General features: G+C 39.9%; 120 protein-coding genes and 2 pseudogenes (1 of these 122 running past the window's edge). 75 read left to right on the top strand and 47 right to left on the bottom strand.

Going from position 1 to position 115,343, the window contains the following annotated elements; translation table 11 throughout:
- The 3 genes in view from BV60_RS0119230 to BV60_RS0119220 are tightly spaced (at most 21 nt apart) and all read left to right on the top strand, a layout consistent with a single transcriptional unit that may run on beyond the window.
- Positions 1–515 carry the 3' portion of a hypothetical protein gene (locus BV60_RS0119230; protein ID WP_029324375.1) on the top strand. The gene continues 139 nt to the left of window position 1, outside the view, so only the last 515 of its 654 coding nucleotides appear in the window; the start codon falls outside the window, past its left edge; it ends in the stop codon at positions 513–515.
- Positions 516–519: 4 nt separating this feature from the next.
- Positions 520–831, top strand: coding sequence for a hypothetical protein (locus BV60_RS0119225; protein WP_029324374.1), 312 nt, complete (start codon positions 520–522; stop codon positions 829–831).
- Positions 832–852: 21 nt separating this feature from the next.
- Positions 853–1,527 carry a GDSL-type esterase/lipase family protein gene (locus BV60_RS0119220; RefSeq protein WP_029324372.1) on the top strand — a complete coding sequence of 225 codons (675 nt, stop codon included), beginning with the start codon at positions 853–855 and terminating at the stop codon, positions 1,525–1,527.
- A gap of 65 nt (positions 1,528–1,592) precedes the next feature.
- Here BV60_RS0119220 and BV60_RS0119215 read toward each other — a convergent pair whose 3' ends face one another.
- A complete protein-coding gene (locus tag BV60_RS0119215) occupies positions 1,593–1,790 on the bottom strand; it encodes a (2Fe-2S)-binding protein (RefSeq protein WP_029324369.1) in 198 nt (65 codons plus the stop codon).
- A gap of 315 nt (positions 1,791–2,105) precedes the next feature.
- A complete protein-coding gene (locus BV60_RS0119210) occupies positions 2,106–3,014 on the bottom strand; it encodes a helix-turn-helix transcriptional regulator (RefSeq protein WP_044931928.1) in 909 nt (302 codons plus the stop codon).
- A 175-nt stretch (positions 3,015–3,189) separates the two neighbouring features.
- Here BV60_RS0119210 and BV60_RS0119205 point away from each other — a divergent pair, with 175 nt between their 5' ends.
- The 29 genes from BV60_RS0119205 (at position 3,190) to BV60_RS22385 (ending at position 33,709) form a co-directional block, all read left to right on the top strand.
- Positions 3,190–4,884 (top strand): hypothetical protein, encoded by a 1,695-nt coding sequence (locus BV60_RS0119205; protein ID WP_029324365.1) that lies wholly within the window; start codon positions 3,190–3,192, stop codon positions 4,882–4,884.
- 125 nt (positions 4,885–5,009) lie between these two features.
- The gene (locus BV60_RS0119200; RefSeq protein ID WP_029324364.1) at positions 5,010–5,960 is read left to right on the top strand and encodes an ABC transporter permease; all 951 of its coding nucleotides are present in this window, start codon (positions 5,010–5,012) and stop codon (positions 5,958–5,960) included.
- Positions 5,961–5,971: 11 nt separating this feature from the next.
- On the top strand, positions 5,972–6,838 hold the full coding sequence (locus tag BV60_RS0119195) for a carbohydrate ABC transporter permease (RefSeq protein ID WP_029324362.1): 867 nt from the start codon (positions 5,972–5,974) through the stop codon (positions 6,836–6,838).
- A 116-nt stretch (positions 6,839–6,954) separates the two neighbouring features.
- The gene (locus BV60_RS0119190) at positions 6,955–7,713 is read left to right on the top strand and encodes a rhamnogalacturonan acetylesterase (protein WP_044931930.1); all 759 of its coding nucleotides are present in this window, start codon (positions 6,955–6,957) and stop codon (positions 7,711–7,713) included.
- Positions 7,714–7,764: 51 nt separating this feature from the next.
- A complete protein-coding gene (locus tag BV60_RS0119185) occupies positions 7,765–9,549 on the top strand; it encodes an ABC transporter ATP-binding protein (protein ID WP_029324359.1) in 1,785 nt (594 codons plus the stop codon).
- A gap of 52 nt (positions 9,550–9,601) precedes the next feature.
- On the top strand, positions 9,602–10,771 hold the full coding sequence (locus BV60_RS0119180) for a glycoside hydrolase family 88/105 protein (protein WP_029324357.1): 1,170 nt from the start codon (positions 9,602–9,604) through the stop codon (positions 10,769–10,771).
- The gene (locus BV60_RS0119175) at positions 10,761–12,338 is read left to right on the top strand and encodes a glycoside hydrolase family 28 protein (RefSeq protein WP_029324356.1); all 1,578 of its coding nucleotides are present in this window, start codon (positions 10,761–10,763) and stop codon (positions 12,336–12,338) included. Before BV60_RS0119180 ends, BV60_RS0119175 begins: the two co-directional genes overlap by 11 nt.
- Before the next feature lie 23 nt (positions 12,339–12,361).
- Entirely contained in the window at positions 12,362–13,345 is a 984-nt protein-coding gene (locus BV60_RS0119170) for a pectinesterase family protein (protein WP_026659142.1), read from the top strand.
- On the top strand, positions 13,345–14,181 hold the full coding sequence (locus tag BV60_RS0119165) for a sugar phosphate isomerase/epimerase family protein (protein WP_029324354.1): 837 nt from the start codon (positions 13,345–13,347) through the stop codon (positions 14,179–14,181). Before BV60_RS0119170 ends, BV60_RS0119165 begins: the two co-directional genes overlap by 1 nt.
- A 148-nt stretch (positions 14,182–14,329) precedes the next feature.
- Entirely contained in the window at positions 14,330–15,763 is a 1,434-nt protein-coding gene (gene uxaC / locus BV60_RS0119160; protein WP_029324352.1) for a glucuronate isomerase, read from the top strand.
- A gap of 16 nt (positions 15,764–15,779) precedes the next feature.
- Positions 15,780–17,264: a tagaturonate reductase gene (locus BV60_RS0119155; RefSeq protein ID WP_026659145.1), complete on the top strand. Its 1,485-nt coding sequence runs from the start codon at positions 15,780–15,782 to the stop codon at positions 17,262–17,264.
- The gene (locus tag BV60_RS0119150; RefSeq protein WP_029324351.1) at positions 17,257–18,738 is read left to right on the top strand and encodes a UxaA family hydrolase; all 1,482 of its coding nucleotides are present in this window, start codon (positions 17,257–17,259) and stop codon (positions 18,736–18,738) included. Before BV60_RS0119155 ends, BV60_RS0119150 begins: the two co-directional genes overlap by 8 nt.
- 56 nt (positions 18,739–18,794) lie before the next feature.
- On the top strand, positions 18,795–19,886 hold the full coding sequence (locus BV60_RS0119145) for a sugar kinase (protein WP_026670720.1): 1,092 nt from the start codon (positions 18,795–18,797) through the stop codon (positions 19,884–19,886).
- 24 nt (positions 19,887–19,910) lie between these two features.
- Positions 19,911–20,753 carry a 5-dehydro-4-deoxy-D-glucuronate isomerase gene (gene kduI / locus BV60_RS0119140; RefSeq protein WP_026659149.1) on the top strand — a complete coding sequence of 281 codons (843 nt, stop codon included), beginning with the start codon at positions 19,911–19,913 and terminating at the stop codon, positions 20,751–20,753.
- 27 nt (positions 20,754–20,780) lie between these two features.
- Positions 20,781–21,584: a gluconate 5-dehydrogenase gene (locus BV60_RS0119135; RefSeq protein WP_026659150.1), complete on the top strand. Its 804-nt coding sequence runs from the start codon at positions 20,781–20,783 to the stop codon at positions 21,582–21,584.
- 51 nt (positions 21,585–21,635) lie between these two features.
- On the top strand, positions 21,636–22,274 hold the full coding sequence (locus tag BV60_RS0119130) for a bifunctional 4-hydroxy-2-oxoglutarate aldolase/2-dehydro-3-deoxy-phosphogluconate aldolase (RefSeq protein WP_029324348.1): 639 nt from the start codon (positions 21,636–21,638) through the stop codon (positions 22,272–22,274).
- A 286-nt stretch (positions 22,275–22,560) separates the two neighbouring features.
- Positions 22,561–23,079, top strand: a complete 519-nt coding sequence (locus BV60_RS0119125) for a class I SAM-dependent methyltransferase (RefSeq protein WP_029324346.1) — start codon at positions 22,561–22,563, stop codon at positions 23,077–23,079.
- Between the two features lie 340 nt (positions 23,080–23,419).
- A complete protein-coding gene (locus tag BV60_RS0119120; RefSeq protein ID WP_051656910.1) occupies positions 23,420–24,304 on the top strand; it encodes a DUF6033 family protein in 885 nt (294 codons plus the stop codon).
- A 104-nt stretch (positions 24,305–24,408) separates the two neighbouring features.
- Positions 24,409–25,596 (top strand): hypothetical protein, encoded by a 1,188-nt coding sequence (locus BV60_RS0119115; protein ID WP_029324342.1) that lies wholly within the window; start codon positions 24,409–24,411, stop codon positions 25,594–25,596.
- Between the two features lie 123 nt (positions 25,597–25,719).
- Positions 25,720–25,911 (top strand): hypothetical protein, encoded by a 192-nt coding sequence (locus BV60_RS0119110; RefSeq protein WP_029324340.1) that lies wholly within the window; start codon positions 25,720–25,722, stop codon positions 25,909–25,911.
- Complete coding sequence (locus tag BV60_RS0119105) at positions 25,912–26,349, top strand: hypothetical protein (RefSeq protein WP_029324338.1); 438 nt, start codon at positions 25,912–25,914, stop codon at positions 26,347–26,349.
- Between the two features lie 29 nt (positions 26,350–26,378).
- Positions 26,379–27,068: a response regulator transcription factor gene (locus BV60_RS0119100; RefSeq protein ID WP_029324337.1), complete on the top strand. Its 690-nt coding sequence runs from the start codon at positions 26,379–26,381 to the stop codon at positions 27,066–27,068.
- An 88-nt stretch (positions 27,069–27,156) separates the two neighbouring features.
- Positions 27,157–28,086: an ABC transporter ATP-binding protein gene (locus BV60_RS0119095; RefSeq protein ID WP_029324335.1), complete on the top strand. Its 930-nt coding sequence runs from the start codon at positions 27,157–27,159 to the stop codon at positions 28,084–28,086.
- Positions 28,064–28,831, top strand: a complete 768-nt coding sequence (locus tag BV60_RS0119090; RefSeq protein ID WP_029324333.1) for a hypothetical protein — start codon at positions 28,064–28,066, stop codon at positions 28,829–28,831. The genes BV60_RS0119095 and BV60_RS0119090 overlap by 23 nt, the downstream gene beginning before the upstream one ends.
- A 27-nt stretch (positions 28,832–28,858) precedes the next feature.
- A complete protein-coding gene (locus BV60_RS0119085) occupies positions 28,859–29,602 on the top strand; it encodes a hypothetical protein (RefSeq protein ID WP_029324330.1) in 744 nt (247 codons plus the stop codon).
- A gap of 20 nt (positions 29,603–29,622) precedes the next feature.
- Positions 29,623–30,906, top strand: coding sequence for an erythromycin esterase family protein (locus tag BV60_RS0119080; RefSeq protein ID WP_029324327.1), 1,284 nt, complete (start codon positions 29,623–29,625; stop codon positions 30,904–30,906).
- 25 nt (positions 30,907–30,931) lie between these two features.
- On the top strand, positions 30,932–31,807 hold the full coding sequence (locus BV60_RS0119075; protein WP_029324325.1) for a sensor histidine kinase: 876 nt from the start codon (positions 30,932–30,934) through the stop codon (positions 31,805–31,807).
- Between the two features lie 268 nt (positions 31,808–32,075).
- The gene (locus tag BV60_RS23295; RefSeq protein WP_156036233.1) at positions 32,076–32,234 is read left to right on the top strand and encodes a hypothetical protein; all 159 of its coding nucleotides are present in this window, start codon (positions 32,076–32,078) and stop codon (positions 32,232–32,234) included.
- A complete protein-coding gene (locus tag BV60_RS22385; protein WP_051656908.1) occupies positions 32,228–33,709 on the top strand; it encodes a methyltransferase domain-containing protein in 1,482 nt (493 codons plus the stop codon). Before BV60_RS23295 ends, BV60_RS22385 begins: the two co-directional genes overlap by 7 nt.
- A gap of 526 nt (positions 33,710–34,235) precedes the next feature.
- Here the strand turns inward: BV60_RS22385 and BV60_RS23565 are convergent.
- The 3 genes from BV60_RS23565 to BV60_RS0119045 form a co-directional block, all read right to left on the bottom strand.
- On the bottom strand, positions 34,236–34,400 hold the full coding sequence (locus BV60_RS23565; protein WP_170832732.1) for a hypothetical protein: 165 nt from the start codon (positions 34,398–34,400) through the stop codon (positions 34,236–34,238).
- Positions 34,401–34,427: 27 nt separating this feature from the next.
- Complete coding sequence (locus BV60_RS21390) at positions 34,428–35,645, bottom strand: IS91 family transposase (protein WP_051656875.1); 1,218 nt, start codon at positions 35,643–35,645, stop codon at positions 34,428–34,430.
- A gap of 98 nt (positions 35,646–35,743) precedes the next feature.
- On the bottom strand, positions 35,744–36,796 hold the full coding sequence (locus BV60_RS0119045) for a LacI family DNA-binding transcriptional regulator (RefSeq protein ID WP_029324318.1): 1,053 nt from the start codon (positions 36,794–36,796) through the stop codon (positions 35,744–35,746).
- A gap of 264 nt (positions 36,797–37,060) precedes the next feature.
- On the opposite strand from BV60_RS0119045, the gene BV60_RS0119040 reads away from it, so the two are divergent.
- The 19 genes and pseudogenes from BV60_RS0119040 to BV60_RS0118950 all read left to right on the top strand — a co-directional run bounded on the left by BV60_RS0119040 (position 37,061) and on the right by BV60_RS0118950 (position 57,335).
- A complete protein-coding gene (locus BV60_RS0119040; protein WP_029324316.1) occupies positions 37,061–37,981 on the top strand; it encodes an ABC transporter permease in 921 nt (306 codons plus the stop codon).
- A gap of 13 nt (positions 37,982–37,994) precedes the next feature.
- Entirely contained in the window at positions 37,995–38,906 is a 912-nt protein-coding gene (locus BV60_RS0119035) for a carbohydrate ABC transporter permease (protein WP_026492275.1), read from the top strand.
- Positions 38,907–38,961: 55 nt separating this feature from the next.
- Entirely contained in the window at positions 38,962–40,617 is a 1,656-nt protein-coding gene (locus BV60_RS0119030) for an ABC transporter substrate-binding protein (RefSeq protein WP_029324314.1), read from the top strand.
- 80 nt (positions 40,618–40,697) lie between these two features.
- Complete coding sequence (locus BV60_RS0119025; protein WP_029324313.1) at positions 40,698–42,062, top strand: family 43 glycosylhydrolase; 1,365 nt, start codon at positions 40,698–40,700, stop codon at positions 42,060–42,062.
- 8 nt (positions 42,063–42,070) lie between these two features.
- A complete protein-coding gene (locus tag BV60_RS0119020) occupies positions 42,071–43,552 on the top strand; it encodes a glycoside hydrolase family 32 protein (protein ID WP_029324312.1) in 1,482 nt (493 codons plus the stop codon).
- A gap of 3 nt (positions 43,553–43,555) precedes the next feature.
- Positions 43,556–44,521, top strand: a complete 966-nt coding sequence (locus tag BV60_RS0119015; RefSeq protein WP_029324310.1) for a carbohydrate kinase family protein — start codon at positions 43,556–43,558, stop codon at positions 44,519–44,521.
- 421 nt (positions 44,522–44,942) lie between these two features.
- Positions 44,943–45,977, top strand: coding sequence for an MFS transporter (locus BV60_RS0119010; RefSeq protein ID WP_029324308.1), 1,035 nt, complete (start codon positions 44,943–44,945; stop codon positions 45,975–45,977).
- On the top strand, positions 45,946–46,743 hold the full coding sequence (locus BV60_RS0119005; protein WP_051656907.1) for an ATP-binding cassette domain-containing protein: 798 nt from the start codon (positions 45,946–45,948) through the stop codon (positions 46,741–46,743). The genes BV60_RS0119010 and BV60_RS0119005 overlap by 32 nt, the downstream gene beginning before the upstream one ends.
- A complete protein-coding gene (locus BV60_RS0119000; protein WP_029324303.1) occupies positions 46,727–47,458 on the top strand; it encodes a hypothetical protein in 732 nt (243 codons plus the stop codon). Before BV60_RS0119005 ends, BV60_RS0119000 begins: the two co-directional genes overlap by 17 nt.
- Before the next feature lie 193 nt (positions 47,459–47,651).
- Positions 47,652–48,050, top strand: a complete 399-nt coding sequence (locus BV60_RS0118995) for a hypothetical protein (RefSeq protein ID WP_051656906.1) — start codon at positions 47,652–47,654, stop codon at positions 48,048–48,050.
- 224 nt (positions 48,051–48,274) lie between these two features.
- Positions 48,275–48,946 (top strand): HAD family hydrolase, encoded by a 672-nt coding sequence (locus BV60_RS0118990; protein WP_029324300.1) that lies wholly within the window; start codon positions 48,275–48,277, stop codon positions 48,944–48,946.
- A 71-nt stretch (positions 48,947–49,017) separates the two neighbouring features.
- Positions 49,018–49,197, top strand: a complete 180-nt coding sequence (locus BV60_RS0118985; protein WP_029324298.1) for a hypothetical protein — start codon at positions 49,018–49,020, stop codon at positions 49,195–49,197.
- A 14-nt stretch (positions 49,198–49,211) separates the two neighbouring features.
- Entirely contained in the window at positions 49,212–49,631 is a 420-nt protein-coding gene (locus BV60_RS22380) for an RNA polymerase sigma factor (RefSeq protein ID WP_051656905.1), read from the top strand.
- Positions 49,632–49,932: 301 nt separating this feature from the next.
- Positions 49,933–50,387 (top strand): annotated as a pseudogene (gene tnpA / locus BV60_RS21385) (IS200/IS605 family transposase).
- Positions 50,388–50,642: 255 nt separating this feature from the next.
- Complete coding sequence (locus tag BV60_RS0118970; RefSeq protein WP_029324296.1) at positions 50,643–51,893, top strand: DUF6033 family protein; 1,251 nt, start codon at positions 50,643–50,645, stop codon at positions 51,891–51,893.
- 163 nt (positions 51,894–52,056) lie between these two features.
- A complete protein-coding gene (locus BV60_RS0118965; RefSeq protein ID WP_156036231.1) occupies positions 52,057–54,468 on the top strand; it encodes a hypothetical protein in 2,412 nt (803 codons plus the stop codon).
- Positions 54,469–54,716: 248 nt separating this feature from the next.
- Positions 54,717–54,875: a hypothetical protein gene (locus BV60_RS23290; RefSeq protein WP_156036229.1), complete on the top strand. Its 159-nt coding sequence runs from the start codon at positions 54,717–54,719 to the stop codon at positions 54,873–54,875.
- A 263-nt stretch (positions 54,876–55,138) separates the two neighbouring features.
- Complete coding sequence (locus tag BV60_RS0118955; protein ID WP_029324294.1) at positions 55,139–55,585, top strand: GNAT family N-acetyltransferase; 447 nt, start codon at positions 55,139–55,141, stop codon at positions 55,583–55,585.
- Between the two features lie 328 nt (positions 55,586–55,913).
- A complete protein-coding gene (locus BV60_RS0118950; RefSeq protein WP_029324293.1) occupies positions 55,914–57,335 on the top strand; it encodes an AAA family ATPase in 1,422 nt (473 codons plus the stop codon).
- Between the two features lie 168 nt (positions 57,336–57,503).
- On the opposite strand, the gene BV60_RS0118945 is transcribed toward BV60_RS0118950, so the two are convergent.
- Entirely contained in the window at positions 57,504–57,992 is a 489-nt protein-coding gene (locus BV60_RS0118945) for a TetR/AcrR family transcriptional regulator (RefSeq protein ID WP_029324292.1), read from the bottom strand.
- Between the two features lie 120 nt (positions 57,993–58,112).
- Here BV60_RS0118945 and BV60_RS0118940 point away from each other — a divergent pair, with 120 nt between their 5' ends.
- From BV60_RS0118940 to BV60_RS0118855, 20 genes and pseudogenes are all read left to right on the top strand, one after another.
- Positions 58,113–59,159 carry an alpha/beta hydrolase gene (locus BV60_RS0118940; RefSeq protein ID WP_197029617.1) on the top strand — a complete coding sequence of 349 codons (1,047 nt, stop codon included), beginning with the start codon at positions 58,113–58,115 and terminating at the stop codon, positions 59,157–59,159.
- 114 nt (positions 59,160–59,273) lie between these two features.
- Positions 59,274–59,933, top strand: a complete 660-nt coding sequence (locus BV60_RS0118935) for a flavin reductase family protein (protein ID WP_051656904.1) — start codon at positions 59,274–59,276, stop codon at positions 59,931–59,933.
- Positions 59,934–59,968: 35 nt separating this feature from the next.
- Positions 59,969–60,172 (top strand): annotated as a pseudogene (locus tag BV60_RS23560) (MATE family efflux transporter); the annotation flags it as partial.
- A 100-nt stretch (positions 60,173–60,272) separates the two neighbouring features.
- Positions 60,273–60,752, top strand: a complete 480-nt coding sequence (locus BV60_RS0118930) for a hypothetical protein (protein WP_029324287.1) — start codon at positions 60,273–60,275, stop codon at positions 60,750–60,752.
- Positions 60,724–60,981, top strand: a complete 258-nt coding sequence (locus tag BV60_RS0118925; RefSeq protein WP_079484333.1) for a helix-turn-helix transcriptional regulator — start codon at positions 60,724–60,726, stop codon at positions 60,979–60,981. Before BV60_RS0118930 ends, BV60_RS0118925 begins: the two co-directional genes overlap by 29 nt.
- A gap of 5 nt (positions 60,982–60,986) precedes the next feature.
- The gene (locus tag BV60_RS0118920; RefSeq protein ID WP_029324285.1) at positions 60,987–61,676 is read left to right on the top strand and encodes a hypothetical protein; all 690 of its coding nucleotides are present in this window, start codon (positions 60,987–60,989) and stop codon (positions 61,674–61,676) included.
- A gap of 28 nt (positions 61,677–61,704) precedes the next feature.
- Positions 61,705–62,334 carry a methylated-DNA--[protein]-cysteine S-methyltransferase gene (locus tag BV60_RS0118915; protein ID WP_029324283.1) on the top strand — a complete coding sequence of 210 codons (630 nt, stop codon included), beginning with the start codon at positions 61,705–61,707 and terminating at the stop codon, positions 62,332–62,334.
- A gap of 282 nt (positions 62,335–62,616) precedes the next feature.
- On the top strand, positions 62,617–63,819 hold the full coding sequence (locus BV60_RS0118910) for an IS110 family transposase (protein ID WP_029324282.1): 1,203 nt from the start codon (positions 62,617–62,619) through the stop codon (positions 63,817–63,819).
- 556 nt (positions 63,820–64,375) lie between these two features.
- Positions 64,376–65,779 (top strand): ATP-binding cassette domain-containing protein, encoded by a 1,404-nt coding sequence (locus tag BV60_RS0118905; RefSeq protein ID WP_029324279.1) that lies wholly within the window; start codon positions 64,376–64,378, stop codon positions 65,777–65,779.
- 404 nt (positions 65,780–66,183) lie between these two features.
- Positions 66,184–66,726: a type IV toxin-antitoxin system AbiEi family antitoxin domain-containing protein gene (locus tag BV60_RS0118900; protein WP_029324277.1), complete on the top strand. Its 543-nt coding sequence runs from the start codon at positions 66,184–66,186 to the stop codon at positions 66,724–66,726.
- A 4-nt stretch (positions 66,727–66,730) separates the two neighbouring features.
- Positions 66,731–67,531: a nucleotidyl transferase AbiEii/AbiGii toxin family protein gene (locus BV60_RS0118895; RefSeq protein ID WP_029324275.1), complete on the top strand. Its 801-nt coding sequence runs from the start codon at positions 66,731–66,733 to the stop codon at positions 67,529–67,531.
- Positions 67,532–67,544: 13 nt separating this feature from the next.
- Positions 67,545–67,922: a GNAT family N-acetyltransferase gene (locus tag BV60_RS21380; RefSeq protein ID WP_051656903.1), complete on the top strand. Its 378-nt coding sequence runs from the start codon at positions 67,545–67,547 to the stop codon at positions 67,920–67,922.
- 18 nt (positions 67,923–67,940) lie between these two features.
- Positions 67,941–68,072: a hypothetical protein gene (locus BV60_RS24080; protein WP_255358154.1), complete on the top strand. Its 132-nt coding sequence runs from the start codon at positions 67,941–67,943 to the stop codon at positions 68,070–68,072.
- Between the two features lie 209 nt (positions 68,073–68,281).
- Positions 68,282–68,626 (top strand): hypothetical protein, encoded by a 345-nt coding sequence (locus BV60_RS0118885; RefSeq protein WP_029324274.1) that lies wholly within the window; start codon positions 68,282–68,284, stop codon positions 68,624–68,626.
- Between the two features lie 12 nt (positions 68,627–68,638).
- Positions 68,639–68,965 carry a hypothetical protein gene (locus BV60_RS0118880; RefSeq protein WP_029324273.1) on the top strand — a complete coding sequence of 109 codons (327 nt, stop codon included), beginning with the start codon at positions 68,639–68,641 and terminating at the stop codon, positions 68,963–68,965.
- A 181-nt stretch (positions 68,966–69,146) separates the two neighbouring features.
- Complete coding sequence (locus BV60_RS0118875; protein ID WP_029324271.1) at positions 69,147–69,362, top strand: PF20097 family protein; 216 nt, start codon at positions 69,147–69,149, stop codon at positions 69,360–69,362.
- Between the two features lie 277 nt (positions 69,363–69,639).
- Positions 69,640–70,443 (top strand): helix-turn-helix domain-containing protein, encoded by an 804-nt coding sequence (locus BV60_RS21375; protein WP_035777988.1) that lies wholly within the window; start codon positions 69,640–69,642, stop codon positions 70,441–70,443.
- A gap of 175 nt (positions 70,444–70,618) precedes the next feature.
- The gene (locus tag BV60_RS0118865; protein ID WP_029324267.1) at positions 70,619–71,047 is read left to right on the top strand and encodes a hypothetical protein; all 429 of its coding nucleotides are present in this window, start codon (positions 70,619–70,621) and stop codon (positions 71,045–71,047) included.
- A 73-nt stretch (positions 71,048–71,120) separates the two neighbouring features.
- A complete protein-coding gene (locus BV60_RS23285) occupies positions 71,121–71,285 on the top strand; it encodes a hypothetical protein (protein ID WP_156036227.1) in 165 nt (54 codons plus the stop codon).
- Between the two features lie 207 nt (positions 71,286–71,492).
- The gene (locus BV60_RS0118855; protein WP_029324265.1) at positions 71,493–71,906 is read left to right on the top strand and encodes a hypothetical protein; all 414 of its coding nucleotides are present in this window, start codon (positions 71,493–71,495) and stop codon (positions 71,904–71,906) included.
- Here the strand turns inward: BV60_RS0118855 and BV60_RS0118850 are convergent.
- The 9 genes from BV60_RS0118850 to BV60_RS22375 form a co-directional block, all read right to left on the bottom strand.
- Positions 71,873–72,934 (bottom strand): tyrosine-type recombinase/integrase, encoded by a 1,062-nt coding sequence (locus BV60_RS0118850; protein ID WP_051656902.1) that lies wholly within the window; start codon positions 72,932–72,934, stop codon positions 71,873–71,875. The genes BV60_RS0118855 and BV60_RS0118850 overlap by 34 nt on opposite strands.
- Positions 72,935–73,105: 171 nt before the next feature.
- The gene (locus BV60_RS0118845; RefSeq protein WP_029324261.1) at positions 73,106–74,083 is read right to left on the bottom strand and encodes a hypothetical protein; all 978 of its coding nucleotides are present in this window, start codon (positions 74,081–74,083) and stop codon (positions 73,106–73,108) included.
- Positions 74,084–74,677: 594 nt separating this feature from the next.
- Entirely contained in the window at positions 74,678–75,478 is an 801-nt protein-coding gene (locus BV60_RS0118835) for an NAD-dependent protein deacylase (RefSeq protein ID WP_081846811.1), read from the bottom strand.
- A gap of 9 nt (positions 75,479–75,487) precedes the next feature.
- Positions 75,488–75,928, bottom strand: coding sequence for a DUF1284 domain-containing protein (locus BV60_RS0118830; protein WP_051656901.1), 441 nt, complete (start codon positions 75,926–75,928; stop codon positions 75,488–75,490).
- Positions 75,929–76,028: 100 nt separating this feature from the next.
- On the bottom strand, positions 76,029–76,439 hold the full coding sequence (locus BV60_RS21370) for a cupin domain-containing protein (RefSeq protein WP_051656900.1): 411 nt from the start codon (positions 76,437–76,439) through the stop codon (positions 76,029–76,031).
- Between the two features lie 101 nt (positions 76,440–76,540).
- Entirely contained in the window at positions 76,541–77,326 is a 786-nt protein-coding gene (locus BV60_RS0118820) for a histidine phosphatase family protein (protein ID WP_029324256.1), read from the bottom strand.
- Between the two features lie 32 nt (positions 77,327–77,358).
- Positions 77,359–78,522, bottom strand: coding sequence for a glycerate kinase family protein (locus BV60_RS0118815; protein WP_029324254.1), 1,164 nt, complete (start codon positions 78,520–78,522; stop codon positions 77,359–77,361).
- 121 nt (positions 78,523–78,643) lie between these two features.
- A complete protein-coding gene (locus BV60_RS0118810; RefSeq protein WP_029324253.1) occupies positions 78,644–79,564 on the bottom strand; it encodes an alpha/beta hydrolase in 921 nt (306 codons plus the stop codon).
- Between the two features lie 104 nt (positions 79,565–79,668).
- The gene (locus BV60_RS22375) at positions 79,669–80,352 is read right to left on the bottom strand and encodes an ankyrin repeat domain-containing protein (RefSeq protein ID WP_051656898.1); all 684 of its coding nucleotides are present in this window, start codon (positions 80,350–80,352) and stop codon (positions 79,669–79,671) included.
- A gap of 226 nt (positions 80,353–80,578) precedes the next feature.
- Between BV60_RS22375 and BV60_RS0118800 the strand changes: the two genes are divergently transcribed.
- Complete coding sequence (locus BV60_RS0118800; RefSeq protein WP_029324249.1) at positions 80,579–80,926, top strand: hypothetical protein; 348 nt, start codon at positions 80,579–80,581, stop codon at positions 80,924–80,926.
- 93 nt (positions 80,927–81,019) lie between these two features.
- Here the strand turns inward: BV60_RS0118800 and BV60_RS0118795 are convergent, their stop codons facing one another.
- The 23 genes from BV60_RS0118795 to BV60_RS0118690 form a co-directional block, all read right to left on the bottom strand.
- Entirely contained in the window at positions 81,020–81,904 is an 885-nt protein-coding gene (locus BV60_RS0118795) for a DnaJ domain-containing protein (RefSeq protein WP_029324247.1), read from the bottom strand.
- Between the two features lie 64 nt (positions 81,905–81,968).
- Positions 81,969–82,739 carry a twin-arginine translocase subunit TatC gene (gene tatC, locus BV60_RS0118790; RefSeq protein WP_051656897.1) on the bottom strand — a complete coding sequence of 257 codons (771 nt, stop codon included), beginning with the start codon at positions 82,737–82,739 and terminating at the stop codon, positions 81,969–81,971.
- On the bottom strand, positions 82,723–82,890 hold the full coding sequence (locus BV60_RS22865) for a twin-arginine translocase TatA/TatE family subunit (protein ID WP_081846810.1): 168 nt from the start codon (positions 82,888–82,890) through the stop codon (positions 82,723–82,725). The genes tatC and BV60_RS22865 overlap by 17 nt, the downstream gene beginning before the upstream one ends.
- Before the next feature lie 49 nt (positions 82,891–82,939).
- Positions 82,940–83,101 carry a Sec-independent protein translocase subunit TatA/TatB gene (locus BV60_RS22860; protein WP_081846809.1) on the bottom strand — a complete coding sequence of 54 codons (162 nt, stop codon included), beginning with the start codon at positions 83,099–83,101 and terminating at the stop codon, positions 82,940–82,942.
- Positions 83,101–84,267, bottom strand: coding sequence for an amidohydrolase family protein (locus BV60_RS0118775; protein WP_051656896.1), 1,167 nt, complete (start codon positions 84,265–84,267; stop codon positions 83,101–83,103). Before BV60_RS0118775 ends, BV60_RS22860 begins: the two co-directional genes overlap by 1 nt.
- A gap of 130 nt (positions 84,268–84,397) precedes the next feature.
- Positions 84,398–84,910 carry a hypothetical protein gene (locus BV60_RS22370; protein ID WP_051656895.1) on the bottom strand — a complete coding sequence of 171 codons (513 nt, stop codon included), beginning with the start codon at positions 84,908–84,910 and terminating at the stop codon, positions 84,398–84,400.
- A gap of 12 nt (positions 84,911–84,922) precedes the next feature.
- Positions 84,923–85,756: a metal ABC transporter permease gene (locus BV60_RS0118765; RefSeq protein WP_035777986.1), complete on the bottom strand. Its 834-nt coding sequence runs from the start codon at positions 85,754–85,756 to the stop codon at positions 84,923–84,925.
- 1 nt (position 85,757) lies between these two features.
- Entirely contained in the window at positions 85,758–86,477 is a 720-nt protein-coding gene (locus BV60_RS0118760; RefSeq protein WP_029324239.1) for a metal ABC transporter ATP-binding protein, read from the bottom strand.
- Positions 86,478–86,541: 64 nt separating this feature from the next.
- Positions 86,542–87,624, bottom strand: a complete 1,083-nt coding sequence (locus tag BV60_RS0118755) for a metal ABC transporter substrate-binding protein (protein WP_029324238.1) — start codon at positions 87,622–87,624, stop codon at positions 86,542–86,544.
- Between the two features lie 102 nt (positions 87,625–87,726).
- Positions 87,727–88,044 carry a hypothetical protein gene (locus BV60_RS21365; protein ID WP_035777984.1) on the bottom strand — a complete coding sequence of 106 codons (318 nt, stop codon included), beginning with the start codon at positions 88,042–88,044 and terminating at the stop codon, positions 87,727–87,729.
- 240 nt (positions 88,045–88,284) lie between these two features.
- Positions 88,285–89,433: an iron-containing alcohol dehydrogenase family protein gene (locus tag BV60_RS0118745; RefSeq protein WP_029324237.1), complete on the bottom strand. Its 1,149-nt coding sequence runs from the start codon at positions 89,431–89,433 to the stop codon at positions 88,285–88,287.
- Positions 89,434–89,471: 38 nt separating this feature from the next.
- Positions 89,472–90,689, bottom strand: coding sequence for an aspartate aminotransferase family protein (locus BV60_RS0118740; protein WP_029324236.1), 1,218 nt, complete (start codon positions 90,687–90,689; stop codon positions 89,472–89,474).
- Positions 90,690–90,781: 92 nt separating this feature from the next.
- Positions 90,782–91,456, bottom strand: a complete 675-nt coding sequence (locus BV60_RS0118735; RefSeq protein ID WP_035777982.1) for a cytidylate kinase-like family protein — start codon at positions 91,454–91,456, stop codon at positions 90,782–90,784.
- Between the two features lie 11 nt (positions 91,457–91,467).
- Positions 91,468–92,208, bottom strand: coding sequence for an amino acid ABC transporter ATP-binding protein (locus tag BV60_RS0118730; protein WP_029324232.1), 741 nt, complete (start codon positions 92,206–92,208; stop codon positions 91,468–91,470).
- An 11-nt stretch (positions 92,209–92,219) separates the two neighbouring features.
- A complete protein-coding gene (locus BV60_RS0118725; RefSeq protein ID WP_029324230.1) occupies positions 92,220–92,975 on the bottom strand; it encodes an amino acid ABC transporter permease in 756 nt (251 codons plus the stop codon).
- A 21-nt stretch (positions 92,976–92,996) separates the two neighbouring features.
- The gene (locus BV60_RS0118720) at positions 92,997–93,869 is read right to left on the bottom strand and encodes a transporter substrate-binding domain-containing protein (RefSeq protein ID WP_029324229.1); all 873 of its coding nucleotides are present in this window, start codon (positions 93,867–93,869) and stop codon (positions 92,997–92,999) included.
- Between the two features lie 176 nt (positions 93,870–94,045).
- Positions 94,046–95,245: a helix-turn-helix domain-containing protein gene (locus tag BV60_RS0118715; protein WP_242841030.1), complete on the bottom strand. Its 1,200-nt coding sequence runs from the start codon at positions 95,243–95,245 to the stop codon at positions 94,046–94,048.
- A gap of 54 nt (positions 95,246–95,299) precedes the next feature.
- Positions 95,300–97,876 carry a PEP/pyruvate-binding domain-containing protein gene (locus BV60_RS0118710; protein ID WP_029324226.1) on the bottom strand — a complete coding sequence of 859 codons (2,577 nt, stop codon included), beginning with the start codon at positions 97,874–97,876 and terminating at the stop codon, positions 95,300–95,302.
- Positions 97,877–98,051: 175 nt separating this feature from the next.
- Positions 98,052–98,513, bottom strand: a complete 462-nt coding sequence (locus BV60_RS0118705) for a GNAT family N-acetyltransferase (protein WP_029324224.1) — start codon at positions 98,511–98,513, stop codon at positions 98,052–98,054.
- 137 nt (positions 98,514–98,650) lie between these two features.
- A complete protein-coding gene (locus BV60_RS23905; RefSeq protein WP_051656894.1) occupies positions 98,651–99,361 on the bottom strand; it encodes a GH32 C-terminal domain-containing protein in 711 nt (236 codons plus the stop codon).
- Positions 99,318–99,674 carry a hypothetical protein gene (locus BV60_RS24075; RefSeq protein ID WP_051656893.1) on the bottom strand — a complete coding sequence of 119 codons (357 nt, stop codon included), beginning with the start codon at positions 99,672–99,674 and terminating at the stop codon, positions 99,318–99,320. The genes BV60_RS23905 and BV60_RS24075 overlap by 44 nt, the downstream gene beginning before the upstream one ends.
- A 12-nt stretch (positions 99,675–99,686) precedes the next feature.
- Positions 99,687–100,547, bottom strand: a complete 861-nt coding sequence (locus tag BV60_RS0118695; protein ID WP_029324222.1) for a carbohydrate ABC transporter permease — start codon at positions 100,545–100,547, stop codon at positions 99,687–99,689.
- Entirely contained in the window at positions 100,547–101,425 is an 879-nt protein-coding gene (locus BV60_RS0118690) for a carbohydrate ABC transporter permease (RefSeq protein ID WP_029324220.1), read from the bottom strand. The genes BV60_RS0118695 and BV60_RS0118690 overlap by 1 nt, the downstream gene beginning before the upstream one ends.
- 197 nt (positions 101,426–101,622) lie before the next feature.
- Here BV60_RS0118690 and BV60_RS0118680 point away from each other — a divergent pair, with 197 nt between their 5' ends.
- From BV60_RS0118680 to BV60_RS0118665, 3 genes are all read left to right on the top strand, one after another.
- Positions 101,623–102,840, top strand: a complete 1,218-nt coding sequence (locus BV60_RS0118680; RefSeq protein WP_051656875.1) for an IS91 family transposase — start codon at positions 101,623–101,625, stop codon at positions 102,838–102,840.
- Between the two features lie 27 nt (positions 102,841–102,867).
- On the top strand, positions 102,868–103,032 hold the full coding sequence (locus BV60_RS23555; protein ID WP_170832732.1) for a hypothetical protein: 165 nt from the start codon (positions 102,868–102,870) through the stop codon (positions 103,030–103,032).
- A 110-nt stretch (positions 103,033–103,142) separates the two neighbouring features.
- Positions 103,143–104,114, top strand: a complete 972-nt coding sequence (locus tag BV60_RS0118665; RefSeq protein ID WP_029324217.1) for a LacI family DNA-binding transcriptional regulator — start codon at positions 103,143–103,145, stop codon at positions 104,112–104,114.
- Positions 104,115–104,203: 89 nt separating this feature from the next.
- On the opposite strand, the gene BV60_RS0118660 is transcribed toward BV60_RS0118665, so the two are convergent.
- The 9 genes from BV60_RS0118660 to BV60_RS0118615 all read right to left on the bottom strand — a co-directional run bounded on the left by BV60_RS0118660 (position 104,204) and on the right by BV60_RS0118615 (position 115,057).
- On the bottom strand, positions 104,204–104,737 hold the full coding sequence (locus BV60_RS0118660) for a histidine phosphatase family protein (RefSeq protein WP_029324216.1): 534 nt from the start codon (positions 104,735–104,737) through the stop codon (positions 104,204–104,206).
- 139 nt (positions 104,738–104,876) lie between these two features.
- Positions 104,877–105,539, bottom strand: coding sequence for a CPBP family intramembrane glutamic endopeptidase (locus BV60_RS0118650; RefSeq protein WP_029324214.1), 663 nt, complete (start codon positions 105,537–105,539; stop codon positions 104,877–104,879).
- Positions 105,540–105,763: 224 nt separating this feature from the next.
- Entirely contained in the window at positions 105,764–106,822 is a 1,059-nt protein-coding gene (locus BV60_RS0118645) for a zinc finger Ran-binding domain-containing protein (protein WP_029324212.1), read from the bottom strand.
- A 23-nt stretch (positions 106,823–106,845) separates the two neighbouring features.
- Complete coding sequence (gene bcp, locus BV60_RS0118640) at positions 106,846–107,298, bottom strand: thioredoxin-dependent thiol peroxidase (RefSeq protein ID WP_029324210.1); 453 nt, start codon at positions 107,296–107,298, stop codon at positions 106,846–106,848.
- A 217-nt stretch (positions 107,299–107,515) separates the two neighbouring features.
- Positions 107,516–110,053, bottom strand: a complete 2,538-nt coding sequence (locus BV60_RS22355) for a M56 family metallopeptidase (RefSeq protein WP_051656891.1) — start codon at positions 110,051–110,053, stop codon at positions 107,516–107,518.
- A 90-nt stretch (positions 110,054–110,143) separates the two neighbouring features.
- On the bottom strand, positions 110,144–110,500 hold the full coding sequence (locus BV60_RS0118630) for a BlaI/MecI/CopY family transcriptional regulator (protein WP_026658573.1): 357 nt from the start codon (positions 110,498–110,500) through the stop codon (positions 110,144–110,146).
- 245 nt (positions 110,501–110,745) lie between these two features.
- Positions 110,746–113,223: a leucine-rich repeat protein gene (locus BV60_RS22350; protein ID WP_029324205.1), complete on the bottom strand. Its 2,478-nt coding sequence runs from the start codon at positions 113,221–113,223 to the stop codon at positions 110,746–110,748.
- A gap of 90 nt (positions 113,224–113,313) precedes the next feature.
- Complete coding sequence (locus BV60_RS0118620) at positions 113,314–113,793, bottom strand: hypothetical protein (protein WP_029324203.1); 480 nt, start codon at positions 113,791–113,793, stop codon at positions 113,314–113,316.
- A gap of 394 nt (positions 113,794–114,187) precedes the next feature.
- Positions 114,188–115,057, bottom strand: coding sequence for a CPBP family intramembrane glutamic endopeptidase (locus tag BV60_RS0118615; RefSeq protein ID WP_029324201.1), 870 nt, complete (start codon positions 115,055–115,057; stop codon positions 114,188–114,190).
- Between the last annotated feature and the right edge of the window lie 286 nt (positions 115,058–115,343).

Below are 115,343 nucleotides of genomic sequence, written 5' to 3'. Positions count from 1 at the left end.
ATTTAGATCCTGATGATGAGGAGCTGTATTTTTCTGTGACGGAGGACATATCTCCTGATAATGTGAGCAAGAGGGATGCAAATGAAGCCTTCATATCAATGGTGGAACTACTTGAATCAGATCAGGAGCTTGACCCAAGCATCCTACAGAATTATCAGCTGTACCAGCTGATAAGCGGATACTGTGATCTCGCGGAGGATACCGGAGCTGAGACCATAGAGAGATTTCCCATGAAGGACAGGCTGAGGATTCTTAAGGAACTTGAAGATATAGCAAGAGAATCCGAGTGCACACCTGAAGATATCATAGAAGAGTATGAAGATATCATGAGTTATGATGAGACCTGCTTTACTGACTGGGATTTCCTTCAACTCGACAGAATGGATTTTGAAGCATTAAAAAGCTCGGATGCAAACGATTTTCTTGGTATGATAGAACCTGAAGAGACACTTAACATGAAGGCTCAGATACTGAAATTCCCCAGCGGAATAAATAAAGACAATAACGAGGATTAAGTATATGGACGTTAACGAAAAGGACTGGAAGCTTTTCAGGGAAAGCCTCCCCAAATGGCAGGAGAGGTACATGGAAAAGCTTGTCGAGGAATACATTGAGATCCTGAAGAAGGATGGAAGCGCGTCTGATAAGTACTGGGCTCTCGAAGGACGCATCAAGGCAGACAAGAGAAACCCCGGCGTTGTTATAACGGATATAAAAAGGTCGAACTTTTACATCCACATGAGTTCCCTGCTTCGATACAAGGTTATCACAGTGGATGATCTTTCAGATTTCAGTGAAGAGACCCGCGAAGCCTTAAAACACATGGTCTGAGTATATGACCGGAGGACAGATATGAGTGATAAGAAAGCAGAAGATATTTTGGCAGATCTTTTTCAGAGGGAAAAGAGAGATAAGCTTGAAAGATACAGGCACCTTAACAGATATGTGAAGAAAGGCCAGATCCTCTTTACCGGTTCGTCCCTTATGGAGCAGTTTCCGGTTAATGAGATTGCCATGACTTATGGAATTGATGCTGTTATCTATAATAGGGGGATTGGCGGCTATACTATCCCTGAGATGCTTGATTCAATGGATGAGCAGATATTTGCGCTTGAACCGGCAAAGATATTCATAAATATCGGAACGAATGATATAAGCCGTGAGGATGAGACCATTGAAATGCTTGTGGCAGATTACAGAAAAGTACTTCTTCAAATAAAGGAAAGGCTTCCTGAAGCTGAGGTCTATATGATGGCATATTATCCTGTTAATGTAATCGTTGCTGAAAACCAGCCCTGGCAGGGTGCAAAGAGAGCAGCGGAACTCAGACTCCAAAGGCTTGAAGAGGCTAACCATGCGGTAAAGGAGCTTGCAGCTGAGTTTGATTACCATTTCATAGATGTAAACAAGGGACTTACGGACGAGAATGGCCAGACCAGGAAAGAGCTTTCCATAGATGGAATACATATGTGGTCAGATGCCTATGAGATCATATTTGAGAATATGAAGAAATATATCCTTGAGTAACGGCAGATCGGGCAAGTGTATGGACTGCGGCTGTTCATGATTGTTAAATGTCGCCGTTTCTTAACCTATTCTTCATAATCCTCAGGGAACATCAGAATGTCCCTGATCATAGTAGTTATGAAATCGCGGCATTTGCCGCAACCTGTACCACAGCCAGTTGCAGCCTGGATCTTTTCAACGGTATCAGCGCCTCCCTTTACGGCATCAAGGATCATACCATAGTTGACATTTTTGCAGCTACAGGCAGTCTTTTCTCTTTTCATCAAAAATCCTCCATATCACTTTTGCAAACAGTATAGCAGATTCTAATACCTAAGAGGCGATAATGCATGACAAGTCTTTAGGGGCAAATTACAGGCGGAGTTCTCACTCTGATGATTCCTAAAAAGGAACAGCCTAAGCTTCCTGCAGAAGGCCCAAGCTCTCGTATGATATAGTTAAACGAATTTTTTCGAAATATGATAATTATTTGAGCTAAAAAATTGCCCCTGCACAAAGGTGTGTGGGGCGATTTGCTTAAGAACTTCCGGGAAAAGATGATGGAAAGCGACTGTCATGTACGTATTGCAAAGGGATTTTTACTTATACCTGCCCTCTTTGTTTTTTTGAGCTTCCGATGTATTTAATTTTGCGGTTTTAGCCAACTCCCTTGGTGATATTCCATATTCCTTTTTAAATGCGCGATAAAAATTTGAATAATCCTCAAAGCCATAATTATTGCAGGCTTCAGACATTGATTCACCGCTTAAAATTGCGTCGTGACATAGCTGAAGCCTTTTTTTTGCAACATATTTATGTAGTGAGATGCCAATGTTGTCTTTAAAAACATGTGAAATATAGAACTTACTCAAAAAGAAATGATTGGCAATGCTGTCCAAAGATAAGTCCTCGTCTATATTTCTTTCGATATATTCGCATATATTCTGATACAGAACATCCTGAGTTATTTTTTTGTTGTTAAATTGTTCATACGCAAGTCTGTTAACAGTAAGTATAAGTTCACAAACGCTGAGCTTTAGCTGACATTCTCTTCCAAAACGGGCACTCTTATTTTCCTCAATTATGTAAAAAAGTTTTGAAAGGATAGAATTAAAAGTAATTCTGTCAGTGTGAATGACATGTCTTGATTCTGTCAGCGCCATATTTACGGCATATGCATATTCCTGTCCCAGATGCTTCATTTCGGAAAAAGCTGATTTGCTGATCCATAAATCAAAACGCCTGTAGGGTATGTCAAAATCATGGACGAAAATTCCATGTGTAACAGAAGGCGGCACAATCAGAATATCTCCGTAGCTCAGCATATAGTGCTCTTGTTGTACCTGAGCTTCTGCATGTCCCTCCAGGAAAAAATAAAATTCATAATATTTATGCCTATGAAGACCGGTTCGGACCGTTGGCTTAGTGTCGTGATAATAATATAGTTCGAAATCAAGCGATTCCATATACTGTCTGTCGTCATACTGGCTGGTTAAATTCTTTTTCATATCCGATATTCTATACCATAATAGCAATAATTGCAAAAAGATTCATAAACAGCAATAAATGCAATATTATAAACAAGTTATGAATTTTTTTTGCAACAATGCTTTTATATAATACGTTATAGCAACAGGTGATAAACACACCTGATTCAAGAAGGAAGGGTATAGGAGGACAAAAATGAAAAATAAGTTACTTTCAATTCTGCTTTCGACATCTATGGTGGTGTCACTGGCAGCTTGTGGAAGCTCAAATCAGGGGGCAGAAACAGCAACAAGTGATGCTGCAGAATCAACAGAGGCTGCGGATTCAGCAAAAAGTGATGAGTCTGGGGAGACTGCATCTGAAGAAACTGCTGCATCTAATGAGACAGCATCAGATTATGAACTTACAGATCTGTACATAACAGTAGACGGAACACTTACTGCAAATGTTGACAATGGACAGGATGCATTTGTAGAGCAGTGGGAGAAGGCTGTATCAGAGAAACTTGGACATGATATCAAGCTTCACATCAACCAGCCTGAGCATTCCGGATATAAGGATAATATTGCTCAGCTTCTTACAACAGGTGAGCCCGGTGATGGACAGTATCCTGATGCTATGATAATGTCCGCTACAATGCTTAAGCAGTATCAGACTACAGGAATTCTTTGGAACCTTGCAGATGCATATGACAATGCTGAATTCCAGTCAAGGATTACACTGCCGCTTGTAAATGAGAATCTTAAGCTTGAAAACGGTGAGCAGTATGGATTTGCTCCTACATACGGCAATGGTTGTGTGACATATGTTAAGCAGTCATGGCTTGATGAAGCAGGAATAACAGCTGACAGCATTAAGACATTTGATGATTATTACAATATGCTAAAGGCATTTACAAAGGATGGCAGAACAGGTGTCATTGCCGCAGGCTTTGCAAAGCTTGACGAAGCACCTTATACCAATTATTTACCTGAGTTCTGGCAGGGAGCTTATCCTGCTATCTACGAAAAGGATGGCCAGTGGGTCGATGGATTCCAGGAACAGGCTACTATCGATGCGCTTGAGAGACTTGCACAGGGTTATGCTGATGGCGTAATTGATACAGATACAGAGGAAGCATCAACAAAGACAGCTCGTGAAAAGTGGTTCTCAAATGATCAGAGTACTTCAGAAGGTGTGTTCACATATTGGGCAGGAACATGGCTCAGAACACTTACAGATAATCTTGATAAGAATGATGTAGATACTGATCTTGGAGATGATAAACTTGTGCAGCTTACTCCTATCCAGGAAATTAAAGATACCTGGGGTGGCTACCTTAACCGTGAAGCACCTGTTTGGGTAATTACAGATGATGGCGATGGTGATAATTCACGAGAGCAAGCTATATTTGATGCACTTCTCGAGACCATGCTTGATGGAGATACCGTACAGACACTTTGGACTTATGGTGCAGAAGGTGTTCACTGGTCAACAGAGGCTGAGTCTTTCACAACAAATCCGGATGATCCTGAGAAGAAGACTGACTATGAGTATGCTGATGGTGAGTTCCACCTTAAGCAGTCACCGAATGACCCTAACACTTTATGGAAGAAGAACCATCTTGATCCGGTTCTTGTTATTGCACCTCTTACAAACGGATATGCTGATACCGATCCTCTTGTAGAGAAAGGAAATACATTCTTTACAGAGAACTGTGTAGACGCTCCTGCAGCTCCGTCATCAGAGGCTCTTACAGAAATCGAGGCAGATCTTGCTACAGATAAGACAACACTTGTTAACGAAGTTGTTGCAGGCAAAAAGACAGCAGCAGATGCTGTTGCAGAGTATCAGAGTAAATGGGGTGATACAGTAAGCAGCATCCTTGAGGAACTTAACGCAGCAGAATAATTATTGCTTTACCATTAGTTACTATTTTTTATATTCAAAATTATATGGGCATCCCACATGGATGCCCATATATCAACTAATGAGTAGCTTTACAACTCGTTAAAAACTATTTATGAGGTATTTTCATGGGCAAGACACAAAAGGTTACATCAACAGGACAGGTTATAAATAAGAAACCGTTAAAAACCAGAATATGGAATAATAGGGGATTTTACCTTATGTTCCTTCCGATTTTTATCTATGTGCTGATAGTTTACTATTGGCCTATGCTTGGAATTCGTTATTCGTTTTATGATTACACACTTAAGAAAATTGAATTCGTTGGCTTAAAACATTTTTCAAAAATGTTTTCAGATGTTGAATTCTGGAGAGCCTTTACTAATACGCTGAAACTATCTATTACAAAGCTTTTGATAACCACACTTACAGCCGTAATCGTGTCGGTATTTATCAATGAGATGACAAATCTGTTTGCAAAAAAAGTTTTACAGACAGTTATTTATCTTCCTCATTTTATGTCATGGACAGTTACAGCTGCTGTATTTACGCTTTTCCTTTCCACTTCATCGACAGGATTTATTAATGAGACTTTGAAAAGCTGGGGGTGGATTAGCCAAAGCATAGACTTTATGCATGAAACGAGGCTGTGGCCGATAGTGTATTATCTGGTAAATATATGGAAAGAGACAGGATGGGGAACAGTTATATTCCTGGCGACTCTTGCAGGAATAAATCCGGAAATATACGAAGCAGCTGACATCGATGGTGCAACGAGACTTCAGAAAATATGGTTTGTGACAGTACCTGAACTTGCAAACACAATAATAATTGTTCTTATTCTTAATCTTGCAAAGGTTCTGAATCTGTTTGAATCAGTTTTTGTAATGTATAACAACCGTGTTTTTGAAACATCTGATGTAATATCTACATATATTTACAGAAAGACTTTCCTTACAGCAATACCCAATTATGGATATACAACTGCTGTAGGTTTGTTTAAGTCACTTGTAGGATGTTTTCTGGTAGTTTTGTGCAACTGGGCAAGTAAAAAAATCCGCGGACGCGGAATCATCTGAGGAGGAATACAATGGCAAAGGCTAAAGAATATGCGGTTGGTCGTAAGAGAAAGACGGGCCTCTTCGATGTAATTAATTATGGTGTTTTTATACTTATAGGACTTATAGTTCTCGTACCTATATGGAAGGTTGTTGCTGACTCATTTAATGCGGTTGGGGTATATAAATTTCAGCTGTGGCCCAATCAGCCCACTCTGGACGGATATCGTACTATTTTGCATACTGCAAAGTTGTATACACCATTTGTAAATTCAGTAATAACTACTATTCTCGGAACTCTTCTGGGACTGATATTATCTACCCTTGGAGGTTATGTGCTTGCACAGTATGACCTTCCGGGAAGAGATCTTTTGGCATATTTTCTTTTGTTTACCATGATATTTTCAGGCGGTATGATACCTGAATACCTGGTTATGAAGAAACTGCATCTGGTTAACAGCATGTGGATTTTGGTTGTTAAGCATGGAATGAATGTTTACAACCTGGTGCTTATGAGAAACTTCTTTGAAGGAATTCCGGGATCATTGTTTGAGGCTGCAAAAATTGATGGATGCACACCAATGGGGATTTTCTTTAAAATAGTGCTTCCTCTTTCAAAGGCTGCGCTTGCATCCATAGGTCTTATGTTTGCTGTAACAGTTTGGAATGATTATTCAACAGTTCAGATTTATATTACGAATCGTGATCAGGTTAATTTCCAGTATATTCTGAGAGTTATGGTCATGGACGGAGATACGCCAACAACTTCATATAATGTTTCGCAGAACACTTTGTATTATTCAGCGATTGTTTGTGCGATTCTTCCATTTATGGCACTTTATCCGTTCCTGCAAAAATACTTTGTAAAGGGTGTAAATATCGGAGCGGTAAAAGAGTAAGAAATATATTTATAGAGCCGAAGCTTCGAAACATGAGCTTCGGCTTATATCTTAAGATGATGACAGGCAGGATATAAAAACTACTGACTTACTTAAGGGATGTCTCTGGAGGAGAAATGAGAATAATATTTTGGGCAGGAGATTCCACAAATACCTGCAATAAGGCAAATAAATATCCACAAACAGGTATAGCTCAGGCTTTTGACAGATATACCCGCCCCGATGTGGTCATATATGATCATGCTATTAATGGCAGAAGCACTAAAAGTTTTATTGACCAGGGAAGACTTGCGACAATAAACGATGAGATAAAAGAAGGAGATTTCCTTTTCATTCAGTTCGGACACAATGACGAGAAAAAAACTGATTTTAGCAGGTATACCGATCCGAAAGGATCTTTTGTTGATAATCTGGGAAAATTCGTGAATGTAGCCAGAAACAGAGGTGCAATACCGCTTTTTATAACACCTTTGGAGCGCAGAAGCTTTGAAGATGATCATGTACATCTTAGAAAATCAGATCATGAACCTTATGTTGAAGGATATTATATTGCTTCAGAAAAATACAATGTACCAATAATAGATCTGTATAAAGTAAGCAGAGAATTTATTGAAAAAACGGGAGATGAACCTACAAAAAAGTACTTTATGCACGTAAAACCGGGAGAGGTATTCTGGCTCCCGGATGGTTTGTCTACAGACAATACTCATTTAAGGTATGAAGGTGCTATGAAGTTTGGGGAACTTCTGGCAGGTGAGATTATAAAGGCAGGCGAGCCCTATGCGTCACTCATTGATGAAACAGTACTGGCGGAGCTTAAAATGGTTCACGATTCCAATCTGATGGACGAGGGTGTGGCAGATGAGTATAAGTGAGAAATGCACTAATCCAATTATATTTGTAAATCAGTAAGAAGGATAACAGCGATGCAATTGACACAAGATAGTGATTCAAACAGATTTGAGGAAAGGTACAGAAAATATAAGGACAAGCCGCTTGTAGCTCTAATATCTTTTTACAGTGGATATTATCATAACTTTGTTTTATCAGTATTTTTTTATACTATAAAACATTCACCTGTGTGGATAATGCCTATAGTTACAGCAAATATCATCAATTATGTAACAAGGGGAGCAGAAGATGCAGGCAGACTGATTATATTTAATGCATCGATTGTTGCAATATTGCTGATACTTAACATCCCTATGAATTATCTACATATGCATTTCAGGGCATCAGCAGTCAGAAAAGTTGAGGCCGGACTTAGAAGTGCACTTGTTCACAAAGTGCAGACGATGTCTATCCTGTCAGAAAAGGACATTCAGTCAGGACGTATACAGTCAAAAATAATACGTGATGTTGAGGCGATTGAGACACTATCAGATCAGATTTTTGTTAACTTCATGAATATCATCATCAATGTGGTGGTGGCACTTACAGTAACAGTATCAAAAAGCAGGGTTGTATTCATCTTTTTCCTATTGATGGTACCTATGGCGGCGATACTTGTATATATTTTCAAAAAACCGATAAAGGTTCATAACCAGCGTTTTAGAAAAGAAGTGGAGGCAACATCTGCAAAGGTATCAGAAATGATTGAACTGGTGCCTGTAACAAGAGCTCATGCACTTGAAGAAGATGAAATAAGCAGAATGGATGAACAAATGTATCAGATAGCAGCAGAAGGCTATCAGCTTGATATGGTTCAGACCAATTTTGGTGCGGTGAGCTGGGCTTTTTTTCAGATGTTTCAGGTAATATGCCTGGTATTCACATCTTTTCTTGCTCTGAGTGGCAAAATTCCTGCAGGTGACGTTGTTCTTTATCAAAGCTATTTTACAACTATAGTCGGGCAGGTGACGAGCATGCTGAATCTGTTGCCTACCATTTCAAAAGGGCTTGAGTCAGTAAGTAGTGTAGGTGAGATCTTGTCAGTTGAGGATATTGAAGATAACGAGGGAAAGATATCGATTGATGATTTAAAGGGCAATTACAGGTTTAGCCACGTCAGATATGCATATCCGGGTGATGAAAAAAAAGTAATAAACGATTTGGATTTCGAGGTACACCGGGGAGAAACAGTAGCATTTGTTGGAGAATCAGGAGGAGGTAAATCCACAATTCTCAATTTGATAATCGGCTTTATGATGCCGGTGGATGGGATGATATATGTGGATGGAATTCCGTTAAATGAGATTAATCTTAGAAGCTACAGGAGATTCCTGGCTGTAGTACCACAGAATACAGCGCTGTTTTCAGGATCTATCAGAGACAATATCCTCTATGGAACAACTGATGTATCTGAGGAGGTTTTAGATCGGGTCATAAAGGAATCAGGGTTACAGGAAGTGATAAAAAAGCTTCCGAATGGCATGGATACATTTGTGGGAGAACATGGTGACAGACTCTCGGGTGGCCAGAAACAAAGAATATCAATTGCAAGAGCGCTTATACGTGATCCCAAAGTCATCATTCTGGATGAGGCAACTTCCGCTCTTGATGCAATTTCCGAACGGGAGGTTTCCGGTGCACTTGATAATATGTCTGATTCAAGGACTACATTTATCGTAGCTCATAAACTGGCAACCATCAGAAAAGCAGACGAGATAATTGTTATAAAAAATGGCAGGGTTGTAGAAAAAGGCACCTATGAAGAACTATTGAATAACAAGGGATATTTTTATTATATGGGTGAACAATTTGAGAACTGACAAGTATTATGCTATTTCCATGATGAGATACTGACGGAGGTGTTTGGGAAATATGACTAAAGCAGAAACAAAAGAACTTCTCAAAGAATATGTACTGTATCTGATGGAAAATTCCGATGCGGAACATCCTATGTGGAATATTGAGAAGGTCAGAAGCGGGAAACAGAATAAATGGAATTATATAGACGGGTGCATGATCACAGCGCTTCTAAGGCTATATTCAATAACGGGTGAGCGAAAGTCCCTGGATTTTGCAGATGATTTTGTCTCATTTTATGTAAATGAGGATGGAACAATAAATACCTATGAGGTAGGAGAATATAATCTGGATAATATAAGGCCTGCCTGCAACTTGTTCGCGCTATATGATCTGACCGGCAGGGAAAAATACAGAAAGGCTATGGATACAGTAAGAAGTCAGCTTGATACCATGCCAAGAACGAAGGAAGGCAATTTTTGGCATAAGCAGATTTATCCAAACCAGGTATGGCTTGATGGCTTATATATGGCACAGCCTTTTTATATGGAATATGAAAGAAGATATCGCAAGATGAACGGATGTCTTGATTCCTTCAGGCAGTTTGAGAATGTCAGAAGATTTATGCGAGATGAAAAGACAGGTCTGTATTATCACGGATATGACGAGTCAAGACAGATGTATTGGGCAGATAAAAATACGGGATGTAGCCCGAATTTCTGGCTAAGAGCGACAGGGTGGTTTATGGCTGCTCTTGTGGATACTGCAGAAGCAATGGGAGAGCAGACATATTACGAATACAGAACGCTTCAGGATATGTTAAAAAATCTGGCAGACAGTCTACTCAATTACCTTGATCCGGAATCAAAAATGTTTTACCAGGTAATAGACAAAAAGGGAGCTGCGGGCAATTATTTGGAGACCTCAGGGTCAGCCCTTATTTCTTATGCTTTGGCAAAAGGAGTGAGGTTATCTTATTTACCAAAAAGATATGCCAAAATTTCAGAAGAAATATTCTATGGAATAACAGAAAAATATCTGTCCAAAAACGAGGATGGTCTGCCAAGACTTGGAGGAATATGCCTTGTGGCAGGACTTGGTGGAAAAGATCACAGGGATGGTTCACTTTCGTACTATTTTGGTGAGCCTGTTGTAGAAAACGATGCGAAAGGAACTGCCCCGCTCCTGATGGCATATACAGAGCTTCTCAGTCTGGAACAACGAGGTGTGTTAAATGAAATTTGAAGTTATTGATACAGAGCCCAGAAATATTACGGTGGAACTTGATAATACTGAATGTTTTATGCCTGCAGAAGCAGTAAAAGTTATGGTTAATGATATTGAATATCATGCAGAGAACAGGAACGTATTTAGCATCGGTGGACTTGAACCTGATAAGGAATATGAGGTTTCAATCATTGATCATGAATGGATATGTGAAAGAAAAGTCATAAAAACATCTTATGAATCTGTTTTGCTGGATGTAAGTGAATTCGGGGCAGTCGGAGATGGAAAAAATGATGACACGGCATATATTCAGGCCGCAATAAGTTCATGCCCATCGGATGGAACGGTATACCTGGGAAAAGGAACATTTTTATCGGGACCATTGTTTCTTAAAAGCGGCATTCATATATGGATTGATAAAGGAGCGACTCTTTTAGGCAAAACCGATAGACAAAGTTACCCTATTCTGCCCGGAATGACACTATATACGGATGAAACTGCGGAATTTAACCTTGGTACCTGGGAAGGCAATCCTTTATCGTGCTTTGCCGCACTGATAACAGGTATTAATGTACATGATGTGAAGATATTCGGAGAGGGGACGATTGACGGTAATGCACAAAGCGGAGATTGGTGGATAAACCCCAAAGAAAAGGCTGGGGCATGGAGACCGAGACTGATATTCCTTAAGGAATGCAGTAACGTTACCGTGCAGGGGATAACTGTTCAGAATTCACCATCCTGGACAATCCATCCTTATTATTCGGAAGCAATAAATCTGATCGGTTTGAGCATTAAAAATCCGGACAATTCGCCAAATACTGATGGAATTGACCCTGAGAGCTGCAGTGATGTGAACATTATAGGAACTAAAATATCTGTTGGGGATGATTGCATAGCAATTAAGTCAGGAAAATATTACATGGCTCTTAGGCACTACAAGAATACATCAAATATAACTGTCAGGAATTGCAGGCTTAACAGAGGGCATGGAAGTGTCACAGTAGGAAGCGAATGTGCAGGTGGAGTAAATGGCGTAAAGGTGACCAGATGTCTGTTTGATTCCACTGACAGAGGACTCAGAATTAAGACAAGAAGAGGAAGGGGTGAAAAGTCAATTCTTCAAAATATTCTGTTTGAGAATATAAAAATGGAGAATGTAAGAATGCCGTTTACCATCAATATGTTTTATTTTTGTGATCCGGACGGACACAGCGAATACTGTCAAAGTAAAGAGTTCATGGAAGTCAATGAAATGACTCCGTCAATAAAAGATATTACTGCGAGAAATATCGAATGTGCGGGAGTTGACGTGTGCCTGATCACGGTATATGGACTTCCGGAATCTAAAGTTGAAGAGGTAACGCTTGAGAACATTAAGGCAATCTACATGGATGAAAAGGACAGAGCTCCCGAAGTCCCTGTCATGATGGATGGCATTGACAAGATGAGCGGGAGAGGAATATTTGTCAGAAACACAAAGAAACTTGTCATTAGGGATGTGGAAGTAACAGGTACGGTGGACTCGGAGCCGGATATCAGCGAAACAGATATATGTGACATAGAAAATGTAAAGTTAGGATAAAAACCGGTATTGCGGGGAAAATGATGGAAAAAATAAGGATATCAGTGGGTCCTTTGGGGGATTACCGCACAATAGGAGAAGCTGCTGAAGCAGTGCCGTATATGGCAAGTGCTGTTATAGATATAGCAGAAGGGATCTATAAAGAAAAACTGTCCATAGAAAAAAAGGACATAACCCTCAGAGGGGCCGGAATGAATAAGACGGTCATATCTTATGATGACTGTGCAGAACAGCTTCTTGAAGATAATACAAAAAGAGGGACGTTCAGAAGTCAGACATTATTTATCGGCGGAGAAAGGGTCAAAGTGCAGGATCTGACCGTAGAGAATACTGCAGGCTGGGGAAATGGCGTAGGTCAGGCGCTTGCAATTTACGCAGATGCTGATGAGGTTGTAATGGAGAATGTCAGTATACGCTCAAGGCAGGATACACTTTTTATGGCACCACTTCCTTTGACAGAGCGGTTTAAGAACGGTTTCTTTGGTCCACGTATGCTTACAAACAGGCGAAATACGCGTCAGTTTTATAAAAACTGTGTGATTTGTGGAGATGTTGATTTCATATTCGGCGGTGCGGATGCGGTGTTTGATAACTGTGAGATAGTGGTAATGGACAGGAAAAAAGACATTAACGGCTATGTTACAGCGCCTTCCGAAAATCTTGGAGAATTAGGCATGGTGTTTAGAGAATGCCATATCCATGGTGAGAATAAAGATATGGAAGGTACCGTATTTTTAGGAAGACCCTGGAGACCGACAGGTAAGGTGGCATTCATAGATTGCACCTACGATAATTCCATACACCCACTAAGATTCAGCGAGTGGTATGAGATGGAAACGATGGAGAGTGAGGCATTCTTTGCGGAATACAATTCGAGGGATGAAATGGGGAATGAGCCTGATTTATCAAAGAGAAATAAATGGGTAAAACTCCTGTCACCTGAGGAAGCTTCAAAAATAAGAGAAGCGGCAGATAGTCTGGTAATGAGTGTTAGGAGGCAGAATTAATGCAGATAGGATTACGTGCACATGATGCGGAATATGGACCGTTAAATGAACTTATACCCAGAATAAAAGAACAGGGCTTTAGCTGTATTCACCTGGCGCTTTCCAAATCCATAAAGGAATTCAAGGTGACTGAAAGTGCCATGACTCCCGGACTTGCCATGTATATTAAAAATCTATGCAGAAATAATCATATAGATATTGCAGTGCTTGGCAATTATCAAAATCTTGCACATCCCGACAAAGACAAACTTGATGAGATTAAGAAAAGATATATAGCGCACATGAGATTTGCATCAATTCTTGGCTGCGGCGTTGTGGGTACTGAAACTGGTGCGGTTAATGCTGAATATAAATACGAGCCGGCGAATCATGAGCGGGAAGCACTTGATATTTTTATTAAGAATCTGAAGCCGGTGGTAAATGCTGCGGAGAAATTCGGCGTGATAGTTGCTATAGAACCTGTCTGGAAGCATATTGTATACGGCCCTGAACAGGCGAGATTTGTGCTTGATGAGATAGGAAGTCCCAACCTTCAAATTATTTTTGACCCTGTAAACATGCTCTATTCAGGAAATATTGATGAACAGGACAGCATTATTACGAGGACCTTCGATTTGCTTAAGGATGATATAGCTGTAATTCATATGAAGGATTTCGAATTATGCGGAGATGAACTTAAATCAATACCTGCGGGTAAAGGTGACCTGAACTATGAACTTCTTTTATCCAAGATCAAAGAATACAAGCCGTGCATACAGTGTACTCTGGAAAACACATCTCCTGACAATGCGGTAGATACGCGAATGTATGTGGAGAAATTGTATGCAAACGTATAAAATAACTGCTGTTATAGAAGATGGACATAAATATTGTAAAAATTGTTGTACTTGTTGTATAAGTTGGTTTAAAACCCCAAAGCTATATAAAAAATAAAGATTTGCAATTAGTATTATAGGAAAGGTTTTAATTGGGAGCTGGTAAAAGATGAAAAATTTTTTAGATGAAGATTTTATTTTACAAACTGAGACTGCAAAGCATATTTTTCATGATTATGCGGAAAAATTGCCAATAATTGATTATCATTGCCATATTTCACCTCAGGAAATATATGAGGACAGGAGATTTGAAACTCTTGGAGATGTATGGTTTGGGGGAAAACAGGAGGATGGTTCCTATTTTGGAGATCACTATAAATGGAGACTGATGCGTTCAAACGGAATTCCTGAGGAGATGGTAACGGGAAGGGAAGATGAACTGCAAAGATTCAAAGGATTTGCAGAAACTTTAACCAAAGCGATAGGCAACCCTATGTATCATTGGTGCAATCTGGAACTTAAAAAGTACTTCGGAATCACCAAGCCGCTTACTGTTCAAAATGCCGAGGAAATATGGAATAAATGTAATGACATGCTGCAAAATGATCCGGGGATGACCGTAAGAGGGCTGATCAGACAGAGCAACGTGGCATATGTGGGAACAACAGATGATCCGACAGACTCTCTTGAATGGCATGAGAAAATTGCGAACGACGATAGCATAGAGTTTATGGTTAGACCATCCTTCAGACCTGACAAGGCAATCAACATAACAAAAGAAGGCTTTAGAGAATATATTGTAAAACTTGCTGAAACTGTTGGAAAAAGATCACTTGATTCTGCTGAGGAAGTTATTGATGCGCTGATACAAAGAGTAGAATTTTTTGCTGCGCACGGCTGCGTTGCATCTGACCACGGACTGGATTATATCCCGTTTAAAATGATGACAATGGCCGAATGTAACAATGCTTTTACAAAGGTAATGAACGGGAAAGAAATAACACTTGATGAGGCAGAAGGATATCAGACAGCGCTGCTCCTTTCACTCGGAAAGGCTTATCACAAGCATGGAATTGCTATGGAGCTCCACTATTCCTGTCTTAGAAATATGAATGAGAGAATGTTCAGGCTGGAGGGACCGGATACCGGATTTGACATGATTGCCAATAATTCCTGCGGAGGGAATATTGCAAAGCTTATGTCGGAGCTTGATAAAACAGGTGAACTTCCAAAAACGATAATTTTCTCTTTGAATCCTGCAGATAATGCGCAGATAGGAACTATATTAGGATGCTTCCAGTCATCTGAGGTTCCCGGGAAAATTCAGCATGGTCCCGCATGGTGGTTTAATGACACCAAATCAGGAATGGAAGAGCAGATGAAATCGTTAGCTAATTTGGGGCTGCTTGGTAATTTTATTGGTATGCTTACAGACTCCAGATCATTTTTGTCATACACAAGGCATGATTATTTTAGAAGGATAATGTGCAATCTTATAGGAGAATGGGTAGAAAATGGGGAATACCCAAATGACGAGAAGGCACTGGAAAGCATTGTTTCCGGGATTTCTTATTATAACGCAAAGAGATATTTCGGAATCTGAGAGGAGGACTTTTAACATGGAGAAGCTTAGTTACAAACTATTGGGGGAAAAGGGGTACGATGGATACCTTCTAAAGGATGCACCGGAGAGGGTTCTTCAGTTTGGCGAAGGAAATTTCCTTCGTGCGTTCGTCGATTACTTTATCGATCTTATGAACGAAAAAGCAGGATTTAACAGCAAGGTTGTTTTATGTCAGCCAATAGAACAGGGACTCGCTGATATGATAAACGATCAGGAAGGTCTTTACACACTTTATTTACGGGGACAGGAAAATGGGCAAAAAGTTAATAACAAAAGAGTTATTTCCAGTGTTTCAAGATGCCTTAATCCATACAGAGAATTTGATGAATTCTTAGCCTGTGCCAAAAATCCCGAAATGAGATTCATTGTAAGCAACACTACAGAGGCAGGTATAGCTTATGATCCTTCCTGCAAACCGGAGGATAGACCGTGTGCAAGTTTTCCGGGAAAACTGACACAGTTCCTGTATGAAAGATTTAATAACAAACTTCCGGGATTTATTATTTTATCCTGCGAGCTCATAGACAGAAACGGAGATGAGCTACTAAAGTGCGTAAATAAATATATAGATCAGTGGGGATTGTCTGAAGAATTCAGAGACTTTGTAAATAATGATAATATTTTCTGCTCCACACTCGTGGACAGAATAGTTCCAGGTTATCCGAGAGCAGAAGCTGATGCTATTTGTGAGGAGCTTGGATATAAAGACAATATTATTGATACGGCTGAAGTGTTTGGCGCGTGGGTTATAGAAGGACCGCAGAAGATTAAGAAAGAATTTCCTGTGGAAGAAGCCGGACTTCCCATACTTGTAGTAGATAATGTTGATCCTTATAAAAAGCGCAAAGTAAGGATCTTAAACGGTGCGCATACATCTATGATTATGGGTGCATATCTTGCAGGACAGAATATTGTAAGAGATTGCATGAAAGATGATGTAATAAGGGGATATATGAATAAGGCTCTCTATGATGAGATTATTCCGGTTCTCAAGGGACTTGATAAGAAAGATCTTGAGGATTTCGCAGCCGCAGTTACAGACAGATTTGCAAATCCTTTCATTGACCATGAACTGCTTAGTATTTCCCTGAATTCAGCATCTAAGTGGAAGGCAAGAGTTATGTACACAGTACTCGAATATTATGAACAGAAGAAGGAGTTACCCAAAGTACTGACATTTTCGTTTGCTGCATTTCTTGCTTTTTATCACAGAGGTTATGAAAAGCGGGAAGGCGCTCTGGTTGCAGAAAGAGACAATAATGAATACCTTATCAAAGATGACGAATGGGTACTTGATGCGTTCCTTGCTCTGAAAGATGCTGATAATGAGAAGTTGGCAAGAGATATTATTGCCAATGAGAAGATGTGGGGAGATGCGCTCATAAAACTATCCGGATTTGAAGAAGCAGTTATTAAAGACCTTGCCCTGATAGATGAAAAGGGCATGTATGAAGCCATGAGGGAGGTTCAGGGTGAATAGTATCAGGATACATCCTCTGGATAATGTTGCAGTTGCACTTAGAGACCTAGAAAAGGGTGAAATTATAGATGCATCTGAAGATGGGTTAAAAACTATTGAGGCAATTGGAAGAGGGCATAAAGTAGCGCTTAATGACATAGCCGAAGGATCCTCGATAGTAAAATACGGAAACTGTATAGGCATTGCCACAGATGAAATAAAATCAGGAAGTTTTGTGCATGTACATAATGTCAAAACCTCTCTTTCTGAGAATTCCAAATTTGAGTATAAACCTGAAATACCATTGCTTCCTAAAGTAGCAAACAGGACTTTTATGGGTTACAGGAGAGCCAAAGGAAAAGTAGGAATCAGAAATGAAATATGGATTATTCCTACTGTCGGATGTGTGAACCGGATTGCGGAGAAATTGGCCAGAGACAATCAGAACCTTGTAAAGGGATCAATTGAGGGATTATATGCATATACCCATCCGTACGGATGCTCTCAAATGGGTGATGACCATGAAACTACAAAGAGGGTCCTTGCAGCACTTGTAAAACATCCAAATGCAGGCGGGGTTCTTGTTCTTTCTTTGGGGTGTGAGAATCTTACTTCAGAACAATTCAAGGAAGAACTCAGGGAATGGAACGGAGAAAGAGTGAAATTCCTTACCTGTCAGGACTGCGAAGACGAGATTGAGGAAGGCAGCAAACTTCTCAAAGAATTGGCGGATTATGCAGGCCAGTCCAAGCGTGAGGAAATAGATGCATGCGAGCTTATTGTAGGAATGAAGTGCGGAGGTTCTGATGGCCTTTCAGGAATAACTGCCAATCCAACGGTTGGCAGATTTTCTGACAGACTTATCTCTATGGGAGGTTCTACTGTTCTTACAGAGGTTCCTGAGATGTTCGGGGCTGAATCAATTCTTTTTAATAGATGTAAGGATAGCGCCACGTTCCATAAAGCAGTTTGTATGGTTGATAATTTCAAGAAATATTTTGTGGATCACGGACAGGTTGTATATGAAAATCCAAGCCCCGGAAATAAAGCTGGCGGGATTACAACTCTTGAGGACAAGTCTTGTGGATGTGTTCAAAAAGGCGGAAGTGCTCAGATTTCAGATGTACTGGAGTATGCTGAGCCGGTAAAAATTAAAGGACTGTCATTATTGTCAGGTCCGGGAAATGATATGGTATCTACTACAGACCTTACAGCTGCAGGAGCACATCTGATACTTTTTACAACCGGAAGGGGAACACCCTTTGGGGCACCTGTTCCGACAGTGAAGATTTCAACGAATACTGCGCTATATGAGAAGAAAGGCAGTTGGATAGATTTCAATGCAGGAAAGGTAGCTGAAGGAAAAGAGTCTCTGGATGAAGCAGGGGACAGACTCCTGGACTATGTTTTGGATGTTGCAAGTGGACAAAAAACCAGGCAGGAAGACGCCGGGTATAGAGAAATATCCATATTTAAAGATGGAGTAACGCTCTGATTCGGAGTAAAACTTAAAGGTATTAATAGCGAATAGTTAATTTATTGGAGGAGATCATGGATTTAAATTTGAGAGAAGATGCAATATTTGATGCAGTATCATTAGGGGAAGTTATGCTTAGACTTGATCCAGGTGAAGGAAGAATCAGAACAGCCAGACATTTTAATGTTTGGGAAGGTGGCGGAGAATATAACGTAATAAGGGGCCTTAGACGTTGTTTTGGACTTAAGACCACTGTTCTTACAGCCTTTGCCGATAATGAAGTCGGAAAGCTTATGGAGGATCTGATTCTGCAGGGTGGAGTAGATACATCCTTCATTAAATGGATGAAAACAGACGGAATAGGCAGAGAGTGCAGAAATGGCCTCAATTTTACAGAGAGAGGTTTTGGAATAAGAGGAGCAAAGGGATGTTCCGATAGAGCAAATACTGCTATATCAAAGGTAAAGCCTGAAGATTTTGATCTTGAGAAGCTTTTTGGAGATATGGGAGTAAAGTGGCTTCACACCGGCGGAATATATGCTGCATTATCAGAACAGTCATGTGAGACAGTGCTTGAGGTTATCAAAACAGCTCGTAAATATGGAACAGTTATTTCTTATGACCTGAATTATCGTCCTTCCATGTGGAGTGCAATCGGAGGAAAGGAAAAGGCTCAGGAAGTAAATAAAGAGATAGCTAAGTATGTTGATGTAATGATTGGAAATGAGGAAGACTTTACTGCCTGCCTGGGATTCGAAATAGAAGGCAATGATGAGAACCTTGCTAAGCTTGATATTGATGGCTATAAAAAGATGATAAGAGAGGTAGTGAAAACATATCCTAACTTCAAGGCTGTTGCGACTACATTAAGAGAGGTAAAGACAGCAACAGTAAATGATTGGAGTGCGTTGTGCTTTGCGGATGGTGAGATTTATAAGGCCAAGGACTACAAAGGTCTTGAGATTATGGACCGTGTAGGTGGCGGAGATTCATTTGCTTCCGGTCTTATATATGGGCTGATGACCACTGGCGATGCAGAAACAGCTGTTAATTACGGTGCGGCACATGGAGCTCTTGCTATGACTACTCCCGGAGATACAACAATGGCTGATAAGAGTGAAGTTGAAGCTATTATGGGCGGAAAAGGCGCAAGAGTACAGAGATAATAGGAAAAGGTATGGAGAAAAGGTATGGATATTAGATATTCTGCAAATCAGAGAGATGTAAAAAGATATACAACAGAAGAACTCAGAAAAGAGTTTTTGATAACAGGACTTTATGAGGCTGACAAGGTAAAGGCTGTTTACTCACATGTGGATAGAATGGTTACCTTTGGCTGTATGCCGGTTACGAGAGAAGTAGCCCTTGATGATGGAATAGATGTATATCACAATTTCGGAACTTCTTATATTTTGGAGAGAAGAGAAATCGGCATTTTCAATATTGGTGGTAAAGGTAAGATAAAGGTCGATGGAACAGAATATGCCCTTGATCATAAAGATTGCCTTTATATCACAAAGGGAGCCAAATCGATTCTGTTTTCATCAGACAATAAGGATACACCGGCTAAGTTTTATATGGTAAGTGCTCCTGCACATTGTTCTTATGAGACAAGGCTTCTTACTTTTAAGGATGCTGTTAAGCGTCCTCTTGGAACAACAGCCGAATGCAATAAGAGAGTCATTAACCAGTTTATTCATCCGGATGTTTTGAAAACCTGTCAGCTTAGTATGGGAATGACGGTTCTTGAAGAGGGAAGCGTATGGAATACGATGCCTTCACACACTCATGAGAGAAGGATGGAGATATATACATATTTTGATATACCTGAGAACCAGGTAGTATTCCATTTTATGGGAGAACCTACTGAGACCAGACATATTGTAATGAAAAACGAAGAGGCAGTAATATCACCTTCATGGTCAATTCATTCAGGAGCAGGTACTTCAAACTACACATTTATATGGGCAATGGGCGGAGAAAACCAGGAATTTGACGATATGGATAATCTGAAGCCGACAGATCTTATGTAATGTGAATGTTCATAGAGGAGAAATGAAATGAGCGAAGATATGTTTTCATTAAAAGGTAAGGTGGCATGGGTTACCGGTGCTGCCTATGGAATAGGTTATGCGATTGCTAAGGCATATATTGAGGCTGGAGCAAAGGTTGTTTTTAACTGCAGCAGACAGGATACTGTGGACAGAGGACTTAAGAGTTATGAAGAGGATGGGCTTTTCGATTCAGTTAAAGGTTATGTCTGTGATGTAACTGATGAGGCAGCCGTGAAAAAGCTTCATGAAACAATTGTGAAGGAAGTGGGTGAAGTAGACATCCTCGTCAATAATGCAGGAATGATAAGACGTGTGCCCATGACGGAGATGGAAGCAAGTGACTTTAGAAGAGTTATCGATGTTGACCTTACGGCTCCGTTTATCGTATCTAAGACTGTCATTCCGTCCATGATAAAAAGAGGTGGCGGTAAGATTATAAATATATGCTCAATGATGTCAGAACTTGGAAGAGAGACTGTATCAGCTTATGCGGCAGCAAAGGGTGGTCTTAAGATGCTTACCAGGAATATCGCATCGGAGTATGGTGCCTACAATATTCAGTGCAATGGTATCGGCCCGGGCTATATTGCTACAGAACAGACAGCTCCGCTGAGGGAGAGACAGGCTGATGGTTCAAGACATCCTTTTGACAGTTTCATAATTGCCAAGACACCTGCTGAAAGATGGGGTGAGTCAGATGATCTTAAAGGTCCTGCAGTTTTCCTTGCATCAAAGGCATCAGATTTTGTTAATGGACATATACTTTATGTTGATGGCGGTATTTTGGCTTATATCGGTAAACAGCCATAATACCGGATTAAGAATAATTTACTAATAAGAAGATATTAAAGGGAGAATCAAATGAGCAATATTATTGAGGAGCTATCACAATATGGAGTGGTTCCGGTAGTGGTTATAGATAGAGTAGAGGATGCAAAACCTCTTGGAGAGGCACTCGTTAAAGGTGGTTTAAAATGTGCTGAAGTGACATTCAGAACAGCTGCTGCAGCTGATGCAATTAAAATAATGACAGATAATTTTCCGGATATGCTGGTTGGAGCAGGAACTGTTTTATCAACAAAACAGGTGGATGAGGCCATTGAGGCAGGAGCAAAGTTCATTGTTAGCCCGGGATTTGATCCTGAGGTTGTGGATTACTGTCTTGAGAAAGGGTATCCAGTGCTGCCCGGAGTAGCTACTCCTTCAGAGGTAGCGCAGGGCGTAAAAAGAGGCCTCAAGGTTCTTAAATTTTTTCCCGCTGAACAGGCAGGCGGTCTTGCAATGATCAAGGCTATGGCAGCACCTTACACAGGCATTAAGTTCATGCCAACAGGTGGAATCAATGAAAAGAACATGAGAGATTATCTTTCTTATGACAGAATTGCATGTTGTGGTGGTAGCTGGATGGTCAAAGGTGATCTTATTAAATCATGCGCCTTTGATAAGATTGAGGATATGACAAAAGAAGCTGTTAAAGTTGTTAAGGAAATCAGAGGATGAAAGACCCAATACTGATGCACTATGGAGCCCAATCAATAGACTGATATTGTTTACGAAAAGCTGCGGGGGGTGATACCTCTCATTGATGCATTATGGAACAGAGCTTCAATAAACTGTACAGTAGCTTTATATGATGCGGATGAATATATAATGTATATCTTCATCAAGGACACATGATTGAGAAGAAGTATAAGGAACAATATTCAGTTTGCTGAGCTGATTGTATATGAAGATTAGCTTTCAGTTTTATGTACGATTGGACGAATTGGGATTTGTGAGGGTAAACATGACTATAGAAATCAACGGAAATCTGGACGGTTCTATTCTTGATATCGGTGGAGGGGGCGAAGCTGTAATCGGACAGATATACAAAGATAGAGTAACCGCTATTGATAACCGGCAGGAAGAGTTGGATGAAGCTCCAGACTGCTGTGTAAAACAGCATATGGACGCAACAGAATTGTTGTTTTCGGATAATTCGTTTGACAATGTAACCTTTTTCTATACTCTTATGTACATGACAGAGGAAACCCAGTGTAAATCGATCTGCGAGGCAGCACGTGTCCTTAAAGCAGGCAAATTGATGAACATTTGGGATTGTGACATTCGTTCTGCTTATCCTGAACCTTTTATTGTTGATCTGGATATCAAGACTGACAACAATACGATCCATACAGGCTATGGAATCGTAAAAAAGGATACACAATCATCAGATTCCATCATTCACATATTGAAACAAGCAGGGCTTAGCATAGAATACTTTCAGAAGAAAGATGGTCAGTTCCATATTCAGTGCAAAAAATAGAATAAGACAAGTTCCCATTTGTAGGGCTGATGTGGTAGTAAGTTTTATAAGATATATCGTAAAGTGAAGTTTGGAGAGAGAATCCTGTAAACCACTATATAATTGTTGTATTGGGGCATGGCAATATGCCCCAAATGGAGCAACTTTAGTCAAATCGAACTTAAGGCATTCTCAAAAACGAGAGTGCCTTTTTTATATTTTTTTAATAAATTCAGGGTGTATTCCTGCAGAAGTTAAGACGATAAAAGATATATAAGAAATGGATAAGTGTCTTACTATGCGTTTTTAGATATAAATGAATGAAAAGGATGTCGGCTTTTTTACAAGGAGGTAGATCAGTATGACAGGAATTAATGGCATTTCTGCATATCAGCAGATAAATCAGAGTGTCTATAACGAGAAATCGGGAGTGTCTAAGACTCCTGATACAGGTAGGGCAGATCTGGCTGGTTCAGCGAAAAATTCTCAGCAGGCAAAAGTAGAAATAAAAGCGTGGAGTCCGATAGATACCACGAGTTCACTTGTGCCCAGAAAAACTGAATATGGGATGACTATTGGAGATGTGCAGCTTTCCGATAAGGCAAAGGACTACTATAATTCGCTGAAATCAAAATATCATAATATGGAGTTCATTGCTGTCAGCAAGGATATGAAAGCGCAGGTCCAGCAGAATGCTGCCTCCTATGGCAATGCCAACAAAATGGTAGTCCTTATAGATGAAGAGAAGCTTGAGCGGATGGCGACGGATGAATCATATCGCAAAAAATATGAGGGAATCATTGCCATGGCACAGACTAAGATGTCAGAGGCTAAGATGGGACTTGCCAGCAGCGGCGCAAGTGTTAAGAATTTTGGGATGAGTGTTGATTCTAATGGTAAGGAGAGTTTCTTTGCCACTGTAAATAAATCTTCAGATCTTCAGAAAAAGCGTACAGAAAAGAAAGCAGCAGAGAAGAAGGCTCAGAAACTTCAGGAAAAGAAGAAAGCGGAAAAGAAGGCGCAGGAGGAACGTATCCAAAAAGCCAGGGATAAAAAAGCTGAAAAGGAAGATACTGATAAAGATGATTCCAGGATTAAAGATGACGAGGGATATGTAACATTCGAAGCAGATTCCATGGATGAACTTCTCTCCAAGGTGCAGACATACTCATATAATAATGCATCCGGAAAAGTTATGACTCAGGCCGAGCAGATGGTAGGAACAAAGATAGATTTCAGAGGCTGATGTTTTATGCACACAGCCGCACAGTGGAAATTGCTGCTATGCAGCGTGCGGCTGGCGCGAGAGGAATCGTATAAATACGATTCCTGCATGTTATGAGGTACGGCATGAATATATCATTTATTGCGAATAATCTATATAGTTCACAGTACATGAAGAATGCCCAGGGGAATCTCTATGCTCAGAAGACTGACGGAGCCATGAAGAATACAATTATGGGAAAGATGCCGGTAAATCCTTTTGTATCAAGCTTTGACAGAAGAACAGACAATGAGGTTAATGATCGAAAAGGATTATCACAGCAGATGCGGCAGATGATACGCTCACTGAAGCAGGATTCTCAGCAAGATCAGAATAGTAAAAAAATAAATGATTTTCTGACATCATCCGGTTCCCCGGATGCAGCAGAGGAAGAGACAGCGCCTAAGCCGATCTATAATTATAAAGAGGTTGCATCCAAAATACAGAGTGCCAAGACATCAAACAGTGCCGGGCAGGCAGTGCTTGCAGCAAAAAGAGCTGTGACGCAGATAAAGAGAAAGATTTCTGCGGGGGATGGTGATCCTGAGGAGCTGCAGTTTGCTTTAACCCATGCTAAGCGCATGGAAATGGTGGCAAGGAAAAAGAAACATCATCTGGAGCTGGAAGAAATGGTGGCTCGTGCTCAGAAGCAGGATGAGCGCCTTGACGAACAGGAAGATGCTGTTCGGGGTATTCAGAGTGCCATAACACAGGCAGAGGAAGAAAAGATCACTGAGAAAGAAGACCAAATCTTCGATGAGCGCGAGGAGATGTTGGAGGGAGTCACCATCCGCGAAGCGGATTTAAGATGTGACGACCGAAATGCCGCCGAACAAAGTGAGGGGGCGGTTCAGTTGCAGGGAGCTCTAGAACAAATCGAAGAAAGCGGAGCTAATGTTTCGGATGAAATGATGGCTGATCTGAACAAGATGATCTCTGAATTTGGCGAGGAAGAACTGGAAGAGTTGGAAGAAACTATGGAGATGCTTGAAGATATGGAAGTGGTAGATCCGCATATGAGCAAAGAGGATTTTGAGGATCTAAAGCGGAAGCATAGGGCTTCGGAAAACAAGGCTATTGTAAAAGCAAATATGGAATACCTTAAAGATATGATCAAGCATGAGCTTGGAAAAGCAGGGAGTATTCCCGGTATGGGAGGTGGACAGTCAGCTTCTGGAGCGGTTGGAAGCCCAGCAGTGCAGGGGGTAACCGTATCAATGCCTGCAATGGCAGCTCCGGTTTCAGATGGGGGTTCGATTGATGTTTCAATCTGATATGTAGTGGGTTATAAGAAAATAGCTAGCGAAAATACTAAGTTGAACAAAAGAGTTTTTTGCCTATAATAAATTTGAGTAGGTATGTAAATGTGCCGATAAAATAGTAAAGGAGGTGCGGATATGGCTACATCGAGCATTTTTCATAACGTAATTATTAATGATTCAAAAAAAGCAGATGCTTTTATTTCAGCGATTGAAGCATCTATAGCAGATCCATACAAGGCATCTGAAAAGCCTGCGACCAAGGTTGAGTCTGATCCGGATAAGATTAGTCATATAATCGATCTTTGGAAAAAGGAGGCTGTTAAGTAAATGACTCCAATTGTTATTAACATACTTGATTTGATTGACATGGGTGGCAGCGATGTAATCGAACACAAGCTTGCCACCTTTTCGTCGCCTAAAAATCCTGAAATCGAAGATTATATAAAAAACAAGGCGATAAGTTTTGTGACCTATCTTTCAGCCATAATAAACGGCACCGGTACATACACGATCGAGGAGCAGACCAGAGATCATAAGCGTATGGATATTGTTATCCATTATCTTGGTAGGCGCTATGTGATAGAACTCAAGATATGGCGCGGAGAAAGGTATAATGCTGATGGTGAGAAGCAGATCAGCGAATATCTTGATTATTTTGGACTGAGCACTGGTTATATGTTAAGCTTTTGCTTCAATAAGAATAAGAAGCCTGGAGTCGAAATGATTCATGTCGGGGATAAGCTCATATACGAAGGAACGGTCTAAATAGTAATGTTGGAGGAAAACTGGCAATAATGAAGGGCTACCATTTGTTGATTGTGGAAGATGATATAAGTGTTGGAAATATGTTACAGGAGGCACTTGAAATTGAAGGATATGAGGTGGCGAGAGCCTATTCGGGAACAGAGACTCTTATGTTTCTGGAAAAGAAAAAGCCCGATCTTATCCTTCTTGACCTCATGCTTCCAGGACTTTCCGGAGATGAGCTAATAACGCACCTTGATGGAGTCCCAACGATAGTAACGAGTGCACGGTCTGACCTCGATAGCAAGATAGAGCTTCTAAAAAAAGGAGCTTGTGATTACGTTACTAAGCCTTTCGTGATTTCCGAGCTTCTGGCAAGGATAGAAGCACATCTTCGTCTTGTTTCAGACAGGAAAGGGGCTACAATCTCTGTAGAGGATGATGTAATAAGAGCAGGGGAAATTGCTCTTGATACGAGTCTTATGACAGTTATCATAGGAAATAAAGAAACGAACCTAACGAGAACTGAGGCTGCGATATTGAGTATTCTCATGCGTAATGCAGGAAGACCTCTTGGAAGGAATACAATCCTTGACAGGATAAGTGAGGAGACTCCGGATTGCACTGAAAGATCACTAAAACAGCATGTCAGCAACATCAGGAAGAAATTACAGCAGCTTGATGACATCGATCATATTGAAGCAATTTACGGAATAGGTTTCCAGTTTAACGAATCTTGACCATATCTTGACGATTTCTATACCACTTTCTTGACGAGAAGGTGGTATTTTATTTTCAGCGATAAACATTGAAAGGATGAAAAAAGAGATGGAATACGTTTTTAAATCTAATGAAATAAGCAAAAGTTACGGGAAGTTCACTGCGCTTTCCGATGTAAATATGGAAATACCCAAAGGTGCGATTTACGGATTTGTGGGAAAAAACGGTGCAGGTAAAACAACACTCATACGAGTAATGACAGGTCTTCAGCGTCCCAGCTCAGGAACCTATGAACTCATGGGCAAGTCATTTACAGATAAGGATATTTCAGAATCAAGACGCAGAATGGGAGCGGTTGTTGAGTCACCTGCAGTTTATCTGGATATGTCAGCAAGAGACAATCTTATACAGCAGTGTCTTATGCTTGGACTTCCTGATTATAATTGTGTCGACGAGATACTTGAAATGGTTGGACTTACGGAGACAGGGAAAAAGAAGGCAAGGAACTTTTCGCTAGGTATGCGTCAGCGCCTTGGAATTGGGGTGGCACTTTGCGGAAGTCCGGACTTCATTGTTCTTGATGAGCCTATAAATGGTCTTGATCCTCAGGGAATTATTGAAGTGAGAGAACTGATATTAAAGCTCAACAGAGAAAGGGGAATCACATTTCTGATTTCAAGTCACATCCTGGATGAACTGGCTAAGGTTGCAACTCACTACGGTTTTATAGATAAGGGACATATTGTAAGACAGATGACCGCAGAGGAACTCACCGATGAATGTCGCAAATCCATACGCATGAAAGTAAGTGATATTAAGCTTTTATCCAAGGTTATGGAGGAAAAGAAAATAGATTACAAGGTTGTTGATTCCAATACGGCAGATGTTTATGCAGATCTCACATTCTCAGAAGTTGCAAAAGATTTCGAGAAGGTTGGATGCACAATAATAAATATGCAGGAGCATGATGAGAGTCTTGAGGCCTTCTATTTATCACTTCTTGGAGGTAATGAGAATGTTCAGAAATCTGTATGCTGATACCAGGAGTATATTGCTGAGCCGTGCATTTCATTTGGCACTTATAATTATTGCTGCTTATCAGGTGTTCTATTTTGCACATATAAAAGTTGTTTATGCTTTTATTGGTGTATCGGAAATTGATGCTGATGATATCGCTTTTGTCTTTGTTTCGGTGGCAGCTTTCCTTGTGACAGCGGCAACACTGTTCATAACTGACAGAGAGTTTTCAAGTGGGTGCATCCGAAACAAACTTATATCCGGAGTCAAAAGAAGGGATGCGTTTTTGTCCGCAGTTTGTGGTGGAATGCTTCAGGGGGCTTTGTATACTGTTTTCGCATGTCTCATATCAATACCCTTTATCGGCTTATTTTCGGTAGGCTTTATAAACTTTTCAATTCAGGAAGTAGCTGACTACTGGCTTGTCGTGGTAATGACCTGCATGGCGATTGGGGCTTTTTCAACAGCACTTGTCATGATTCTTGGAGGAAGTAAGCTTTCCTACGTGATTGGTCTTCTTATTGCATTTGTAATGAAGGTCTGGGATACAGTTATCCTTGATAAGCTATATCCTGAGAAGGGATTTTGCAAGCTCACAGGAGCAAAGCTTGCAGTATACAGCTTTGTGGACAAATATATTCCCTATTCATATCTGATGATAAGACCACATTACAAAATGCGCTGTTATGTTACGGGATGTGCTGCAATGATTGTCATCTCAGTAGTAATAGGCCTGATTGTGTTTAGTAAAAGGGAATTAAAATAAAGAATTCATACGTGGAGAAAACAAAAAATGATCAATTTATATAGAGCTAATATGAAAAGAATAACCGCAAACTTCATTTTTTTAGGAGGTTGTATCATAGCATTTCTTGCTACCTATGTCTTTACTGCAAACGTGATGGGGATGACAGGACGTTTTGAAAATATGGGTCCGGACAGAAGAATGTTTTTTATAAGCATTGCAATGATGGGATTTTTTACAATATTTGTACCGCTTTATACGAACATGGAATATCGCTTTGGAGTCATCAAAAATAAGATAGTAGCCGGTTATTCTCAGAAGCAGGTTTATTATAGCCATCTTTTGGGACATCTTAGTGCATTGGCTATAATGATGATTTTTTACCTTTTGGGAGGAATTTTAGGTGGAGCAAGAGATTTTTGGGAAATAGCCCTGCTTAACATCGTTATGTTTTTTGCGCTTTGCGGTTATATTGCGACAATGATGCTCATCAGCTTCCGCTTTCTTAAGATTGTTGCGCTTAGCATTTCTGCTTTCCTTATACTGAATGTCTATTACACAGGAACAATGATAGGTAATGCACTTTTGTCCTTTGTTTTGAAGGGAGCTGCTAAGCAGGTTGGCGTAATCATTTATAACATGACAGTGTTTGGACAGTGGTTTTCGGGAACAGGTCTTGCTGATGATTATATCAATCCGGGAAGATTTTTGCAGATGGTTATTTCTATAGTAGTTGCGCTGGCGATGATGCTTATTGCAACAGCCGGACTTGATAAGAGAGACCTGAAATAAGACTGGGAGCAGGATAGAAAATGAGACGATATAAATATTTTTTTTGCACATGTATATTAGCCGTGGCTGTTTTTGTAAGCTTGTTGGTGGGGATAAGAACGACCAAAGCTTTTTCTACTGAAAGAAAAATGGATGGGATTGAAGAAATTGGACAGTGCTTTGCAGATTTCAGGATTCCTGCAGATGCAAGGGCAGTTGGCATCGGAGAGGCAACTCATGGAAACCGCGAGTTTCAGACTGTGAAAAGAGATGTTCTTGAAAAGGTCGTAAAAGAGGGCGATGGACGATGCATTTGCTTTGAAATGTCAGTCGGTGATGCTGCGATGCTTAATGATGCACTTCATGATGAGAATGCAGATCTAACGGAAGTAGTCGGAAAACAGAGCTATCCAATTTATGATACAGCTGAAATAGCAGACCTTCTGGAATGGATGAGAGCGTATAACGAAAATCTACCTTATGAAGAATCACTAATGTTTTACGGTGTGGATATTCAGGGGGGCAGTACTGCAATCAGATATTTGCAGGATATCATAAATGAAGGAAACAGCCTTATAACAGAGGAGGAAAAGAGCTTTATTCTTCCGCTTGATATATATGACAAAGAGCAGTACTCTTCGGAACGCGAGAAGTTCGCAGCCATGTATGAGAGACTATTTTCTATGGATGACCTTAAATCTAAGCAGCTTGGCATGGTGGTAAAGAGCGTGGTTCTTAATATTGATGCACCGGACTATGAAACAAATGCCGAAGAAAATGATTATAACAGGGATCTTAAGATGGCAGAGAATCTTCTTGATTATTCGAAACTTGAAGAAGAAAGAGGCTACCGTCAGGTTGTAATTACAGCCCACAGCGGTCATTCAAGAAGGGGCGGAAAGAGTGTTTTAGCAAGCGATGATGATGAGACCATGGGAGATCATATAGACCGATTGTTTGAAGGTAGCTATTTTTGTATTGGCACCGATTTTTATGAGGGTTATGTAAATATTCATACCGCAGGTACCTTCGATGATGACTACGAAAGGGCGGATCATTTTTACTGCAGTGATGACCCCTTGGCCTATCAGGCGAAATACTTTGAAAATGGAACATATTGCCTTGATTTCTCAAGGGTGACGGATGAAAATAGTATTGTGTATAAAAATGTTCACAGCCTTATTTTCTGCGGTGCTGCCGGTGAAGGATATGGCGCGATTCAGGATGTGTACAGACAGGAACGAAGTAAGTTTGTTCCTGCTGACAGGTTCGATGCGATGATTTTTTTCTATGAGGTAACACCTATCGATCCGATTCATGCATAAATTATTGATTTACTGGGAGTGCTTAATGAAATATTTATTGATTGTCTGCTTGATAATAATACTATTTCTATCAATGAAGATTATTGCGATGAGGCTTTCTCTTAAGGAACTTAAAGAGGGTTATGAGGAGAGGGCGAGGATTCACACTAATACTCTTCTTACAGTATCAAGCCGGGACAGGAGAGTTAGGGAGCTTGCAGTTTCCATGAATAAGACTCTTGAGAAGCTTAGAGATTCTTACAACAGGTACGAGAACGGAGATCAGGAGATAAAGAAGGCGATAACTAACATCTCCCATGATCTGCGAACACCTCTGACAGCCATCAGCGGGTATTTGGAGCTTGCTCAGCGCCAGGAAAAGAGTCCGGGAATGGAGAAGTATCTGTCAGTGATTGAAAACAGAACAGAGCACATGAAGAAGCTAACAGAAGAGCTCTTTGAGTACTCACTTATGTCTGGTGGAGAGATTACGGAGGACAAGCAGGAAGTAAATGTGAACAGAATGCTTGAAGACTGCATAATGAATTACTATCCTTCACTGAAGGCTATGGGCATTAATCCTGAGATAGATATCACTGATAAAAAGATTATAAGAAATCTCTATTCCACTTATGTGGAGAGAATACTGAACAATCTTGTGAGTAATGCCATTAAATACAGTGATGGCGATTTGGAAATTATGCTTTCTGATGAAGGAATCCTTAGGGTTACTAATTCCTCCGATAAGCTTTCAAATGTCGATGTTAATAAGCTTTTTGACAGATTTTTTACAGTTGAAACAGGAAGCAGGAATTCAACCGGTCTTGGCTTATCAATAGTGAAGCTGTTTACGGAGCGCATGGATTTAAGTCTTAATGCAACTTATGAAAATGGAAAGATTGCGATTGAGGTAGGATTTTAGTATGGAATAGGCTATTAATAATTGAGGATTAATTAAGTCTAACTGCGTAATAACAATCGTGGAAAGATTTTTTTTACTTTTCGCGACAATGGACAAAGAGCTGATATGCGTATCTGACGAGGCTTTGTATAGAATATTCAAAATTAACATGCCCATTAACATACCCATTGATATGATCTAGGGGTATGTTAATGGGTAAGTTATTGGGGTATGTAAGGAATATCAGAATCAGCATATTAGAAGACGTTGCATTCAGGATATGCTGAGATTGGCGAAAGAAAAAGGCATGCAGACAGTCAAGGCTAATATTTATTCCTTTAATGCACAGAGTCAGTGCATGTTTGAATCGATAGGATTTAAGAAAACAGATGAAGAGTGGTATGAATTCAAGATAGGTGAAACTGAATCTACGGAGGGTATATGCTAGATAATAGAGGTTTTGATTTATGGGCAGATGGATATGATGCAGCTGTAGGGCTTTCTGATGAAGAAGATAGGTATCCGTTTGCAGGATATAAGAATGTTTTAGGCGGTATTTTTCAAGAGGTTATGACCAAGGAGAATGCCTGTGTTTTAGATATTGGTTTTGGAACCGGTACACTTACTACAAAGCTTTATGAGAATGGTTGCGTGATATATGGTCAAGACTTTTCTGAGCGAATGATTGAGCTGGCCAAGGAGAAAATGCCGGATGCGAATCTGTATCAAGGAGACTTTTCAAAAGGATTAGTCCAAGAGCTTAAGGATTGTAAGTTTGATTTCATCATTGGAACTTATTCCCTACATCATCTTACAGATGAACAGAAGATAGGGTTCTTTTCAGAACTAATAGACAGGTTAAATGAATACGGAAAGATCCTTATTGGAGATGTAGCATTTGAAACAAGGGAAGATCTTGAAAAATACAAGGCAGGGGTAAGCAGTCAGTCTATATCTAAGTGGGAGAACAATGTGTGTGCCCCGGATATATCACTGCTCCCGTCCATATCGGAATTCTTTGGGGTTACGATTGATGAACTGTTTGATCTATCTGTAGAACTAAAGCTCCACCGTATCGAAAACATGCTTGATTATGAAAATGAGCTCACTGATGAAGCGTTTAATAATACAAAGGAGTTCCTGCTGGATATAAAAGATGAGTATGATGAGAGCCATCCGGACAGGATGGATGGCAGGATTTACACATTTCTGGCCCATCTTTATCATCACAGAATAGTTAGTGACAGCAGATATGTTAGTCTGTATGCCAGAAAGGCTATGAATTTTCATCCTGATGCAAAAGAGGACCAGTGGCTCCTGCAAAAGAGTGAAGGAGCAGTAGTCTGGGACTGGAACGCAAGGCAGCATAACAGTACGATAGCGTTTTTCAAGGATTTAGTAGAAAAGTATCCTGAAATCGGCAGGAATTATCTGTTTCTTATGGATAACCTTATTGCGGATCATCGCACTAAAGAGGCTGCAGATTATCTAGCTTCATATTCAAAACTGCCGGATCATAAGGATGTCCTTGTTCCGGTATATGAAGCATATATTGCTTTTGCTGAGTATCGTGCTGAGGATGCATGGAGAATAGTATCTGATATCGAGGAAAAGTTCCATGACAGCTACGATGCGATGTTTGAAATAGCAGGCATTTATGCATCCAATGCAAAATATGAGGAGGCTTTGGAAAGATATCACAAAGCTGAGGAGATATATGTAACTAACCATAAGGAACATATTTGCATGGATCATCTCCAGGCACAGGCAAGGATTTATGAAATACTTGGAGAATATGAAGATGCCATCAGGTATGTTGAGCTTCAGATCAAGTATCTGGAGGAAGAATGGAACATCACTGAAGGCGCGGATGTTGACGCTCTTTGCGAGGAAAAGAGAAGACTGATAGACAAGATAAAATAACATTAAAGGATATAAAACCTTTCGGCCGAAGGGTATTTCATGAGGAAGTTAAGAAAAGGGATAAATATTCTTTGGGCAGCTTGAAAGCTATATTTAACGGTTTTTTCAGACAGCATATATCACAGGCGGGCAGAGTGAAAATAGGGAGTTTTCCTTTATGCCGGACTCAGGAAACGGAGCAGGCGCCAGATTAAGAAATTGTTGCATAGTGGTGGGTACCAGTGTTTTGCTGGTGCCTACTTTTTTATGATATTAGGAAATTTCTCCGAAATTCCTATATCATAAAAAGCGCTCCGCTATGGATGCGCACTCGCGCGATAGGAATATGTTGCCTTCAGCAATCGCGTCTACGTTCCACTTCGGTCGTTGCAAAGCAGATGTCCCCCGGACATCTTGCAACGGCGCGAGAATGTCGCTAGCGACATGCTTTCTTGTTTAATAGGAAATTTCGCCTTGGCGGCGAAACCTTGAATTAAAAGGCCCGGCAAGACCGGGCCACGCAAAGCGGAGGTATGTTGGTTATGAATTACCAATCTACCTCATCAAAGAATTCATCATCTTCATGCATAAAGTAATCCATATCGAGAAGGTCTTCATCGTCCATCTCGCGGATTTCATTCGCCGACATGCCTTCCGGCGGATTCTGGATGTATTTCTCTCTAAGCTTTGCTATTAGTTCTTTACTAGCCATGGCTGTTCCTCCTGTAGCATGATTTTATCATGCGCAGGAATACGAGGGAACAATGCCGATTTTTGTAGACGGAGCTCTGCTCTTGGGACGGCATTTTCCCATTGTCTTTTCGTATAAGTCTTCGAGAGAAACACGTTTGTGGTTGAAGCGCAACTCAAGAAATTTCATGGTGCTGTTGCATTTGGGACAACTTAATGGATCATATCCGAATGCTGACAGGATACCTGAACGCCATTGAAGGAATGATTTAAAGAATGGCTTTTTGGAAGGATGAATCAGACGGTAAAGTTTTTTGTCTGACTCCCTATGACGACCATACACGCCATAATAACGTATCATCTTAAAGTCTTTTTCTGGTATGTGCTGTATAAGACGTTTGATGAATTCCATTGAAGGTATGGTCTCGGTGACAAGGACTTCGTCCTCATGTCTGTTGTAGTGGAAAGTAACAGTATCATGCTCTTTATCATAAGAGTCAATTCTTGAGAGCCCGATTACAGGACGACCAAGATATCTGCCTATATATTTAGCAACAGTACGTCTGTCAGCGAGAGTGGGTTTGCCATAGACATAGAAGCCTTCTTTCTGATTTTTGTAGGAGAGAGCTTTTTCTTTTTTAAACAATGCTTTCTTATTGGGATCAGTAATACGATCTTCCATTAGATTCAGAAGAGCAGTCTGAAAAGCATGGCGCATATAGGGGTAACTGAAGAACTTTACTTTGCGCCAGAAGCCGGTGTCTCCAACACCACCTTCAGATATGAGGCAGTGGATATGAGGATTCCATTCCAAAGGACGACCAAATGTGTGAAGAACAAGGATGTAACCAGGTGTAAAGTTCTGACTCTTGTTGATTTTGTAGAACATCCGGTTAATAACACTGCTGGTAGCTTCAAAAAGACAATTAAGAAGGTCACGATCTTCGAGAAAGTAATGGCGTAATTCTTTTGATATGGTGAATACGCAGTGACGGTGCTGACAGTTTATGAGCTTAAATGACATAGCCTGAGCACGCTTTTGTGAATACATGGCACCACATGTAGGGCAGAATCTTGAATGACAACGAAAGGGAACAAATTTGAGAGTACCACAATCAGGGCAGCCGTACATGGCGCCGCCATAGGCAGGATCCCCGCAATTGATCATCTTATCGATGTTTTCCATTTCGGTCTTGCGGGGGTGAAGAGTATATTGAATTTCTTCATAATGATCGCGGAATAAATCTTGTAGAGTATTTCGTTTCATAAATTCATTATGAATGAGTTGAGGCAAAAAACAACCCCACCCCTCATGAGTGAGGGGCAGGGGAGTTGAGGTGCCGTAGGCACTTTTTTTACATTTTATTACATCTGTGTTGATTCTCTGTAAATAAGATCAGTCTCTGTATAGGTTATCCTGTAATTGAGATCAGGCTGCTCTATTCTGGACATTATCAGATTGGCAGCGGAATAACCGATTATCTGACTGTGGATATGACTCGTTGAAAGAGAAGGAGTCATGATCTTTGACTCGGGAGAGTCATCAAAACCAAACAGCTTAATATCCCTTGGGCATTCAATTCCCATCTTTTTAAGATCATCTATGAGATCAACCGCAACAAAGTCATTAGCACAGATGAACATCTCCGGCATTTCCTTCATTTCTTTAAGTGCGCTGTAGAGATATTCTCTGTAGTTGGAATCATGAGGATGCACCTCAGAGAGGCAGTAGGCATCATTAAAGGAGAGGTTATTAATATATATTGCCTCTCTAAAAGCCATGAAGCGCTCATAGAAAGAGCGACAGTGTGTAACCTGTCCTACAAAACCAAATTTGGTGATGCCTTTTTTGCTCATGTCATTGATTACGGTATAGATGCTGCTGAAGTTGTCCATAAGCAGAATATCAGCATTTAATGGCTTCCAATAGCTGGCTACAGGGGCATCTATCATAAGCACGGGAATCTTGAGTGTGCAGAGCATCTCACAGTAAGCGTGATCAAACATCTCAATACATATGATAGCCTTGGTGTTTTCCGGTCTGAAGGAGAGCGGAAGAGATAAAGCTTCTATATTATTGGAATCAACTCTGTGCATCGTAAGGCTGTAACCTAATAGTGATATCTCGTGCTGGAACTTATCAAGCATGGTTGATGCAAAGTGCGAATTATTAAGGAAGCTTCCTACAAAGAGTGCTATCTCTCCTGCGGCCTTGGATCTTGTAATTGTCGGATTTTTGATATCAGATATGGAATTGGCGTAGGAAAACTGCTTATATCCCATTTCAATGGCCTTTTCTAAGACTTTCTGTCTTGTGGCCTCTGCCAATACGCCTGTATTATTTATAGCTTTGGATACAGTATTTCTGGATACTCCAAGAGCATCTGCTATATCCTGCAGTGTAACTTTTCCTGACATGATATTCTCCGTTTTCTTCTATATAAAATGAAATAATTAATGATGTTGTTGTTCCCTCGATATATGTGACACAGGCTATTGCGAAAAAGATTTTGTTTTACATATGTCACAATCAACATTATAAAATGTAACATCAAAAGTGTCAAACGTAAAAATATATTGTGCAAATGTAAAACTAAACTATTGACACCTCTATTGATGCGTGATATATTTTACATACGCAAGAACAATGTTACAAATGTAAAACATCGCGGAGGGGTGTTTATGAACACAAAAGTAAAAGGGAACAATTTTCATAACACGATTGTATATATAAAGCAGCATTGGCAGCTTTACGTGTTCTTCTTAGGACCGGCACTACTTCTTACAATCGTCTTCAGGTATCTTCCTATGGGAGGAATTCTGATCGCATTCCAAAAGTACAACCCGTTTAAAGGAATACTTGGAAGCGAATGGGTAGGTCTTAAATATTTCCAACAGTTTTTATCATCACCGGATTTTATGCAGTATCTCATAAATACATTGAAGCTTAGTGTATTTGGTCTTCTCTGGGGTTTCCCGATGCCGATTATCTTAGCACTCCTTCTTAACAGAGTAGCGAGCAGCAAGATCAAGCAGAAGATACAGCTTGTACTGTACATGCCGAACTTCATTTCAGTCATCGTACTTTGCGGTATGGTCAGAATCCTTCTTTCAGTTACAGGACCGCTTAACATGATGCTTGGAACGAACATCAACTTCCTTACAATTCCGGAAGCGTTCAGACCGATCTACATCGTCAGCGGAATCTGGCAGGGAGCCGGTTGGGCATCAATTATGTACACAGCAGCTCTTTCCAATGCAAGTAAGGAGCTTAAGGAAGCAGCACAGATTGATGGAGCTAACATCTGGCAACAGATCAAGGCAGTTGAGTGGCCGGCCATCAAGGATATGGTAGTTATCCAGTTCATTCTTCAGGCAGGTAACATCATGAGTATCGGTTTTGAAAAAGCTTATGCACTTCAGTCTGACATGAACCTTGCATCATCCGAGATCATAGCTACTTATGTATACAAGAAGGGTCTTTTGAATGGTGACTACAGTTATTCAACAGCAGTAGGACTTTTTAATACAATTGTAAACGTAATACTTCTCATTGCGGTTAACAAGATAGTTGAGAAGCTTAACGATGGACAGGGATTATAAGGGGAAAAAGAAAATGATTAAGACACTAAATAAAAAGAGCGAGTTCGCAAGAGCTTCTCTTGGAGATAAAATATTCCTTCTTGTGGGATATATCATTCTTGCAGCTTTCGTGCTGGCTATAATCGGACCTGTGGTTTATATCATCGTTGCTTCATTTATGGATCCGATAACACTTCAGAATAAAGGTATTGTTTTTGATTTCAGTAAGTGGACACTGACAGCTTATGAGAGAGTTATGACCAACTCACAGATATGGACGGGATTTTTCAATGCGATTCTTTATTCCGTACTGTTTGCAGTAATTTCAGTATTTATAACTCTTTTGTGTGCTTATCCTATGTCAAGAGATGATTTTAAGGGAAAATCAATCTTCAACACGATTTTCATCATAACAATGTTCTTCGGAGGCGGACTTATCCCTACATACTTACTTATAAGTAATATGGGACTTTTAGACAGTATGTGGGCTGTAATTCTTCCGGGGTCATTTAGTGTTTGGAACATGATCATAGCAAGAACCTATTATAAGGGCGTTCCCGGCGAGCTTAGAGAGGCAGCTGATGTGGATGGTGCTAATGAGCTTACATTCTTCTTTAGAATATTGCTTCCTGTATGTACACCACTTATCGCAGTGCTTATCCTCTGGCAGTTCGTAGGAATGTGGAACAGCTATTTCGATGCAATGATCTATCTGAATTCAGCAAGTAAGCAGCCTTTGCAGCTCGTTCTTAGAGCAATCCTTATTCAGAATGAGCCTGATCCGGGTATGATTGCAGATATGCAGAGTACTGCACAAAGAGCACAGCTTGCAGAGCTTTTGAAATATGCAACTATCATCATTTCAAGCTTGCCTTTGATAGTTATGTATCCGTTCTTCCAGAAGTATTTTGATTCGGGAATTATGGTTGGTTCAGTTAAAGGCTAACGTTAATTCACCTGTTATACAGGTTTGAATAGTTTCTAATGAAAAGGAGAGGACAATGAAAAAGAAAACAACAAAGTTACTGTCTACAGCGCTTGTCATTGCTATGTCAGCAAGTGCGCTCACAGGTTGTGGCAAGGGGACTTCAACTGGCAGTGGTGCAGCTAAGGTAGATGCTGAGAACATCACTTTCCCTCTTGAAGAGAAGGTTACTATCACAGGTACAATCAGCTATCCTTCAGGAACAGAGGCTGAGCCTAACAACAGAACAATCTTCAAGAGACTTGAAGAGGAGACCAATGTACATGTAGATTGGACAGCTATTTCAAACGATCAGTGGGGAGACAAGATTCAGCTGACAATGGCTAACAAGGACATGCTTACAGATTTCGTATTCAATGCAGGATTCAGTAACTCTGATCTTATCAGATATGCAGACCAGGGCGTTATTCTTCCTGTTGAAGAATATATTGACAAAAACATGCCTAATCTTAAGGCTGTATTCGATAAGTATCCTGAATATCGCACAATGTGTGAGGATTCAGAGGGCCATATCTGGGCTCTTCCCTGGATCGAGCAGCTTGGTTCCAACAAGACAGCTATCCAGACAGTAGGTAACAACTTTACTTACATCAACAAGAAGTGGCTTGATTTCCTTGGACTTGAGAAGCCTACAACAGTAGACGAGTTCGAAGAAGTACTTAAAGCATTCAAGGATCACGCTTCAGAGCTTCAGGCAGAGTTTGGCATCGAGGGAGATATCATCCCTATGTCATGCATTATGAACGATCAGGATCCCAGCCTTCTTATCAACGGTTTTGGTGAAGGTTATGGTGATAACGATATAGGACAGCACATCGCTGTAACAGATGACAAGAAGGTTATCTGCACAGCTACTCAGGACGGCTTCAAGTCAGGTATGCAGTGGCTTCATAAGCTCTATGATGAGGGACTTATCGATCCCGAGTGCTTCACACAGGATTGGTCAACATACGTTGCTAAGGGAAAATCTCACAGATACGGCGTATGCTTCACATGGGACGTTGCTAACATCGACAACCTTGAGGACTATGAGCCTCTTGCAGCTCTTCAGGCTGATACCAAGAACGTAACACCTATGAACGGTTCATTCACATCAGGTTTTGACCGCGGCAGATGCGTAGTTACAGCTAAGTGCGACAACCCTGCATTTGTATGTGCATGGCTTGATCGTATGTATGATCCCTTCCAGTCACCTCAGAACAACTGGGGAACCTATGGTGAAGATGATGAGTTCGATATTTTCGAGCTTTCTGAGAACGATAAGGGTGAGAAGATGCTCAAGCACGCTCCTCTTGGCGATGCTTCACCTGTAGAAGTTCGTGAGGCTGAGGCTGTTGGCGGACCTCTTGCAATCCTTGATGAGTACTATGGTGTATATGTAACATGCCCTGATGATGCTCAGTATCGTCTTGACTGGATCAAGGAATACTACACAGATGATATGCACTGCGAGTATGTATATCCTAACGTATTCATGACAGCTGATGACACAGAGAAGCTTACAACAATCCAGACTGATCTTATCAGCTTCATCAACTCCAGCAGAAGTAACTTCGTTATGAACGGTCTTACAGATGCAGATTGGGATGAGTACATCAAGCAGGTTAATGCTTATGGTCTTGAGGATTACCTTGCAATCTATCAGAAGTACCTTGATGAGTTCTACAAGTAATACACATTGTTACATCTTATGGGATTAGCTTGATAAGCGAAAGGTGAGGGAGGAGTTATCTCCTCCCTCTTTTATAAGAGATGAAAAAAAGAACAATAGCTTTATTTGGTATTATGTTATGTTTATTAACCGGATGCGCTGATAAAAAGGGCGAGCAATGCCTTTTCCCAAGAGCAGAGGACAGCTACGTTGGGGATGTAATGGCTCTTTCAACTGATAAAGGCGTATATCTGAATTATTTATATGAAACTGATCACAATGGCGTAGGTTATCACCCGCTTCATCAGTTTTTTACCAAGGATTTTACTACATATGAAGATAAGGGAGAGGTTCTGAAATTCGCAGAGGATTCTGAAGTTCAGGATCTTGCTATAGGAACGGGTTCCTTTATCAGGGATGACAGTGGGAAATATCACTGTTTTTACACAGGTCATAATGACTATTATGACACCTACGGACTTGATAAAGAGTGCTTAATGCACGCAACAAGTAAAGATAACAAAAAATATGAGAAGAATTATGATGAAATAATTCATGCTCCTAATGGCTACAGTACCAATGATTTCCGTGATCCTCAGGTTATTAAGATGGATGATGGCTATATCATGCTGGTTGGCGCCAGAAAAGAAGCAGAAGATGAAAGTGCGATCGTTTATTATGAATCGCAGGATTTAGAGAACTGGACTTTTAAGGGTGATTTTTATACAAGCAAAGAACTTTATTTTATGGAATGTCCGGATGTGTTCAAGCTTGGAGATAAATACTATCTCGTCTTTAGCTGGAACAATGTAGTTTACTACAGAACAGCGTCTGATTTTTTCGGACCCTGGGAGAAACCGGAGATTGACACATTTGACGGCAATGGCTTCTATGCAGCAAAAACATGTGAGTACGAAGGCAAAAGATATCTGATCGGCTTTCTGGATCGCAAAAAGAGAGAAAGCGATGGCCTCATGTATACATGGGCAGGAAGCGTACTGGTATATGAGCTTAGACAATTGCAGGATGGCACACTGGGGGTGTGCATGCCTGAGAAATATAATGAGTATTTTAATAAGGAGATACTATCTGAGGCAGCTGCAGATAGTTCACTTGATTTGGGAGATGTACCCGATACCTGTCATTTAAGCTATAAACTTACGATGCAGGCAGATGGAATATGCGATCTCGTATTTTCCAATAATGAAAAGGGAGAAGAGTACAAGATCTCTGTAAATAATAAAGAGGACAACATTTCATACAATGCTTTTCCCAACTATCAGGCTATGAAGCTGGAGGAAGGCAGACAATATCAGGTTGATGTTGTAGTTGAAAAAGACATAGTGGTTATCTATGTAGACGGGCAAAAGGCACTGTCAAACCGCATTTATTCAGCAGTTGGAGCTACCTGGAAGCTGAATATGGAAAATGCAGACGCAAGTGATATAAAGATTTATGGTAAATGAGGAATATTATGAGTGATAAGTTAAATAAAGCAAGAGAATATGAAGTAAAAAAGGAAGCCAAGATACCTGAGGAGCAGCGCCCCCTCTTTCATTTAACACCCAGATGCGGCTGGATGAACGATCCTAACGGCTTTAGCATCTATAAGGGAAAATATCATATGTTTTACCAGTATTATCCCTATGAGACAGTATGGGGACCTATGCACTGGGGACATGCAGAAAGTACTGACCTTATCAGCTGGAAGTATCTTCCCTGCGCAATGGCGCCCGATGAAAAATATGACGGGTTTGGATGCTTTTCAGGAAGTGCCATTGAGATGGAAGACGGCAAGCAACTTCTCGTATATACAGGCGTTAGAAAAGAAGAGGATGAAAACGGCGAAATCCGCGAGTATCAGACACAATGTATCGCTATAGGTGATGGTGTTGATTATGAGAAATACGAGAATAACCCTGTAATTAATGCAGACAGCCTTCCTGAAGGAGCCGGAAAATTCGACTTCAGAGATCCCAAGGTGTGGAAGGAAAACGGCAAGTATTACATGGTTGTTGGCAACAAGACCATTGATAAGGACGGACAGATACTTCAGTATGTAAGTGATGACGGTATTAACTGGTCCTATGATAAGACTGTTATCAAGAACAACCACAGATTCGGTGTAATGTGGGAGTGCCCTGATTACTTTAATCACGATGGTAAACAGGTCCTTCTCACAAGCCCGCAGGATATGCTCCCTGAAGAGCTTGAGTTCCACAACGGAAACGGAACCTTGTGTGTGATAGGAAGTATCGATGAAAATGGAGAATTCTGCGAAGAAAACTGTCAGGCTGTTGACTATGGTATTGATTTTTATGCGCCACAGACAATCAAGACTCCTGATGGACGAAGAGTCATGATCGGCTGGATGCAGAACTGGGATACATGCGGAATCAGGCGCGATGACTTCCCATGGTTTGGCCAGATGAGTATTCCAAGGGAAATAACTATTAAGGATAACAGACTTATTCAGTGGCCTGCCAGAGAGATAGAGAATTATTACGGCAAAAGAATCAGCAGACAGAATGTACTTATTTCTGATAGTGCTTCACTTTCAAGTATTGAGGGCAGGTGCGTAGATATGACAGTAAGAGTCAGATCTACACAGGCAGAACTTTCATATAAAAAATTTGAAATTCGTTTTGCTGATAATGGCAAGGCTTATTCAGCGATTGAATATGATCCTGTTGACAATATTGTTAAGATAGACAGAAAGCATTCAGGAAGCAGAAGAGCCATTGTTCATCAGAGAAGATGTAAGGTTGCAGGAAATAAGGGTGAGATTTCATTTAGACTTGTTCTTGACAGATACAGCATGGAGCTCTTCATCAATAATGGACAGCAGGTAATGTCTATGGTAATCCTTACAGATGTCAGAGCTGAAGGTATCAGTTTTAAGGCAGTTGGAGAACTTCTTATGGATGTTACTATGTATGAGCTTGAGAGGAAATAACTTATGAAAAAAGATGTAGTTGCGCTGGGGGAGTTGCTTATTGATTTTACAGGAAGCGGAGACAGCAACCAGGGAAATCCTTTATTTGAGGCTAATCCAGGCGGAGCACCCTGTAATGTGCTGTCAATGCTTCAGAATTTAGGCAACAGCACAGCTTTTATCGGCAAGGTTGGAAACGACTTTTTTGGGAGAATGTTAAAAGAGAGAATTGAAAAGCAGGGTATAGACTCTACCGGACTTGTCTTTGACGAGGAGGTAAATACTACCCTTGCATTTGTAAACAAGCTTCCAAATGGAGACAGAGATTTTTCTTTTTACAGAAAGCCCGGAGCAGACATGATGCTGACAGCAGAGGATGTTGAGAAGAATGCTGATCTTATCAGGAATGCAGATGTATTTCATCTTGGAACACTGTCAATGACAGACGAACCTGCAAAAGAGGCAACTGTCAGAGCTGTTACAATAGCTAAAGAGAGCGGAGCAGTCATATCTTTTGATCCAAATTACAGAGAACCTTTATGGAAGAACGTAGACGATGCAATAGATGCTATGAAATATGGCTTTGAAAACTGTGATATCCTGAAAATTTCAGATAATGAGATTGAGCTTTTTACAGGCCTTAAGGATATAGAGGCAGGAGCAAGGAAAATAAAGAGAGACTTTGGTATTCCAATCGTGTTTGCCACACTTGGACCTGAAGGAAGTATAGCTCTTTACAAAGATATGGTGATCAAAAAAGACGGGTACAGAAATCCTGCTACTATAGAGACTACAGGAGCAGGCGATACCTTCTGTGCCTGTGCCATAGATTACATCCACAGAAACGGACTTGATAATCTGACAAAAGACGGATTATTTGAATGCCTGTCGTTTGCAAACGCTGCGGCATCTATTATAACCACCAGAAAAGGTGCACTTTCTGTAATGCCAACCCAAGAAGAAATAACAGCTTTTCTAACAAACAAGTAATGATAAGAACAAAGAATATGCGAAAAGGGATTAACTTTAAGTTATTCCCTTCAGACTGTAGACAAAGTCCACGGCACTTGCCGTGGATTTTTCTTTATGATATAGCTTCCTGTAACATTTAAAGTGTGGATAGAAGTGTGAATTTATAGAAAAAGAAAGATACCTCAGATAAACTGTAATTGCTGACCCTAGCATAGTTGGCAATAAACAGAAAATGAGAGGTATCTACAGAGGTATGAGATATGAGGCATAGTTTATTAAAATGTAATTGAGCTATGCCAATTCAGGCTTGTCTAGAAGGCAATGCTGTAGCCTTTTCCGATACAGTTCAAAAATATCGCGATTTATTCTGGTGAATTTTATAAAAATATACCATATAATCCAAAATAGAATTGAAAAAATGGAATGGGGAGAAATCAAAATGCCGGAATATAGAAAAACAAAGCTTGCCTGTTATCTTGGATTTATAACCCAGGCAATAGCCGCAAATTTCGCACCACTTTTGTTTTTGAAGTTTCATAAGGACTATGGGATATCCCTTGGTAATATTGCGCTGATATCAACAGTTTATTTCTTTACTCAGCTTCTTATAGATCTTTTCTGTGCAAAGTTTGTTGACAGAATAGGATACAGGGTTTCCATAGTGATATCAGAAGTTTGTTCTGCTGTGGGGCTTATTGGGCTTGCTTTTTTACCGGATATGTTATCGGATGCATTTGCGGGAATACTTATCAGTGTGACAGTATATGCCATGGGATGTGGGCTTATCGAAGTGCTGGTTAGTCCAATCATTGAGGCCTGTCCTTTCGAAAATAAAGATGCGACGATGAGTCTTTTGCATTCCTTTTATTGCTGGGGTGCTGTTGGAACCATAGTGATATCAACTGTGTTCTTTGCGCTATTTGGGATGGGCAGTTGGAGGTGGCTGGCAGTTCTCTGGGCATTGATTCCGGCATATAACATCTACAATTTTGCTACATGTCCGATCGTTCCGATAGTGGAAGATGGTCAGGGAATGGGCATCAGACAATTGGGAAAAAGCCGTATCATTTATGGAAAGTATGGAGAGAAGCTTGATCTGATGAAATTCATGATTGGATCAGGCACTCTTTGTGTTATCTGTTATCTCATGGCATCACTTTCAGCTAATCCTGTTATAGGACTTATAGGTTGTACTTTATGCGGCTTTTCTGTTGGAATCATGTGGCCGGGAACAATAAGCATCTCATCCAAGAAATTTCCAACCGGGGGCACGGCAATGTTTGCGCTCCTTGCTATGGCCGGTGACCTTGGAGGCAGCATAGGACCTGCTATTGTGGGAAAGGTTACACAGTATGCTTCAGATAATATCAGAGCCGGCATGGGAGTAGGGCTTATTTTTCCTATAGTTCTTATAGCTATGCTGATCATAATGGGGAAAGCTAATGAAAACAAACGCAAAGCTGATTACACTTGAAAACGTCACAAAAAAATACGGCGGCAAAACCGTAATTGACGGTATTTCGCATACCTTTTACAAGGGGGAATCCATTGCGTTTTACGGGCATAATGGATGCGGAAAGAGCACGATGCTTAAGCTCATCTCAGGTATTATTCCGATAAGCGGCGGTGATCTGCAGTATCATGAAAAGCTGCGGTTTTCATATGTTCCGGAGAAATTCGTGGGTATGGAGATTGAGATGATCGACTATCTTCGCGGTGTGGCGCGGATGGAGGGCGTGGACCCTGCTGTGACGGACGGGCTGATTAAGGATTACTTTTTAGAGTCCATGATTCACACGAGAATGGACAAGCTTTCCAAGGGGAGTCTACAAAAAGTTGGCGTAATTCAGGCGCTCATGGCGCCGCATCAGGTCATCCTGCTTGATGAGCCACTTTCCGGGCAGGATGCAGAATCCCAAAAAGTTTTCTTAGATAAGATGAACGAGCTGCGAGACCAGGGAATCACGATTTTTATGTCCTGTCATGAGGAGAAGCTGATAGATGCGCTCTCAGACAGGGTTTACACGATTGAACAGGGCAAGCTGTTGGAGACAGACGTCTCGGGAGAAACAGTCTACTCAATTTATGTGAAGAAAAATCCAGCGCTGACGGTGCGGCCTGATATGAGAAGTAAAGGTGGCAGCTACGAGCTTACGGCAGAGGAGACGGCGCTTAAGGCGACTGTGCTTGGACTATATGAAGATGGATGGGAGATTGTAGGAATTGAAAAACACGCTTGAACTATACAAACTACGACGAAAACTCTTGAAAAAAGGTCAGGTGCTGATCGTACCGGTAGTTGCCACGGCACTTTTTATAGGAATCATGTATTCCATGGCGCCTATCGGTGTTACCAGTAGTTTCCTGCTGTCAGCGGCTTTCCTGTATTTTGTATGCGTGTTCATCTCCATGACTTTGAACGGGAAAGAGGATGACGTGTTCGAAGAAACGCTGATGATGCACTGCGAGAGGCCTCTTAATTACTACGTTTCCAGGGAAATGCTGCTGATCACGCAGTGTTTTGGCTATGCGCTTATATTGACGGTGTTTCCGGCGGTGCTGTTTTTGCTTAGAGGCTCCATGTTTATCAGACCCATGGGAATAGCAGATGTTATATTGGGCGGCCTGTATATTTTCTTTAGCGGGCTATGTGGCATGGCGACTGGGGATTTCTTTCACCCGCGATTTTTACAGAGAAGAAAAGATGGGATACTGGGCGCAATCATGGTTTCAGTGCTTGCGATATGTAAAGAAGGGCTGACCACCTACTTAATGCCCTTGGCGATTTTGAATTTTGTGCTTCCACCTTTTCTTGACGGGTTTAAATTGGTTGGAAGCTCAGATATCTTCGAGCTACGGGGGATGGTGCTGATTTTTCTGCACATGACTGTGTATGCTGTGGTTGTGGTGTGCCTGAAGGTCTGGGCTCTTGAGAAGAGAAGGTTCAGGTATTGATGGAATGTATCCTGGGAATATGAACTCTACTTTGCGTAGGTAGCGGCAAAAGCACCTGGAACTTACAATCTAGGCTATTATCTGTGTTGGTAAGGACTTTTTTTGTGTTACATGGTAGGCTTAATAATATATGTGGGATGGTTTCATAAAGGTTACTGTGTAGATGTACGCACTTCTGAAGGGGTGAAGCGATATGAATAAGGATTGGTCAGAAAAAAACAAGAAAATGCAATCTCTGATCGGAAAGAAAGATAGCTTTGATGAAGGGATTACCGTTCTGCTTGAGTTAAGAGAGGAGCTTTTTGACCAGATAACATCAATAGTGAATACATATCCGAAAGAAGCTTTTTACCTGATGCCTTTTGCCGGAGCGAAGGGTTATCATAGCAAGACTCTGGGGTATTCGATGTGGCATATATTCCGAATTGAGGATATTGTGGCACATACATTGATTTCTCAGGATAGTCAAATTCTCTTTACAGATGATTGGCTTCACAGGATAAACAGTCCTATCATCACCACCGGCAATGAGCTGAAGGGAGAGGAAATCGCGGAGTTTTCCGCAAAACTCGATGTGGGGGCTTTGTCGTAAGGCAAGGAAAGGAGTAGATCCCATAGCATGCTGTGGACTTTCATGTAATCATTGCTTTTTGAAAGAATGGGGCGAATCATGAATATGAAAGAATATTACGCGCTGCTGCGAGGAATAATCAGGGCATCAGTGATAGAGTGTATTACGCGATGCTTCGTAGTGACAGAAAATAGTACAAATCACAGGGCAGAGAAATTTCAGAATAATATGAAGCGGTGGTAAGCATGGGGACGATAAAGGCTATAGTTTTTGATGCATTTGGAACACTTTTCAAATTTACAAAAGGTAGTTCCGCCAGAACAATTTTGAAATATATAACTGATCTTGGAATAGAGGTTGATGAAGCTGCATTCCTTGAAGAATGGAAGCCATTTTATAGTAGGCATACTGTGGGGTATGATACATTTTTGACAGAACGGGAGATATTTTCTGCCAGAAATCAGATGTTCTATGACAGATACAATGTGAATAGAGATGCCAGAGCAGATGCTGATGAACTTTTATGGGAGGCATCAGAACGTGTAGCTTTTCCTGAGGTTCATAGTGCGCTTGAAGGATTAAAGAGGCACTATATGGTTTTTATAGGATCGAATACAGATGACGATGTTCTTGAAAGCGTAATGAAAAAGAATAATGTCGTAGTTGAAAAAATCTATACATCTGAGAATCAGAGATGCTATAAACCTGATAGCCTTTTTTATAAGAGGATTTTGGCAGATAATGATTTCTTGCCGGAGGAGTTTTTGTTTGTTGGTGATACAGGAAAAGACGATATTATTGGGCCAAAGATAGTAGGTATGAAGACGGCTTTGGTCGACAGAGATGGAACAGGTACTGATTATGGGCAGGATTATACGATTGGGAGTCTGACAGAGCTTTTGACATTTGGATTATGAGATACGATTAGACTCAGGTGAAAAGTAAGTGATGGGTTTATGAGGCAAAGGAAGGAGTATAGTCTCACACAATGACTAAACAGATAGGCGTAATTTCAGATATACACAGTAACTATACTGCCTTTAAGACGGCGGCAGAATATATGATAAACAGAGGTATTACAGAGTTTTTCCTGCTTGGTGATTTTGTCTCGGATACAACAGATACGGTTGAAACTAACGTTTTAAAACATGCCTCGTTAGTAAGGTGAAAGGAGGTGGGGGATTGGACTTTGAGAGTGTTTACAAAAAATACTATTCGGATATATACAGATACTCTTTTAGTTTGGCAAAAAACGAAAAGGAAGCAGAAGAACTCACCCAGGATACCTTCGTAAAGGCTTTAAAATCCATAGACAGATACGATGGATCAAAGGATTTACGGGCATGGCTTTTCACAATAGCTAAAAATTCCTTCATATCAAAATACAGGAAAAGCAAACACGAATCCGAGTTTGAATTGATTTCTGATGAGATCAGGGATACTCGAAAGGGTGTTGCAGCATATTATCTGTCTTACCCAATTTGTGTAAGATTTATTCAGGAAGAAGATTATGTAAAGCCTGAAGCAAGAGAGGCCTTTGAAAATATCACGAAATCAGTGATGCTGATGAGGATTTTGATTTCAGTATCGAGTTTCAGATAAAAGCCAGTGAGGAGCATCTGACTCTTTACTTAGGCGGGGAAGAATATATGGTGCTTGATGGTAGCTCGGAATGAATTAAAGGGAGTAATCAAAAGTAATTCGCTACAGACTTCACATGTGCCCTGGTCATATACCAAGGGCACTTTTTATTATGGGTCGTGACCCAGTTGAGCGCGCAAAGCGTGCGAAATATCAACCACCCGCTATGCGGGTGCGCGGTGTTTGTTATACAAAAAAATCACCTTTCCGTTATAATGTGGTTGTTCAAGCCTAAATTATAACGAAAGGAAAGGTGATTTTAATGGCAAACAAGTCATATAGTTTAGCACACACAAAATGGATGTGTAAGTACCACATTGTGTTCACACCTAAGTATAGGAGAAAAATAATCTATAATCAATATAAGGCGAGTATAAGAGATATATTGAAGCAATTATGCGCATACAAAGGAGTAGAGATTATAGAAGGACATTTAATGCCAGACCAGGTACATATGTTGGTCAGTATTCCTCCAAAGCTTAGTGTATCGCAGTTTATGGGATATCTAAAAGGAAAGAGTGCATTGATGATTTTTGATCAGCACGCAAATCTAAAGTATAAGTTTGGAAATAGACATTTCTGGGCTGAAGGATACTATGTAGTACAGTAGGCCTCAATGAGGCAACAATAAAGAAGTACATTCAGGATCAAGAGAAACATGATATAGCAATGGATAAACTGAGTGTGAAAGAGTATGAGGACCCCTTCAAGGGGTAGCCGGTATTACAAGCGCCCTTTCAAGGGCTGCGACGAGTCAAAGGCGTTAGGGCTTGAACAAAGTGAAAGCCAGCGTCTTTAGGCGCTGTCCGGTAACAGCCCCTTATAGGGGCGAGCAAACCACCCGTTGGACGGGTGGTGCTGATTTTTATTCATGGATATAAAGTAATTTGTCTTTTATGCCGATAAATGAAACGAGAGAATATGCTCTCAATTGAATAGTGATCAACATGCATTTACACGGAGGTATTTGCTATGGCTATGTATGACTATGCTAGTTCTCTTTATAAGGCATATGGAAATTATGACGCGTTTCTCACTCAGGGACTTAACCGTGAGACTGTGCATATCAATTATAATGTAAATAAAAATGTTGACACAGATATTATCAAGAGAGATATGGCTGCATACCTGAAAGAATCAACAATTGATTCTGATTCATCAAAAGTCCTTAAGGGTAGTGGAATAGATAAAGCCTCATTTTCAGATAATGGCCAGACTAAGAAGTCTTCAGATTCTGCCACTGTCTCCTCAAAGCAAAATGACGCATGTTCAGTAGAATTATCTAAAGAAGCACAAATTTATGCTGAAAACAATGCATCCGCCGCAAATACCACAGAAGCTACTCAGCCATATAAATATGCAGGTACGACAAGTACAAGAGAAGCCTGGGAAAATGAATCAGCACGCTTTAAAAACAATTACAATCATGATCACTTGGGTAACTATCAGATAAGTGAGTCAGAGATGCTTCGCATGTCTGATCCTGAGCTCTACAGTAAAATTATGGATCTGGAAGATCAGGCAAGGCGTTCTGTAATGCACCTGGATGCCTGCGTGGAGCTTCCGCATGAAGAAGGTGCAGCAGATATAGAGTACAAGTATTATTATAATATTTCTCAAAAAGAGTTTGATGAACTAAAAAAACAAGGAAAAGTATTCGGTGGATACTCATTTGACTGGTCAGAATCAGCCAGAAAAAGAGCAAATGAATTGTATAATGAAGCATTTCAGTTAAAAAGACAATGGCGCTTAGACAATACAGACAAGGTAGCAAGCAGATTCAATAATCCTGTTTCCAAGCAGTTTACAGCGCTTGACTTCCTTGAAGCTCTTCATTCTGATGATAAACATCAGACCAGTTTCAACTTTTATGGGAAAGGCCATGATGAACATCCTCATAATATATATACAGGTGCAAGTATGTGGCGTTTCTCCACAAAATTTAATGTGCTTATATCCAATGATGCTCTTAGTATAATTGCAAACGGAGATAGCAAATGGACCAGCAGCATAATGGAGGATATCAATATGGCTGTTGGAAACATGAAGAAGATTGAGAAAGCCTATGAGGGCAATGCAGTTTATCTACGGTTTGGTGCCAGAATTGACGACAATGGTTCCATCACTTATCATGCGAATTTTAAAGACTGCGAAGACAAATATGGTATTTCTGCAGACACGCCTGATGAATTATTAGAAAAACTTATGAGTTACAATAAATAATTATTATAAAAGATATGAAAACTTTTTTGCCAATGTTGTTGATATCCGAAGGATAAAAAGCAAAGGCAAAGTAGCTGTATTTAATTTTGTGCGAGACATATCGAAAAAAATAATGTAGAATATATTTTTGTGGGGGGGTATAGTTTGGGAGGTTTTCTATCGTATGAAAAGGGTTAGTCTAATTATCTGTATGTTCGTCATGAGCATTTTCTTTTGCATGTCAGACATGTCTTCTCTTACTGCCTATGCGGCGGGAGAGGTTTATTTCACTGAGCTCACCACAACTTCAATTGCCTTTGAATGGAGTGAAGTGGCCATCGAAAAATTGAATAGTGCAAAAAAAGAGTGCAGTGATGCGCGTTATAAGGATTTTAAGGTAACGATTTATGAACTGGACAGTTCCTATAAAAATGGCCAAAAACAGATCAAGAGTTACACTGTGTCCGGTAAAAACTATAATTCTTCAGTAAGCGGGCTTAAAAAGAACACACAATACTTTGTTGATATTGATGCTCATATCTCCGGAACAGGCTATAGTTATACTTTTGGTTTAAATAATTCTTGTTTTACCATGGCTTCAGAGACTTACACAATGAAGCTGGTTGGAAGAACAGATACAAGTATCTATGTGGATTTTAGTGAGGCTATAGAAACAATTAAAAGTAAGGTTACAGAAGCCGAAGGAAAGTCTTTTTATTATATGGGACTTACCTGCAATTATGTAGAGCAGACAGGGGATGCTGCAAAAGCTATAAAGCAGGCAAGGACTCTGACTCAGAAAGAGGGAATACATTATAATATTCATGATAAAGATCGTAGATTTACAGGATTAAAGCCTGATACAAAATACGCATTTTCATTTCTTTTTGCATACGATTATTACGACAAGAACGGAAAAAGCGTAAAAAAGCAGGAATACATAGAAGCAGCTGATTTTAAGACAGCCCCTGCCGGCGGATATTCTGATGACATAGGCGATAATGCCCCGGGCTATCAGAGTAATGGCAGAACGGATTCATCTCACGAAGGCAAATTAGTTATAACTTGGGGATCAGGATCTTCAAGGACTATGGCTGCGTGTGATGTAACATCTGATGAGAACAGCATAACCGTAGATTGGTCTAAAGCCAAAGTGACTAAGTCAACAAAGACTAAAAAGATATCTCTTGGTTTTGCTGAGAATACTAATTACGATGCATACGCTGACTGGGAGCAGTACGGCTCTTCATGGAATGAAGGCCCGAATATGCGAAAAGCTCTTAAGCTTGCAGAACAGAATCAGTATGATTGCACAAAGCTAAAGAAGTATACTTTTACCGGGTTAAAGCCTGCCACAGCATACTGCATTGTAATGAGATGCGGATTTAAGACTAATGGCGTAGAATGTGATGATTGCTATGTTACTTATAAGATTAAGACAAAAGGAAATGGTTCTGTATCAGCATCCGGAGACATTTCCAAAAACTCAGCAGAGGGCTATATGTTTGATGGTTCATCCATGCGAGAAAAAGGCACGGTTGTGATTGACTGGACAGCAGCAGAGAAAGCGCTCCTTAAACAGGATGTTATTAAGAAATATTATGGAACGATGAGCAGAAGCGGATCACTGAGAGTTCGCTATACAGCACTTCCTGAGGACGGTAATGTAAGCAGCATTGAAAGCGCATACAAAAAGCTTACAGCCTACAAACCTGACGGTGTTGGCGAAATGACCGTAGGTCTTCCGGCTACAAAGACTAGGATATTTGGTCTTGATATGAACTCAAAATATGTGTTCTGTGTAGAGTTTCCCTATACATATTTTGAGTATGGCGAAACTCATTATGGCACTACAAGATTTTACATTGATGAGACAGGAACCAATTACTATAAGAAAAAGGCTCTGGGTCAGCTGGATGACGGCGGTGGCGGTTCAGGCGGCAGCGGAAGCTCAGGTTCAGAAATAAAAACCATCGAAATCTACACAAGTGATGGTTGCTTGGTATCGAGATCGACAGTATATGAGACTGACAAATATGTTTTACCGAAGAATTTCTTAGTTCCTCCTGCCGGAAAAGAATTTGACTCATGGAGAATAGGCACATCATATTATAAGCCGGGTGATTCAGTACCGCTCACAGGTGATATCAAAGTATATGTTGTTTGGAGAGACATAGGATCTGGTAGCAGTAATACTGAGCCGAAACCGGATAAGATTGTAAAAGATAATGATGCAACAAGCAAAGCCAAAGAATACGATGGTACTCCAAATAAGGGTAAAGATAATAAGACATCAGATGTTTCTAAAGTGGAAAACCATGATGTATCTGTAAGCAAAGATACAGTCAAGTTATCAAAGCTTAAAAAGAAGGACCAGGCCGTAAACATCAAGGTCAACACAAAAGGTAAGATTACTGTAAAGAATGCATCTTCCAAGAAGCTTAAGAAATATGCTGACTTTAAGATTAAGGGCAGAAAAGTAACCGTGACTCTTAAGAAGGGAGCACCTAAGGGAACCTACAAATTCAAGGTTACAATAGGAGCATACGGCAATAAAAAGAAGACTACCGAGACCATAACGATTAAAGTAAAATAATAAGGTACGCAGAGATTTCCGCCAAAGCCGTAAACTACAGGGCTTTGGCGGTTTCTGTATAATGTACAAACTTGACATTTGGCCGTATTTTGCTAGTATTCTAATCAGAAGATGCGATTACACATCTATTGGAGTTTCGCCTCCATTAAGTGCGAACGATTATATTAGGGTTTCACCCCTACAAGTGTGAGCGAATGTAATCAATTAGAGCAAGCCTGGCTTGCTCTAATTTAATGTATGGGAGATGTATGAAGATTTCATTTTATTATGTTGAGTTTTTAAAGGATACGGAGATAAACGCAAGGGGATTCACCAGAGTTCCAAACGTGGAATATGCAAATCGCAAGAAACAGCTCATTAAAAAAGCTGGTGTAAAAAAAGCAAAATTTCAGAGAAAAACAAAGTAATTACTTATGGGGCTGCAGAATTGGTAGCCCCTTTCCCATACCTCAAAGACCTTGCCACTTTCACATTGACCCTTTGGGGATGGGGTTAACGGTCAATTAATTGGTGGCAGCTGAATAGATGGTGCTATTCAACGAGGATGAATAGAATTATAAGGGCTCTGAAGCGGTAATGCTTTAGAGCTCATTTTTTATGTATAATAGGGAGTGAGAGTTCAAAATAATATTACAGGTTAATAGATTAAAGGGTTAAGGATTATTAGCTGATGATACGAGAAGCAAGAAAAGAAGATTTGGAAGCACTTTTGGAACTGTATCTTTACTTACATGAAGATAGTATTCCCATACATGATGAACATCTTGAAAAAACATGGAATCAGATCATTAAGGATCCGAATCACCATCTGATCGTAAATGAGATTGATGGTCAGATTATATCTTCCTGTGTTTGTGTGATCATCCCGAATTTAACAAGAAATATAAGACCATATGCTTTTGTTGAGAATGTGGTAACACATGCGGATTTCAGAGGAAACGGATATGCAGGTGAATGTCTGGACTATGCAAAGAAGATTGCGGAGAGGGAAAACTGTTACAAAATGATGCTGCTGACAGGATCAAAGAAGCCGGAGACTATGCATTTCTATGAGAAGGCTGGGTATAACAGCAGTGATAAGACAGCTTTCATACAGTGGATAGGGATGGATAAGTAGCCATCTAAGAAAAGTATTTAAAATTGCCAAAAACTTATAAAAAAGGAAAATCTCTGTTGAAGATACGATTCAGCTTTTGCAATGTGACGTGGACGATTTTATTGGAAAAGAACAGAGTATCGTTGATCAAAAATAATCACATTATCAGAATCAGTGTAAAGAGGCCATTTCTCGTGCGAGGAGTGGTCTCTTTTTTTATTGAAAAGATTTAGAATGAATTGTATAGTTAATATATATATCAGCATAATATAAGCATATAATTTGATATAATCTGCTAAAACATGTGGCTTATAATAGGTTTCAGCAGATTATAAAGGAGTTCACTGCTATGAATATAATCGGAAGAGAAAGAGAACAGGATATTTTAGAACAGTGTCTTGATTACAAAAGACCTGAATTTTTGGTTGTTTTCGGACGTCGTCGAGTAGGAAAGACTTTTCTTATCAAAGAGTATTTTAATGAACGCTTTTCATTTTACACCACAGGTATTCCAGATGAGAAGACACGTAATCAGCTTAAGGCTTTTAACGAGTCGCTTAAATTATATGGTGATAAAACCGGTACAATTCCCAAGGACTGGTTTGAGGCATTTAGCCGTCTAAGAATGGTACTGGAAAAAGAAGATGTGCAGCGTGACTATTCCAGTGGAAAAAAGGTGGTATTTTTGGATGAAGTTCCTTGGATGGACACTGCGAGATCAGATTTTAAGTCAGCATTTGACTTTTTCTGGAACAGTTATGGTTCTTCGCAGAAAGACCTTCTTCTTATAGTCTGCGGTTCTGCAACATCGTGGATCATCAATAATATTCTTAATGATGTGGGAGGCTTTCATAACAGAGTAACAAAGCAGATGCATATAGATCCATTTAGTCTTAGTGAATGTGAGACTTTCTTTAAGAACAATGGAATTATCTTAGGCAAGGATAAGATAATAGAAAGCTATATGATATTTGGAGGGATACCGTATTATCTGAATCTGTACGACAGAAGGCTTAGCTTCGCACAGAACGTGGATAGCCTTATTTTTGATGAAAGAGGAGACCTTCATTATGAATATGAGCAGCTGTTCAGGTCATTGTTCAAAAACGCAGACAATCACATAAAGATTATTGAGACTATGGCTGAACTAAAGAAGGGCCTGCAAAGGACAGATCTTGTTCAAAAATCAGGGGTATCTGATGGCGAAGGACTTACAAAAGCTCTTAAAGAGCTTGAACAGTGCGGATTTATCAGACATTATAGCAATGCAACAACCAAGAAAAATGGCGCATTTTATCAGGTTATTGATCCGTTTGTACTCTTTAGTTTAAATTTCATTCGTGATAAGCAAATGAAGTCATGGCAGGCGTTCATTAAGTCTCCGGAATATTATGCTTGGAGAGGGAATTCATTTGAGATCGTATGCCTTTTGCACGTTCCGCAGATAAAGGCAGCCCTTGGTATTGCAGGTGTCGAGAGCGCCGAGTATTCATGGAGGAGTAAGAAAAAAGAGGGCGGTGCACAGATAGATCTTCTTATAGATAGAGCAGATGATGTGATCAACCTGTGTGAGATGAAATGTACAGATAATGAATTTGAGATAAGCTCAAAATATAAAGATGAACTGATACATAAAGCTGATACATTCATGGATGAGGTACAGCCGGCAAAGGCTATACATATAACACTTATAACTTCAAATGGAGTCAAGAAAAATGAGAACTTGGACGTGGTTCAAAATATAATTGGTCCGGAAAAACTCTTTGACTAAAGCATATGATACACATTGGAATTCTATGTTGCTATTATCATGGGGCTGCAACGAAAGTTGCAGCTCTTTTTCATGGTATAATTTAACTGGGTTTAAAAATGATTATTATGTCGATTCTACAGACTTCTCATGGCTTGTTCGAGATGACTGATTGTTCACGTTCCGAGATTACTTAATATAGGCTGCAATTTCTTCAGGTGTCTTTTCATATCCGGTTTTTGCCCAGTAGCAAAAGAGCTTATAGAAGCCACCAATAGTAAAGGCTATATGCCATGGATCAGTAATGCTGGATAGAATGGCATTAAAACGCTTGTCAAATTCTTCTTCCAGAAGATTCATCTTATTATCACGGATAAGAAGATCGATGATATCCCGATACTTATATAGATGCTTCAAAAGAAAAACAACATACTCCTGAGGAGACGAAACGTTCAGATAATTCATCCCGGCTTTTGCCAGCCACTGTTCTGTTTCTGAAGAAATGTAATATCGGAGTATATCATCTTTATCCTGAAAATGGCGGTAAAATGAGTTACGGCTTACCTCTGCATTTTCTATGATGGCACAAATGGATATATTGCCTAGAGATGTTTCCCTCATTAGCTCAATGAGGGAACAGGTGATTTTATCCATAACATATTTTGTAGATTCTCTCATGGTACAAATAGTCCTCCTTTGTACCTTTTTTTATTGGGATATTGACCGAATAAAAACATGAGGTACAATTGTACCTATAAAGTAACATGGTTGTTATCAAAAGTCAAAGAGGTGATACAAGTGGACGATTCAATGAAGATAAAAAAGAAGCATAAAGGTATTAAGATATTGATGACAGTTATTGTTGTTATTGCGATTATTATCGTAGGAGGAGCATTTTATCTTGCTACACATACACAGATAGTCATTGGTACTATCCAGAAGGGAGCTATGGTTAATGGCAAACCTCTCAATTCTTATGAACCCTTGTATGATCCGGTCAATGGGGAAAAGGAAAATGGGCAGTATCTTATCAGTGAGATCAATTATGGAAGCGATTACCCTAACAGCTTTTTAGATATAACTTATCCGGATGATAATCTTGAAGCGGACAGACCAACGTTGTTTTATTTTCATGGTGGAGGTTTTTTTGCAGGGAGCAAGAACATGGGTGATCCACTTGCAGTCAGCGAAGCAACATATCTGATTGATGACCTTTGTGCAAAGGGGTATAACATAGTAAATGTGGATTATGTGCTGGTTCCCGAAGGACATTTTCCGGATCCTCTGATTCAGGCAAATCAGGCATTTGCATATATCATGGAGCATGGTAAAGAGTATCATTTGAATACAGATAAAATTGTTCTGATGGGATCTTCGGCAGGAGCAATCATGGTTTCTCAGATAGGAACTGTGGTAAGCAATTCTGAATATGCAAAACTCCTTGGAATAGAGCCTGTTCTGAAAAAAGAGCAGATCAGTGCAATAGTTGTAGATGATGCTCCTCTCATATACGAAGATTTTTCACTTGCGTGTAAGATTCTGGTTGGAAATTATGTCAAAGGATCAATTTTCTTGAGTAAAAGTGAGTTGGAACGATATGACTGCATCCCATATATGACAGCAGATTATCCTTCGGCTATTATGCTTGGAAGTGAGTATCGTCACGATATGAATGTGATGCATGAGCAGTTAGATGCAGTTACTGTCGAAAATGATTTGATAGATCCTTTGGCAGAAAAAGGTGAAGAAAAGCAGCACTGCTTCGTTGCAGCTGAGCGAGTGGATTCGACTGCCAAGGAAGCTTTTGATCGAGTGATTGCCTTTATTGATAATAAGACAAAATAAATAAAGATATATTGGAATATATTTTTCAGTATTATAGACAATGACAAATCGAAGGTTGTCGAGATAATTGAAGTCGATTCTTATGTTGATTTTAGTACGGAGGGAAGGAAAAAGATGAAATACCAATACAAAGAAATGCCGGAATCTATGAAGGGGACATACGGAGAATTTGCAAAAAACTTCGGCTTTGATTGGAAAGAGTTTATTATGGGAATCCCGACGCCGATGTTCCTTGTCACAACATATAAATCTAACGGACAGCCCAATGCTACGATGCAGTCATGGGCAGGGTTTACGAGTGCGAATCATGGGTGCGGGTATTACGTGATTCTATGCAGCGTGAATAAGTGTGGACATCTTTACCAAAGCCTAAATGAAAAGAAGGCAGCAGTGCTGAATTTCATGTCTTCTGATTTATACAAAGCCTGCATGAAGACGATACAGAATAATCAGCTCGAGGCAGATGAGATAACTTCATCAGGGCTTACTGTGGAGAAAGCTTCATGGATAGAAGCGCCGATGGTCGCTGAATGTTTCATGAACATTGAGTGCAAGTTTTTGTGGGAGAAAGAAATCGTACCGGGTGATGATCATATTATGATTTGCCTTGAAGTTGTAGGCGGACATATAGAGAAGGACTATATAGAGGATATGTTCGGAGACAAAGGGATTCTTTACAATGTCCATTATCCTATAAATCCGGAAAATGTGAAAGAAAAAGGCTGCGATTATGTAGCTGCACTTAGGAAAGTAAATCAATCCTACGAATATTGATCATCTACAAGGCAGCGCAATGCTAAAGCAGTGACAAATTCGGCTTTATCTGCGACACCATAGACATGTGGTGCCACGCTGTTCCACTGGGACTTCTTGCAGCCTTTGTCTTTAAGCTCCCGGTAAAAGTAGTGTTCTTCCTGCTCTGTACCGATGAGTTTGTGAAATGGCCCTGGGTTCTTAAGTACTTCTACAGCCACAAGTGGGCAAGGAATATTACAAGAGAAGAGATGGACTAAATAAATTCAAAAAGGTACTATATATTTCTTTTCGTGCATATGATAACGTCATAATAGGAACACCTATAACGAATAAATAAAGCTTAAAAGGAGTATGCTTATGAAAAAGAATATCCGTACCGTTTTATTTGGAGAGCTTGTACTTTTCATCGTTGTATTTCTTATCAGTACCCTCGGAACCAGCTTTGGCTTTTCTGCTGTCGCATGGTTTCTTGATGTGCCTTCGCTGATTCTTGTTTTACTTATTCTGATTCCCGGGCTCATGATCATGGGTGAGTGGAAAGATTTTTTGAATTCATTCTCAGTAGGGATAAAAGATTACAGGCTTCTTGAACTAAAAAATATTATAGAAGCCGTAGGCGCTGCCCAGAAGCTTACTGTATTTGGAGCTCTTTTTGCCATCATAACTTCAGCAATAATTCTTATGGGAAATTTATCTGAGCCGGAAACGTTTGGACCAAGCCTTGCTGTCTGCTTCCTTTCAGGTTTTTATGCAGTAATAATCGAGTTTTTTCTTCTGCCGCTTAAGTTAAATGCCGAGCGTAAGATGAATGAAGAGATGGACATGGAAGATGAATGATCCCGGAATTACAAAGGAGCAGTATCTTAATATAGCTCGTAAATTCGGATTTACGAAAAGAGAGCTTGAACTCGGATACCTTAAAGTGTCGGGGTTTTCAAATCATAGAATTGCTTATATGCTCGGAATTTCTGAGCAGACGGTAAAAAATCATTTCACTCACATTTATGAAAAGGCGTGGGTTCCCGGAAGAAAGGAATTCCAAGAGCTGTTTACACAGGATGGATAGTGATTATGATGAGATCAGTTAAAAGAGCTATCATAATAATTTTAATTGCAAACGTCGCCCTGATAGTTGCTGCTATTTGCGGGAGAATACTGAGCAGATTCGTTTATGAAGATCATCTTGATGAGCCTTTGATCACAGTTGATGATACCGAGATTACTTTAAGAGAATTTGGATATTACATATATGAAGTAGAAGAGTTTGTGCAGAACCAGGCTCTTTTGTATGATCCTGAGAATCCAAAGCACTGGTGGAATACCCACTTTTCAGCCGGCATGGATTCTCAGTTTGTCTGTGATTACGCCAAGAAGGTGGCAGTTAACACTTGTATATCAGATGAGATTTATTATAAAAGAGCTCTTTCTGAAGGAGTTGTATTAAGTAGCGCGGAAGAAAAACAAGCAATGGTCGAAGCAAAGATGATCTTAAGCAGCATGACCGGGAATCAGCTTGCAAGAACAGGGTTGGATGAAAGCATCCTCACTAATATGCGGATAAAACATGCTCTTGCAGTAAAATATGCCAAATTTCTTGTAAATACCTGTGATTTAACAGGATATTCCGAAGACCCAGAAAAGCTTCTAAACTGGGACGGCGTGTATTATCAAGAAAAGATTCTACCGGAACATACAGTAAAGACTAATGATAAGGTTCTGGATAAAATAACGTTGGGAAAAATAACAGTGAATTATGAGTAATTCTATTTGAATGTGTTAGAATTATTTCATGAAAACAAGAGAAGAAGCATTAAAATACGGATTATCTTTTCCGGATACTTATCAGGAAGCGCCCTTCCACGATCCTAACTGGCAGCTGGTGCGATATAAGTATAATAAAAAAGCATTCCTGTGGACTTATGAACGAGAGGACTTTATAAATCTCAATGTGAAGGTTGATCCCGAGATGGCTTTTTTCTGGAGAAAGGCTTACAGCTCAGTTATTCCCGGATACCATCAGAATAAGGAGCATTGGAATACAATCATCCTCGATGGAAGTATCCCGGATAAAGACATAAAGCTCATGATTGCCGAGAGCTACGACCTGATAGCAGACTCTCCGACTAAGAGGATTTATGATGCTGTAGCCAGAATCCCAAAGGGATGTGTTGCAACTTATGCGCAGGTTGCAGAAGAAGCCGGGGATAGAAAGATGGCAAGAGCTGTAGGAAATGCTCTTCACAAAAACCCTAACCCCAGCACAATTCCCTGTCATCGTGTAGTAAACTCAAAAGGCGAACTTGCCGGCAACTATGCATTTGGCGGAGCCTGGAAGCAGGGAGAAATCCTGCTCTCTGAAGACGTCGAAGTCAAAGATGGAGTTGTTGATTTACATAAATATCAATGGCGCAATAAATAATAAAGCCCCTGACCTTTGCGGGGCTCTTTTAGTACCATAAAAGTGTAGTTGTTAGAGAGTAATTAACTCTGACATCTGCACTTATTTTTTTATAATAAGGGGAGTAATTGGTCTGACGTGGCTCTTTTTGGATCAGCGCATCCGTCACATAAACCGTTAGCCACCCCCTTATTATAAGCATTCGCTTAAGCAGGTAGGGAGAAACACCCGCGTAACCAACTAAACTGAATGGTAATAAGTGTGGCTGGAGCAATTACTATTTATAGTTGGAGGAGGTTCAGAATGATTAGTGTTGGAATTGATGTATCAAAAGGAAAAAGCACTGTCTGCATACTTAAGCCGTATGGAGAAATAGTGTGCAGTCCTTTTGAAATGCAACATGTTGAGAAGGGGCTAGACGGACTCGATAGTATTCTCCAGAAGTTAGATGGTGAAATACGTATAGTCATGGAAGCAACGGGCATCTATCACTTGCCAGTATTGACTTATCTTACAGAGAAAGGCTATTTCGTATCTGTAGTAAATCCTTTTGTGATGAAGTCATTCGCAAAGGATAACAACTTTAGGGGTGCAAAAACTGACAAACTTGATTCGGTCATGATTGCTAATTATGGAATTGAAAAGTGGTTTAAACTCCAAAAATATGAAGGTGCCGAAGAGGTATATGCTGAGCTGAAGCTGCTAGGGCGCAGATATAGGTACTATATGGAACTCCATGTTAAGGCTTTACAAGAATTAACTCATATCCTCGATTATGTCATGCCTGGAATCAAGAAAAAGTTTAATAGCTGGAACGAATCAAGCAACAAGGACAAGTTAAGCGATTTTGTGGAAAAGTTCTGGCATTATGATGTAATTACTTCCATGAGTCTTGAAAAGTTCACAGATGAGTACCTTCTCTGGGCAAAAGAAAAGAAATATCACCGGAGCAGATCCAAAGCTGAAGAAGTCTATGAATTAGCATCCGGTGGCATTCCTACACTATCTTCCAGTACCCCATCGACCAAAATGTTAGTACAGGAAGCAGTATCAGTATTAAGGGCTATAGATAGCTCCTTGGCTACTATATTAGCACGAATGCAGGTTCTTGCTAAGTCCTTACCAGAATACTCTACAGTTAGAGAAATGGGTGGTGTTGGAGATGTGCTAGCGCCAAAACTAATTGCAGAAATAGGAGATGTAAGAAAACTTCATAGTGCAAAAGCTCTCATAGCTTGTGCCGGTATAGATCCACCGCCTTACGAGTCAGGACAATTTGTGGGCACAAATCGAAGGATGACAAAGAGAGGATCATCAACTTTACGAAAAGTAGGATATGAAGTAATGAGGGTACTTAAGAGTCATCCGGCGCCCAAAGATGCTGCTGTATATAATTATATAATCAAGAAAGAAATTGAGGGAAAGTGCAAAAAACACGCTAAAATAGCGGGATTAAATAAATTTCTACGTATATATTATGCAAGAGTAACCGCAGTCTACAAATAAGTAGCAACAGCTATAAAAAGGCTGGAATTATTCATCCAGCCTTTTTGTGATGCTTAAAAATGGTTAAATTGAAAACACTTAAAAATAAGCCGTTTCGCTATTGACATTTGTTAGCAGGTTTATAAGAGAAAGAGCTCGACAACTTCAAATTTTTGGGGCTGAACAGTGGAGCGTTATCTCGGAAGTTATTTGCATCTAAAAAAGACTAAATATGGTAATATGGTTGTGATCTAATCACCTAATATAAACAACAGTTCTAATATTTGAGAGCTTCTGGTTGATCCGGAAGCTCTTTTCTAAATTCGTAATACGGCTGTTAATTATTACAATTTGGGCGCTAATAATTACAATTATCACTTTTGCGCATATTTGAATGCTATAATTTCTATGTGCATATGAGATTAAATTATGCCTAATGGAGAGGTAATGAACACTTATAGGATAGCAATATGTAAGTAGCTATGGGCTTTTTAAGTAAGTTAGAATTGCTTAGACATCGTTGTGTGGCGCATTTGATGTATGAAATGCGACCTTTGCTTGAAAGGAGGAAGTAGCTATGTGGCTTGAGGATGAATACAAAGAAAGTAAAGATAATCCATTACACAAGGAATTTGGGATATGGAGTAACACCAGATATATTATGGGTAAGATGCTTAAGTACAAGCCGGATGTAGTAGCTCTTGTACTGCTTGGGATGGTTTGCTCATCTGTTCTTTCTTATTTTTGGGGGATTTTCAGCAAATATGTAATTGATATTATTCAGATGGGACTTCAGGAAAAAGAGGCTATGGAAAGACTTGTTAAGCTAATCTTTGCGGCAGGATTTATCGCATGCCTTTTAAATATAGGAAGCGTTTTATCGGATTGTCTTGTCTGGTACAGATTTATATATGTACGCATGCATATGATCACCGAGAGAATAGCAAGAGTTCTTTCACTTAAATATGAACTTATTGAAAGACCGGACGTTCTTGATGTGGCAAGACGTGCCGCCCAGGCGACAGGCAGCAACATGAACGGCGTTGAGGGTATGATGCGATATATGCAGCAGCTTCTTACCAGTCTTTTTACTGTAGTGGTCACATTTGTGGCAGTTATGGTTTTGGACTTCAGACTAATTCTGGCACTGATAGTCTTATGTGTTATTCAGTTTTTGTACTATAGGAAAATAGTTGAGAAGGACAAAAAAGAGGTTTGGGATGAGCTTTCTGATTCCTGGAGAAAGACTGATTATATGGAGAGAGTAACCCAGTACTGTGACCATGCCAAGGAAATCAGGCTCTTTAATCTATCTGAGTTTCTTTCAAAAAAACAGGAGGAGACATACCTTGATAAAGAGGAAAAAATGGACCTTCATCATGAGCTTTGGTTCAAAAACTCTTTTGTTACACAGATTGCGAATGTTGTGATCAAGGCACTGATATATGCGGTGCTGTTTTTTGCTGTATTTACAAAAGACTTGTCTGTAGGAAATTTCACATTGTTTTTGTCTTTATCAATAGCTTTTTCTCAGGCACTTATAAATCTCCTGCAGCGCTTTGGAGACTATAAGAAGGCATCGTTGGAAACTGATGATTTCAGATCCTTTATTGAGCTTGATATAGATGACGATGAAAAAGACTGCATAGATATTCCGAAGGCAGATACCTACGAAATTGAATTTAAGAACGTATCCTACAAGTATGCCAAGGCAGAAACCTATGCCCTTAAGGACCTTAATCTAAAGATTCATCCCGGAGAAAAACTTGCTGTGGTAGGACTAAATGGCGCAGGGAAGACGACAATGATCAAGCTCCTCTTAAGGCTCTATGATCCCACAGAAGGTGTTGTTACCCTAAATGGTACAGATATCAGGAAGTATAGGAGAGAAGATTATTACAAACTATTCGCTCCGGTATTTCAGAATGTTGAGATATTTGGAGAGTTTGAAATCTTTTCTGTAAATAGGAATCTTCTATGATAATTTAGATTTACACGGGAACAATCAGAGTGAATGCTCCTTTTATTGACTATACAATCCGCATATCTATAAGTCAAATACTAATTGGTTTTTGTAAGAACCTGGTGTAAGATTTTGATTGTAATTTTATCTTACAGCATAAAATACTTACAAATTCTTTAACAATCTGTATATTTCTTGCATAAAATGGGAATGCGTTGGCTGAAACAATGGCATTTCCATTATTTTTAAATAAAACATTACAGTAAAAATACACACAAAGAGAAAAAGTGTGTATATTTACTTGAATGTGTAATTGATTTATTCTACGCGGTGTTGTATTATTAAAGTAAAAATACACACTATTGCTGCATTGTGTGTATAATTACTTTAAAATGCTAAACCTTCAGAAAAGGAGGATCGACATGGTTCTTACCTATAATGAATGTATAGAAAAATATGGATCGGATTATAAGATAAAGAAAGAGCTGAGCAATGGAGAGCTCTTTATGAAAGAAAAGGGAGTATATTCTACTGTAAGAAATGTTTCGGATCTTGATATAATAACTAGCAAATTTCCGAGGGCAGTGTTTACCGGAAAAAGTGCGTTTTATTATCATTCACTTACAGATGTAATACCGGATCATTTTCACCTTGCAACTCGGAGAGAGGATTCAAGAATTAAGGATCAAAGAGTAATACAGTCTTTTCTAAAAGATGATATTTTTGAGCCTGGCATAATTGAGATGAAGTATAATAACTCGAGTATTAGGCTATATGATAGGGAGAGGATGCTAATAGAACTTATGCGATTTAGAAAAAGCATACCGTTTGATCTGTACAAGGAGATAATACAAAACTATAGGCGCATAGTAGAGGAAATGGATTTTGGACTTGTTGAGGATTATGCCTACATGTTCCGAAATGGTAATACACTTATGAATCAGATACAGATGGAGGTTCTTTGATTTCATGAATTTAAGGGATGAGGTAGAAAAGATAAAAGCAGAGGGGTATAGCGAAGCAAACGCAGAATCTAAGCTCTGTCAGGATATAGTACTTAAGGCAATTGCGGAAAGTGGGATGGCAAGGAATGCAACCGTCAAGGGCGGAGTTGTAATGAGAAGTCTTTCTAAGAATGCCAGACGCGCTACGCAGGATATAGATCTTGATTTTATCAGATATTCGATATCTGATGAATCCATAAGGCAGTTTGTTAAACGTCTTGATTGTATTGATGGACTGTCCATTGCTATAGATGGCAAGATAACTGAACTTAACCATCAAGACTACAAAGGAAAAAGGATTACTATAACTATAACGGATTCAAATGATACAGTTTTATCACTAAAAATGGATATAGGTGTTCATGCTGATTTATCATTGGAGCAGGAAGATTATGCTTTTGATATAGGATTTCAGGAAGATGCAGTTAGTCTTTTGATTAATTCCAAAGCGCAGATGATTACAGAAAAACTGAAATCACTTGTGCGATTTGCAAGTAGATCAACGAGATATAAGGATGTATTTGATATCTGCTATCTAAGCGATGAGGTGGACAAGGAGCAACTTAGAGATTGTATTGATAAGTATATCTTTTCTGATGAAACACTTAGAAACGTAGCAACAATGGACGATGTTGTTAAGCGTGTGGAAAGAGTTTTTAGCAATAAGGCTTATGTAGATTCTGTTTCAAAATCTGGTAAGAACTGGCTTGATATGCCAGTTGAGACGGTTCTCAAAAAGGATTTGGAGTTTATTAAATCGCTTTGAAGGAGTTTTTAACGTGGAAAAAGTGAGATTGGAAACACATAATCTTGTCATAAAGAAAGCTGAATATGGTGATTGGGAAGCGCTTTACAAGAATATTTGGAGCAAAAGTGAATCAGCGAAACATATGCTCTGGACAGTTATCAAAACCGAAGACGAAGCAAAAGAACGCATGAAAAAGGCCATAAAGTATCAGGAACAAGAAAAGTACGCTTTAATAGTCTATTTGAAAGAAACAATGGAAGCAATAGGCTGGACGACAATGCATGAAATAGAACCTGGGATTTTTGAAGAAGATGGTATAGCTATTGGCCTGGCATTTGTCGGTAAAGGCTATGGGAAGCAGATTCTAAATGCTTTATGTGACGAAGCTTCCAGATGTGGTGCAAAATAGTTTAGAGGCGGTCATAGGATGAAAAACATTGCGTCAGCCAAGATGTTTGAATCATGTGGATTCAAGTATGATTTCGATACGGAAGTAAAGACGGATCCGAGAACCGGCGAAAAGTATGTTATTAGAAAACTGAAAAAGGAACTACGTTGAATATTTATTAGCTTATTCAGGTAAAATAGTCATATTTTTATGCGGCACAGAAAAAGCCTTTCGTCGATTATCTCCGAAGATAATTTGAGCGAGAGGAATCCATCTAATGTGAAATAAGAAGCCTTATTTTACCGCTTTTTGCCTGTTTTCCCATATGTGTCTGCACTATAATTTTTTATGTAATGGAAACTTACAAGAGGAGAAAAAACATGACACCTAAAATTTGGTTATTCGTAGTTTTGATTGCAGTAATGGCACCGGTTTATCTTATGTTCGGAGTTGCCACTTCTAAAAATGTAAAGGAGATGTCTGAAAAGAACAAAGAAGAGTATGAAAAGAATAAATCTAAGCATAAGTACATGGTGATGGGGCAGAGCTGGGGACTTGCTATAGGAGTTACTGTCGGAAGCGTCGCAAGTTATCTCATGTCTGGAAGAGTTTCAACCGGAATGTGTTTAGGAACAGGACTCGGAATGTTCGTGGGCATGATGATAGGTGCAATAATCGATAGAAAAAGGGAAATGGAACATAAGACGAACGAGTTCAACCTTTAAAGGATGGGCGCTATGAGTGGATCGGCAATGGGATTTCTTGTATGGGCAATACTTGGTGCTGTAATGATTGCTTTAGGTACTAGAGCTTTGTTCATGAAATCGGCAGTAGGTTTTTGGGCGAATATCGAACAATTCCCTGTTAATGACATCAAAGGATATAATCGCTCGACCGGTATTTTGTTCATCTGCTATGGTATTATTTTCATTGTGCTAGGGCTTCCGTTGCTGACCGGACAGAACTCAGCGTTAATTCTACTCTCAGTATTGGGAGTAATGCTGGAAACAATAGCTATGATGGCAATTTACATTATGGTCATAACGAAGAAGTATAGAGGCTGAACGGTATTGATTTTTGGGGTATAAAAAATAGGAAGTTATTGTAGATTCTATTTGAGGAAATTGGTTTATTGTATGAATAATATATAATAACAAATTCGGATTAGAAGGGTTAATAAGTAATGAATCCATGGAAAAAACTAGTGATGCTTGATTATGAGTGTTTTTTGGAGGAAGAATAGTTATGAATTGTCCTAAGTGCGGAAAAGAAATGAGAACAGGATTTGTCGAGGCAAAGAGTGCAGGAAGTCTTACGCAAGCTTTTACACAGGTTACCTGGTATCCTGAGGAATATAAAGGCAAATTTATTAAGAGGGAACCAGTAACACTTTCATTGCAAGCGGAAGGTCAATATTGTGATGAGTGCATGACTGTGTTTGCAAGTTTTAATCAGAGATAAAGAATCGGATTTTATAGAGGTGACATGATAATGTTTCGGTTAATTATATCTGTAAAGAATGAAAACCTTCGAGGTTTTCAGCGGAAGCGGTGCCAGCATCCATTCCGTTCTTGTAATTTAGAATAAAAAATGTACTCAACCACCACTTGAGTTCCAGCATTTAAGCTGGGGATTGGACTCAATTACAAATTGATATACAGATCTTGACCCGGAATGTATTCTTATATCAAACAAAAGGTACTGGCCAGTATCCAACTACAATTTAAGGAGCGAAAAAATGTTAGATATGAATAAAGTAGCAAGGAATATAAAGAATGCCAGGACAAAGAAGAATATGACCCAGCTTGAACTTGCTGATATTGTGGGAGTAAGCTATCAGGCAGTATCAAATTGGGAGCGTGGTAATTCCATGCCGGATATTGGAAAGATTTCTGATATAGCTAAGGCTCTTGATATGGATGTTGCGGAGCTTCTCGGAGATGATAAGGAGACTTCCATTATAAAAAAAGTTATTGAGAATTCTGAGGAATCACTTACTGCAGAAGAGCTGACAGAAGTTGCACCAATGCTTCAGCCCATGGAACTTAAGAAAAAGGTAAAGAAGATTTCGGAAGAAGGGGCTCTTAACCTACATGCTCTTGTAGGATTTGCTCCATTTCTTGACGATGAATATCTCGATGAAATTGCGGCAAGAATTGACACTGCTCAGATAAAGGATCTGATAGCCTTAGCTCCATTTTTATCAAGCGATACACTTATCGGCATTTCAAAAAAGATAGACTCATCAAATATCAATGACCTTGTTTCGCTTGCACCATTCCTGCCTAAAGAGGCGCTCGATGATGTGATTTCCAGAATGGATGCTGACGATTTTGATAACATAACTTCACTGGCACCTTTCCTGTCAAAAGAAACACTGGACAAAATAGTTGATAAAGCCATAGATAAAGGTAATGTTTCAGAACTTACAGGAATAGCATGTTTCCTTGGTAAAGATTCGCTGAAGAAGATAACGGAATTCCTGCTAAAGTCTGATGATGCAAAAGGCATGGCGAAATTTGCAATGTTTTTTTCGGAATGAAAAGAATATAACAGGGTTAAAATGGGCAATGCGAAACGCAGAGCCCATTTTTTAATTATATGGTATTATACCTGTAATCTTTGCATTACAAAAAACAAATTCAAGCTTAGAGTAAATCGGTATCTATGCTAGTATGAACTTGTGTAACTAACATAATTGAATTTGAGGATATGTTTTGAAGACAACAGCCGGCATCAGGAAATTCATACTTTTATTCTTAACAATGGCCATTATTGCAGGTGGTCTGTTTTTTGATGTCCGTGAGATGAGAGAAGTGTCTGACAGTCTTGGAGCATTAACTACAATTTCTTCAAAGACAAATGAAAATCCCCATAGAAGCTCAGATATTATCAGCGCTAGAGACATATATAAAGTTGCATCACTTGAAATCAGAGATTTACGAGCTACAAGAGAAGATGTAAACAGTCAGGAAATTACTGCCAGTACGAAAAGAATAGTCATATTTAGTCTGATTTTATGCCTCCTATTATCTTTAGGAGCTTTTTATACATCTGTTTTACCGTCCATATTTCCATGGACTTCTTTAGTAATTAGCAGGTTTATTGCTATCAGCTACATCCATCTTAAGGATGGAAAAAAATAATCTTCTACCTTTCCCAATACAACTGAATAAATAACGCATATTGCTGCGAGAGTGGCAAAGATAGGAGATGAAAATGTCAATTATGTCAATCGCTATAGGCGTGATATGTACGGCGCTGATGTTCGGTGCCGTTATTTGGGTACTCGTTTTAGAGCATAAAGGAAATGCTGAGCCTGAGAATTCAGTAAGAGATAACAGGCAGAGTTTTGATAAGGAGTCTGAGGAAGACAAGAAGTAATAAGAAATCTCTGTGCAGGTATAACAATGCTTGCACAGAGATTTTTTACAAAGGAATGATACTTGAACATCCTAAGGAAGCAAGATTGTTTATTGGCGGATTACGTTTGTGCGTAATTACATAATTGCGTATTGGCAATCCGAATCCAGAGAATATATTATGTAATTACGTAAATACATAACACCGTAATCTAAGGAGGATCTGTTAATGGCTAGGGATTTTGGAAAGGAAATAGATTCTATAAAGGATCAAATTGATGCATTGCAAAAAATGATGGAGTCTGCTTTCGAAACCAAAAAAGCAGATAAAAACGAACATGAGACAGTAGGTCATGTACAAAAAATGAAGGACATGCATCCTAATGCACATGTAAGTGCGTGCCTTGATGAAATTGAGAACACTGCCGGGGTGAACGGTCAAACTGGAGCGATAACTTATCTTGGAGTTTTTTCATCCAGCGGTAGACAGTCAACATGGGCTAAGCATTGCGTAAATACCGATGATTTATTAGATCTCGTTACTAATAATGTTGCGGGTAAAGTCCTTTCCTGCTTAGGCAAAAAAGCCGAATATTTCATTGCATTCAATCAATTGTCGTTGTTATCCCCAAAAAGGTCATAATTTGCTACTGACTTCCGGTGTTCTTCATCAACTGCTGCATAGTGCTTTACTGTGGTATTCACATCCTTGTGGCCAAGGACGTCTGCAACCATGTATATATCACCGGATGAATTGTAAAGAGTGGTTCCAAAGGTTCGGCGGAGTTTGTGGGGATGAACACGGTCTGTAAGTTTTGCGCCATCTCCGTATTTTTTAAGCATATCCTCAATGCTTCTAACGGAAAGTCTGTTGTTCTTAAGTGATATGAAAAGAGCTTCTTCTTTTGGATCCTGTGCCAGCAGGGGACGCTCATTTTTTATATAATCACGGAGCGTGTTGCGGGTTTTTTCATTTATATAAAGAATTGCTTCCTTACCGCCTTTTCTAACAATTCTGATGGTATTATCCTCAAAATTCACATCATTTAGATCGAGTCCGGCACATTCTGACACGCGAAGCCCCAGATTTAATAAAAGGATAACGATTGCAAGATCACGTTTTGCTGTGTTTTTGGATCTGGCAGAGCTTCTTTTTGTTGATGTTTTGGTTTCTTCAACAGCCTTAATAAGCCTTTTTGCTTCATCAACATCAAGGCGTTTTATGTCATTTTCCTCATATTTCTGGTTTTTATCTGCTTTAAGCGTGGGATTTTCTGCAATATATTCCTTATCAGCCATATATCCGAAGAAATTCCGGAGAGTTGCCATTTTACGGGCAAGCGTCCGGTTGCTGACCATATGCCCGGAGTCAGATTCATTAAGAACCATAAATTCCTGAAATTCATTTATGTCTTCGTAATTGAGTGCATCAAGAATTTCCAGGGAAATATCCTTAATTTCCAGAGATCTGCAGCGCGGATTCCGTACTTTAAGAAATTCAAAGAATAAAAGAACATCCTTTGCATACGCAAGAGCTGTGTTTATCTGATATTTACGGACGCATGATTCTATAAATTTATGTGTATATATTGGAAGCTGCTTTTTGATTTCCGTGATTCTTGCAAGTTTATCCTTGCGTAATTCAGCATAATATCTGGAATCTTTCCCCATTTCATACCTCCGGATCCTCAAAACATACGATTTTTGCCGGTTCTTTCTTTCATTATCATTATACCACATAAAATTGATATTTTCCGCGGTATAACATTCAGCTAAGCTTTCAGATTTCAGACAGCCACCCCGCACCATACTCCCATTGATTTAGTGGGTGTTTGGAGTTTTTTACGGTAGAATAAGATCCGCATTTATAAGATCTCTATAATATTCATTGTCCCTGCTTTTTATAATTCTGAAGAATTTACCATCTGGACAATCCTCTATAATATTAACTCCTTCAGGGTCAATTGCCATATTGCATTTTTCAGTGGTTATTCCATGGATTTCGGAATCCTTAATATTTGCAAAAACAAATACAGTAAAAGCATCCCAGGACGGTGTTCCGCTTTCAACTCCTCTTTTCTTCAATGCCCACGCAAGATAGTCGGTTTCTGACATGTTTTGAAGGTTGCCTCCGCACATAAGTGGACCGCCAAGATCATATGTGTATATATAAAGCGGCACAGCGCTTTCCCAATTTTCATATACATATCTGGCACTTAAAGACGCAAAAGGCACATAGGAATAATTGAAATCCACTCCGGAAGGATAAACACCACCCGTTACATGCATTTCTTTTACCTTTTCTCTTATCAGTTCCATTCCATTAAGAGGACTGTATTCATCGCCCTGTGAAATCATTAGACCATATATATTTGTCAAATACCCCGTGGTAACAATAGATACAGGCTCTTCGGATTCAACAAGTGTCCTTCTTAGTAACTTAATGGCATCTATCATTTCATTGTTTGCCACAGTTTCAGAAAACTTATCCCAATATTCCGGGTAAGCTGTATCGTTTGAGTACGGACTTACTCCAACAGGAACATCGCTATATCCTTCTTTTGTAAGAATCCCTGCTATTGCATCTTCATTGCCCATAACATTACTCGTTACGGCAAGAAGCTTTACTTTATTTTCAAGGTCATATTTCTCGGTAAGGCGGATGGCCATTATATCATCCACATCTCCGCACATATCAACATCAAGTATCATCTGTGCAACAGTATCAGCAGCTTTAATATCTATTCTAAAAAAAACAAGCCATATCACAGATGACAGCATCAATGCCAGACTTGTACCTAAATATTTGATAAATTTCAAATGTTATACCTCCGTTATGTTATAAAGTATAACGGTTTTTGGGGCACATAATTATAAAGCAGGTATAACATTTTAATTATTATTTTATGCTATTCCTGAGTTAAAACACTGAAATTCAGAATTTTCCCTGTCTCTTAATATTATGACAAAAATGCTCACAAAACTTATTGTGCCTTTTAACACATTTCATAACCCAGTACAAAAATTTCTCATAGACATATCCTCATTTAACAGCTAACGACGCATAAAACAATAAAAATGTAATTATAGCCACAGGAACAACTACATTGATAACCCCAAACAACTTAATCATAGCTTTTTCGCCTCCCCTTTTTTATATAACTGATAACTACAAGTCATTGTTAAAAACATTTTTGAATGTTGATAATATCTTTATATCTTAAGTATAAGGCTTATGCAGTCCTATAAAAATGACAGCTATATCTTTTATGTTCTTTCCATAAATAAGTTACAATATATTGAGGCTAAAAAATTATTTGCTCATTTCTAAAAAATAAAAAGAGAGCAAAACTATGTCATCATTGGTGTTTCTGCTCTCTTTCTATATTTTAAATAATGAACGTTTTTTTCGTATTATATTTCTATCTGATTCATTATTTTCCCAATGCTATCATGAAAAACAAGGTCTGCCCTGCCTTCCATCTTGGTCTTGCCTTTGTTTATGATCACAAGAAACTTTCCGTGGTACATATGCGCAAGCTGCGCTGCTGATCCGACCTCCAGCGATGTTCCACCTATGATAAGAAGATCTGCATATCTTATAAGTGCTACAGCCTCTTCGTAATCCCGCTGCGGAAGGAACTCTCCATAAAGAGTAACATCTGGTCTTATAACTTTGCCGCACTTAGGACAATGTGGAACATCTTCTGTATTCTCAAATATGAAATCCGCACCATAATCTGTCTTGCAGCTTACACAGTAACTCCTAAGAGCACTACCATGTATCTCACATACCTTTTTACTACCAGCTTTCTGATGAAGTCCGTCTATGTTCTGTGTAATAACTCCATCTAGCTTGCCCCTCTGTTCCATCTGGAAAAGCTTTCTATGGGCATTGTTTGGTTCTATACTCCTACAGTCAAGGTTCTTGCGAAAATAATCAAAGAAAACTGCGGGTCTCTTATTTAGACAGTCATAGCTTAAGAGATATTCAGGTTTATACATAGAGAACCGCTTATCCTTCTTATGATACAGGCCGTTCTTACTTCTAAAGTCAGGAATACCACTTTCTGTGGACACCCCGGCCCCGCCAAGAAACACTATGTGCTCCGAGATATCTACCATCTCATTTAGAGCATCTATTTTCTGCTCGTCATTAAGAGAACGGAAGTACTTTTCTTTTTCCCTTTGTGATGAAAAATTCGGTAAAAGCATATCTATTCCTCATAAGAAAACAAAAGCTACTACATTTAATGCTTTATCCCTGATATTTCTCCAGCCTGAACTTACCGGATACCATTCACAGTCCCCACAGATGACTTTAAGCCGCTCATCTTCTTTTCCGGAACCCAGGTATTCATCAAGCTTGGTGATCAGCTCCTGATATGAATAAACCCCTTCTTTAAGTCCCAATGCGTCTATTACACCTTTATCAAAACGCTGAACCTTTTCATCTGTCTTACATACACCCTCTGACAATTTGGATGGGCAGTCGCTACATAAGCAATCCGTTGTAAAAATGATTTCCACATTCTCATCAGGATTATTGCGAAGGCTTTTTGTGACTATATCCATATTGGAGACAAATCCTTCCGAGTATCCTTTTCCGCTGTACCCTTGCGTACACAATAGGTGATGCGGTCTGAGTTTAATTATTCCGTACACTATTATTCTTCATCTCCTAAGTATTCTATATTTTTCTCCACTATATCCTCTGAATAAGCAAGGTACTTTATCTTCTCATAGTTTGCAGGGCAGATGTCCCTTATCTCTTTATCCAAGACAAGTCTGAATCCATCATAAGTAAACTTAGGAGTTGTTGCACAAGACATAAAACAGAAACTACCCTTATAAAGGTTTTCTGCTGCAAAAATGGCGCTTTTGGTATTACCACCATTGCAAGCTGGTCATCGTCAGGACCGATTACAGCCTCTGATACACTTCCGTCTATGATCATGGTAATCTTCAGCCCGCAGCCCTCATGGTGGTACCAGATTTCATCACAGTCTATCTGATGAAAATGCGAAATATCCTCTCCTTCAAGCAGAAAGTAGATACTTCCCATAAGCGACCGATCTTCATGAGAAAAAGGTGCTGTGTAAACTTCTGCAAAACATCCTCCTTCAGGATGCTTTTCCAAATGGTATTTCTGTTTTAAATACTCTGCTCTCTCCATGGCACCTCTTACTTACATACTAAGCTGTACTAATAAATCCTTATATCTCTGGGGCTTCCTCCATCAAAGGGTTCAAACCCTGTCACTAATATTTTTCCATATTAATGCCTCTCATCATCATTTTCGAATCGTTCGCAGAATCTTGCAGAAAATGAAGGTGGTTCTTTACCCATAGTAAGGTGTGTAGTGTCACCAATGCGTAAGGTCCTGAAAATGGCTATCCCCTTTTCGCGTTCCTCTGTAACAATCTCTGTTACAGAAGTTGGTGCCATTGCAAGAAATTGCATCGTAATAAAGGGTGATACACTCCACAGATGCGAGAGCAAAACTGATGTAATTCCAAAATGGCAGAACAATCCCAGAATATTCTCATTGTTTTGACGTACTCTGTAGACGTTTCCATTCCTCTCATATCCGTAGTCCGATAGCATTTTATCAAACTCCAAAATAACATGATCATATGTTTCTATCATGTTTGTATTTTTTACCAATTTGGATTCTCTCCACTTGACAACATCAAATAATTCCGAATGGTTTGCATAATATGATGGCATTATATCCCAAACTATCCTTTTATCATACTTTCCCGTAGTTTCATCCAGTTTAAGCTCATTTGGATAAGCAAGCCTTGTTTCATCATCTGCGGTATTTGCATCGAACAAGGCCGGAAATTCCATGAGCCAGTCGCATACTGTGGCCTCTTTCCCTAAAACCTTTAGCGAATACTCAGCTGTGGCTTTTGCTCTACCAAGGGGTGACATATATATATCATCTATTCCATAATTTTCTATTTGTTTTGCAAGCAGCTCAGCTTCAATCTTACCTTTATCCGTGAGATTATCCAATGTATAGTTCGGATCACCATGCCTAATAAATAAAAGTCTCATTTTCTTTTTTCTACTCCTACTAACTTTTCATTTTACAGCTTTTCATATGCATTGTTGGGATACCTTACCTTAACCAAACGCATCACCTGCTCTGTAGTATCAGCCAGGTTTCTCTTTGCATTGTCTGTGCTCATTGCCTCATCTAAAGTGGCTACGCCTCTTACTATGGGAAAGAAAGCATCTATTCCATTTTCATTACAGGCTGTAGCATCCGGAGTAACACCCCCGGCAAAAGCAATGACTGTTTTGGAGTACTTTTTTGCAAGCTTCGCCACACCGATTGGAGCCTTGCCCATAGCTGTTTGAAAATCAAGCATTCCCTCACCTGTAACAACAATGTCTGCGACTTTGATATAGTCATCCAGCCTTGTTTCCTCTATAACAATATTAATTCCGGGGGCTAAGACTGCATCGGTAAAGGTAAGAAAAGCAAATCCCATTCCTCCCGCTGCACCGGTCCCCGGATATTTGGCGTCAGCCTTAGGATATTTTTCTTTTGCAAGAGTAGCATAAAAGCCAAGCCATTTATCCATATCCGGTATCATTGAGGGTGTTGCACCTTTTTGGGGTCCATATACAGCACTGCAACCTTCACTTCCGCATAAAGGATTTGTAACATCACAGGCAACCATAAATTCACACTCTTTCAATGCCGGTAACACATACTCATCCGTAATTGATTCAAGATTTTTAAGGCCTTTTGCACCACGTTCAATCTGACGGCCATCTTTATCAAGAAAACCGTAGCCAAGTGCCTGGAGCATTCCTACGCCACCATCATTTGTGGCGCTTCCTCCAATACCTACGATAAATCTTCTGCAGCCTTTCCCTATAGCATCTCTGATTACCTCACCTACGCCATAGGTTGTAGCTTCAAGAGGATTGAGTTCACTCCTTGATGCCAATGTAATTCCTGCTGCTCCGCTCATCTCTATTACAGCAGTCATTGTTTCCCTGATGATGCCGTAAACGCATTCAACCGGCTTACCAAACGGACCGGTAACAGTCACAAGTTCTCTTATACCGTTCATTCCATCAATCAGTGCATCTACAGTTCCTTCACCACCGTCCGCAAGAGGTCTGACTTCCACTTCCGCCTTAGGAAATACTCTTTTTACTCCTTCAGCAACAGCATTTCCTGCTTCTATTGAAGTCATACTGCCTTTGAATGAATCTATAGCGGTTACAATTCTCATATATAATTCCTCGATTCCAATAGGACTATCTTTTTCACAGTCCTTCCCTCTACTCCACATGCTGTTCGGTTTTATTTGACTTCTCTTTAAACAATAATTTCGTATGTATTGATTTTTTGTTTTATGCTAATGTTTTTTTTATCCAAGCAATCCTTCTATCAAGTGACTCTCTGACAATTCTGCTCTTAAAAGCCACCTCAAAGCCATGACAAGTGCCTTTTACTTCATGAAGCTCCACGGGTATATTAGCTGATTTCAACTTTTCTGCAAATAAAACTCCATCATCGTGAAGAGAATCAAATTCTGCAATCTCTATGTATGTTGACGAAAATTCAGAAAAAGACACTGCCTCCATAGGAGAAGCATACTCTATATGTTGGGGAAGTCCGTTTATTAACATTTCATCCCAATACATTTTTGCAAGACCTGTATCCAGAACCGGCGTATCTGTATATTTTCTCATCGATTCTGTATCCATCCGCCTATCCAGCGCAGGATAAGACATAAGTACTCCAATAGGTAGGATTTGTCCTCTGTCCCTGGCCATGAAAACTACTGCTGATGCAATGTTACCACCGGCACTGTCTCCTGCGACTATAATCTTATTTTCATCGATATTCAGATTCCCGGCATTAGCTACAGCCCATTCATATGCACAATAGCAATCTTCCACAGCATATGGAAAACGATACTTTGGCATTAGCCGATAGTCCGGCATTATAACTCTGCAGTGAGTTCTTTCTGCATACCATTTTGCAAACTGATAATGTGTTTCTGCTGCTTTTAATATCAGCCCTCCGCCATGGAAGAACATGATACATGGAAGTTTTTCCTTATAATTTCTGGGCTCTATTATCAAAGTAGGCAGCTTATATCCTTCATACCCTGGGATGACATGTTTTTTCACGTCTATTTTCTCATCTGATTTGCAGGGAATCATTCCCATAAACACATTCACAAATGGATAGACATGAATGTTGGGAAAAAGATGTGCCATCGTTAAAAATCTCAGTTCTTTATCTAAGTGATATCTAGTCTTCATGATACGCCTTTTCCTTCCGTTAAATAACATGATTATCCTCAGTTAACCGCTTGATCTCTTTTTTATATTGTTCTAAGCCATAATCTTCATATTACTCTATATATTTAAAAAATGATATTTCTCCTTTTAAAATAGTCTTGTAAAAATGTCCGCATACTCTTCCATCGTTCCATGCGTTCTGCATCTTCTGGAGCAACAGGATAAATATAAAACTCTTTGTTGGTTGGACTTAGATCTGAGTCAGGACGAAGGCGTCTGTTCGCCCATGCTTCATAATTAATCCCATAATCCATCAGTATATTCATTACTATACCAAGCTTATTCCAAGCCTCGTCCTGTATATCCGTATAAATTTCAGGTCTTATGACAATTTGCTGAGCATGCTCTATGGCTTCACTCATTGCGTCCCAACCATATGAATCTAAGGCATTTACATCCGCACCCATATCAAGCATCCTTTTCATGATACGCACAGATTCATCAGATTCTTCATATCTCTTATAATAAAGAGCATCAATAGCACCTATGATTGAATCAAATAATACCGGCATCCGAATGCCCGGATCGTCATCTTCTGCTTCCATGAAATTTACGTCTGCACCATGATCAAGCAGATAGTCTGCTATCTCGATTGCCCCAATTTTTAAGGCTACCTGCAAAGGAGACTGCCCGTGATCCTTTTTGGGTTTAGGACCGGACGCTGAGTTTACAGCTTCTGGATGTTTATTCAGTATCCGCTTAACTTCATCCAAATTTTTTTGCTTAATCTTTGTAAAAATAGCCTGCATATGATTATTATCCTCCTGCTATAATATGAGACCATTTTAAGCGGCTAAAAGCTATAAATATATGCCTATGTATGCAAAATACAGGGGGTTAAAAGATTGCTTATAAGTTCATTTACACGGATTACAAAAATTTTAGAAATTGTTCTATTGCAAGATGTGGATTTCAGGGTTATTATTAAAGAACACTAGTTCACGAACATATATTCTCTGTCATGAGGAATTGCTTATGGAAAAGAATTATACGATTTATGCTGTGGATTTTGATAATACGCTCTGCTACTCAGTATGGCCTGAGCTCGGAGATCCTAACATCTTACTAATTGAATATTTGTTGAAAGAAAAAGCAGCCGGGAACAAGCTGATTCTCTGGACATGCAGAGCAGGGAAACCTCTTTCGGATGCTATAAAATGGTGCCGGGATTATGGACTTATTTTTGACGCGATAAATGACAATCTGCCTGAGGTTGTAGAGTTTTACGGCAACAATAGCCGGAAAATTACATGTGATATTTATATTGATGACAGAAACGCATACATAGACCCTGACGGCAGGCTTCAGGGAGTTGCCATATGAGTCTTTATACAAATCTGTTCCGGAAAACACTACTAATAGCATTAAGTAATTCCCTTACCTGCTGCAGGAGAAATAACAGATGAGCTCCTTATGCTACTTCAGTAAACCTTGTATCAGATTCCCATTTACTACAGGCTTATCAGTAAGTCCCCTCGGAATAGCCAGAATAATCGCAACATGAATCCTCATTTTTCCACGCTTATTCTTATCCATCCTTGTTATAACAGCATTCATTTCTATCTCAGGGTCATCAAGCAGCGGCAGCACAACATAATAAAGCGCATCCTCATCAAAGGAAACTTTTCCAAGAATTCTTCCTGAAACCATCTCCTCAGCCACAGCCCTGTCTTCCCTAAGAAATATGTTAACCGGCGTGTCCGTGCTGATTGCAGCTGCCCTGCCTTTACCATCATCACTGATGAAACCTGTGAACTGAAATACTTCTTTATCGCCATCATCACGAACCTTATTCCCAACTTTTCTTGCAGCGTCAGCCGGCAGTACATATTCCTGCATCATCAGATGAAAGATATTTTTAACACGTTCCGGATCAGGCACAACCTGATAATAGGTCATAACTTCTTTGCAGGACTCCAGAACGCTTTTTGAAAACAGCGCAAACTCCTCCATGTCAGGATCCCATATAAACCTGCCCCTTGCCATCTTAGAAATTGGCAGCGCCTCGTCATATATCCTGAACTGGACATATATATTTCGCTCAGAGAATGCATTATTATTTTCAAAAGCATCCCAGGAAAACTCATATTTTTCAATATAGTTTTCACCTTCGGATTCCCTGATTTTTCTATACGCCTCTATGACCTGCCGTATTTTATTATCATCCCGAAAATCCCGTTCTTTACCGGGTGCCGAATCCGGGTGATACAAAAATAACAGCTTTTTATACTTTTTCTTAATCTCCCTGTCAGCGTCAGACCTTGATGCTCCAAGGATTTTATATGCTTCTTTCAGAGTCATATCATACCTATTTCATCGCTATTTGCTCCAACATAATTATTTTTTTCTGCTTCCGTCTGTAATTTCAGGTTATCTTTTTTGAATCTCTTATTAACAGTCTATCAGCAGGATTAAAAACTCTCGCCACAAGAATTCCGGCTTCGTATAGTAGAAACAGTGGTACACTGAGCATCAGCTGTGATATCACGTCCGGAGGAGTGAGAATCGCAGATGCAGTCACAATAATAAGAAGGACATATTTTCTAAAAGACACCAACTGTCTGTAATCCACAACACCGTGACTGGCGAGCATATAAATAACAACAGGAAGCTCAAACGAGACTCCAAAGGGAATAAGGAATGATAGCAGAAAGTTTAGATATTTATCCATTGCAAAAAGCGGAGTCGCAACATTCTCCCCTGCTATTAGGAAAAAATCCAGCGCCAGTGTATAAACGGCAAAATAACAGAACAAAATTCCCATTATGAACAAGATGAGCCCGACTACAAACAATACTCTAAACCGCCAGATCTCATTCTCATAAAGGGCAGGCTTAATAAATCGCCATATGATGAAAAAAATGATAGGACTTGTCAAAACGATTCCAAGAATCAAAGAAATCCTGAGCCTTAAAGTAAAAGCGTCACTTACCCCTGTGTAGATAACAGGCACATTTCTGCTTATCAAGGGAGCCTCAATAAATCTGATGGCAGGGTCACATAAAAATACAAATGAGACGATTACTCCCACTATAATGAAGGCAGCTGCTGCTATCAGCCGCTGCCGCAATTCTCTCAGATGTGTAAGTATTGGTCTGCTCTCGTCGGTCATTATCACATTATCCTTTGTGTTCATTTAGAGAATCGCTCTCATCACCCTTTACTTCCTCTCTGAATTCCCTGATACTTTTACCTAATGCTTTCCCTACACCGGCGAGTTTTCCTCCGCCAAAAACAACTCCCGCAATAAGTAAGATAACGATAAGTTCCTGCACGCCGATATGCATATTTTTCCCCTTTCAACCATTCAAAATGAAGTCATAAGTTGTTACTGTTTTAGTTTAAATCAATATCATCAGTGAGTTTGCGCATGGCAGATTGAAAATGTTTTACAGCTTTTCCTATTTTTCGTGCAACCTTGGGTAGATCCTCGGGTCCTACCACAACAAAGGCTACAAGAAGAATTATCAATAATTCGCCTGCACCCATTCCAATCATTACTTATACTCCTTAATCAGTGACAAAACATTCTCCTTACAGATCATATCCGCTGTCTTATCTTTAAGTCTGTCCAAGAGCTTGTAATACTTTACAACTTCAGCCGGATAAGTTGCCCAGTGACCAACTTTATCTGTTCCTACAAGGAATCTGTCAGGATACTTCTCTATGAGCTTTACCCAATCATCAAGCGTATTTCCGTCAAAGTAATTATCCGGAAACTCATCAAGAAAATAGTAGTCATATACAATCCACGAAATATCTATCCAAAGGTTATTGTTTTTCTTAAGAAGCTCATCAGCAATAGAAATTAGATTTTTAACCTCAACTCTTCGTGAGATTCCAACGTGCGCCCAGATTATCTTGCAATCTCTGTTATATTCAAGCGCATCGTATAGCTCATCAAGGTACAGGATACTCTCCGTACTCTGTGCCGTAATATTGTGATGAACAAGAACCGGCAACCCTTCCTTTGCCGCCAGATCGAATATTCCTAAAAATCCCTCGCCATTTATATGCGGGGGCTCGCCGTATGTCAGTGCCGTCAGATCATCGTGCCTGCTCATTATCTCACCTATCCCGCACCAGAATTTGGGATAGAGTTTTAGCACCTGCTCCACATGATCAGCGGCAAATTTATCATTACAGTTAAAGCCGCAACAAAAAGGGAAAAATCTCTCCCTGATCTCTTTTGGCTGCGCCAGAAAGTCCTCGGCAAGCAAAAAGTCTGTCGCTGAGTAGTAATAACATCTTGAATCGTTACTAAGATAATATGACGGAGCCTCAGGCATGCTGCTGTCCCACTGTTTGGCAATGCCCATACCAAAGATTACCGACTTTGAAACTCCTGACATATCCATGGCTTTGCACAGCGCAGGAAATCCATCGGATTTTTCAAGAAAGTCTGTGTAATGCAGGTGGCTATCTATGATGTTGTACCGAATCTTCTCTTTTGGCGCTTCAATAGTAATATTTTCGTTGGATGCTCTGTCCTGTCCCTCGAGATGATTCTCATAAGCCGATTCTTCCGTTTCGTCCGCCGCCAGAACCTGTCCGATTCCGCCGGGGAGGATTGATGATGCTGCAATACCTGCTGCACCTGCTGCTGTGAGCTTTAAAAACTCACGCCTTGTCATTTCCAAACCTTTATGCTCATCATTTTTCATAGAAGCTCCTTTGTGAGAGTGCGAATACTATCTGTCATTATTATAAAAAAATATTGTTTATATTCTTATATTAACTGAAATATTCTTTCAAATAGTCAGTTTATTAAATTTTTATATTCTTATATTCAGGTCAATCTATAAGTACCGCATTTGAAAGGGTGCAATAAGTGATTCCGTTCTCATCATAGGTTGTAAAAGTTCCCTCTACAGTAACATTCATGATGTCTGTGCCGGGATAGTTACTGTCAGCAAGCTCAAACTCTATCCCCTGCGCACAGCATGCAGTAGCATCCTGGATTATGCATGCATGATAATCTTTTCCTGTGACCTCGTCATGATATATATCGTAGAGCCCCTGCATTTTTACCTTTCGTCCCACATAATTTTCAGGATAGTACATCATCTGAAATACTTCTCCGTAAACCATAGTAGGTGACAGGATAGTGAGATCTACCATGGAGGAATCATTCGAAGGTGTTACTGCAGAAGCTGTTGATATTTCTTCTTTGGAATCATCTTTTTCGGCAATCTCATTGTTTGAAATATTTTTTTCATCTATAGTAGGCATTTTTTCTTTTCCACAGGCTGTCGCCAGGGTCAGCATAATAACCCCTACAAAGATAATTCTTCTTGTTGTTTTCATAATGTCCCTCCGTTACACTTTATGCCTGCAGGACACTATACAACAAATTGCAAAGCCTGCCACATCTGTTGCAACAATGGTGGAACCCACCGGTGTGCCTGCAAGTATAGAAACAATAAGGCCCATAAAAGCACATATCACAGAAAATATTGCTGAAAAAACCGTCACGCCCCTAAAACTTGTTAAAACTCTCATAGCAGACAAGGCCGGAAAAATGATAAGTGCAGAAATAAGAAGAGAACCCACAAGGTTCATGGCAAGTACTATTATCACAGCGGTAACAATAGCAATAAGAAGATTATAAAAATCAACTTTTGTTCCTATTGCTCTGGCAAAGTTCTCGTCAAAGGTCACGGCAAAAATCCTGTTATACAAGAGTAAATATGCTATTCCCACAAGAATTGACATTATTATGCAGATCCACACGTCCGTCATTGTAAGTGTGAGAATTGATGTAGAGCCAAAAAGAGTTGTACATACATCTCCTGTAAGATTGGAGCTTGTTCCAAAAACATTCATGATAAGGTAGCCGAAAGCAAGGGCCCCCACAGAAATCGTAGCAATAGCAGCATCTCCCTTGACCTTTGCATTATGGCCTGATCTAAGGAGCAATATTGCACTTATTATTGTGACCGGCAAAACCACCACCATTTTGTTTGACAGACTTACAACACTTGCAACCGCTATACCTCCAAATGCTACATGTGAAAGACCATCTCCTATATAGGAATATCTTTTTAGAACCAGCGTCACACCAAGAAGTGATGAGCAAAGTGCTATAAGCACACCTACTATAAGAGCATATCTCACAAAGGGATACTGCATATAAAAAACTAATTTTTCCATGTCACACCACCCTTCTTTCACAAAGCTGTTCATAACGTATGTAGAGCTTTCCCCTGTCACTTTTCATGAAGTCATCTTTTGTTCCAAAGCTTGCTGAGTCACCCATATGAAGGATATGACTTGAATAATTAAGTGCACCGTAAATATCATGAGAAATCATGATTATGCTCATGCCCTCTTTATTCAAAGTCTCAATGAGTCCATACATCTGGGCAGTAATCCGGGGATCAAGCCCTGATACAGGCTCATCCAGAAGGAGTATTTTACCGGCAGCGCAAAGAGCTCTTGCAAGAAGAACCCTCTGCTGTTGTCCGCCGGACAGTTCCCTGTAGCATCTGTCAGAGAGGTCCAAAATACCAAGCTTTTCCATATTTTCCATGGCTATTTTCTTTTCCTTTTTACTGTAAAAAGGTCTAAATCCAAGCCTGGCCTGGCATCCGGATATGACTATTTCCTTTACTGAAGCCGGAAAGTCTTTTTGTACGATTGTCTGCTGAGGAAGATAACCTATCTCGTTTGTTTTAATTCCATTTTCATATTTAACCTCTCCGAACAGTGGTTCGCAAAGCCCAAGAAGTGTTTTCATAAGTGTCGATTTGCCCGAGCCGTTTTCACCGACTATACACAGATAGTCTCCCTCATTTACTTCAAAATTCACATTATCCATGATAATTCTTTTGTCATATCCAAGCGCCAGATTTCTGACAGTAAGTACTTTCATATATTTCTCTCTTTCATGTTGCATTGTTGGAACCTAATAGAAATTTCCTCATAAATAAAAACGTTTAATCCAGTGCCTCTTTTAAAACCTCAAGGTTATTCTCCATGATTCCAAGATATGTCGCTGCACTCTTCACATCCTCTGAGGTAGTACTCTGCAGAGAATCCATGGTAAGGATTTTCTGGTCACCTGTCTTGGTATTCTGGATTATGGTTTCTGCAATCTTATGATTTTGTCCTTCAATGGTAAGGACACTCTTTAATCCGAGTTCATCAACTTTATCGGCTAAAAATGCTATAGTCTCAAAGCTTGCTTCAGTCTCAGCGGAGCATCCTACAAAAGCGGCATAGTACTTAAGGCCGTAATCATCCACCATATATCTGAATGGGAATCTATCACCAAAAAGTACAGTATTAACTGTCGCATTTTCCACAGCCTCTGCGTATTTACTATCAAGGGCTTCAAGCTCCGCCTTGTAGTTTGCGACATTTTCCTTGTAAATATCTGCATTTTCCGGATCGATTGTTTCAAGGGCCCCCGCTATTGCCTCTGTGAGCACACCTGCATTCTTAAGAGAAAGCCATACATGCTCATCATACTCAGGGCCTTCTTCCTCTTCACCCTCTGAATCTTCTTCCTCTTCTTCTCCTTCCATTCCTTCTACAAGCTCTTCTTCCTTGACATTTTCTCCAAGGGTATCAAGAAGATTTATCACTACCATATCCTTGTTGGTCTTCTCTTTTAAAGCATCATCAACCCAGCCATCTGACTCCCCGCCAACATAAATAAACAGATCACATTCTGAAATCTTCATGATATCCTCTGCTGTGGGTTGATAGCTGTGAAGATCAACTCCATTATCAAGAAGCATTGTAAGATCTGCATCATCTGCCTTATCGCCAAGAATTTTTCTTACCCAGTCGTACTCAGGAAAAATTGTGCAGACTATCTTAGGTGTCGTACTTTCCTCTGTCTTAGCCTCTGTCTCATCAGACTCCATAACTCCTTGGCTTGATGCTACATCCTCATCAGAAATTTCAGATGTTGTCACTGTATCACCGGTCACTACATCTTTGCTATTTCCGCACGCACAAAAACAAAGCACCGCTGCCATTACAGTCGCTGCTACTCTTATAAATCTCTTCATAATAGTAATATCCTCTCTTTATTCAATTTTGTTTATCAGGAAAAAATCGATTACTGCTGCAAAGGGCAAAGTATCCCCTGCAGAGCTCAAAAAAAGAATTATTTAATCGTTCATTCGAACCATAGAACTTACAGGCGTAGAATACACCAGGACAATATCCTTTAATACTAAAATTGCTCCCAAAAGAAGCACAGCCAGAAAAGCCATGTAAAGAACTGCCAATCCATCACCAAGCTGGCTTAAGTTGTTTTCACACTGAGAAATCAATGCACAGACAGGGCATCTGTCCCCATCACAGTCGTGGAATGACTCTACGGAAACAAATACAGCAGAAAACAGCACAACAAAAAGCATAGCAAAAGCAGTGTATGCTACAAGAAGATTCTTTATGCTATTCTTACCAATGTTTAAATATTTCATAAATCGTTTCCTACTGCTTTCTCGTTGCTTATAAAATCAAAAATGATTATATTTCCGTTTCCTTTTCATGTCAAACCCATATTATTTTTTTCAAAAAGGATTCCCTAATCTGATTCATTTTTTTCTTACCAATCAAAAAAAAGAACACGGTAAGCAAGGTACTTACTTACACGTGTTCAATTACAACCTGGTATCTATGAGCTGTCAGCCCATACAGGCGACATTTATGACTGAGTACATTTAATACGCTGCTTCGTAAAGCATCAGCAAATCCGCCTTTGAGGTATATCTGGGGTTTACATTTATATTTCCGCTTTTCATTGCATCATCTGCCATCTTTGCAAAAAGATCACTATTTACACCTACTTCAGACAGTGAAGAAGGAATACCTAATTCATGTTCAAAAATTCTTATTTCAGCTGCAAGCATGTCCGGTGAAAATGAGATTTCTGAAACAGGAGTTTCTGCAATACAGTTGTAAATATACAGGTATTTATCCTTAGCACATTCCATGTTGAAATCCACAACAGCAGGCAAGAGTATTGCATTAGCTACTCCGTGCGGAACATTAAAATATGCGCTTACGGGATGACTCATGGCATGTACATCGCCAAGCCTGGCATGTGAAAAAGCTATTCCTGCGAAAAGAGATCCCAGCATCATGGCTTCGCAAGCATTTGCATCTATTCTGGATTCAATATATCGCTTTATATTTTTCCCGATAAGGTTCAGAGCCTTCTTCGCAAACATATCAGAAAATGGTGATGAACCTTTGGAAATATACGCTTCAAGAGCATGAACAAATGCATCAATTCCACATGCAGCGGCAGTCCCACGCGGCACCGACATAATTAGCTCCGGATCAAGTATCGCGTATTCAGGAATCAGATAATTGCTGCCTATTGTCAGTTTGTAATTTCTCGAATGGTCAGTAATTACAGAAAATGCGGTAACCTCAGAGCCTGTACCTGCGGTTGTTGGAATTGCAATAACAGGGACAACCGGCCCGGGAACTTTTCCCACGCCCTCATAATCCGCAACCTTCCCGCCATGGGTCACAAGGACAGCGACAGCTTTAGCTACGTCTATGGGAGATCCTCCACCAAAAGCAACAATAAAATCTGCTCCGCTCAACCTAAAGCCTTCGGCTGCTTTTTCTACGGTTTCTACGGAAGGATTACCTTCTGTCTCTGTAAAACTCATACTTTTTACGCCGCTCTTAAACAGTATGTGTTCACAAATATCTACAAGTCCTGATTTCTTCAGATTCGGACCGGAAATAACATATGCTTTTTTAAAATTTTTTTCATTAGTGATTTCAGAAAGCTTTTTTAAAGCACCCAAACCAAACCTAACATTTTGTGGAATTGAAAATGAAAAATCCTTCATAAGCAAATTCCTTTCTCATCTTACATTTTTTCAAAAAATCACGCCGCCAATGCCTCAACCGATGCCTTAATAATCTCAAAAGCATCATCACAGTCCTTTTCTGTAATTATAAGCGGAGGAACCATTCTGATGATGTGTTCACCAATGGCTGTTATCAGAAGATGTCTATGCAGGCACTCATGCTTTACATCAACACCTTTGACAGAGTCATCAAACTCAACGCCCACAAGAAGTCCCTGGCCACGTACCTCTTTTACATGAGGAAGGCCTGATAACTTATCCTTAAAATATTCTCCCACCTTAGCCGCATTATCAGCCAGATGTCTGTCGAGAAGTTCATTGACCTCTGCGAGAGCCGCTGCACAGGATACCGGATGCCCTCCAAAGGTAGTACCGTGAGATCCTGCAGAAAAGGCCTTGGCTACTTCAGCAGTTGCACAAATTGCTCCTATAGGCATTCCGCCTCCAAGTGCCTTCGCCATAGACACAATATCCGGTTTAATTCCGTAGTTCATGTAGCTCATAACCTTACCGGTTCTGCACCAACCCGTCTGGACCTCGTCAATAAGAAGAAGCATTCCTTTTTCATCGCAGAACTTGCGTAAACCCGTCATGAATTCCATAGTTGCAGGATGTACCCCGCCTTCTCCCTGTACCGGTTCAATCATGATTGCTATTGTGTTCTCGGTACAAGCATCCTTAAATGCCTGAAGATCGTTGTAGGGAGCATATGAAAAGCCGTAGGTCATGGGACCAAAGCCCACCTGACAACCATTTCCCGGTTGTCCTGTTGCAGACATTGCTCCGAAGGTTCTTCCGTGGAACCCCATCTTGGCGGTAACGATGTGATATTTGTTGGGACCATATTTTTCAATACCATATTTTCTTGCCATCTTGATCATTGCTTCGTTGGCTTCTGTTCCGGAATTCTGATAAAAAATCTTATCCATTCCTATAGTTGTGCATATTTTCTCTGCCAGAAGTGCCTGCGGAACAGTGTATGGGTAATTAAAGGTATGCATTACATCATGAACCTGATCAATTACTGCTTCTACTACCTTTTCATTGCAGCTTCCTGCAGAATTCACAGCTATTCCTGCGTAAAAATCCAGATATTTCTCACCCTTCTCATCATACAAATACTGATCCTTTGCTTTTTCACACACAAAATCCATTCTCTCATAGGTTTCAATCATGTATTTGCTGACTTTCTCCTTAATATCTTCAGCTGTTAAACCTGTATCTGCTAATTTCATAACATACCTCCACATTTCAATTTTATTAATCCAATGACTCCCTGCATTTTAAGGGACTTATCCTGCATAGCGCAGGATTCCTGAGCGTATTTTCATACCACCTTTAGTCCGCGATTTACGACTTTTATCCGATCCTTGGTAATGAATCCTTTTACAATCAGATATTGTTCCAAAGTCTTTACGCAGTTTTCTATACCTACTCTCTCACTGTTAAGAGTGATGTCATAGTTAATCGGATTGGTCCAGTAATTGCCCTTCGTGTAATACTTGTAGTAATCCGACCTGAACTTATCCGTCCTTTCTATGGTCGCATGGGCTACAGCTTCAGTAACACCCATGTTTTCCATAGTTCTCTGTACACAAAAAGCTCTTGGCGCCTCTATATATACACTCACGACATTTTTCTTATCGCGAAGCACATAATCTGCGCATTTTCCAACAATAACGCATGATTCTTTTTCTGCCAGATCCCTGATGATCTGACTCTGATACTCAAAAAGTCTGTCATCAGAAACAAATTTTTCATTTCTTGCAATATAGCTTTTGGATCTTGGGAGACCCTTCAAAAAAGCAGAAAAACCATCTTTTTCTCTGATTTTTTCATTAACCTCATTAAAAATGTTCTCATCAAGACCGCTAAGCTGGCTTGCAAGCGTAAGTATTCTGTTTTCATAACAGTGAATTCCCAAATCTTTCGCAAGTCTGGAGGCAATCTCCTTGCCACCGCTTCCAAATCCTCTTGCAAAAGTAACAACAAAATTCTCCATAGTTCTCCTCCTTAGCCAGCCAGATATCTTCCGAGAAACTCTCTGGTTCTGGGATTTGTAGGATTGGTAAATAGCACGGCCGGTGCCGCATCCTCAGCCACATACCCTGAATCCATAAATATTGTTCTGGTTGAAACATCCCTTGCAAATGCCATTTCATGAGTAACAATTATCATGGTAAGACCTGTTTTTGCCAGCTCCTTCATAACACCTAAAACTTCGCCAACCATCTCGGGATCTAGCGCGGATGTGGGTTCATCAAAGAGAAGAACCTCGGGATTCATACAAAGCGCCCTTGCTATTGCAACCCTTTGTTTTTGTCCTCCAGAAAGCTGCGCCGGCTTTGCATTGATATAAGGTGCCATTCCGACTTCCTTAAGGTGCGTAATCGCTCTGTTAAAGGCTTCCTCCTTTGATATGCGAAGAACCTTTCTGGTACAAAGCATACAGTTTTCAAGAACTGTCATATTGTTAAACAGGTTAAAGGACTGGAATACCATGCCCACCTTGGAACGGTACTCGTTTATATCCTTTTGTACGTCCCTGACCTCCTTATTGTGATAGAGTACCTTGCCGGAGGTCTGCTTTTCCAGTTTATTGATGCACCTAAGAAGGGTGGATTTACCGGAACCGGAGGATCCGACAATACAAATAATCTCGCCTCTTCGTACATCTATATCGATTTTTCTAAGCACCTCGTGGTTTCCGAAGGACTTACTAAGCTCTTTAACAGAAATAACAACATCACTCATATCATTTTTCCTCACTGATTATCCATATATTCAACTGCAAGCGCGTAATCGGGACTACCTTCCATACGCTTTTCGATAAGCTTGAACAGTTTGTTAAAGGCGAAACAGAGTACAAAATAGATGGAAGCTATAATCAGGTAAGACTCAAAATACTTGTAGTAATTGCCTCCCACAGTCTTTGCCGCCATGAAAAGCTCCTGCACAGCGATTACATTGAGCACTGAAGTCATCTTCAGGTTTGTCAGAAAGGTGTTGGCCATCTCCGGGATTATATTCTTGAAGGCCTGAGGAAGTACTATATAAAGCATCGTCTTAAACGGTGACATTCCCATTGCCCATGCGCCTTCACGCTGACCGTAATCTATGGATCCGATTCCTCCTCTGACGGTCTCACCCATGTATGCTCCGGTATTGAGCACAGTGACCAGAATACCTGCAAACACAGATGTCATCTCGGTTCCCATCTGTCTAAAGCCATAGTAGATTATCATCGCCTGTACTATCATAGGTGTATCCCTGAATACCTCGACATATAATGCAAAAATCGCTTTAATGATTTTTACCAATGTCTTCTTAATGACATGGTCACCTTCACTGATTTTAATGTCGTCCACAAGACCGACTACATAACCCAGTATGAAACCGAGGATTGTACCTGATACTGCAATATATAATGTTAGTATCGTTCCTTCGATGAACATTCCGGAGTATTTCTGTGTAAGAAAGACCATCCATTCAATTAGAGTTTGCGGATTTTCATAGATCATAGCTATACCTCTCTAAAAAATTTAGTTTGCTGCCGGCTGCTGCGTCAGTACAGTACTCATGAGTTCATCCATCTTAGACTTGTCATTCCAGCCGATGGCATCCATTGCACCCTGGAGCTTGTCTCTAAGCTCAGTGTCATCTTTTCTTGTTGCTATACATACATTTACCATCTCATCATCACCTGTAAATGAATCAGATTCGTCAAAGGAAACAATTATCAAGTCTTCGTTTGTAAGTACTGCTGACTGTGCTGTAGGAAGATCCACAATGCAGACATCTGCAACGCCATTCTCAACTGCCATGAAGCACTCGGAAGTAGTCTCGTAATTACCTACAAGCTCAGCGCCTTCAATCTGATCCAGAAGTGGAATCCATCCTGTTCCCAGCTGTGTAGTAACCTTGCAACCGGTGCCCGCAAGCTGTGATAGTCCTGTAACGCTTTCGTAAGGACTGCCCTTTTTCACTACAATGCAGTTATCTCTGTAATAATAGGGATTCGTAAAGCTGTAGGATTCCTCTCTCTCAGCTGTTCTTCCCATTCCTGCTATGATCACGTCGTAGTCGCCTGAATCAAGTGAGATTCCTATTGATGACCATTCCACCTTGTGTATCTCAAGTCCCATTCCCAACTCGTCTGCAAGCTTCTGTGCTACAGCCACGTCATAACCATATGCATAATATTTTGAGTCATATATCGGAACCGCTTTGCTTCCATCAGGTGTTGTATTTGCATCCTGAGTCCAGTTAAACGGTGCATAAGCGCATTCCATTCCGACTCTTAGTACCTTTTTGTCAGCAGCGGATGCTGTCTGCTTGTCAGCCTTACCACATCCTGTAAGAGCCATCACACCCATAAGTCCTGTAATTACCATAGCAACTAGTCTTTTCTTCATAATGCTTCTCCTCCTTAGCTTGCAACATGCGCTTGGACACATGTTTTTTAAAAAAACAAGGCGCCGGAGATTTGGTTTCTCCAGCGCCCTTGCTGATATTAAGCATATTATACTCAGCACAGTCGTCGTACAATGTTCATTTTGCACAGTATGTGTTTACATTTTGCACAGTAATATCATGAATCAAACATCAGCTTCTTAACCAGAATGCAGTTTACAAGATCGAGATATTCCATAGAATCCTCAAGACTCATGCCCAAAATTTCCTCTATCTTTCTAAGCCTGTACTGCAAAGAATTCCTGTGTACAAAAAGAGCCTCAGCTGTTTTTCCCACATTAAAACCATGCATATAGTAAGCCTCTATTGTATCTATCAGAAAAGTGCCGTTAGCATGGTCGTACTCTTCGAGTTTTGTAAGCTTATTGTTGCAATATCCTAGAATTTCACTGTGATTACTACTGTTAAATAGGTATTTGTAAATTCCCATGGAGCTTGCACTTAAAACCTTCTTACCTGTGGGATTTGGCAGATAATCCTTTTTGGGAATTAGATTTTTGGCTTCCTGATAACTTTTGCCGAAGTCTGCAGGCTTGGTGTAGGGGCTTCCCAGAATACATGTGCTACTGATATACCCCTTGAATTCACTCCTGGAATCCAACTCTCTTAGGATTACTTCTATCTCGTGCTCGGTATCTTTGTTTTCTGTTTTCTCAAATAAAAGAACAAATTTATTAAGAAACCTCATGTACATTGGCCGTTTTTTCATGTGTATTACCATGCGGTTAAGACAGTCGGTGTAATAAGTATAGGTGTGTTCATCCTGCTCAAGATTCACTCCGTATTTTCTGTCGATCACTATAATTCCAACACGGTAGGGTCTGTCAAAAGAAAGTCCGAACTGTCCTGAAATCTTCTCGATGTACTTGTCATTAACTTCATATCCAAAAAGAAGGTTGTAGAGATAATCTCCTGTCCGCTTGTTGTTAACAGTAGTTTCAAGGATCAGTTGACCTATACTCTGCGCAATATCGACAAAGCTCGCACCTTCCCATCTTATGAAAAATAATGGAAGTTCCAGCTCTTTAGCTTTATTTATCATTTTTTCAGGGACACTTTCCCTATCCTCAACAACTGATATACCCATGCCCGAGATTCCAAGATCATTTAGTTCAATCATGGCATTGTAGGCTTCTTCAAAGGAAAACCGCAAATAATCAATGACAATAAGTGCGAAATTCCCATGATTCATATGGTCGTCGTAGGGTTTTGTCTGAACGTAATACGTCCATGACACCATTCTATCAAGTCCGGTTTCACCGGTAAGTAGTTCAACTCCATCCAGTTGAAGATTGTATATATCTCTGCAGGTTATCAATGGTTCATCCTCCCTGACCAATAGTTTCAAATTGCCGTAAATATGCTTAAGATATCAACCGGTAAAACACAGTACCAGCCGGTTATCCTTCAAATCATAGTAGAGGATACATTCAGATTCCTTTAGGTCATATACATTCACGATCCCATTATTTGCTTCATCATCTAAGAATTCCTCAGTTATATTCTTATATTCAGCCAGTTTTTCAGGCCTGAAAATCTTCGTCTTTTCATTTGCAAAAACTGCAGTGTATAGTATGTCCGCCTCCACCAGATCCTGAAAAATATGGCTTCCATAGGATAATTCCGGATTATAGCCTGCATCCTTTTCTTCAACCTCGCATACAGCCTCAAACTCACTAATATCAGCAAAGGTTGTGGGCACTCCAAGCTCCGGAGATGATGTTCCGATTCGCCCGGGAACCATAAGTATCATGTGACGTCCGCTATCCCGGTAGGCCCAGTTTACCTTCCCGATGCAGCTCGCAATCTTTGATTTTTCTGCGTATGGCATGTTGTAATATGCCTTGGGATCGACATAAACTATCAGGTCTATTGGGACACTCCTTGAAAGCCCCATGGATGAGCCCTTACTTTCAAGGATTATTGTCTCCTCCCGGATATTCTCAGGAATTTTCACCTGCATGCTACCCTTCATCACCTGGAGTGGTCTGCACTGTAAAAGATTTATGGAATACTCACCGTTTTCAGAGAGATTCAATGTAAATTCTATATCTACAGGATGCTGATATTCCTCCTGTATTATCTGCATCATTTGCTGCATCTGTGTCATGATTATCTGTTTTTTTACCAGTCCTTTGCAGGAGATAAATCTCACATCGCGATAAATCCCCCGCTCTTTTAGTGAATCCTCAACCTCATAATCATGCTCAAGTAGCGTGTTTATCAGGTACATGGGAAGCTTATTCTCAACATCCCTGAGTTCAAGGCGCTTAAGTGCATGTTCATTTACATCCATGGCTTCTACTGCTCTCTGTGAAAACTGATGCTTCTCCGCAACAGTAACAGAGGAAGTAGCCTCCGGCTTATCAAGACTCACAAGGCGGGGATATGAACCCATTGTCCTGTCTACAGCAGACGTACCAAGCCCCATTACAAGCCTAAGCATACCTGCTTTTGGATCAATATCCGCCAAAAACTTATAAGGGCTGTAAGAATAGCCCACACCTGCCGCACATGGCATATAGTATGGTCCATAGTATGACCCTGAAACTCTTTGCACAAGAAGTGCCATCTGTTCATCTCTCTTATCAAGGCCTCTTCTTTTCCGGTAATCCAATGCCGAAAGGCTCATACTGCTGGCGTATACAGTTCGGATTGCATTCTCGAACTCAAGAAGCCTCTCCTCTAGTGTTCCTCTGTTGGCACAGAATACAGATTCATATTTTCCGGCAAAAGCATTGCCAAATCCGTCCTCCAGAATACTGCTGGAACGCACAATAAAAGGGTCCTGTCCATAATATTCGAGAATATGCTTAAACTGTGTGCACAGATCCTCTGAAAAGACACCTGATTTTAGTTTGCCCGCAAACTCCTCCGCCAGTGAAAAATACTCTTCTTCAGTTCTCTGCCGGATTCTCAAATCCCAGAACTCATTATCAACAATATAGGTGTAATAGATATCCGATCCGATAAAAAACGAATCGTGGGGTTCAAGAACTTCATTTATTTCAGGACTAATATTACGTATTATTGCTCTTGCAAGCAGCATTCCGCAGGCCTTTCCGCCAATAAGCCCTGTTCCTATCATATGGTTTCTAACGTTGAAATAATCCTTTGGCTTAAAATGCTTTTTCACCATAAGCCTCATTTTTTCATCCCGCGTCATCATGATATTACACATCATATTACAGTACTCTTCGACATCCATTTGATTGTCGTACTGCATTTTAGCAGTGTTAAAGAACTTATCCCAAAAGTCTATGTACTGATCCTCTCCCGGGCGCTGGAAGTCGTCCAAAAGCTGATAAAAGCGACTGGACTGTACTCCATCCAGTATTGGTCTAAAGGTCCCCTCTTCTTTCCTGTAAATATGTGGAAGAAACATGGTCTCTGAATCCCTGTTCCATACCTTTTCCGGACGGACATATACGTTTCTTGAATCGGTATATACATCAAGAAACAACTGTGTTGTATTAAGGATTTTATTGATTGCATGAAAGGAGTGTTTTCCCCTTATTATTGGGAAGAATGCAACTGTATCAAGAATGAAAAGAAAGGGACAAGTCACTCTGAAAAAATTACCCATCATAAGGTCAGTGGCCCATCGTATCTGAAGCTCTGAAAGGCAGTCAAAAACGTAGAAGGCATCCTTTCCCTCTTTTTCTATATAATTATGAATATCTACCGTAAATGTCTCAAAGCGGTGCGTGAGTGGTACATGAATAGTCTTAACTTCCGGACAGTCTTCAACCAGAGGCTCATGGGTGGCAAAGCGAAAATAGATTATGTTTCTTTTATCTTTTTTTGCTTGCTCAATGAATGGGTCCACAAACAGTTTGAACTCAGAAAGTTCAGAAACCCTGAAAACAACATTATCACCTAGCCTGATGTTATCAAGAGATTTGTCCATTTCAGGTATGCCGGATAATACTCTGTCAAATGCTGCCATGCATGAATACCTCCTAACAATAAGTCTTTTACATACAAAAAAGCAAAGACCGCCACGTAAGTAAGCGTCTTTGCTTCATATAAACCATTATAACATAGATTATTATTTTCAATTTACACTTTTCTAATAAATATAAAGGAATTTATTTAGTAGTAAGGCTTATACAGTCCGGATGTTATAGCAATTCCATATTAATCGATTTTTCTGTAAACCCGTATTCCCTGTACATTTCATATGCAGCATGGTTCCTGGCATTTACCTGAAGTTCTATTCCATCTAAACCGGAAGCCTCCTTCAGCTCTTTCACTTTGCCAAAAAACTGATGTCCGATACCTTTCCCTCTAAATTCCGAATCAACAGCCATAGTGTCTATAAAAATCACATCTCTTGTAACGTGAGTAGGACTTTCAATATGCCTATATGTTATTTCGAGAACTCCCGCTACTATACCTCCCATATCTGCAACAAAAAGATTTCCACAACCGATCATCCTATCAAAAACTTCTTCTGTTATAAAATCTTCATTGGGTTTATAGATATCCGGTCGCCATTCTACATGCATTTCCTGAACCTGATTCATTATTCGTCTAACAGCCTGAAAGTCTGCCTTATTTGCGTTTCTTACTTGTATATCCATTATTCCTCCCACTGGGACTAAACTTAAAACGGCTTAAATAAGCTATTCATCAAAGTTCCCTGATTCTATTCAGCTATATAATATAAAAGCCTCCTCTTAGGATAAGATTCGGACGTCCTAAGAAAAGGCTAATATGATTAAAAAATGTTTTCAAGAGAAATATTATAATGTTCTACGTTGATCTTCGCTTTTCCCTCAGCGATAAAAGAGATTCCATCAGCCGCAACGTCTGTCTCCAGAATCGCGGAGAGCACTTTTTCTCCGTCATTGACGAAAATTTCTACACTGTACCTGTCAATGATAATCCGAAGTCTTATCCGACCATTTTCGTGCTCTACCCTTGCCCTCCTCTGATGTATTATTCCTCTTCGGGAGCCCGAAAATTTCCTGTCTATTCTAAGAACCGATTCCCCGGGTCTGAAACTAATGGATGTATAATACCTGTCATTTCTGGCGAATCTGATGGCAAATCTGTGATAGATATCAGAAAGATCAGCAGCCTCAATGTCTACTGTAAGATCCACAGTTCGGCCACTTATTCCGTTTATCTCTCTCTCCTCATCATTAAGAACATACTCGCCCTTAACTGCATCGCCTATGCGATATGACAGTAGCTCCCTGACAGGATTCTGATAAAGCCTACCATTCTTTACCTCAAGCTCACGGGGCAGCGACATCTGTCCCTCCCACGGAAGTACGGTCTGTGGCGGGGTAATGGTATCCCAGTTCTGAAGCCAGCCTATCATAACCCTTCTGCCGTCAGGGGTAAGCAACGTCTGAGGAGCATAAAAATCAATTCCGTAATCAATTGAATGTATCTCCTCCTTGCAGAATTCCCCCGTTGTCAAAAGAAAAGTCTCCAATAGCCACTATTGAGCCAAAACCGTTGTGGAATTCAAGACCTTCAGGCAGCATCTCCTGCACGCTAAAAATAAGAACCTCTTTTCCATCCAGAGAAAAGAGATCAGGGCATTCCCATATCTTTCCATATCGGTCATGATTAACCATAATCTTGCGATCATATTCCCAGGAAAAGCCATTTGGATCATTTAACCACCCTACTTTAGGAGTGAGGTGAAACAAAGGTCTTTGCATATCAGATATCTGTTTCGAATATCTCTCCTCATATTCTCTGGCTTTTTGTAATAATGTATTTTTCATATTGAACTGATTTCATCCTTTCACTGCACCGGAAGTAACACCCTTGACGATATATCTCTGCAGGAAAAGATATAGAACCAGGATAGGAAGCATGGCCAGCAGAAGGGCTGCCATAACAAGTCCAATATCCGTAGAATATGTTCCATAAAATGCCTGCGTAGCTATCGGAATTGTGTAAAGGTCTTTTTTCTGAAGAACAAGACTTGGAAGCAGGTAGTCATTCCAAAATGCCATGGCATCTATAATAGCCACTGTAGCGATTGTGGGTTTTAGTAAAGGAAATACTATTTTCCAGAATGTTCCCCAGTTTGTACATCCATCAATGTATGCAGCCTCCTCCAGTTCCAGCGGAATATTCGTGCGAATGGCGCCATGAAACATAAAGCTGGCCATTGACACAGAAAATCCCACATGAAGAAGTATCAGTGTGAGCCTGTGGTTCAGGAGCCCAAATATTCCACCGTATACAGATACGAGCGGCACCATCAGAACCTGGAAAGGGATCACCATTGAAGCTATCATCATTGCAAAAAGAACTGTGCAGGCAATCCATTTATTTCTGACTATCACATATGCATTCATGGACGAAGTCAGTACTGTAAGGATTGTGGCACTTACAGTTATGATCACAGAGTTCATGAACACTCTCCAGAAATCCATTTTTTTCATTGCCTCAGGAAAGTTCTTTAATGTAAATCCATGTTTACCAACAAGAGCAAGTGGGTTGCTTGTAATATCACCCTTTGTCTTAAATACGTTTATGATGACCAAAAGGAATGGCGCTACAAAGCAGAAAAACAGTACAAGAAGAACGATAAACATAAAGGCGTTCCTGATCTTCTTTTTTCTCAAAGCTTTTGCTGAATCATTCATCACGCTTCCACCTCTCCTTTCTTACCAACATAAACCTGAACCATGCCTACAATTGCACAGATGACAAACAGCACAAATGCCTCAGCCTGGCCGGTTCCGTATTGTTTATAAGTAAATGCCGTGTTATATACGTGCATAGCTGCCATAACTGTAGAGTTAAAAGGCTCTCCCTTAGTCAATGACAGGTTCACGTCGTAAGCCATAAAGCATCTGGTGATGCTAAGGAAAATGCACTGCACGAATGACGATCTCATAAGAGGAACAATAATCCTCCACATAGCCTGAGAAGGGCTGCAGCCATCGATCATGGAGGCTTCTTTCACATCCTCCCCAACGCTCATAAAACCGGCAACATATATCAGCATCATATATCCCGCGTACTGCCATACCGATACGAAAATCAGGCAGAACATTGCACCTGTAGGCGTAGACAAAAGAGAAGGTAAAGTCTGTCCGGTTATAGCATTGCCTACAGCGACAAAAGCGCGGTTAAAAACAAACTTCCAGATATAACCAAGGACAATACCTCCGATAAGGTTAGGAATGAAGAAACCTACACGGAAAAAATTCTGTCCCCGAACACCCGACGTAACAAGATAAGCAAGAATAAAAGCAACAACATTTACAAGAATGACTGCCAGCGCAGAATATACAAGAGTTCTCGTAATGGGAACCCAAAAATCAGCATCCTGAAACGTGGCAGCGTAATTTGCAAGGCCAACAAAAGGTTTCTGTCTTGAAATTCCATCCCAGCTGGTAAATGTCAGATAGAGTCCATAGATAAAAGGCAGGATCACAGTGAGCGAAAACAACAGCGCTGCCGGTCCCGCAAAAACACAAAACTGCCTCACTTTATAACTTGTTTTAGTAGTTCTCATTAAGGGCCTCCATTAACAAAAGTGTACGGGCCGGTCATGACCCCGACCCGTACTGCACAATAGAAGAACAAATAATTGATATAAGCGACTTAGTGTTGCCTGCACATAAAAAAAGTGCCTACGGCACCTCAACTCCCCTGCCCCTCACTCATGAGGGGTGGGGTTGTTTTTTGCCTCAACTCATTCATAATGAATTTATGAAACGAAATACTCTACAAGATTTATTCCGCGATCATTATGAAGAAATTCAATATACTCTTCACCCCCGCAAGACCGAAATGGAAAACATCGATAAGATGATCAATTGCGGGGATCCTGCCTATGGCGGCGCCATGTACGGCTGCCCTGATTGTGGTACTCTCAAATTTGTTCCCTTTCGTTGTCATTCTAGATTCTGCCCTACATGTGGTGCCATGTATTCACAAAAGCGTGCTCAGGCTATGTCATTTAAGCTCATAAACTGTCAGCACCGTCACTGCGTATTCACCATATCAAAAGAATTACGCCATTACTTTCTCGAAGATCGTGACCTTCTTAATTGTCTTTTTGAAGCTACCAGCAGTGTTATTAACCGGATGTTCTACAAAATCAACAAGAGTCAGAACTTTACACCTGGTTACATCCTTGTTCTTCACACATTTGGTCGTCCTTTGGAATGGAATCCTCATATCCACTGCCTCATATCTGAAGGTGGTGTTGGAGACACCGGCTTCTGGCGCAAAGTAAAGTTCTTCAGTTACCCCTATATGCGCCATGCTTTTCAGACTGCTCTTCTGAATCTAATGGAAGATCGTATTACTGATCCCAATAAGAAAGCATTGTTTAAAAAAGAAAAAGCTCTCTCCTACAAAAATCAGAAAGAAGGCTTCTATGTCTATGGCAAACCCACTCTCGCTGACAGACGTACTGTTGCTAAATATATAGGCAGATATCTTGGTCGTCCTGTAATCGGGCTCTCAAGAATTGACTCTTATGATAAAGAGCATGATACTGTTACTTTCCACTACAACAGACATGAGGACGAAGTCCTTGTCACCGAGACCATACCTTCAATGGAATTCATCAAACGTCTTATACAGCACATACCAGAAAAAGACTTTAAGATGATACGTTATTATGGCGTGTATGGTCGTCATAGGGAGTCAGACAAAAAACTTTACCGTCTGATTCATCCTTCCAAAAAGCCATTCTTTAAATCATTCCTTCAATGGCGTTCAGGTATCCTGTCAGCATTCGGATATGATCCATTAAGTTGTCCCAAATGCAACAGCACCATGAAATTTCTTGAGTTGCGCTTCAACCACAAACGTGTTTCTCTCGAAGACTTATACGAAAAGACAATGGGAAAATGCCGTCCCAAGAGCAGAGCTCCGTCTACAAAAATCGGCATTGTTCCCTCGTATTCCTGCGCATGATAAAATCATGCTACAGGAGGAACAGCCATGGCTAGTAAAGAACTAATAGCAAAGCTTAGAGAGAAATACATCCAGAATCCGCCGGAAGGCATGTCGGCGAATGAAATCCGCGAGATGGACGATGAAGACCTTCTCGATATGGATTACTTTATGCATGAAGATGATGAATTCTTTGATGAGGTAGATTGGTAATTCATAACCAACATACCTCCGCTTTGCGTGGCCCGGTCTTGCCGGGCCTTTTAATTCAAGGTTTCGCCGCCAAGGCGAAATTTCCTATTAAATAAAAAAACGCCCCTACAATTAAGGACGTTGCCCGGGAAGCCGGGGTCGCTCTTGGAACAGTTTCCAAGGTTATAAACCACAAACCGGTTGGTGAAGAGTATGAAAAGAAGGTACTTGCAGCCATAAAAAAGCTGAACTACCGCGTTAACAGCTATGCCCAGGGGCTTAAAGCAAGTCGCACCCACACCGCAGCTGTTCTTATTCCAAATACCACGCACCCCTACTTTGGGCATCTGGCAAACTGTCTCAATAGTTCGCTCTCCGCAAGGGGCTATCGCTGTCTTATGTTCTGCACAGATTATGACCCTTCTCTGGAAACAGAATTTGTTAATCTCGCCCTGCAACATAAAGTTGACGGAATCATAGGACTTACCTATAACACTAATCTGGTAGTTCCCGATGAAGTTTCTTTCGTATCAATAGACAGGATTATTAACACTCATACCCCCTGCGTTTCCAGCGATAATTTTGCAGGTGGACAGCTTGCAGCTGAAAAACTGCATGCACTTGGCTGCAAGAAGGTACTATTTATCCGTATGTGGTCAGCAATCAACGGTGAAACCTATAAAAGATTGTCCGGTTTTGAATACGGATGCCGGTCATATAACCTTCCCTGTGAAAGCCACACATTAATAGATACCCATGTAATAAATGAAACCAAAGCTGTTCTTGCAAAATATCTTGAACCACTGTTTAAAGGCCAATGTGCCTATGATGGTATTTTTTGCGGCACGGATCTTCTTGCACTTTTGGTCAGAGATATTCTGGTATCTTTTGGTCTGTCAGTTCCGGGAGATGTGGAGATTATAGGTTTCGATGGCATAAAGGATTTTGCCACCGAAGAATATGTTTGTTCTACCATAGTACAGCCTGTAGAAGATATAGCTGAAGCAGCCGTAGATCTTCTGCTCCGAGACAATCTTGATACCACTCCGCCGCTGCTTTGCCTTCCTGTCACTTTCGGTGAAGGAAAAACTACCAGCAGTTAAAGGTGTTCATCATCCTGTAGGTAGTATCTCTTTAACCGCCTACAGGAAAATACGATGAGCAAAATTTTTTAGACAAAAATATTTTATTTTTAAAAATCGTATCGTTTTATCTCACAGTTCTTTATGCCAAACGAAGAGAATTCTTCATTATCCATCTCTCTGAAATATGATTCCAATATCCTTGATATTCCATTATGCGCTACAAGGATATATGTCTTATCATCTTCTTTAATATCATCAAGAAGATTGTATATTCTCTGTGCCAGGTGAAGCATGGATTCCCCGGTTCCAAATCTGCTCGCCATGTCTTTCTTGGCTTCATGAAATTCCCTGCCATCTCTGGCAGTAGATTCATATTTTCCAAAGTTCTGTTCAATGAGCCTTGGTTCTATCCGCATAGGAATCCCAGTAATCTCCGATATATGTCTGGCTGTCTCGGATGCTCTGACAAGAGGTGAAGTAAGAATCTCATCAGCCTTAATTCCGGTTTCAATAATCCTTTTTCCCGTCTCAATAGCCTGTTGGTGTCCAAGTTCCGTCAATTCTATATCTGTTGCCCCGCATATCTTGTTTTCAACATTCCATACTGTCTGTCCATGCCTAATAAAATAAAAATGTCCCATTACTTTTATATTCCCTTCTGTTCGTCAGACAAAACTGATTACATAATCTTCTTGCTAAATACTTCCAATGTCAGATCATTCTGCTCTGACGGCTTATCCTTTGGATCTATAAAGATTACTGTTTCATTAAGATCAGCTATCACAATACCCCTACTAATAATGCCAAATATCCAACAATATTAATCGACGAATGCAGCAATATCGATGCTAAAACGTTTTTATTCCAGTCATAGAACAGTGTTAAAAAAATTGCAGGAGTCAAATAATAGAAGAACTCCAATGTGGCTACGATATGAATGCAATCAAATAAAACAATGGATATTATTGAAAAAATAATCCACATGGATTTACTTTTCGGTTTGCCAATAATACTGTAGCGAAACACCATCTCTTCAATCACAGGTGCAAATAAACAGCCCTGTATCACACCCAATGACACGGGAACAGCATTCAGCTGGTTTTTTACGTTCTCATTATTAACCGGCAAAATAGCATTACAATAAGTATTAGCTAACCAGAGAACAACCATTGTAAGCATTAAATCAATTGCCAGAACAATCAGCCATCTTAGGTAAAAACTCCTGTCCTTCAATTTTGTATTGGCAATTTCAACCAATTCCTTTTTAAGCTCCTTATGAAACATAAATATCACAAACACAAAGAGTAAAACATATACCATAAATGAAGCCCATTCACCGGAAATGATTGGTGCAATAATTTCCCATAACCCAAAATTTATCAAATAGAATGCGGCTATCATGCATATTCTTTTACCATATAATTCAAGATAGTTTTTCGTCATTATCAATTACTCTTACCTATTAACTTTAAAAAAAACTCACAGAGAACATTATAACAGAATGGCTTACAAAAATTTAAGAAAATGTTATATTGCCAAATGGATAAACTAATGCATCACTTACTGATTGCATAAACATTTTGTAACAAGCGAAAAGTATAACTGATCAGAAAAAGACAGGCCTCTCAGTTATACACTGAATAGGTCTGTCTTATATGGATATTCTGTTATTCATATTGCCATGCTGTGATTTTGCCATTCTTGAGGGTCAAACTTATTGTCTGACCGATATCAATAGCTTTCCACATAGCTTCGTCTATGGTATATTTTACGGTTTTCGTTTTGTATTTTCTTAAAGATTTATAAGTTAGTTCTCCACTCATGGAATAGGTGGATGAGCGACCGGCTTCTCGTTCTTTCTCAGTGAGGTTTAGATCCGGCCAATAGGGATTCTTATCATTACCGGAAGACGTTTCTGTTCTTGAATCTACCCATTTATCTATATCATAATAATATTTTGTATCATAAACAGGTTCCTTACGGTAAACAGGTTCTTCCTCTGTATAGTATTCCGTTGTGTAATCCGGTACAAATGTGGAATGTTCGGTAAAAGAACCATCTCCGTTATCAGAATAGCTTGTTTCATAATGGCCGCCGTCCTGAACCTGTCTGGATTTGGTAACAGACTCATAATGGTCAAGAACTGATTCGTAACTGCGGATTTCAGATTTGGTATAAGCAAGTCTTGCGCCATCCGGAAGCTTCCAGTCCGATTCCCGAAAAGTCTTGTTCTCCTCGATTTTTATGGAATTCTCCCAAGACATACTCTGGACTAAAAAGGTGGAGTCTTTAGGTCTTGACAAAAATCTGCTTATCAGGATTACCATCAGGATAATAAGAGCAATAATCCCGAATGTTATAAACTTTGACGCTGACTTTTTTTCATTAGAGGTAGAGGATTCCGTATTATTAAAGTTGTTATTAAAATTGTCTGTTTTAGGTTCTTTTAAAGAAAAATAGTCCTCTTTACTCTCATCCCTTTGAGAACCGCAGTTTTCACATGTAGTCCTTTCCGCAGAATTAAGCGCACCGCAGTAATCGCAGTACCAGTCAGCACCGCTGACTTTATGCCCCGGAACATATTCAACAGTTCCCTCCTTCATGTAAAACTTGGTTTCCTTGCCCCTCTGCCTTCCACAGTTAGGACAGTCATATGTGGTTCCGGGTATTCCAGTGCTGCCACAAAACGGACAGTCCCAGTAACCCATTACGATTTTTTCTCCCATATTATCCCCTTATTTCTTATTCATCATAGTTCCCCAAGCATCTTTTCGGGATCATCAGCTGCTTTTACTTTATCGTTAGCCCTGATTATTATTCCTTCTTCGTCAATCAGATACGTGGTTCGCACAACACCCATAGAAACCTTGCCATAATTCTTTTTCTCTTTCCACACATCATAAGCTTCAATTACCTTGCGTTCAGGATCCGCAAGAAGTGTGAAAGCAAGCCCATTCTTTTCCTCAAACTTCTTATGCGAAGCAACCGTATCCTTACTCACTCCAAGCACCACTGCCCCTTTTTCCGTAAATTGCGGATATCTCTCTGAAAATCCACATGCCTGCTTAGTGCATCCGGCAGTATTATCTTTTGGATAAAAATACAGGATAACCTTCTTGCCTTTGTATTCTTCCAGTGAATGCATTACCCCGTTCTGATCAGGGAGTTCAAATGACGGCGCTTTTGTTCCTATCTCGAGCATATAATATTACCTCCTTCATAAATAATTATCTATAATCTGACGGGATACCGAACCACCTTTTCACTCACTATTTTACACTTATTTAGGCTTTTAATACCAATTTTTTAATCAAAATGACTATTCTGAATATCAATGTAAAGAATGAAAAAGGCTGTCGCAACAAGCAACAACCTTAAATCAAGTTACATATTTACTTCAAAATCCTAAAGTATTTAAATCAATCCAAATCTGTCACATACTCAGGTGTCTCATTCCATGTGCCATCCTCATTTAATGTAAGATGCAAAAGAACATATCCAAAAGTATCTGCGTGTCCCTGCTTACCTGAAAGCAAATATTTTACGATAAGTTCAGGTTTGCCATCCTTATCTCCAATGACAAAACCGCTTGCATCATCACCAACAATAACCTCGTCCTCATTGAACATGTCCTCTAAATTCTCAAGCTCATCTTCAGTGTAGCCCTTTTCAAGATACAGCTCACGAACCTGAGCCTTTGTAAGAGATGCAATAACCATATCATCCCAAATTACATCAACATTTCCATTTGTCCACTTTAAGGAAAAAGGCTCCTGCCTTGTGTCAGCAGGAAGTGCGATCTCTTTTCCATCCAATCCATAGACATGTGGCTCATAACCGCCGTCACCACCCTGATATCCAAGGTCGATTACTTTTATCTTTTCCTTCTTTCCATCGCCGTTTAGGTCGGCTTCTTCCGAATAACCATCAGTCATGGATTTATGTTCATGAGCATTCTCAAAGTAATCCTCACCATCTGAAAATGGAAGGTTTATAAACTTCTCTCCTGAGCCCTTTATGTAGTTAGGAAGCTCCGTCGAATTCACATTGCCATTTGAGTCACTGTGTGCCCCATCGCTGTTCTCTATAATATATGAAACCTCTTCATCAACTGAATCCCAGCTGACTGATTCATCAAAATCACACTGCACAGGCACATAGATACCATCGCTTCCCCATGGCTGAATCATGAGCATATTGACTGCTACATTATCATCGATGAAGGATATCGAAACAAGCTTGCCATCTTCTGTATCTTCACCGGCAGTAACTGCAACCTTTGACCTATCCTCTGAAAGATTAAGAAGATGTCTTGCTGATGATACCGGATCAAAAAGTTTTGCGTAAAGACCATTTGTATCCTCTTTTGCATTTTGGTTTAGATCCTCACCAAGACCGTTCCTGGAATAATCCATCTCGTCAATGGTAATGCCACTATAATAGGCATCCATAAAATCATCATAGTTTTCAATGTCAGTCATCTCTTTGAATTCTTCAGAGGTGATTTTTAAATCTCCGTTTTCATCCACTTCTATGCCAAGGTATTCCTTCCACATATACAGATGAGGCTCCGAATCTGTTGCGCGATAAATAATCTCAATACCCTTATTACCTATACCCCCATAGAGTACAGAATAGCTGACAGGTCCGCTTATATCTCCTGTAAGCATTCCCGGCCAGGGACTTGACCACCCAAAAGAGTCGCCGTCCTCATCCCTCAGAAGCAGCTGCTCTTCGATGAGAGTCTGCTGAACTTCTTCGGTGCAGGCATTCACAATACCTTCCGCATTCCTGTCCATAAAATCCTCACACCATTGTCTTACCAGGCTGTCTCTCGTCTGCTTAACATTTAAAACATCTGCCTCGTTTGCATCTTCTGCTTTCTCATCCTGTCCAGATACTGTAGCTTCATCAGCACCATCACCTGCAACGCTTGTAAAGAAACAGGTTGAAAGCCCCGCACACATTAACACCAGCATCACAATAAGCCAGAAGGTAGGCTTTTTATAATTAAAGATTTGTTTAACCCTTGTTCCGACTCCCACTTCACCAAACGCAAGAGGATACGCCAGAACAAATCTCCTATGGGTGCTGCAAAGAAGGAGCGATGTTGCATAGGATTTTTTCTCATCCAATGACATGTGACTTATGACCTTTTCGTCACAGGAAAGTTCAATGTCTTTACAGAAAAGTGCGTAGGAAATCCACACAAGAGGATTAAACCAGTAAATAGCAAGCAGTAAAAATCCAAACTGTTTTCTTATGTGATCGTGCCTTAATATATGAGCTTTTTCATGGGCAAGCACGTTCCTTACTGTCTCATCATCAAGCCCTGATGGCAGGTATATCACAGGTCTAAAAACTCCAAGAATAAATGGTGTGTCTATCTCGTCACAGACAAATGCATTATCACTGCCTTTCATCCTGATGGAAACCCGTGTCTTCTTTTTAATGGATATATAGCTGAGAACTGCATAACCAAGAACGAGTAATCCTCCAAACATCCAGATCATCTGAAGTCTGATAAAAAGATCTTTTCTGAATGTCATATTGTCATAGCTTGCCGTGTCAACCGTTGTGATTTCTTCACTTGGAAGGTACTCTATTTCTTCATCAGCAGTTTCAGGTACGATAACTTCATTTTCATCTATTCCTTCCATCCATCCCGGCTGTATTGAAGAAGAAGGCTGATAGTCATGCTGGACAACCTCTGTCACCTGACTGCCATTACCACTTCCATAAATGTATTTTTCTATCATGCCACCGATGTTGGGGAGAAGCCCAAAATCAGCCTCAATCTGAAAAGGCAAAATCAACCGTAACGCAACTATTGCCCACAGCACACCCATGAACCACTTAGGCGCTTTCTTAAGTGGTATTCTAAGTAGTATTACTGCAAGCATCAGAAAAGTTGCTGCCACACTCATTTCAATTACTTTTATAAAAATCGTCCCCATATGTTTTCCCTCCGGCTGTCTGTATTAAGTGCTACTCCACTATGACTATCCACATCCCCAAGTACCTAATGTTCCTATAATGTTAAAACTTCATTCCTTTGCGTTATCAATTATCTTCTTTATCTCTGCAAGTTCCTTTTTCGACAGTTTTTGTCGAGATGTGAACGCCGCAAGGAAAGCAGGCAGCGATCCACCAAAGGTCTCCTCTACAAACTCTTCACTTTTCCTCGTATAAAACTCTGCCTCGGAAATCATTGAAGTGACAACTCCATCCACATTTTGAAACAAGCCCTTCTCGCAGAGTTTCTTAAGAACTGTATAGGTGGTAGATTTTTTCCACCCGAACTCGTCTGCACAGAGCTTTACCAGTTCACCTGACCCAACAGGCTCCTTCTCCCAGATAAGCTTTGCAAACTGCATCTGAACATCCCCTAACTCAACAGCCATGGTTACCTCCTATTTGGACTATCCACAATAGACTACAATTATAGTCTATGATAGATAGACCAATTCGTCAAGTTTTTTCATTTGCATTAGGAAAATTGTCAAAATAATTCAGGCTGATGGAATTTTTTGAAAAAACAGAAACGAGCTGAACAATGGATATCTCACCATCATTCAGCTCGTAATTATCTTAGGAAATCTCTTTTAGAGAAATTTTTTACACTCCCATGACTCTTAATGTTTAGCTATCATCCCTTTTTAAATTTAAATTTGCATCCTGTTGCACCGGCTTTTTTGAGACTCTTAACTATATTTTTGTAGGTTTTCTTATCCTTAGCATAAATAGTAAAGGTTGCACCTTTTTTAATATTCTTAAAGGCACCGCTCTCAATCTTCAAAGCTGTATTCGCATGAATGGTTATGTTTCCAAGCTTTTTGCAGCCATTAAATGCTTTTTCTTTTATCAGTGTTATTGTTGAAGGTATAATAACGGTTTTAACCTTCTTGTTTTTCTTTAACGCTCCGGTTCCTATAGTTGTAACCTTGTATTCGACACCGTTTGCATCTTTAACTGTAGAAGGTATTGATACCTTCTTTGCCTTTTTATTGGAAACTGCATTGTAGGAAACTGCAGCAGAATTCTTGTCTGAAGAGGTTACAACAAATTTTCCGTTTGTTCCGGAATCAGAAGGAGAAACTACTGAACCTTCTGCTGCAGGTGAAACTCCCGGATTCTGCGCATTATCTCCTCCATTAGAATTTCCCTGTGAAGAGTTACCGTCGGGATTCTGCGGTGTGTTGTTATTCGGATTCTGGTTTTTGTTGCTATCGCCACCGGGATTATTATTTCCTGTGTTTCCTCCTTTATTATCCCCTGAGTTACCAGATTTGTTATCATCTCCTTTGCCTGTATCATTAATTCTGATAATTACATTGTCCTTGGATAATGGCGCATATTTACCATTTACCTTTATTCTGCAGAATACCCTAAACCAATCATCTGTTTTTTCTCCGCTGTATTTTACTAATACCGTATTCTTATTCGGAGCCAGCGAAATATTCTTCAATGCTTCTTCATCATCTTCATTAAGGCTCCACTCATATTGTATATTCTCTGAGGCATTGTGCTCTACATCCAGTGTAAGCTTTTTCTCTCCGGCAACACCTTCTTTAAAATATATTTCATCAGGTGAATATTTAGCCTCATAGAGCTTATTCAAATGGAAAAATAACCACACATTCGCGATATTTATTTCTGTCTTTCCGGTTTTTGATTTCATATAGTATGAAAGACATGCCTCATAATATTTTCCTGCGTCGCTTGTGTAAACTTCGCATTTTTTTGTTACTAAGTCTGCAGCTCCGGGTTTAAGGGTTACTGTTGTATCAGCACCATTAGTTGAAATAGAGAATACATCTGATACATAACTATCCCCTTCCAGCTTGCAATAAACTGATTTCATATCAGAGATAGCATCACTAGTAAATGTGACTTTACGTGAATTATGCTGCTCACTAAAGTTAAGTTCTTCAGGGCTTATATCACAAGCTACATATTTTCTTACAATCAGATCTATAACCTTTGAACGTGTCCCTGGAAAACTATCACTTTTAGCTGTGAGTATCAGCTGTCCGGTGGCACTTAGCTCGTCACCAAGAAGTGCATTTGCGTTATCTTTCGCTTTTACCTTAATGGATGAACCTGTGGCAGGCGTAATAATATCAAAATATTTAGAAGCCTCTGCATTAAGACTCCACTTATAAGAAGGATTATTAACATAGTCCTTTAAAACTGGATCACTATAACCTGCATATAAAGTAGTCTGCTCGCTTTCTTCAAAATCATACTCCACTATGGTATCTTCGCCCTGCTCATCTTCGCTTATCGTGAGCTCAACATCATCAAATTTAATACCGTCCGGATAATAAATAATTGGTGCTTCCTTAAGCATTTGCTTTTCAGCTGAACCCTCCGATTCCAAATAGCAGGCTATCCAGGTATAATAATTGTCTTCAGATTCATAATATGCTTTCCAGTTCTTTTCAGCATCTTTTGAAAGAGTGACGGTTGCTGTTTTCCCATTAGCTGAGAGAGTAAAGAAATCTTTTGCACCTTCATCAGCAAAATCCCATGTCAGCTTGCTGACATATGCGTCATCCAATCCCGATATTGTAAAGGTACTGGAAGTATGATTTTTATCAAAATACGTTTTATAATGATCAAATTGGACTTTATCTAAATCAGGAAATTTGTCAGAGTATATTGTTAAAATGACATTACATCCATCAATCTCCACACTTTTATCCGCTGTTGTGGCCATAAGCACCAGCCGGTCAGAATAATATAATCTGTCACCGAGTGAAGCCCCATTCTTTACCTTTACCTGGACATTTTTTCCGGTAGTTGAACCCACTATTTCAAACAGACTGGCGGCACCGTTTGTAAGTGACCAATTGTAAGATGGCTTATACAGCGTGTCATTTACGGAAACATACACATCATCTTTCTCACTCCACTGTATAAGCCCAGCGCTTAAACTATGTGTAGTAGCATCATTTGCAGCAAAATCTGTACCATTTTCTTCATAGACAATGTCCGCCTGCAGAGTCGTTTCTACATCAGCATGTGCCGTAAGATATGTACCATCAAAACCTGAAAAACTGAAACCTGACACTGCCAGAACGGCAGCGCAAACAATAGAAAACAATCGTTTCCTTTTCTTCATTGAAAATACCCCTCCCAACAAAATATTTATTATAGAATTCATACAACAGATACAAAAACTATTATAGCATTATTCTTACACTATGAAACATTATATATGCTCCATGAAAATCATCGGATGTGCTGTACAGAAAGGTGTCTCTTTCATATACATTCCGAGTGTTTCATCATTATCATCCACACAAACAACGGATTTTGGATTAAGATCCGGGTAATTCTTTTTTACTATTTCCTTAACAATTCTTGGTTTTTCTGCTGCATCAAGAGTGTAAAAACAGTGGTCAGTCGGAATTCCATAAAGCTTTTCAACCATCTCCGATTTCCATGCTTCATGACCATGCGGCTCTCTGGATATACAAAAAATTCGGCTCATATCATGTTCCTGTATAAACTTATAAATAGGTTCAAGCCGATTACAGTCGGCGTAAATATTTATATCACGAAACTCAGGTGTAAAATCCAGCTCATGATGAGCATGATATTCTCCATAGTTATAACTTGTTAGAGTTCCGTCTATATCAAAAAATATAACAGTATCTTCTTTATGCATTAAATCCCATATTTTATTCATCGTGTTCCTACCTCATTTAAATATTCTCATGAGACAAACGTATAAGCATTAATTCCTTCGTATATAGTCATCAAAACCACGAAAGTCATTATAGCAATACAAATTACAAAAATTGAGTGTGATAATTTTGTGATAGTTCCGAGAGTATTATTATATCAGAACATAAGACAAGGGCAACCACGGTAGCGATGCTTTACCAAGGCTGAGCCCGAGATCAGATGAGAAAGTTCCAGCAAAGGTAGCGATGCTTTACCTAAGTGTAGGAACAGATCCTGTGGTTCTACTATGAGGGGAATGGATATTTAGGGTGGCTTTCGCTTCACCTAAAGATATCAAATAACAGCGAAAAGGCTGCCGACATTTCTGTCGACAGCCTCGTTCGCTTATTAGCTTATTATGCAGTAATCTCTGAAACATCTATCTGTTTAGTCTTTACAGACAGTTTTTTGTAAGTAAAAACAGCAAGTGCCAAACACACTACGCACAAAATAGCTGCTTCAATAATGCTAAGAGCTCTTCCCATAAGTGAAGGTAATACAATAGCAACAGTATTATTGATAGCATGAATAATAATTGCCGGAACTACTGAATTAAACTTATATGCCACGAATGCAAGTGCTACACCTATAGGCAATGCATATAAACTCTGAAGCGGATTCATATGCATAATGGCAAACATAAGTGAAGAGATGATGACACAGCCTACTATTTTAAAGGCCTTCTTTGAATTCTTTATCATTACTCCTCTGAATGCCAATTCCTCGGCAAAAGGCGCAAGAATTGCGACTGTAAGTGCTGCTACAACTTGATTTCCACCTGCGATAAGTCCCATAAGCTGGCTGAATAACTCATTACTTCCGGGAATAATAACAGCTGTAATTTTGGAAACTATCAGATCAATTGCGTAAAAGCCTAGTGCCGTACAGATAAGGAATGCAATAGATTTTACATCTGAAATTTTCTTAAGACCTGATTCATACGTTCCCTGCTTTTTATCTTTTCTTACTGAACCAAGGTAATACCAAAGTCCGAATACTGCAATACACGCAATCTCTCCAACAAACTGCAACACTGTTAAAATTTCAGAAATATAATCCATATATTCGGCTTCATCTTTAAAAGGTTCTCCTGTCTGTACAAAATGTAAATAAGACGCTCCGGCCGATCCTGCAGCTCCAATTACTGCCTGAATTCCCAGAAACAACAGCATAATCCCTATTGCTGCGAATATTGCTTTAGCTTTACTTCCATTGGTTGTTTTCATACTCATTCTCCTTTTTTCATATAATTATAGTTTCTATTTTGATAACAAAAAACTTCAATCTCAGCAACAATTCCCTATCATACTTTCACGTTTTCTGTTGCCTGATGAAAATATAATAGTTCGGAATCATTTCCGTAAATTGAAGTAAATCTTAACGTAACCTTATTTTTACATTATTTTTTAATTTATGAAAGATCATTCACTTTTCGTAGCAGTATCCGTTGTATTCTTATTTGAAAAAGGTAATTGCCTATACATAAGAATTGAAAGCACAAGGAATATAACT

This window comes from Butyrivibrio sp. AE3004, assembly GCF_000703165.1.
Taxonomy (GTDB): Bacteria; Bacillota; Clostridia; order Lachnospirales; family Lachnospiraceae; genus Butyrivibrio.
This window is presented reverse-complemented; position numbering and strand designations above follow the sequence as displayed.

Coding starts and splice junctions, on each gene's coding strand:
- BV60_RS0118990 (WP_029324300.1), top strand. CDS start 48,275: ATGGGGACGATAAAGGCTATAGTTTTTGATGCATTTGGAACACTTTTC.
- BV60_RS0119040 (WP_029324316.1), top strand. CDS start 37,061: ATGAACACAAAAGTAAAAGGGAACAATTTTCATAACACGATTGTATAT.
- BV60_RS0118725 (WP_029324230.1), bottom strand. CDS start 92,975: ATGATCTATGAAAATCCGCAAACTCTAATTGAATGGATGGTCTTTCTT.
- BV60_RS0118690 (WP_029324220.1), bottom strand. CDS start 101,425: ATGAGAACTACTAAAACAAGTTATAAAGTGAGGCAGTTTTGTGTTTTT.
- BV60_RS22385 (WP_051656908.1), top strand. CDS start 32,228: ATGCTAGATAATAGAGGTTTTGATTTATGGGCAGATGGATATGATGCA.
- BV60_RS0119155 (WP_026659145.1), top strand. CDS start 15,780: ATGGAGAAGCTTAGTTACAAACTATTGGGGGAAAAGGGGTACGATGGA.
- BV60_RS0119015 (WP_029324310.1), top strand. CDS start 43,556: ATGAAAAAAGATGTAGTTGCGCTGGGGGAGTTGCTTATTGATTTTACA.
- BV60_RS0119090 (WP_029324333.1), top strand. CDS start 28,064: ATGTTCAGAAATCTGTATGCTGATACCAGGAGTATATTGCTGAGCCGT.
- BV60_RS0119105 (WP_029324338.1), top strand. CDS start 25,912: ATGACTCCAATTGTTATTAACATACTTGATTTGATTGACATGGGTGGC.
- BV60_RS0118820 (WP_029324256.1), bottom strand. CDS start 77,326: ATGAGACTTTTATTTATTAGGCATGGTGATCCGAACTATACATTGGAT.
- BV60_RS0119075 (WP_029324325.1), top strand. CDS start 30,932: ATGAAATATTTATTGATTGTCTGCTTGATAATAATACTATTTCTATCA.
- BV60_RS0119025 (WP_029324313.1), top strand. CDS start 40,698: ATGAAAAAAAGAACAATAGCTTTATTTGGTATTATGTTATGTTTATTA.
- BV60_RS0119010 (WP_029324308.1), top strand. CDS start 44,943: ATGCCGGAATATAGAAAAACAAAGCTTGCCTGTTATCTTGGATTTATA.
- BV60_RS0118880 (WP_029324273.1), top strand. CDS start 68,639: ATGAGTGGATCGGCAATGGGATTTCTTGTATGGGCAATACTTGGTGCT.
- kduI (WP_026659149.1), top strand. CDS start 19,911: ATGGATATTAGATATTCTGCAAATCAGAGAGATGTAAAAAGATATACA.
- BV60_RS0118800 (WP_029324249.1), top strand. CDS start 80,579: ATGGAAAAGAATTATACGATTTATGCTGTGGATTTTGATAATACGCTC.
- uxaC (WP_029324352.1), top strand. CDS start 14,330: ATGAAAAATTTTTTAGATGAAGATTTTATTTTACAAACTGAGACTGCA.
- BV60_RS0119035 (WP_026492275.1), top strand. CDS start 37,995: ATGATTAAGACACTAAATAAAAAGAGCGAGTTCGCAAGAGCTTCTCTT.
- BV60_RS22860 (WP_081846809.1), bottom strand. CDS start 83,101: ATGATTGGAATGGGTGCAGGCGAATTATTGATAATTCTTCTTGTAGCC.
- BV60_RS22370 (WP_051656895.1), bottom strand. CDS start 84,910: ATGAAAACAACAAGAAGAATTATCTTTGTAGGGGTTATTATGCTGACC.
- BV60_RS0118970 (WP_029324296.1), top strand. CDS start 50,643: ATGGCTATGTATGACTATGCTAGTTCTCTTTATAAGGCATATGGAAAT.
- BV60_RS23555 (WP_170832732.1), top strand. CDS start 102,868: ATGGCTAGTAAAGAACTAATAGCAAAGCTTAGAGAGAAATACATCCAG.
- BV60_RS0118730 (WP_029324232.1), bottom strand. CDS start 92,208: ATGAGTGATGTTGTTATTTCTGTTAAAGAGCTTAGTAAGTCCTTCGGA.
- BV60_RS0118650 (WP_029324214.1), bottom strand. CDS start 105,539: ATGACGAAAAACTATCTTGAATTATATGGTAAAAGAATATGCATGATA.
- BV60_RS21390 (WP_051656875.1), bottom strand. CDS start 35,645: ATGAAACGAAATACTCTACAAGATTTATTCCGCGATCATTATGAAGAA.
- BV60_RS0118620 (WP_029324203.1), bottom strand. CDS start 113,793: ATGAATAAAATATGGGATTTAATGCATAAAGAAGATACTGTTATATTT.
- BV60_RS0119130 (WP_029324348.1), top strand. CDS start 21,636: ATGAGCAATATTATTGAGGAGCTATCACAATATGGAGTGGTTCCGGTA.
- BV60_RS0118645 (WP_029324212.1), bottom strand. CDS start 106,822: ATGGGAGAAAAAATCGTAATGGGTTACTGGGACTGTCCGTTTTGTGGC.
- BV60_RS0119170 (WP_026659142.1), top strand. CDS start 12,362: ATGGAAAAAATAAGGATATCAGTGGGTCCTTTGGGGGATTACCGCACA.
- tatC (WP_051656897.1), bottom strand. CDS start 82,739: ATGAACACAAAGGATAATGTGATAATGACCGACGAGAGCAGACCAATA.
- BV60_RS0119185 (WP_029324359.1), top strand. CDS start 7,765: ATGCAATTGACACAAGATAGTGATTCAAACAGATTTGAGGAAAGGTAC.
- BV60_RS0118850 (WP_051656902.1), bottom strand. CDS start 72,934: ATGGGGAAAGATTCCAGATATTATGCTGAATTACGCAAGGATAAACTT.
- BV60_RS0118950 (WP_029324293.1), top strand. CDS start 55,914: ATGAATATAATCGGAAGAGAAAGAGAACAGGATATTTTAGAACAGTGT.
- BV60_RS0118740 (WP_029324236.1), bottom strand. CDS start 90,689: ATGAAATTAGCAGATACAGGTTTAACAGCTGAAGATATTAAGGAGAAA.
- BV60_RS0118710 (WP_029324226.1), bottom strand. CDS start 97,876: ATGGCAGCATTTGACAGAGTATTATCCGGCATACCTGAAATGGACAAA.
- BV60_RS0118775 (WP_051656896.1), bottom strand. CDS start 84,267: ATGAAAAATGATGAGCATAAAGGTTTGGAAATGACAAGGCGTGAGTTT.
- BV60_RS21365 (WP_035777984.1), bottom strand. CDS start 88,044: ATGAAATATTTAAACATTGGTAAGAATAGCATAAAGAATCTTCTTGTA.
- BV60_RS0118695 (WP_029324222.1), bottom strand. CDS start 100,547: ATGAATGATTCAGCAAAAGCTTTGAGAAAAAAGAAGATCAGGAACGCC.
- BV60_RS0118965 (WP_156036231.1), top strand. CDS start 52,057: ATGAAAAGGGTTAGTCTAATTATCTGTATGTTCGTCATGAGCATTTTC.
- BV60_RS24075 (WP_051656893.1), bottom strand. CDS start 99,674: ATGAAAAATACATTATTACAAAAAGCCAGAGAATATGAGGAGAGATAT.
- BV60_RS23285 (WP_156036227.1), top strand. CDS start 71,121: ATGTCAATTATGTCAATCGCTATAGGCGTGATATGTACGGCGCTGATG.
- BV60_RS21370 (WP_051656900.1), bottom strand. CDS start 76,439: ATGGAGAGAGCAGAGTATTTAAAACAGAAATACCATTTGGAAAAGCAT.
- BV60_RS0119190 (WP_044931930.1), top strand. CDS start 6,955: ATGAGAATAATATTTTGGGCAGGAGATTCCACAAATACCTGCAATAAG.
- BV60_RS0118905 (WP_029324279.1), top strand. CDS start 64,376: ATGTGGCTTGAGGATGAATACAAAGAAAGTAAAGATAATCCATTACAC.
- BV60_RS0118945 (WP_029324292.1), bottom strand. CDS start 57,992: ATGAGAGAATCTACAAAATATGTTATGGATAAAATCACCTGTTCCCTC.
- BV60_RS0118935 (WP_051656904.1), top strand. CDS start 59,274: ATGAAATACCAATACAAAGAAATGCCGGAATCTATGAAGGGGACATAC.
- BV60_RS0118810 (WP_029324253.1), bottom strand. CDS start 79,564: ATGAAGACTAGATATCACTTAGATAAAGAACTGAGATTTTTAACGATG.
- BV60_RS0118900 (WP_029324277.1), top strand. CDS start 66,184: ATGGTTCTTACCTATAATGAATGTATAGAAAAATATGGATCGGATTAT.
- BV60_RS23565 (WP_170832732.1), bottom strand. CDS start 34,400: ATGGCTAGTAAAGAACTAATAGCAAAGCTTAGAGAGAAATACATCCAG.
- BV60_RS0119135 (WP_026659150.1), top strand. CDS start 20,781: ATGAGCGAAGATATGTTTTCATTAAAAGGTAAGGTGGCATGGGTTACC.
- BV60_RS22355 (WP_051656891.1), bottom strand. CDS start 110,053: ATGGGGACGATTTTTATAAAAGTAATTGAAATGAGTGTGGCAGCAACT.
- BV60_RS24080 (WP_255358154.1), top strand. CDS start 67,941: ATGAAAAACATTGCGTCAGCCAAGATGTTTGAATCATGTGGATTCAAG.
- BV60_RS0119200 (WP_029324364.1), top strand. CDS start 5,010: ATGGGCAAGACACAAAAGGTTACATCAACAGGACAGGTTATAAATAAG.
- BV60_RS0118925 (WP_079484333.1), top strand. CDS start 60,724: ATGAAGAGATGGACATGGAAGATGAATGATCCCGGAATTACAAAGGAG.
- BV60_RS0118615 (WP_029324201.1), bottom strand. CDS start 115,057: ATGAAAACAACCAATGGAAGTAAAGCTAAAGCAATATTCGCAGCAATA.
- BV60_RS0118915 (WP_029324283.1), top strand. CDS start 61,705: ATGAAAACAAGAGAAGAAGCATTAAAATACGGATTATCTTTTCCGGAT.
- BV60_RS0119020 (WP_029324312.1), top strand. CDS start 42,071: ATGAGTGATAAGTTAAATAAAGCAAGAGAATATGAAGTAAAAAAGGAA.
- BV60_RS0118660 (WP_029324216.1), bottom strand. CDS start 104,737: ATGGGACATTTTTATTTTATTAGGCATGGACAGACAGTATGGAATGTT.
- BV60_RS0119045 (WP_029324318.1), bottom strand. CDS start 36,796: ATGTCAGGAAAAGTTACACTGCAGGATATAGCAGATGCTCTTGGAGTA.
- BV60_RS0118910 (WP_029324282.1), top strand. CDS start 62,617: ATGATTAGTGTTGGAATTGATGTATCAAAAGGAAAAAGCACTGTCTGC.
- BV60_RS0118930 (WP_029324287.1), top strand. CDS start 60,273: ATGAAAAAGAATATCCGTACCGTTTTATTTGGAGAGCTTGTACTTTTC.
- BV60_RS0118955 (WP_029324294.1), top strand. CDS start 55,139: ATGATACGAGAAGCAAGAAAAGAAGATTTGGAAGCACTTTTGGAACTG.
- BV60_RS0118720 (WP_029324229.1), bottom strand. CDS start 93,869: ATGAAGAAAAGACTAGTTGCTATGGTAATTACAGGACTTATGGGTGTG.
- BV60_RS0119175 (WP_029324356.1), top strand. CDS start 10,761: ATGAAATTTGAAGTTATTGATACAGAGCCCAGAAATATTACGGTGGAA.
- BV60_RS0119145 (WP_026670720.1), top strand. CDS start 18,795: ATGGATTTAAATTTGAGAGAAGATGCAATATTTGATGCAGTATCATTA.
- BV60_RS0118815 (WP_029324254.1), bottom strand. CDS start 78,522: ATGAGAATTGTAACCGCTATAGATTCATTCAAAGGCAGTATGACTTCA.
- BV60_RS0119215 (WP_029324369.1), bottom strand. CDS start 1,790: ATGAAAAGAGAAAAGACTGCCTGTAGCTGCAAAAATGTCAACTATGGT.
- BV60_RS0119205 (WP_029324365.1), top strand. CDS start 3,190: ATGAAAAATAAGTTACTTTCAATTCTGCTTTCGACATCTATGGTGGTG.
- BV60_RS0118705 (WP_029324224.1), bottom strand. CDS start 98,513: ATGGATATACAAGTAAGAAACGCAAATAAGGCAGACTTTCAGGCTGTT.
- BV60_RS0118630 (WP_026658573.1), bottom strand. CDS start 110,500: ATGGCTGTTGAGTTAGGGGATGTTCAGATGCAGTTTGCAAAGCTTATC.
- BV60_RS0118920 (WP_029324285.1), top strand. CDS start 60,987: ATGATGAGATCAGTTAAAAGAGCTATCATAATAATTTTAATTGCAAAC.
- BV60_RS0118735 (WP_035777982.1), bottom strand. CDS start 91,456: ATGGAGAATTTTGTTGTTACTTTTGCAAGAGGATTTGGAAGCGGTGGC.
- BV60_RS0118835 (WP_081846811.1), bottom strand. CDS start 75,478: ATGCTTTTACCGAATTTTTCATCACAAAGGGAAAAAGAAAAGTACTTC.
- BV60_RS0118855 (WP_029324265.1), top strand. CDS start 71,493: ATGGCTAGGGATTTTGGAAAGGAAATAGATTCTATAAAGGATCAAATT.
- BV60_RS0119225 (WP_029324374.1), top strand. CDS start 520: ATGGACGTTAACGAAAAGGACTGGAAGCTTTTCAGGGAAAGCCTCCCC.
- BV60_RS22375 (WP_051656898.1), bottom strand. CDS start 80,352: ATGCAGGCTATTTTTACAAAGATTAAGCAAAAAAATTTGGATGAAGTT.
- BV60_RS0118875 (WP_029324271.1), top strand. CDS start 69,147: ATGAATTGTCCTAAGTGCGGAAAAGAAATGAGAACAGGATTTGTCGAG.
- BV60_RS22350 (WP_029324205.1), bottom strand. CDS start 113,223: ATGAAGAAAAGGAAACGATTGTTTTCTATTGTTTGCGCTGCCGTTCTG.
- BV60_RS21375 (WP_035777988.1), top strand. CDS start 69,640: ATGTTAGATATGAATAAAGTAGCAAGGAATATAAAGAATGCCAGGACA.
- BV60_RS0119030 (WP_029324314.1), top strand. CDS start 38,962: ATGAAAAAGAAAACAACAAAGTTACTGTCTACAGCGCTTGTCATTGCT.
- BV60_RS0119220 (WP_029324372.1), top strand. CDS start 853: ATGAGTGATAAGAAAGCAGAAGATATTTTGGCAGATCTTTTTCAGAGG.
- BV60_RS0119005 (WP_051656907.1), top strand. CDS start 45,946: ATGAAAACAAACGCAAAGCTGATTACACTTGAAAACGTCACAAAAAAA.
- BV60_RS0118745 (WP_029324237.1), bottom strand. CDS start 89,433: ATGAAGGATTTTTCATTTTCAATTCCACAAAATGTTAGGTTTGGTTTG.
- BV60_RS0118755 (WP_029324238.1), bottom strand. CDS start 87,624: ATGAAGAGATTTATAAGAGTAGCAGCGACTGTAATGGCAGCGGTGCTT.
- BV60_RS0119115 (WP_029324342.1), top strand. CDS start 24,409: ATGAATATATCATTTATTGCGAATAATCTATATAGTTCACAGTACATG.
- BV60_RS0119120 (WP_051656910.1), top strand. CDS start 23,420: ATGACAGGAATTAATGGCATTTCTGCATATCAGCAGATAAATCAGAGT.
- BV60_RS0118995 (WP_051656906.1), top strand. CDS start 47,652: ATGAATAAGGATTGGTCAGAAAAAAACAAGAAAATGCAATCTCTGATC.
- BV60_RS0118895 (WP_029324275.1), top strand. CDS start 66,731: ATGAATTTAAGGGATGAGGTAGAAAAGATAAAAGCAGAGGGGTATAGC.
- BV60_RS0118795 (WP_029324247.1), bottom strand. CDS start 81,904: ATGACTCTGAAAGAAGCATATAAAATCCTTGGAGCATCAAGGTCTGAC.
- BV60_RS0119095 (WP_029324335.1), top strand. CDS start 27,157: ATGGAATACGTTTTTAAATCTAATGAAATAAGCAAAAGTTACGGGAAG.
- BV60_RS0118765 (WP_035777986.1), bottom strand. CDS start 85,756: ATGGAAAAATTAGTTTTTTATATGCAGTATCCCTTTGTGAGATATGCT.
- BV60_RS0119210 (WP_044931928.1), bottom strand. CDS start 3,014: ATGAAAAAGAATTTAACCAGCCAGTATGACGACAGACAGTATATGGAA.
- BV60_RS0119195 (WP_029324362.1), top strand. CDS start 5,972: ATGGCAAAGGCTAAAGAATATGCGGTTGGTCGTAAGAGAAAGACGGGC.
- BV60_RS0118760 (WP_029324239.1), bottom strand. CDS start 86,477: ATGAAAGTACTTACTGTCAGAAATCTGGCGCTTGGATATGACAAAAGA.
- BV60_RS0119110 (WP_029324340.1), top strand. CDS start 25,720: ATGGCTACATCGAGCATTTTTCATAACGTAATTATTAATGATTCAAAA.
- bcp (WP_029324210.1), bottom strand. CDS start 107,298: ATGCTCGAGATAGGAACAAAAGCGCCGTCATTTGAACTCCCTGATCAG.
- BV60_RS23290 (WP_156036229.1), top strand. CDS start 54,717: ATGAAGATTTCATTTTATTATGTTGAGTTTTTAAAGGATACGGAGATA.
- BV60_RS0119085 (WP_029324330.1), top strand. CDS start 28,859: ATGATCAATTTATATAGAGCTAATATGAAAAGAATAACCGCAAACTTC.
- BV60_RS0119100 (WP_029324337.1), top strand. CDS start 26,379: ATGAAGGGCTACCATTTGTTGATTGTGGAAGATGATATAAGTGTTGGA.
- BV60_RS0119125 (WP_029324346.1), top strand. CDS start 22,561: ATGACTATAGAAATCAACGGAAATCTGGACGGTTCTATTCTTGATATC.
- BV60_RS0118680 (WP_051656875.1), top strand. CDS start 101,623: ATGAAACGAAATACTCTACAAGATTTATTCCGCGATCATTATGAAGAA.
- BV60_RS0119080 (WP_029324327.1), top strand. CDS start 29,623: ATGAGACGATATAAATATTTTTTTTGCACATGTATATTAGCCGTGGCT.
- BV60_RS0118985 (WP_029324298.1), top strand. CDS start 49,018: ATGACTAAACAGATAGGCGTAATTTCAGATATACACAGTAACTATACT.
- BV60_RS0118885 (WP_029324274.1), top strand. CDS start 68,282: ATGACACCTAAAATTTGGTTATTCGTAGTTTTGATTGCAGTAATGGCA.
- BV60_RS0119165 (WP_029324354.1), top strand. CDS start 13,345: ATGCAGATAGGATTACGTGCACATGATGCGGAATATGGACCGTTAAAT.
- BV60_RS0119180 (WP_029324357.1), top strand. CDS start 9,602: ATGACTAAAGCAGAAACAAAAGAACTTCTCAAAGAATATGTACTGTAT.
- BV60_RS22865 (WP_081846810.1), bottom strand. CDS start 82,890: ATGCATATCGGCGTGCAGGAACTTATCGTTATCTTACTTATTGCGGGA.